At 38.9% G+C, this 115,343-nt stretch carries 106 protein-coding genes and 2 pseudogenes (1 of these 108 running past the window's edge); 44 read left to right on the forward strand and 64 right to left on the reverse strand.

Going from position 1 to position 115,343, the window contains the following annotated elements:
* Window positions 1-144: 144 nt before the first annotated feature.
* From LJE11_RS02375 to LJE11_RS02415, 9 genes are all read right to left on the reverse strand, one after another.
* Window positions 145-636, reverse strand: a complete 492-nt coding sequence (locus LJE11_RS02375) for a deoxycytidylate deaminase (RefSeq protein ID WP_008707937.1) — start codon at window positions 634-636, stop codon at window positions 145-147.
* Between the two features lie 224 nt (window positions 637-860).
* A complete protein-coding gene (gene rpiB / locus LJE11_RS02380; protein ID WP_008707935.1) occupies window positions 861-1,292 on the reverse strand; it encodes a ribose 5-phosphate isomerase B in 432 nt (143 codons plus the stop codon).
* A gap of 137 nt (window positions 1,293-1,429) precedes the next feature.
* Window positions 1,430-2,482: an L-threonylcarbamoyladenylate synthase gene (locus tag LJE11_RS02385; protein ID WP_008707934.1), complete on the reverse strand. Its 1,053-nt coding sequence runs from the start codon at window positions 2,480-2,482 to the stop codon at window positions 1,430-1,432.
* A 316-nt stretch (window positions 2,483-2,798) separates the two neighbouring features.
* The gene (locus LJE11_RS02390) at window positions 2,799-3,899 is read right to left on the reverse strand and encodes a DUF459 domain-containing protein (protein WP_227295452.1); all 1,101 of its coding nucleotides are present in this window, start codon (window positions 3,897-3,899) and stop codon (window positions 2,799-2,801) included.
* A gap of 514 nt (window positions 3,900-4,413) precedes the next feature.
* A complete protein-coding gene (locus LJE11_RS02395) occupies window positions 4,414-6,651 on the reverse strand; it encodes a DUF2298 domain-containing protein (protein WP_227295454.1) in 2,238 nt (745 codons plus the stop codon).
* A gap of 139 nt (window positions 6,652-6,790) precedes the next feature.
* Window positions 6,791-8,803 carry a hypothetical protein gene (locus tag LJE11_RS02400; RefSeq protein ID WP_227295456.1) on the reverse strand — a complete coding sequence of 671 codons (2,013 nt, stop codon included), beginning with the start codon at window positions 8,801-8,803 and terminating at the stop codon, window positions 6,791-6,793.
* Between the two features lie 123 nt (window positions 8,804-8,926).
* Window positions 8,927-9,622 (reverse strand): N-acetylmuramoyl-L-alanine amidase, encoded by a 696-nt coding sequence (locus tag LJE11_RS02405; RefSeq protein ID WP_020993441.1) that lies wholly within the window; start codon window positions 9,620-9,622, stop codon window positions 8,927-8,929.
* 164 nt (window positions 9,623-9,786) lie between these two features.
* Window positions 9,787-11,436, reverse strand: coding sequence for a glycosyl hydrolase family 18 protein (locus LJE11_RS02410; RefSeq protein WP_227295458.1), 1,650 nt, complete (start codon window positions 11,434-11,436; stop codon window positions 9,787-9,789).
* Window positions 11,437-11,747: 311 nt separating this feature from the next.
* A complete protein-coding gene (locus tag LJE11_RS02415; protein ID WP_008707925.1) occupies window positions 11,748-11,948 on the reverse strand; it encodes a hypothetical protein in 201 nt (66 codons plus the stop codon).
* Window positions 11,949-12,656: 708 nt separating this feature from the next.
* Here LJE11_RS02415 and LJE11_RS02420 point away from each other — a divergent pair.
* Complete coding sequence (locus LJE11_RS02420; RefSeq protein WP_227295460.1) at window positions 12,657-13,403, forward strand: adaptor protein MecA; 747 nt, start codon at window positions 12,657-12,659, stop codon at window positions 13,401-13,403.
* A gap of 181 nt (window positions 13,404-13,584) precedes the next feature.
* On the opposite strand, the gene LJE11_RS02425 is transcribed toward LJE11_RS02420, so the two are convergent.
* From LJE11_RS02425 to LJE11_RS02445, 5 genes are all read right to left on the reverse strand, one after another.
* Window positions 13,585-13,785, reverse strand: coding sequence for a DUF1858 domain-containing protein (locus LJE11_RS02425; RefSeq protein ID WP_008707923.1), 201 nt, complete (start codon window positions 13,783-13,785; stop codon window positions 13,585-13,587).
* A gap of 100 nt (window positions 13,786-13,885) precedes the next feature.
* Window positions 13,886-14,866, reverse strand: a complete 981-nt coding sequence (locus tag LJE11_RS02430; RefSeq protein WP_062807056.1) for an ABC transporter permease — start codon at window positions 14,864-14,866, stop codon at window positions 13,886-13,888.
* 12 nt (window positions 14,867-14,878) lie between these two features.
* On the reverse strand, window positions 14,879-15,958 hold the full coding sequence (locus tag LJE11_RS02435; RefSeq protein WP_055054058.1) for an ABC transporter permease: 1,080 nt from the start codon (window positions 15,956-15,958) through the stop codon (window positions 14,879-14,881).
* A complete protein-coding gene (locus tag LJE11_RS02440) occupies window positions 15,955-17,490 on the reverse strand; it encodes an ABC transporter ATP-binding protein (RefSeq protein ID WP_173697305.1) in 1,536 nt (511 codons plus the stop codon). The genes LJE11_RS02435 and LJE11_RS02440 overlap by 4 nt, the downstream gene beginning before the upstream one ends.
* A gap of 254 nt (window positions 17,491-17,744) precedes the next feature.
* Entirely contained in the window at window positions 17,745-18,875 is a 1,131-nt protein-coding gene (locus LJE11_RS02445) for a BMP family ABC transporter substrate-binding protein (RefSeq protein ID WP_420314154.1), read from the reverse strand.
* A gap of 468 nt (window positions 18,876-19,343) precedes the next feature.
* Between LJE11_RS02445 and LJE11_RS02450 the strand changes: the two genes are divergently transcribed.
* Window positions 19,344-19,517, forward strand: coding sequence for a DUF362 domain-containing protein (locus LJE11_RS02450; protein ID WP_008707918.1), 174 nt, complete (start codon window positions 19,344-19,346; stop codon window positions 19,515-19,517).
* A gap of 69 nt (window positions 19,518-19,586) precedes the next feature.
* Here LJE11_RS02450 and LJE11_RS02455 read toward each other — a convergent pair whose 3' ends face one another.
* From LJE11_RS02455 to LJE11_RS02515, 13 genes are all read right to left on the reverse strand, one after another.
* Entirely contained in the window at window positions 19,587-20,057 is a 471-nt protein-coding gene (locus LJE11_RS02455) for a MerR family transcriptional regulator (protein WP_008707916.1), read from the reverse strand.
* 408 nt (window positions 20,058-20,465) lie between these two features.
* Entirely contained in the window at window positions 20,466-21,794 is a 1,329-nt protein-coding gene (gene dnaB / locus LJE11_RS02460; RefSeq protein WP_008707914.1) for a replicative DNA helicase, read from the reverse strand.
* A gap of 20 nt (window positions 21,795-21,814) precedes the next feature.
* Window positions 21,815-22,261, reverse strand: a complete 447-nt coding sequence (rplI, locus tag LJE11_RS02465; protein WP_008707912.1) for a 50S ribosomal protein L9 — start codon at window positions 22,259-22,261, stop codon at window positions 21,815-21,817.
* Window positions 22,258-24,309, reverse strand: a complete 2,052-nt coding sequence (locus LJE11_RS02470; protein ID WP_022380541.1) for a DHH family phosphoesterase — start codon at window positions 24,307-24,309, stop codon at window positions 22,258-22,260. The genes rplI and LJE11_RS02470 overlap by 4 nt, the downstream gene beginning before the upstream one ends.
* A 255-nt stretch (window positions 24,310-24,564) precedes the next feature.
* The gene (rpsR, locus tag LJE11_RS02475; protein WP_008707906.1) at window positions 24,565-24,828 is read right to left on the reverse strand and encodes a 30S ribosomal protein S18; all 264 of its coding nucleotides are present in this window, start codon (window positions 24,826-24,828) and stop codon (window positions 24,565-24,567) included.
* Window positions 24,829-24,864: 36 nt separating this feature from the next.
* On the reverse strand, window positions 24,865-25,326 hold the full coding sequence (locus LJE11_RS02480; RefSeq protein ID WP_022380542.1) for a single-stranded DNA-binding protein: 462 nt from the start codon (window positions 25,324-25,326) through the stop codon (window positions 24,865-24,867).
* A gap of 79 nt (window positions 25,327-25,405) precedes the next feature.
* Window positions 25,406-25,693, reverse strand: a complete 288-nt coding sequence (gene rpsF, locus LJE11_RS02485; RefSeq protein WP_020993443.1) for a 30S ribosomal protein S6 — start codon at window positions 25,691-25,693, stop codon at window positions 25,406-25,408.
* A gap of 110 nt (window positions 25,694-25,803) precedes the next feature.
* A complete protein-coding gene (locus LJE11_RS02490; RefSeq protein WP_008707901.1) occupies window positions 25,804-25,995 on the reverse strand; it encodes a DUF951 domain-containing protein in 192 nt (63 codons plus the stop codon).
* A gap of 31 nt (window positions 25,996-26,026) precedes the next feature.
* Window positions 26,027-26,749 (reverse strand): NAD-dependent protein deacylase, encoded by a 723-nt coding sequence (locus LJE11_RS02495; protein ID WP_022380543.1) that lies wholly within the window; start codon window positions 26,747-26,749, stop codon window positions 26,027-26,029.
* Between the two features lie 121 nt (window positions 26,750-26,870).
* Window positions 26,871-27,683, reverse strand: a complete 813-nt coding sequence (gene srtB / locus LJE11_RS02500) for a class B sortase (RefSeq protein WP_062807057.1) — start codon at window positions 27,681-27,683, stop codon at window positions 26,871-26,873.
* 122 nt (window positions 27,684-27,805) lie between these two features.
* On the reverse strand, window positions 27,806-29,356 hold the full coding sequence (locus LJE11_RS02505; RefSeq protein ID WP_227295462.1) for an AAA family ATPase: 1,551 nt from the start codon (window positions 29,354-29,356) through the stop codon (window positions 27,806-27,808).
* Between the two features lie 183 nt (window positions 29,357-29,539).
* Window positions 29,540-30,778, reverse strand: a complete 1,239-nt coding sequence (locus LJE11_RS02510) for a vWA domain-containing protein (RefSeq protein ID WP_062807058.1) — start codon at window positions 30,776-30,778, stop codon at window positions 29,540-29,542.
* Window positions 30,747-31,055: a hypothetical protein gene (locus LJE11_RS02515; protein WP_020993445.1), complete on the reverse strand. Its 309-nt coding sequence runs from the start codon at window positions 31,053-31,055 to the stop codon at window positions 30,747-30,749. Before LJE11_RS02515 ends, LJE11_RS02510 begins: the two co-directional genes overlap by 32 nt.
* A 157-nt stretch (window positions 31,056-31,212) precedes the next feature.
* On the opposite strand from LJE11_RS02515, the gene LJE11_RS02520 reads away from it, so the two are divergent.
* Entirely contained in the window at window positions 31,213-32,934 is a 1,722-nt protein-coding gene (locus LJE11_RS02520) for an ABC transporter ATP-binding protein (protein WP_227295464.1), read from the forward strand.
* A 296-nt stretch (window positions 32,935-33,230) separates the two neighbouring features.
* Here the strand turns inward: LJE11_RS02520 and LJE11_RS02525 are convergent, their stop codons facing one another.
* The 6 genes from LJE11_RS02525 to LJE11_RS02550 form a co-directional block, all read right to left on the reverse strand.
* A complete protein-coding gene (locus LJE11_RS02525; RefSeq protein ID WP_055060235.1) occupies window positions 33,231-34,463 on the reverse strand; it encodes a 6-phosphofructokinase in 1,233 nt (410 codons plus the stop codon).
* A gap of 145 nt (window positions 34,464-34,608) precedes the next feature.
* Window positions 34,609-36,000, reverse strand: a complete 1,392-nt coding sequence (locus LJE11_RS02530) for a uracil-xanthine permease family protein (RefSeq protein ID WP_022380549.1) — start codon at window positions 35,998-36,000, stop codon at window positions 34,609-34,611.
* 160 nt (window positions 36,001-36,160) lie between these two features.
* A complete protein-coding gene (locus tag LJE11_RS02535; RefSeq protein WP_227295466.1) occupies window positions 36,161-37,882 on the reverse strand; it encodes a S8 family peptidase in 1,722 nt (573 codons plus the stop codon).
* 60 nt (window positions 37,883-37,942) lie between these two features.
* Window positions 37,943-38,725: a prolipoprotein diacylglyceryl transferase gene (locus tag LJE11_RS02540; RefSeq protein WP_008707888.1), complete on the reverse strand. Its 783-nt coding sequence runs from the start codon at window positions 38,723-38,725 to the stop codon at window positions 37,943-37,945.
* 55 nt (window positions 38,726-38,780) lie between these two features.
* Entirely contained in the window at window positions 38,781-39,617 is an 837-nt protein-coding gene (locus LJE11_RS02545; protein WP_022380551.1) for a hypothetical protein, read from the reverse strand.
* A 7-nt stretch (window positions 39,618-39,624) separates the two neighbouring features.
* Entirely contained in the window at window positions 39,625-40,485 is an 861-nt protein-coding gene (locus LJE11_RS02550; protein ID WP_055054050.1) for an HdeD family acid-resistance protein, read from the reverse strand.
* Between the two features lie 308 nt (window positions 40,486-40,793).
* Between LJE11_RS02550 and LJE11_RS02555 the strand changes: the two genes are divergently transcribed.
* The 4 genes from LJE11_RS02555 (at window position 40,794) to LJE11_RS02570 (ending at window position 44,811) form a co-directional block, all read left to right on the forward strand.
* Window positions 40,794-41,588 carry a GDSL-type esterase/lipase family protein gene (locus LJE11_RS02555; protein ID WP_008707883.1) on the forward strand — a complete coding sequence of 265 codons (795 nt, stop codon included), beginning with the start codon at window positions 40,794-40,796 and terminating at the stop codon, window positions 41,586-41,588.
* On the forward strand, window positions 41,585-42,061 hold the full coding sequence (locus LJE11_RS02560; protein WP_025579382.1) for a DUF4358 domain-containing protein: 477 nt from the start codon (window positions 41,585-41,587) through the stop codon (window positions 42,059-42,061). The genes LJE11_RS02555 and LJE11_RS02560 overlap by 4 nt, the downstream gene beginning before the upstream one ends.
* 155 nt (window positions 42,062-42,216) lie before the next feature.
* Window positions 42,217-43,605 carry an MBOAT family O-acyltransferase gene (locus tag LJE11_RS02565; RefSeq protein WP_195981387.1) on the forward strand — a complete coding sequence of 463 codons (1,389 nt, stop codon included), beginning with the start codon at window positions 42,217-42,219 and terminating at the stop codon, window positions 43,603-43,605.
* 12 nt (window positions 43,606-43,617) lie between these two features.
* On the forward strand, window positions 43,618-44,811 hold the full coding sequence (locus LJE11_RS02570; protein ID WP_022380555.1) for a DHHW family protein: 1,194 nt from the start codon (window positions 43,618-43,620) through the stop codon (window positions 44,809-44,811).
* A 268-nt stretch (window positions 44,812-45,079) separates the two neighbouring features.
* Here the strand turns inward: LJE11_RS02570 and LJE11_RS02575 are convergent, their stop codons facing one another.
* The gene (locus tag LJE11_RS02575) at window positions 45,080-45,817 is read right to left on the reverse strand and encodes a LytR/AlgR family response regulator transcription factor (RefSeq protein ID WP_022380556.1); all 738 of its coding nucleotides are present in this window, start codon (window positions 45,815-45,817) and stop codon (window positions 45,080-45,082) included.
* A 359-nt stretch (window positions 45,818-46,176) separates the two neighbouring features.
* Here LJE11_RS02575 and LJE11_RS02580 point away from each other — a divergent pair, with 359 nt between their 5' ends.
* The 6 genes from LJE11_RS02580 to LJE11_RS02605 all read left to right on the forward strand — a co-directional run bounded on the left by LJE11_RS02580 (window position 46,177) and on the right by LJE11_RS02605 (window position 51,647).
* The gene (locus LJE11_RS02580) at window positions 46,177-46,407 is read left to right on the forward strand and encodes a hypothetical protein (protein ID WP_022380557.1); all 231 of its coding nucleotides are present in this window, start codon (window positions 46,177-46,179) and stop codon (window positions 46,405-46,407) included.
* 41 nt (window positions 46,408-46,448) lie between these two features.
* Window positions 46,449-47,012, forward strand: a complete 564-nt coding sequence (locus tag LJE11_RS02585; RefSeq protein ID WP_022380558.1) for a GNAT family N-acetyltransferase — start codon at window positions 46,449-46,451, stop codon at window positions 47,010-47,012.
* A gap of 375 nt (window positions 47,013-47,387) precedes the next feature.
* The gene (locus LJE11_RS02590; RefSeq protein WP_227295469.1) at window positions 47,388-48,605 is read left to right on the forward strand and encodes a MarR family transcriptional regulator; all 1,218 of its coding nucleotides are present in this window, start codon (window positions 47,388-47,390) and stop codon (window positions 48,603-48,605) included.
* On the forward strand, window positions 48,605-49,138 hold the full coding sequence (locus LJE11_RS02595) for a hypothetical protein (RefSeq protein ID WP_015526878.1): 534 nt from the start codon (window positions 48,605-48,607) through the stop codon (window positions 49,136-49,138). Before LJE11_RS02590 ends, LJE11_RS02595 begins: the two co-directional genes overlap by 1 nt.
* 302 nt (window positions 49,139-49,440) lie before the next feature.
* Window positions 49,441-51,417, forward strand: a complete 1,977-nt coding sequence (locus tag LJE11_RS02600) for an HD domain-containing protein (RefSeq protein ID WP_227295471.1) — start codon at window positions 49,441-49,443, stop codon at window positions 51,415-51,417.
* Window positions 51,418-51,419: 2 nt separating this feature from the next.
* A complete protein-coding gene (locus LJE11_RS02605; RefSeq protein WP_227295473.1) occupies window positions 51,420-51,647 on the forward strand; it encodes a hypothetical protein in 228 nt (75 codons plus the stop codon).
* 159 nt (window positions 51,648-51,806) lie between these two features.
* Here the strand turns inward: LJE11_RS02605 and LJE11_RS02610 are convergent.
* Window positions 51,807-52,049: pseudogene (locus LJE11_RS02610) on the reverse strand (transposase domain-containing protein); the annotation flags it as partial.
* Window positions 52,050-52,103: 54 nt separating this feature from the next.
* On the opposite strand from LJE11_RS02610, the pseudogene LJE11_RS02615 reads away from it, so the two are divergent.
* Window positions 52,104-52,298, forward strand: a pseudogene (locus LJE11_RS02615) (transposase domain-containing protein); the annotation flags it as partial.
* A 314-nt stretch (window positions 52,299-52,612) separates the two neighbouring features.
* Here LJE11_RS02615 and LJE11_RS02620 read toward each other — a convergent pair.
* The 10 genes from LJE11_RS02620 to LJE11_RS02665 form a co-directional block, all read right to left on the reverse strand.
* On the reverse strand, window positions 52,613-53,383 hold the full coding sequence (locus LJE11_RS02620) for a hypothetical protein (protein ID WP_119243120.1): 771 nt from the start codon (window positions 53,381-53,383) through the stop codon (window positions 52,613-52,615).
* A gap of 368 nt (window positions 53,384-53,751) precedes the next feature.
* Window positions 53,752-54,402 carry an ABC-2 transporter permease gene (locus tag LJE11_RS02625; protein ID WP_025579365.1) on the reverse strand — a complete coding sequence of 217 codons (651 nt, stop codon included), beginning with the start codon at window positions 54,400-54,402 and terminating at the stop codon, window positions 53,752-53,754.
* A 2-nt stretch (window positions 54,403-54,404) separates the two neighbouring features.
* Complete coding sequence (locus tag LJE11_RS02630) at window positions 54,405-55,250, reverse strand: ABC transporter ATP-binding protein (protein WP_025579363.1); 846 nt, start codon at window positions 55,248-55,250, stop codon at window positions 54,405-54,407.
* Window positions 55,251-55,290: 40 nt separating this feature from the next.
* Window positions 55,291-56,583 (reverse strand): B12-binding domain-containing radical SAM protein, encoded by a 1,293-nt coding sequence (locus LJE11_RS02635; protein ID WP_119199936.1) that lies wholly within the window; start codon window positions 56,581-56,583, stop codon window positions 55,291-55,293.
* 8 nt (window positions 56,584-56,591) lie between these two features.
* Complete coding sequence (locus LJE11_RS02640; protein ID WP_227295474.1) at window positions 56,592-57,827, reverse strand: radical SAM/SPASM domain-containing protein; 1,236 nt, start codon at window positions 57,825-57,827, stop codon at window positions 56,592-56,594.
* A 39-nt stretch (window positions 57,828-57,866) separates the two neighbouring features.
* On the reverse strand, window positions 57,867-59,207 hold the full coding sequence (locus LJE11_RS02645) for a PqqD family peptide modification chaperone (protein WP_227295476.1): 1,341 nt from the start codon (window positions 59,205-59,207) through the stop codon (window positions 57,867-57,869).
* Between the two features lie 5 nt (window positions 59,208-59,212).
* Window positions 59,213-59,392 carry a hypothetical protein gene (locus LJE11_RS02650; RefSeq protein WP_025579357.1) on the reverse strand — a complete coding sequence of 60 codons (180 nt, stop codon included), beginning with the start codon at window positions 59,390-59,392 and terminating at the stop codon, window positions 59,213-59,215.
* 11 nt (window positions 59,393-59,403) lie between these two features.
* Complete coding sequence (locus LJE11_RS02655) at window positions 59,404-60,678, reverse strand: B12-binding domain-containing radical SAM protein (protein ID WP_025579356.1); 1,275 nt, start codon at window positions 60,676-60,678, stop codon at window positions 59,404-59,406.
* Window positions 60,679-60,686: 8 nt separating this feature from the next.
* On the reverse strand, window positions 60,687-60,965 hold the full coding sequence (locus tag LJE11_RS02660; protein WP_025579355.1) for a hypothetical protein: 279 nt from the start codon (window positions 60,963-60,965) through the stop codon (window positions 60,687-60,689).
* Window positions 60,966-61,027: 62 nt separating this feature from the next.
* Window positions 61,028-61,168: a hypothetical protein gene (locus tag LJE11_RS02665; protein ID WP_156331270.1), complete on the reverse strand. Its 141-nt coding sequence runs from the start codon at window positions 61,166-61,168 to the stop codon at window positions 61,028-61,030.
* Between the two features lie 472 nt (window positions 61,169-61,640).
* On the opposite strand from LJE11_RS02665, the gene LJE11_RS02670 reads away from it, so the two are divergent.
* The 5 genes from LJE11_RS02670 (at window position 61,641) to LJE11_RS02690 (ending at window position 67,041) form a co-directional block, all read left to right on the forward strand.
* Window positions 61,641-62,171, forward strand: a complete 531-nt coding sequence (locus LJE11_RS02670) for a DUF5697 family protein (protein ID WP_092073373.1) — start codon at window positions 61,641-61,643, stop codon at window positions 62,169-62,171.
* A 7-nt stretch (window positions 62,172-62,178) separates the two neighbouring features.
* The gene (locus tag LJE11_RS02675; RefSeq protein WP_187306279.1) at window positions 62,179-62,844 is read left to right on the forward strand and encodes a DUF6100 family protein; all 666 of its coding nucleotides are present in this window, start codon (window positions 62,179-62,181) and stop codon (window positions 62,842-62,844) included.
* A gap of 139 nt (window positions 62,845-62,983) precedes the next feature.
* The gene (locus LJE11_RS02680; protein WP_227295478.1) at window positions 62,984-64,090 is read left to right on the forward strand and encodes a hypothetical protein; all 1,107 of its coding nucleotides are present in this window, start codon (window positions 62,984-62,986) and stop codon (window positions 64,088-64,090) included.
* Window positions 64,080-66,086, forward strand: coding sequence for a VirD4-like conjugal transfer protein, CD1115 family (locus LJE11_RS02685; protein WP_227295480.1), 2,007 nt, complete (start codon window positions 64,080-64,082; stop codon window positions 66,084-66,086). Before LJE11_RS02680 ends, LJE11_RS02685 begins: the two co-directional genes overlap by 11 nt.
* 25 nt (window positions 66,087-66,111) lie before the next feature.
* Window positions 66,112-67,041 carry an RNA-binding protein gene (locus tag LJE11_RS02690; protein ID WP_227295482.1) on the forward strand — a complete coding sequence of 310 codons (930 nt, stop codon included), beginning with the start codon at window positions 66,112-66,114 and terminating at the stop codon, window positions 67,039-67,041.
* 78 nt (window positions 67,042-67,119) lie between these two features.
* On the opposite strand, the gene LJE11_RS02695 is transcribed toward LJE11_RS02690, so the two are convergent.
* From LJE11_RS02695 to LJE11_RS02740, 10 genes are all read right to left on the reverse strand, one after another.
* On the reverse strand, window positions 67,120-67,446 hold the full coding sequence (locus LJE11_RS02695) for a GntR family transcriptional regulator (protein ID WP_227295484.1): 327 nt from the start codon (window positions 67,444-67,446) through the stop codon (window positions 67,120-67,122).
* Window positions 67,447-67,566: 120 nt separating this feature from the next.
* Entirely contained in the window at window positions 67,567-69,165 is a 1,599-nt protein-coding gene (locus LJE11_RS02700) for an ABC transporter ATP-binding protein (protein WP_227295486.1), read from the reverse strand.
* A 97-nt stretch (window positions 69,166-69,262) separates the two neighbouring features.
* Window positions 69,263-71,131: an alpha/beta hydrolase family protein gene (locus tag LJE11_RS02705; RefSeq protein ID WP_227295488.1), complete on the reverse strand. Its 1,869-nt coding sequence runs from the start codon at window positions 71,129-71,131 to the stop codon at window positions 69,263-69,265.
* A 55-nt stretch (window positions 71,132-71,186) separates the two neighbouring features.
* Window positions 71,187-72,707, reverse strand: a complete 1,521-nt coding sequence (locus LJE11_RS02710; RefSeq protein ID WP_227295490.1) for a S8 family serine peptidase — start codon at window positions 72,705-72,707, stop codon at window positions 71,187-71,189.
* A complete protein-coding gene (locus LJE11_RS02715) occupies window positions 72,707-74,059 on the reverse strand; it encodes a radical SAM protein (RefSeq protein WP_227295493.1) in 1,353 nt (450 codons plus the stop codon). Before LJE11_RS02715 ends, LJE11_RS02710 begins: the two co-directional genes overlap by 1 nt.
* 65 nt (window positions 74,060-74,124) lie before the next feature.
* The gene (locus LJE11_RS02720; RefSeq protein WP_227295495.1) at window positions 74,125-74,253 is read right to left on the reverse strand and encodes a subtilosin A family bacteriocin; all 129 of its coding nucleotides are present in this window, start codon (window positions 74,251-74,253) and stop codon (window positions 74,125-74,127) included.
* A 145-nt stretch (window positions 74,254-74,398) separates the two neighbouring features.
* Complete coding sequence (locus tag LJE11_RS02725) at window positions 74,399-74,533, reverse strand: subtilosin A family bacteriocin (RefSeq protein ID WP_227295497.1); 135 nt, start codon at window positions 74,531-74,533, stop codon at window positions 74,399-74,401.
* A gap of 891 nt (window positions 74,534-75,424) precedes the next feature.
* Window positions 75,425-75,931: a DUF6323 family protein gene (locus LJE11_RS02730; protein WP_227295499.1), complete on the reverse strand. Its 507-nt coding sequence runs from the start codon at window positions 75,929-75,931 to the stop codon at window positions 75,425-75,427.
* Complete coding sequence (locus tag LJE11_RS02735; RefSeq protein WP_227295501.1) at window positions 75,932-76,690, reverse strand: DUF6179 domain-containing protein; 759 nt, start codon at window positions 76,688-76,690, stop codon at window positions 75,932-75,934.
* A gap of 102 nt (window positions 76,691-76,792) precedes the next feature.
* Window positions 76,793-77,317, reverse strand: a complete 525-nt coding sequence (locus tag LJE11_RS02740; RefSeq protein ID WP_227295503.1) for a DNA-directed RNA polymerase subunit alpha C-terminal domain-containing protein — start codon at window positions 77,315-77,317, stop codon at window positions 76,793-76,795.
* 430 nt (window positions 77,318-77,747) lie between these two features.
* Here LJE11_RS02740 and LJE11_RS02745 point away from each other — a divergent pair, with 430 nt between their 5' ends.
* The 11 genes from LJE11_RS02745 (at window position 77,748) to LJE11_RS02795 (ending at window position 92,493) form a co-directional block, all read left to right on the forward strand.
* Window positions 77,748-78,128, forward strand: coding sequence for a hypothetical protein (locus LJE11_RS02745; RefSeq protein ID WP_005340361.1), 381 nt, complete (start codon window positions 77,748-77,750; stop codon window positions 78,126-78,128).
* Between the two features lie 24 nt (window positions 78,129-78,152).
* A complete protein-coding gene (locus tag LJE11_RS02750) occupies window positions 78,153-78,863 on the forward strand; it encodes a conjugal transfer protein TrbL family protein (protein WP_227295505.1) in 711 nt (236 codons plus the stop codon).
* Between the two features lie 13 nt (window positions 78,864-78,876).
* Window positions 78,877-79,800 carry a hypothetical protein gene (locus LJE11_RS02755; protein WP_015526852.1) on the forward strand — a complete coding sequence of 308 codons (924 nt, stop codon included), beginning with the start codon at window positions 78,877-78,879 and terminating at the stop codon, window positions 79,798-79,800.
* 2 nt (window positions 79,801-79,802) lie between these two features.
* Window positions 79,803-81,626 carry a lysozyme family protein gene (locus LJE11_RS02760; RefSeq protein WP_227295507.1) on the forward strand — a complete coding sequence of 608 codons (1,824 nt, stop codon included), beginning with the start codon at window positions 79,803-79,805 and terminating at the stop codon, window positions 81,624-81,626.
* Between the two features lie 11 nt (window positions 81,627-81,637).
* On the forward strand, window positions 81,638-82,261 hold the full coding sequence (locus LJE11_RS02765; RefSeq protein WP_227295509.1) for a DUF5038 domain-containing protein: 624 nt from the start codon (window positions 81,638-81,640) through the stop codon (window positions 82,259-82,261).
* A complete protein-coding gene (locus LJE11_RS02770) occupies window positions 82,258-85,437 on the forward strand; it encodes a TraG/VirB4 family ATPase (protein WP_227295511.1) in 3,180 nt (1,059 codons plus the stop codon). Before LJE11_RS02765 ends, LJE11_RS02770 begins: the two co-directional genes overlap by 4 nt.
* Window positions 85,438-85,491: 54 nt before the next feature.
* Complete coding sequence (locus tag LJE11_RS02775; protein WP_117843970.1) at window positions 85,492-89,475, forward strand: VaFE repeat-containing surface-anchored protein; 3,984 nt, start codon at window positions 85,492-85,494, stop codon at window positions 89,473-89,475.
* 869 nt (window positions 89,476-90,344) lie between these two features.
* Window positions 90,345-90,755: a zinc-finger-containing protein gene (locus tag LJE11_RS02780; RefSeq protein ID WP_004223692.1), complete on the forward strand. Its 411-nt coding sequence runs from the start codon at window positions 90,345-90,347 to the stop codon at window positions 90,753-90,755.
* Window positions 90,756-90,781: 26 nt separating this feature from the next.
* Window positions 90,782-91,339, forward strand: coding sequence for a sigma-70 family RNA polymerase sigma factor (locus tag LJE11_RS02785; RefSeq protein WP_226824570.1), 558 nt, complete (start codon window positions 90,782-90,784; stop codon window positions 91,337-91,339).
* Window positions 91,340-91,352: 13 nt separating this feature from the next.
* Window positions 91,353-92,039 carry a cell division protein gene (locus tag LJE11_RS02790; protein ID WP_129975678.1) on the forward strand — a complete coding sequence of 229 codons (687 nt, stop codon included), beginning with the start codon at window positions 91,353-91,355 and terminating at the stop codon, window positions 92,037-92,039.
* 13 nt (window positions 92,040-92,052) lie between these two features.
* Window positions 92,053-92,493: a hypothetical protein gene (locus LJE11_RS02795; RefSeq protein ID WP_227295513.1), complete on the forward strand. Its 441-nt coding sequence runs from the start codon at window positions 92,053-92,055 to the stop codon at window positions 92,491-92,493.
* 277 nt (window positions 92,494-92,770) lie between these two features.
* Here the strand turns inward: LJE11_RS02795 and LJE11_RS02800 are convergent, their stop codons facing one another.
* The 5 genes from LJE11_RS02800 to LJE11_RS02820 all read right to left on the reverse strand — a co-directional run bounded on the left by LJE11_RS02800 (window position 92,771) and on the right by LJE11_RS02820 (window position 98,543).
* Complete coding sequence (locus LJE11_RS02800) at window positions 92,771-93,652, reverse strand: sensor histidine kinase (RefSeq protein WP_179976650.1); 882 nt, start codon at window positions 93,650-93,652, stop codon at window positions 92,771-92,773.
* 13 nt (window positions 93,653-93,665) lie between these two features.
* A complete protein-coding gene (locus tag LJE11_RS02805; RefSeq protein WP_117843968.1) occupies window positions 93,666-95,267 on the reverse strand; it encodes an ATP-binding cassette domain-containing protein in 1,602 nt (533 codons plus the stop codon).
* A 19-nt stretch (window positions 95,268-95,286) separates the two neighbouring features.
* Complete coding sequence (locus tag LJE11_RS02810; RefSeq protein ID WP_025580532.1) at window positions 95,287-96,537, reverse strand: radical SAM/SPASM domain-containing protein; 1,251 nt, start codon at window positions 96,535-96,537, stop codon at window positions 95,287-95,289.
* Between the two features lie 280 nt (window positions 96,538-96,817).
* Window positions 96,818-97,627, reverse strand: coding sequence for an ABC transporter permease subunit (locus LJE11_RS02815; protein WP_054337552.1), 810 nt, complete (start codon window positions 97,625-97,627; stop codon window positions 96,818-96,820).
* Window positions 97,614-98,543 (reverse strand): ABC transporter ATP-binding protein, encoded by a 930-nt coding sequence (locus LJE11_RS02820; protein ID WP_227295515.1) that lies wholly within the window; start codon window positions 98,541-98,543, stop codon window positions 97,614-97,616. Before LJE11_RS02820 ends, LJE11_RS02815 begins: the two co-directional genes overlap by 14 nt.
* Window positions 98,544-98,764: 221 nt before the next feature.
* On the opposite strand from LJE11_RS02820, the gene LJE11_RS02825 reads away from it, so the two are divergent.
* Window positions 98,765-99,439 carry a response regulator transcription factor gene (locus tag LJE11_RS02825; RefSeq protein WP_025580528.1) on the forward strand — a complete coding sequence of 225 codons (675 nt, stop codon included), beginning with the start codon at window positions 98,765-98,767 and terminating at the stop codon, window positions 99,437-99,439.
* Window positions 99,440-99,813: 374 nt separating this feature from the next.
* Here the strand turns inward: LJE11_RS02825 and LJE11_RS02830 are convergent, their stop codons facing one another.
* Window positions 99,814-100,053: a hypothetical protein gene (locus LJE11_RS02830; protein ID WP_054337551.1), complete on the reverse strand. Its 240-nt coding sequence runs from the start codon at window positions 100,051-100,053 to the stop codon at window positions 99,814-99,816.
* A 390-nt stretch (window positions 100,054-100,443) separates the two neighbouring features.
* Here LJE11_RS02830 and LJE11_RS02835 point away from each other — a divergent pair, with 390 nt between their 5' ends.
* The 10 genes from LJE11_RS02835 to LJE11_RS02880 all read left to right on the forward strand — a co-directional run bounded on the left by LJE11_RS02835 (window position 100,444) and on the right by LJE11_RS02880 (window position 109,467).
* Window positions 100,444-101,082 carry a single-stranded DNA-binding protein gene (locus tag LJE11_RS02835; RefSeq protein ID WP_054337550.1) on the forward strand — a complete coding sequence of 213 codons (639 nt, stop codon included), beginning with the start codon at window positions 100,444-100,446 and terminating at the stop codon, window positions 101,080-101,082.
* Window positions 101,083-101,181: 99 nt separating this feature from the next.
* The gene (locus LJE11_RS02840; RefSeq protein WP_054337549.1) at window positions 101,182-101,967 is read left to right on the forward strand and encodes a hypothetical protein; all 786 of its coding nucleotides are present in this window, start codon (window positions 101,182-101,184) and stop codon (window positions 101,965-101,967) included.
* Window positions 101,968-101,980: 13 nt separating this feature from the next.
* The gene (locus LJE11_RS02845) at window positions 101,981-103,798 is read left to right on the forward strand and encodes an AAA family ATPase (protein ID WP_118064354.1); all 1,818 of its coding nucleotides are present in this window, start codon (window positions 101,981-101,983) and stop codon (window positions 103,796-103,798) included.
* On the forward strand, window positions 103,686-104,063 hold the full coding sequence (locus LJE11_RS02850) for a helix-turn-helix domain-containing protein (RefSeq protein WP_225084396.1): 378 nt from the start codon (window positions 103,686-103,688) through the stop codon (window positions 104,061-104,063). The genes LJE11_RS02845 and LJE11_RS02850 overlap by 113 nt, the downstream gene beginning before the upstream one ends.
* Window positions 104,060-106,189 (forward strand): vWA domain-containing protein, encoded by a 2,130-nt coding sequence (locus tag LJE11_RS02855; protein WP_054337548.1) that lies wholly within the window; start codon window positions 104,060-104,062, stop codon window positions 106,187-106,189. Before LJE11_RS02850 ends, LJE11_RS02855 begins: the two co-directional genes overlap by 4 nt.
* 17 nt (window positions 106,190-106,206) lie before the next feature.
* Complete coding sequence (locus LJE11_RS02860) at window positions 106,207-106,944, forward strand: hypothetical protein (RefSeq protein ID WP_054337547.1); 738 nt, start codon at window positions 106,207-106,209, stop codon at window positions 106,942-106,944.
* A 62-nt stretch (window positions 106,945-107,006) separates the two neighbouring features.
* Complete coding sequence (locus LJE11_RS02865; protein WP_055151554.1) at window positions 107,007-107,555, forward strand: AbrB/MazE/SpoVT family DNA-binding domain-containing protein; 549 nt, start codon at window positions 107,007-107,009, stop codon at window positions 107,553-107,555.
* Between the two features lies 1 nt (window position 107,556).
* Window positions 107,557-108,612: an SAM-dependent methyltransferase gene (locus tag LJE11_RS02870; protein ID WP_117843965.1), complete on the forward strand. Its 1,056-nt coding sequence runs from the start codon at window positions 107,557-107,559 to the stop codon at window positions 108,610-108,612.
* Window positions 108,613-108,667: 55 nt separating this feature from the next.
* Window positions 108,668-108,910 (forward strand): hypothetical protein, encoded by a 243-nt coding sequence (locus LJE11_RS02875; protein WP_227295517.1) that lies wholly within the window; start codon window positions 108,668-108,670, stop codon window positions 108,908-108,910.
* Window positions 108,901-109,467: a hypothetical protein gene (locus LJE11_RS02880; protein WP_227295519.1), complete on the forward strand. Its 567-nt coding sequence runs from the start codon at window positions 108,901-108,903 to the stop codon at window positions 109,465-109,467. Before LJE11_RS02875 ends, LJE11_RS02880 begins: the two co-directional genes overlap by 10 nt.
* 49 nt (window positions 109,468-109,516) lie before the next feature.
* Here LJE11_RS02880 and LJE11_RS02885 read toward each other — a convergent pair whose 3' ends face one another.
* From LJE11_RS02885 to LJE11_RS02895, 3 genes are read right to left on the reverse strand one after another with little or no spacing between them, the layout of a single operon-like run.
* Window positions 109,517-110,104: an SOS response-associated peptidase gene (locus LJE11_RS02885; protein WP_054337544.1), complete on the reverse strand. Its 588-nt coding sequence runs from the start codon at window positions 110,102-110,104 to the stop codon at window positions 109,517-109,519.
* Window positions 110,105-110,146: 42 nt separating this feature from the next.
* A complete protein-coding gene (locus tag LJE11_RS02890) occupies window positions 110,147-110,455 on the reverse strand; it encodes a hypothetical protein (protein ID WP_054337543.1) in 309 nt (102 codons plus the stop codon).
* A 19-nt stretch (window positions 110,456-110,474) separates the two neighbouring features.
* Window positions 110,475-111,743: a Y-family DNA polymerase gene (locus LJE11_RS02895; protein ID WP_054337542.1), complete on the reverse strand. Its 1,269-nt coding sequence runs from the start codon at window positions 111,741-111,743 to the stop codon at window positions 110,475-110,477.
* A 410-nt stretch (window positions 111,744-112,153) separates the two neighbouring features.
* Between LJE11_RS02895 and ligA the strand changes: the two genes are divergently transcribed.
* The 3 genes from ligA to LJE11_RS02910 all read left to right on the forward strand — a co-directional run.
* Window positions 112,154-114,169 (forward strand): NAD-dependent DNA ligase LigA, encoded by a 2,016-nt coding sequence (gene ligA / locus LJE11_RS02900; protein ID WP_117843962.1) that lies wholly within the window; start codon window positions 112,154-112,156, stop codon window positions 114,167-114,169.
* Window positions 114,170-114,179: 10 nt separating this feature from the next.
* Complete coding sequence (locus tag LJE11_RS02905) at window positions 114,180-114,596, forward strand: hypothetical protein (RefSeq protein WP_004223763.1); 417 nt, start codon at window positions 114,180-114,182, stop codon at window positions 114,594-114,596.
* A gap of 118 nt (window positions 114,597-114,714) precedes the next feature.
* Window positions 114,715-115,343, forward strand: partial view of a DUF3990 domain-containing protein gene (locus LJE11_RS02910; RefSeq protein ID WP_015526830.1) — the 5' portion only. The gene runs 58 nt beyond the window's last position; only the first 629 of its 687 coding nucleotides appear in the window; it begins with the start codon at window positions 114,715-114,717; its stop codon lies beyond the right edge, outside the window.

Consider the following 115,343-nt stretch of genomic DNA (forward strand, 5'->3'; position numbering starts at 1 on the left):
GCAATCTGGAATGAATTTTGGCTACGTTACTGTGAACGGAGTGAACAGTAACGTAAAATCTGTTTACTATTCACTCTGTTCTCAGTAATGGTTACTGTTCACACACCACTATCCTGCGAGGTGTTTTGGCATGAATATGCCAAATCACACTTCTATTGTAATCTTACGTCCTGTCCGGTTGTATTTATAATAACGGACCCCGGCTGCATCCAGCATTCTCTTGGAAGCGATCACTGCCGGCGTGTCTGCATATTTATCGCAGTCATAGACAATCGTCTTAATACCTGCCTGAATAATTGCCTTGGCACATTCATTACATGGAAAAAGGGAAACATAAAGCTTTGCACCTTCCAGACTTCCTCCCCTGTAATTAAGGATCGCATTCAGCTCACTGTGGGTCACATAAAAATATTTCGTATGAAGACTGTCACCCTCTCTTGCCCATGGAAATTCATCATCTGAACAGCCCTTTGGAAAACCATTATAACCCATGGACAGGATTTTATTATCCTCACTCACAATACAGGCACCTACCTGAGAATTCGGATCCTTGGAACGCATCCCTGACATCATGGCAACTCCCATAAAATATTCATCCCATGATAAATAATCTGTGCGTTTATGATTTACATCCATTTTCCACACCTCCCCTTCACATACTTCACCATTCATCTGCTTCATAAAAGCAGCACATTGTCCGTTACTGTGAACGGAGCAAACAGTAACCATTATCTGCTTATAACTGACACAGCCAGAACTTCACACTTTACTCTACAGCAATTCCCATTCATCATACATGTGAGAGAATTACTATAATCATGCAGGCTCTGGCTGTTTTATCATTTTTCTTATTTTATGACTTATTCAGTCTCTATCTGATTAATTCTTCTGATATGTCTCTCATCATTGGAAAACGGTGTATTCAAAAATGTATCCACAATCTTCAATGCCAGCCCAGGTCCTACCACTCTTCCGCCAAGTGCAAGGATATTGGCATCATTGTGAAGTCTTGTAGCCTCTGCTGTAAAACAATCTGTGCAGACTGCAGCTCTGATTCCTTTAAACTTGTTTGCTGTAATGGAAATTCCGATACCTGTTCCGCAGATCAGGATTCCCTTCTCACATTCGCCGTCAAGAATTGCATGTGCAACCTTCTTTGCATATACCGGATAATCTACGGAATCCAGACTGTCACATCCATAATCTTTATATTCAATTCCTTTCTCATCCAGATATTTCTTAATCTCCTGTTTTAATTCATATCCACCGTGATCACATCCTAGAGCTATCATTAATCTTCCTCCTGAAATTAATTTATTTTCTTTACCTCTTCAGCAGACTATTTAAATGAATCTTCATTATCCATCTGGCCATTACTGCTGATAAGATTATATAGTCAGGCATATATCTGCTTCACTACCTGATTATATCATACCACCTGTATGATCTTATGTCCCGCTGCTTTCAGCAGACGGTTCATAATGGCCTGTCCCATTCTTGGTGTATAAAACGCTTCTGAATAAATAGACCTGACCGCACTCTGGTCAAAATCACGAAGCACTTCATATAAATGATGGGCGATTGTTTCCTCTTCTTTCCGACTTCCGATGCTGACTACCAGACCTTCGGGATATCTGTCCTTTGTCTCGTCCGTTGCAATAATTCCGACCTGCTCACCGTGTGCTTTCGCTTCCGCAGCCAGCTCATTGATTTTCTTCACAACAGCTTCCTCCGGTCCCTCAACAATTGCCAGATCTGCCTTCGGTGCATAATGGCGATATTTCATACCCGGTGCTTTCGGACGTACTTTGCTGTCAGCCGCAATCAGCCCCTTGTCCATCCTTACATCCCCCAGAGTCTCCTGAAGCATCTCCAGAGAAATATAACCCGGACGTAAAACCACCGGCACATCCTCAGTAAAATCAACGATCGTAGACTCAAGACCGATTCCCACCTGGCCTCCGTCAATAATCATCTCAATCGCCTCGCCAAGATCCTCCTCTACATGCTGTGCAGTAGTCGGACTGGGTCTGCCTGAAGTGTTGGCACTGGGCGCAGCCACATAACCACCTGCTGCCTTGATAAGTTCCTGCGCGATCCTGTCACTCGGAAAACGAACCGCCACACTGTCCAGACCACCCGTAGTCTCCTGTGGTACAAGATCCGACTTCGGAAAAATCATAGTCAGCGGACCCGGCCAGTACTTCTCTGCCAAAATCTTCGCCTTCTCCGGAACCTCAGCTACAATCGGAGCCAGCTTATCAAACTCTGCAATATGCACGATCAGCGGATTATCCGAAGGTCTGCCCTTCGCCGCATAAATTTTCATAGAAGCCTGCGGGTTCAACGCATCTCCACCAAGACCATAAACAGTCTCCGTAGGAAATGCAACCAGACCACCCTGTTTCAAAATATCTCCACCACGCCGGATAGCCTCCATATCAAGATTATCCGCTGTCATGGATACAACTTCTGCTTTCATTTTATTCCTGCTTTCTTATCTGTTCTGTATTTTATATAACAATATTCCTCTTACTTTATTTTCGTTTTGTATGTTCATGATACAACAGAGACAAAAATTCGTCAAATGTTTCTTCTTTGGCAAACAGATATTCTCCATTATCCAACCAAACAAATAACAAGCTGACAGAAAATATTTCTCCTGTCAGCTCGTACATCAATCTCTTAATTTATCAGGCAATACATATACCCTTTCTTTTGTGAGTTCTGTGGCCTTAACTTCTGCTTATACTGCTTACCTGAAACAAGATTATAATTTGTGTATAAATCAAAAAGCATTATCTGATCGCATTTATACAATATTTATAAATTCTTTTATAGGTACATGTAGAATAGTGAACGCCGTCATCTATATTTCCCTTAAACTCATTGTATGTACTGTAACCATTCTTCATCAGATATTTATAGGTATCTATCCATTGAAATCTCTTATTTAACCTGCTCTGCAATCTGTCATTAAAGTAACGTAACTGCGCTTCTTTTCGAGTTGGTTTCATTGCTGTATTTACCGGATTCACAGACATATAAAACAATCTGCAGTCACTTTCAAGTTCCTCTGCAAGAGTGTTCATACGCGCAAGATATGCATTTGCCTCGCCTTTATAATCAACCCCATTCCCGGAATTATGACTCGAAAGATCATTCACACCAAGATTAAAAATAACTGCTACGGGCTTATCTGAATCTGACTGCAGACGGGCAATTTCACTTCTCATTACTCTCTCTCCTGCTGTTTCAAACCAGCTCAGTCCCTCCCCTGTCTTACACACAAATGATACTTTTGCAACTGCATCCTTTCCATATTCCCGAAGAAGAGTTTTCTGCATAAAATACGTTCTGGAATCTCCCACAAAAATAATTCCGGAATACTCCGACAGCTGAGCTGCCAGATTATTGACCTGAATATCCGGCTCCTGTTGCCAGTTATACATAACTGCATATAAATGGGTTTTCTTCCTTACCTGTATCACCTGTCCCGCCTGATACTGCGGATTCTGAGTCTGATCCGGCTTCGTGCTCCATCCAAGAAAAGTATATCCTGTCTGATTTCTTATTGCTGGAAGTGTCACTTTTCCATTACTGTCTGCTTTTCTTATTATCGTAGACCCATCTGCCTGATGGAAAATAACCGCCTTCTGAGAAGCAGATGAAATCGCTCCTGTTCCCTCCGACGGTGCCAGTGATTCATCCTTTTTATTATCCGAATATGTAAAAGATGTGAAGCTTGTGGTTCCTTTTTCCGCATCGTAAACCCTTACTTTGCTGGTTTTCGCAAAAGCTGTTTGACAAAAACATGAACTACAGCAAATTGCTCCTGTCAACATCATAATCATCATTTTCCTGCTATAATGTCTAACCTGAATTATTCGATTCCTCATTTTAAAACTCCTTTCCTGTCATGTAAATATTCACAATCCTCATTTTCTCCTACTACTTATATAGTGTCATCTTTTCATTTTTCCACTGTAGCAACATATTTTTCTTATATACATTGCACATACATTATCATAATACAATCGTAATCTATATCTGTAAATTTCACTTTTTCCCTCTTTTCCACCTGATAATTATTTCCCCAAAACCATTCCAATCAATAACCAGCGTAAAAAAATATTTCATTTCCTGTGCATTTGCAGGGTACTTAGATATTCTTAGCCGGCAAAAATCTGCGTTATGAGAAATCAGAGACACTGTCTGAGCCGCAGGCGAGTTTGGCTCTGATTTCTCATGCTTTTAGCAGATTTTTAGCGGCTTAGAATATCTTAGTGCCCGAAACCGCACAGGAAATGAAATATTTTTTTACGCGTCCCTTTTGATCATCAAAGATTACCCGCAATATTCTTTACAAAAACGCAAAAAATGACGGCAAAACTGCCGCCATTTTTCACTCCCTTACTTATTAACCTTAAGAATATAAGTACTATACACCTCATCCTGGAACACCACTTCTCCAAGTGACTTCAGCACATCCTCATTCAATGTCCCCCCATATTTCTCCCTCTCCTTCGATCCGACAAAAATATAAGAAACATCATACTCTTCCAGCAGCTCCTTCACATACTCCTCATCCGAAGAAGTATAAATACTCTCAATATCCGCGCTCTTCTCATTCAAGTCCGCAGTATCATCTCTCCACAGCCACTCATGCACATACCATCCCAGCACAGTCGGAAGCCCTGTCATAGCAGAAACACGCTCATAGCCACTATAGCTGTCCCCGTTCGCCTCAAGCACAACCGGTGACCCTTTCACATTCTTCTTCAGCCATTTAATACCAGCCACATCCTCTGTGAAATCATTTGACAGGAAAGATGTCGCATTCAATCCTTTATATTCAGAAGGCTCCCATACCTTTCCAAACCACGCATACACACTGTTTCCAAAATAACCAAAGGTCCAGCAAAGCAGTACCAGACCGATCACTGACACAACCTTAAACACTTTCTTACGTGTAGCCACCAGCATACGGAAAATACCATATCCCATGGTCATCCCAAACAGCATATACGCCTGATAAGTCAGCTTAAACATAGTATTCGCCCTGGCGTTTCCATTTTCGTAAATATCTCTTACATAAACCAACTCCGGAATCACGATCAGCCCGATTGCACAGAGTCCCATGACAATCGCAAACAGATCCGGCACAGAGATTGCTTTCATCAGTTTATACAGACTTCTGTTCGCACCACCACGAAGCTTCTCCCAGATGATACAGATGATCAGCAGAACTGTCAGAACCACAGGCAGTCCCCACAAAATCAGCAGCTGATGGATCATAGAATGATTCTGCGCAATTCCCACACCTTTAAACATACTGTCAAACTGCAAAGTAAACGGCAGAGAAACAACGTATGAGATCACAATGATCTCCACTGCCTGAACCGCAGTCACTGCCAGAATCCTCTTCACTTTACCATCAAACTGAACGATATTGGTAAACAGCACCACTCCACCGGTCACCACGAAATAAATAATAAAATCCCAGAAATTCGTAAACCGGAACATACCGATCATCACTGCAGCCAGCAGGATATGCGGAATCAACAGCTGTTTTTTCCAGAACTGTTTCCGGCCCGGTTTCATGATCACTGCTTCTCTCATCCGCACACTTCGCATCCACGCATAAAGAAGTCCCACCAGAAACAGCACAAACATTACATTTACCACATGGGCATGGAGATCTCCCAACACAAAGGAATAACATGGAAATTCATGGATCGTCTTGTCCGGCACATCCGGATTGTATCCAATATAACGGGTCGCATCCGGGAACCAGTAGCTGTCCGCTTCTTTTCCCTGCAGCTTCTGGAGCCATGGAATGACCTTACTGTAAACCACATAATGCATATTTCCCGCAATTGATACAGAAAGTCCTGCTATGATCCCGGTCACTGCCGGCACACAACGTTTCTTTCCTGTCAGGCTTCCTTTAAGCCTGTCCACAGACATCTGACGAACCAGTGAAAACGGAAGCACAAACGCAAATGCAGCCACAAAAGTACGCATCAGATTGTAAGTGAGTTCTACTTTACTGCCAGTCAGCTTCGTCAGAAATACTGCAAAATACTGTCCGCCATAATAATAATTGATCGTACCTTCTGAATACCACAGATCTCTTGCAGGAAGTGTCGTACTTCTCATCATGGCTTCCATGAAACCATAATCCATAAATTTCTCAGTTCCGTATGCCTGCGGACGGAATCCTGCAAAATAAGTCCACATCAGGAAAAATATAAAGAACAGAATTTCCTCTCCGTAAATCAGATTTACCTTTCCGGACGGAAAGCAGTCAATTCCATTTTTTCCCTGAAAATGATATAAAACCCCACAGCCAACAGCACATACAACAGACACACCGATACATGTCGCTGCAGTAAATGGCAGTATCTTCGCAGTTACCAGAAACCACGTAAGAAAACCTGTCACAGTAATCGCCAGCACTTTTGAAAACATCCAGCCTTTGTCCTCAAATCCGGCAAACAGTCTCCCTGTCACAGGCATTGCAACCATTCCCATCAGAAATGCCAACAGCCACCAGGTCCAGAATGTCCATACATCTCCCTTTAACAGAAATGCAGACAGCCCTGCAAGAGCTGCTGCAAGAAGCACTCTCGGTGCCCATTTCTTCATCCGTACGTCCTCCTTAATCATTTATAAAATTATTGTGGTTACTATAATCTTACACATTCTCTCTTATCTCTGTAAATCTGTGATCACCCGGCTCATAATCATAAATCCGGAGTAATCCCCGTAATAATGCATTTGAGGATTATTCTGTTGTTTTATAGATTCGTATTCGTCCATCCTGAGTCTCATAAACCTTTTCATATGCTGCAGCAATTGTCTCCTCACGACATTCCTGCTGTTCAAATTCCGAACCTTCTTCAAACAGGATATATGTTATTTTTTCCTGTTGTACTGTTTTTTTCAATGTTTCACTGTCAGATGTGGTGTATATCGTTACAGCCTGTGCAGCCCTGTAATTCGTATCATAGCCTGCAGACCATGCGTAGTATGGCCATCCACAGTAAAGCATAGCTCCGGACATCGTCACTTCATTCATGCTGTACTCAGGAGTAAGTAAAAGATCGTTTTTCTCCAGATTCTCCTCCAGCCATTGGGTCAGCTCGCTGTTCATATTTACAGTCACACGTCTGCCCGGACCATTTCCCTTTATGATCACCACAAAGTCATAAATCCCGGTCACACTCAGAGATATCACCAATACTATTGCCAGTATCTTTCCCATAGTTTTTTGTATCCCGGACTGCCCATTTCTCCCTTTCCAAAGACTGCATACTGCCCATGCCCAGAAAATCGTCAGAAACGCATATGATATCATGATATATTTATGGTTTACATTAATATCCGGTGTCATCAGAAGCACAAAAGCAAAAATCACCGGAAACAGGAAACTCACAAGGATTGCTCTCTCCCGTCTTCTCATAAACCATACCATTAGTACCAGCCCAAGGAAAAAAACTCCGCTCATCCAGAACAGATATTTCACAACTCCCGGGACAGTCTTATCCTCTGCCAGAAATCCCAGATAAATCTGAGGACTCATAGCACTTCCAACAACAAAAATCTTTGACTGAAGCCAGGAAAAGAAGATGGATACCCCCGCCATGACAGCGTAATCCACTTTTCCATCCGAGAAAATCGCAAAGCCGCACAAAATCAGCAGACCACCGATCACTGCTGCCCCATTCCAGAACGCACACAGACCCAGAAACATTCCCATAAGCAGTGCCTGATCCAGATTTCTGCTTTTCCATCCTTCCTTCGAAAAGATTCTGTTTTTTATCCAGAGTATTCCCTTCTCTTCATGTGCCGTCCCGGCTTCCAGCCAGTCCATAAACAGATATAGCGCCAAAGTCACCATCAGAAGTCCAAATGCCAGATGCCTCTGATTAAGATAAACATTAAAGTTCCACAATCCCCAGTTCTCATTGACAGTATATCCGATAAAGGAAGTATTTTCTTCCAGGGTTTCCACAAGATTCCCTGCCTGGATATGCTCCCATACAAATCTGAAAAAAGCCATTCCGCTTCTGAAAAAGAACAGAAACAATGCCAGTACACCGCAGCACATTTTGCCTGTGATCCTAAGTGCAAGCTGATATAACAGCATAAGAAATCCCACAAGCGACAAGGTACTTACGATATTATAGGCAAAGTCCATACGCATTCCAAGATATTCCAGATTTCCTGTGAGAAACTGAAACATAAAATGATACTTTACATCTGCACCTCCATAATGAGGATACTGTGTGGGAAAATTATTTCCTGCAGAAAAAGAACGCATCATCGCCGTATGTGGTGCATAATCTCCATACACAGTCAGGCCGGAATACAGGATTCCGTCTTTTATATAGAATACATAAAACATCATATATGTAATAAATACAATCAGCAGACCAAAGAGTAATATTTCCTTTTTTAATCTGCGCTTATCCTGTGTTTTATCAATATTCCATATCCTGTAACTTCCCTGTTTTCTGTATTTCTGTACGCTGAGCAGTATCATAATAACTGCTGCACCTGTCATCCCGATAATATTTCCATACAAAAGTGGATTTTCAGCTTTTCCCACAACACTGAAAAACCAGGAAATAATATATACCATCCAGGTCAGTAAAAGTGTTCCGACTCCAAAAGAAGCCGGAAGCATGAGCCAGATACGATTAATACCTGACACACTCTTTCCCTCTCCTGTCAGCATTTTCGATGCTTCACAGCCCAGCATTCCTGCCAGAAGCAGATAAATAATTCCAAGCATAATTTCTCCCTGTACATTTCCCCGCCATGCAGATACTCCTACCTCCGGGGGATTTTATCAAACAAGTATCAGTATAGCAAAAATCCCTACTTATTAAAAGCAAGTTCACATAAATTAAACATTTTAAATTTTTTGTTGCTTCAGATATTGTTCAATCCCTTTCACTATAGCTTCCACTATTTTATTCTGATATTCTTCTTTGCAGAGAAGTCCGGCCTCTTCCGGATTTGTAAGAAAACCACACTCTACAATATTCAAAACACTTTCACTTCTTTTTAACAGATAATAGGTTTTATTACCTTTTGCCACACGAGGGCGTTTTACTTTCAGTCCCAGATTCAGTTCTTCCTGGATAAACTCTGCCAGATTCTTTCCCCGGACAGAATCTTCATAATAAAACACCTGTGGACCGCATACAGACGAATCCTGATAGCTGTTCTGATGAACACTTATGCACAGCACAGGTCTGTATTTCTTTATCATAGCAATCCTGCACTGCATATCCTGTGCTTTCTGATTTCTGCTGTCCTCCTCATAAAGGCCCTTATCTTCTTCCCTTGTCATGATTACAGAAAATCCTTGTTTTTCCAGAGAATCCTTTAATTTTACGGCAATCTGAAGATTTATCCCCTTTTCTTCCAGTCCGTTCACTCCGATCATTCCCGGATCCGCTCCACCATGTCCTGCATCTACCAGAATGATTTTTGAATTTTCTGTTGAACTCATAGTCTCTGAAACTTCAGCTGCCTGTTTTGACAGAATGAGAAAACTGACAAGAAGCAGACACCCTAACATTAATTCCAGTCCATATTTTTTCAAACTAAAAACACCTCCTGAGACATCTTTTACAGTCTACGGGAAAATTCACTGTTCCTGTAGACTGGCTATAGCAATTCCATAAAATAATGCAATCAGTATTTCATAAAATTCTATATTAATATATGTTTCAGAAGATGTTTTTATAGCCTGCTGATGCAGAACTTTTAATTATTCAGATTGTCCGAGATTACCTGCCAGATTCCGTTGTTTTCAAATCCAAGCTTCCATGCAGAAACTCCTGCAAGGTCATATTTGGATACCAGCTTCACTTTCTCTGCAACTGACTGAGCATCCTCAAGCCAGATCTGATAGGTAGAATTATCTATATCATATTTTCCATAATTCTGGGAAGTGGTCTTATCCCAGTAGGTTTCCACATTATTATCTGCAATTGTCTGCTGCGCCTGATCCATACCGATCGCTTCACTGGTTACATTTCCCCCTGTGGTCCTCCACAGTCTGGTATAAAACGGAATGGCATTGATCACACGTTCAGCCGGAACCTCATCCAGTGTATCCTGGATTCCCTGTTCCACCCATGGAAGAGATGCCACAGAACCGGCTTCAGATCCTACATAATGCTCGTCATATCCCATGATGATCACATAATCTACAACCCTTCCCTGCTCAGCCCGGTCATAATGGCTTGTAAAATCCTCAGGAACCGGATTATCCACTGAAAGAACCAGATTATTCTTATGACACTCTATGGAAAGTTCTCTCAGAAATTCCAGAAAATGAGTTCCCACATCCTCGCTGAGAGATTCAAAATCCACATTAATGCCATCCATTCCCACATCTTGGGCTGCCTGGATCAGCTGACTGATAATATTCTGTCTCGCCGCAGTGCTGGAAAGTGTTTCCGTTGTACTTACTTCCTGTGTAAAGTTGTCGATCAGTCCCCATACCTGAAGCCCCTTTTCATGAGCCTGTGATACATAATCTGCACTCGCAATGCTTGCAATGTTTCCTGAAGTATCTGTCAGATAGAACCAGGTAGGCGAGATCACATTCACACCTGTCATATTTGCTGTCGCATCCGCAAAATAAGCATTGGCATCTGTGGAAGTCACCTGATGCCACACCATATTAACCTTGCTGTCCATAGTAAGATAGGAGTACTGTTCCCTCTTAAAGCTTCGTTCAAATTTTGTCTTCTCTGCTTCTGCCACTTTCTTCTTATCTATATAACCGATATATCCGTCATCCGTAGCTACCTGATCCCAATTCTCCAATTCTTCGATAAGACGAAGCTTTGTACCTTTCTTTACAGAAGTAAGAATAGCCGATTTGATTCCACCGCGGTAACGTATGCTTGTATTCTTCTTAACTGTGACTGTTTTTACATTTTTGAATTTATACTGTATGGCAATCCTGTATGGATCTTTTGTGATGTATGCATCAAGATCTGTAAATTCCTGCACATAAGTAAGATTCAGATACACTTTATCATCTTTCACCCATACCTTATCTCCTGCCTCAGATGATGCACTCGCAGAAGTCAGCTCCGAAGGTGTTGCATAAAGTATCTGCTGATTGGCAGAATCCCAGTAATATCTCTGGTTCAGATAAGTATTCACCACATCCAGTGGTAAATAGACTCTGTCTCCGTCCACCAGACCACGTTCTTCCAGTTTCTCAGTTCCAATGACCAGGGCAATCTCCCCATCTGCCATTTCTCCATAATATTCATTCAGATCCATTTTCTCAGAAGATGGTATGTACTTCATTACTACATGAGTGACAATTCCAAGAATCGCAACAAGAATGACCAAAACGGCAACTGCGATAACTGGTTTATACTTTTTATTCATAGTATTTTTCCTTTCAGTAAATATTGTGTTACCGGAAACAAAGCAGACAGTAACACGATCGCTATTGATACATCAGCTCACAGAAAGGTATTTCATATAGTTATTTTGAGTATGATGTACCAGTATTATCAACTGTATCGGTAACTTGATGATACTGGCTTAAGTATACCATAAAATATTACAATTGTATTGCAAAATCGTATTTTTCACAAATTTTTAAGATATGCGTAATTATATTCTTATGCTGCCCGAAGGCATTATGAACATCGGGGGGACTGGTTCAGAATCTGTTCGGGCAGCTTTCTCTTTTGTTATTTTTCTTTGACGAAATCAAAATCCACACGAGCGATCCGTCCTTTTTCATCTTCAACGTAATCACGCATGTATCCACCACCTTCTGCAATCTGACAGGCTTTTGCAATTGTTTTCGGATTACTGAGTATACCATTCAGATACAGAGAAATTCCCTGTTCACGATAACTCTTCAATTCTTTTTCCAGTGGTTTACGCATGCTCTTTTTGGTTGCCCGTGATATATTTTCCGTAAGCTTACCTCCCTTCTTTCATAAGATTTTTTAGAAAGCACCTTATCGGCTGTTGAAAAAACAATATCCCTGCACCTGTTTTATCGTTACTGTGAACAGAGTGAACAGTAACGTTTCAACTTCTTATCATCTTCTTATCATCATGGAAATTTTACCTGTACATTGCCACAGCAGGAACGCTGCATGAAAAACGGCAATGAAGTTTAGAAATAAAAGATCACTTTGGTTAATGTTTCAGATCTTCGCTTATGTGAACCGCAGGTTTACTGCTTCTTCTGTTTTCATTATATCCATCTGGCAAACAGATGCAAGTGTTTTTCTTCATTTATGTATTTTTTTCTGTTTTGTTTCTAAAAATTTAATATTTTGGTTGATTACTTATCTTTACATTTTGCAGTTCTGTGTTATATAATATAGTGTATAAAATTTTATAAATTCACAGTCAGACAATAGAATTTTTGAAGTTACTTACAGCAATTTTCCAAAGGCAGCGCATCTATGGCAATCCTTTAAAATTGCTGTTCAAAAAAACAATAGTAACTTTTAATTTATCCGTAATTGTCCGCAGCTTTCAAAAGTTAAATTTTCATTATCAGAAACACTTTTAATGGATTTTCACAGGCAATTATGAAGCTGCCAGATAATTCAATGTTATTCAGAATAGGATGTGACAACATGAAGATAGAAAAGATCAACGACAACCAGATACGCTGCACACTGACAAGAGAAGACCTGGAGAACCATCAAATCCGTATCAGTGAACTGGCTTACGGCACTGAGAAAGCCAAGAAACTTTTCCGCGATATGATGCAGCAGGCACAGATACAGTTTGGTTTTGAGGCAGATAATATTCCATTAATGATCGAGGCCATCCCGGTGAGTACCGAGAGCATCATCCTGATTATTACCAAAGTAGAGGATCCTGAAGAACTGGATACCCGTTTCTCCAAATTTGCTCCATTCAGAGAAAATGATAAGACAGATACTCTTCAGCTTGACGGTGCAGACAATATTATTGATATCTTCCAGAAGCTTTACGAAGCAAAGATGAAGAGTACTCAGACAAAAGATGGCAAATCTGCTCAGAATACCGGAGCAAAGGAAAATGACGATACTCAGGTTCCTGATGTAAATCTTATCCGTCTCTATGAGTTCGACACACTGGACGATGTGATTGCGGCCGCCCATGGACTGAACGGCTATTTTACCGGTACAAACACCCTGTACAAAGATCCGGCCGATGAGCTTTACAAACTGGTACTTCACCAGTCATCACTTTCTCCGGAGGATTTTAACAGGGTATGTAATATTCTTACGGAATATGGACAGGGAAAGGCTTTCTCTCTTTCAGGAGAAGCTTATCTGACAGAACATGGAGAACTGATTTCCGATTCTGCCCTTCAGCAGCTGATTCAACTGTAATAATTTTCATAATTAAAAGAGCATTCAGTTTTCATCTGAAAGCTCTTTTCTTATACCATAGTAAATTACAGATTTCTCAAAAAAGGATGTCCTGAACTTATTCAGAACATCCTTTTTACATGTCAGTCTATGACAATTCAACAATTGTCATAGTCCGTCATATGATTACCTTTCAGGAAGATTATTCTCCAAGAAAATCATTGATCTGGTTAACCAGTACATCAACATCCAGTCCATGAACCATAGCTGCTTCTTCGAGAGATTCCATCTGGGAAGATGGGCATCCAAGGCAATGCATTCCTGCTCTCATAAGAATCGGTGCGATATTTGCATCAATCTGAAGAAGCTGACCGATCAGCATGTCTTTTGATACTTTAGCCATTGTATATTTCCTCCTTAATTTTTCTTCATACTACTCAGCTTTTATAGCTTCTGATATTATAATACTATTTTACTCTGGAATCAACTGCAAACTTTTAATTTTATCGTTCCTCCCTGAAATACGGAAGTCCCAGCGCAGCAGGCGGCTGGTGTTCCTTTTTCTTTCGGAAGCTTGTGAATACCAGTACGATAATCGTTACCACATAAGGCAGTGCTTTAAATACTTCCTGCATGCTTCGTCCAAGTCCCGGGATATAAAGATACAGAATATAAAGAGCTCCGAACAGGAATGCTCCCCAGATTGCATTCAGTGGTTTCCATAATGCAAAGATTACCAGTGCAACAGCAAGCCAGCCACGATCTCCAAAACCATTGTCTGTCCAGGTTCCTCCTGAATATTCCATTACGAAATAGAGTCCGCCCAGACCTGCCAGACCTGCACCGATACAGGTTGACAGATATTTATATTTGATAACATTGATACCTGCTGCATCTGCAGTTCCCGGATTTTCACCGATTGCCCTGAGATTCAATCCCGTTCTTGTCTTGAACAGAAAAAACGATAACAGGACTGCTATAATAATACAGAGATATGTAAGGAAACCATAATTAAATAAAATACCTCCGATAACCGGAATCTTAGACAATCCCGGGATTTTTGCCGTATAGGCACTTCCTGTTACTTTTACGGAAATCTGTCCTACACCGCCTGCAAGCTTGGAAATAGAACCGCCAAAGAAGTTACCAAAACCTGTACCAAAAATGGTAAGTGCAAGACCTGTTACATTCTGATTTACACGAAGTGTGATAGTCAGGATACTGTAGATCAGACCACCGATTGCAGCACATGCAAACGCACACAAAAACGATATCAGTACACCCACAAGTGCATTGGGATCAGGATTATCCTTCTCATAGAGGAAAGCTCCCATCAAACCTGAAATGCCGCCCATATACATAATTCCCGGAATACCAAGATTCAGATTACCGGATTTCTCTGTCATAATCTCACCAAGCGCCCCATACAGAATACAGATGCCCTGGACAATTGCTTTTTGAATAAAAACTATCAGTACACTCATTGCCGCTACCTCCTATTTCTTTGCACGCTTTACTCTGTAGTTGATAAAAAATTCTGCACCGATCAGGAAAAACAGAATGATTCCCAGAAGAACATTGGAAGCATTCTCATTCAGTCCATACTGTGTTGCGATCTGTACGGCACCCTGGTTCATAAATACGATGCCAAAGGAAACTGCAACCATAATAAATGTATTAAACTTGGAAAGCCATGCAACAATGATTGCAGTAAATCCACGACCGCCTGCTGTTGCAGTGGAAATCGTATGGCTGGCTCCGCTGACAATAACAAAACCTGCGATACCACAGATTGCACCGGAGATTGCCATTGTACGGATAATAACCTTTTTCACCTGGATACCGGCATATCTGGCAGTATTCTCGCTCTCACCTACTACTGCGATCTCATAGCCCTGCTTACAGTATTTCAGATAAATAAACATTCCCACTGTCAGAATCAGGACAATGACTACATTCCAGCCATATTTCTGTCCGAACAATTCCGGAAGCCATCCGCCTTTTGTAGCCTGATTGATGATACCGACTGTATTGGAACCTTTCGGATTTTCCCAGAATACAATACAATAAGTTACTACCTGCATGGCAACATAATTCAACATCAGAGTAAACAGTGTCTCATTTGTATTCCAGTTTGCTTTAAATACAGCCGGAATCATTCCCCAGATCATTCCGCCAAGTGCACTTGCCACAAACATTACGATCAGAAGTAACCCTGTAGGCATCTTATCTCCTGCATAGATCATGACGGCAGCAGAGCAGGCACCACCGATCAGGATCTGACCTTCTGCACCGATGTTCCAGAATTTCATTTTAAATGCAGGTGCCAGACCAATGGAAATACACAGCAGTACCATTGTATCTCGTATGGTCTGCCACAGACGGCGTTCCGAACCCATTGCTCCATCCCAGATTGCCTTATAGACATCCACCGGATTCATCTTTACCAGGGCAACGATCACCGCTCCGCACACGATCAGTGCAAGGATCAATGCAATGAAACGGATCAGAAGACGTTCCTGCCATCTGGCTTTGTTTCTTCTTTTACTTACCTGTAAGAAAGGTTCTTTCTTCATGCCTGTGTCCCTCCTTTTTCATGCTTCGTCATAAGAATCCCGATTCCTTCTTTCGTTGCAGTTCTTCCATCCTCAATTCCGCTGATTTTACCTCCGCAGAACACTGCAATCCTGTCACACAGTTCAAGAACTACATCAAGATCCTCAATAACACAGACTACTGCAACCCCTTTTTTCTTCTGTTCATTCAGAAGACGGTAGATCACATGGGAGGTATTGACATCCACCCCTCGAGTCGGGAAAGCTACCAGAAGCACTTTCGGATTCTGGGCGATTTCTCTTCCTACCAGAACCTTCTGTACATTTCCTCCTGACATCTGACGGACAGGTGCAGAAATACTTGGAGTCATGACTTCAAGCTGTTCTTTAATTTTTAATGCCAGTGCCTTTGGACCTTTTCGATCCAGGAATGGACTTTTGCCATTGCGATAGCTTCTGAGCATCATATTATCAGTCATATCCATATCGCCCACAAGCCCCATACCAATACGGTCTTCCGGAACAAAAGCAAGGCTGATTCCTGCTTTATTAATGGAGATAGAATCCATTCCTGCAAGCTCTGTTCCTTTTCCATTGTCATCAAGCAGGGTGATCGAACCGCTCTCTATTGCCTGGAGTCCTGCAATTGCCTCCAGAAATTCTTTCTGTCCGCTTCCGGAAATGCCGGCAATACCCAGAATCTCTCCTGCATTTACTGTCAGATCAACATCATCCAGAGTTTTTACCTCTTCTTTGTTTTTACAATTCAGACCTTTGACTACTAATCGTTTCCTTACATTCTCCGGTTCAGGACGGTCGATATTGAGATCTACTCTGCCGCCTACCATCATCTCTGACAGGCTCTGTGCATTTGCCTGAGCTGTTTCTACTGTATCAATATACTTTCCTTTTCTGAGTATTGCCACACGGTCTGATAACGCCAGAACTTCCTGGAGTTTGTGCGTGATGATCATAATGGAACATCCATCTTTTCTCATATTTCTCAAAATATCGAATAACCGGTCAGACTCCTGTGGTGTCAGAACTGCGGTCGGCTCATCCAGGATCAGAATCCTCGCGCCACGGTAGAGCATCTTTATGATCTCAACTGTCTGCTTCTGGGAAACGGACATTTCGTAGATCTTCTGTGACAGATCCAATTCAAAGCCATATTTATCTGCCAGCTTCTGAATATCCTCTGTGATCTTCTTCATGTCCAGCTTTCCCTTTCCCGGAAGTCCCAGAACAATATTCTCTGCTGCTGTCAGTACATCTACCAGTTTAAAATGCTGATGTACCATACCGATTCCCAGTTCATAGGAATCTTTCGGTGAACGGATCGTTACTTCTTTTCCATTTACAAAAATATGTCCTTCATCCGGATAATAAATTCCATAGATCATATTCATCAGAGTTGTCTTTCCGCTTCCGTTTTCCCCCAGAATTGCAAGAATCTCCGATTTTCTCAGTGTGAGATCTACATGATCATTCGCCTGGACCGAACCAAAACGCTTGGAAATATCTCTAAGTTCAAGTGCATAGTTTTCTCCCACTATCGTTTCCTCCTTTTATCCAATGATATCCAATCCACAGTAAAAGTCTTGTCTCTTTGACTGCTGATATCATTTAATCCTACTTCTGAATTATGGAATTGCTCTCCTGTATACTCCATAATACAGCAAAAGAAACCTTCTGTCAGAAGACTTCAAGACTTCCTTTGCGCGTACGATATGAAAACAGCAGAGCTGCCGCCCGGGCAGCCCTGCTGTCGTAAATTGCTCCGCGCTTTGCAGCTCCAGCAATTTTCTTATTCTGTAATAGATGTAATTCCATCAATCGCAATATCAAATGCAGGTGCGGAACCATATTCAGATTCATGGAAGTATCCGTCAGAAATATACTCTGTATCATCCTTCTTATAAGTATCAAGTTCTTTGCCGTCTACTGTAAATGCAGATGTATCAAATACATGAAGGGATCCATCAATGAGCGCATCTTCCACTTCTTTGACCTTTTCTTCTGTACCCTCTGCTACAGTTTTGTCGTTGAGAGCTGTGATCTTATCTGCACCTTCTGCAAATCCTTTACACCAGTCAGTATCAATTGCTGTGCCGTCAAGCATACACTGTACTGCGTATGTATAATATACGCCCCAGTCCATAGATGCAGAAGTAAGTGCTGTGTTAGGAGCAACAGATGTCATATCAATATTATAACCTACACATGGAACGCCTGCTGCTTCGCATGCTGTAGGAGCACCTGTTGTATCTGCATGCTGGCTGATCAGTACACAGCCGTCAGAGATCAGAGCATCTGCGCACTCTTTCTCAAGGTCAAAGCTTGCCCAGCTGTTTGTATATTTTACTTCCATTGTTACAGACGGGCATACGCTCTTCGCGCCAAGATAGAAAGCTGTATAACCGGAGATAACCTCTGCGTATGGGAATGCACCTACATAGCCCATCTTGCATGCGTCTTCTTTTACTGTTCCGTCCTCGATCATTTCATTCAGTTTCAGACCTGCAACTACACCTGACACGTAACGTGCTTCATAAATATTTGTAAAATAGTTATGCATGTTGGAAAGTCCGCTGGATGCAGCCTGTGTTCCTGTTGCATGACAGAACTGAACCTCCGGATATTCCCCTGCCGCTTCCAGTATATAAGTCTCATGTCCAAAGCTGTTTGCAAAGATGATCTGACATCCCTGATCTGCAAGGTCTGCTGCCGCATCATAGCATCCTTCATCTTCACCGATGAGAGTTTTCTCAATAATCTGAGAATCGTCAAGACCAAGCTTCTCTTCCATCTCATCAATTCCTTTCATATGAGCTGCTGTGTAACCTTCATTCTCATCACCGATATAGATCACTCCTACTTTCAGGTCCTCTTTTGCAATCCCTTTGCCTCCATCTTCTGCAAATACCGGTGCACTCATGGAAACCGCCATTACTGTTGCAAGTCCAATTGCCAATGCTTTCTTCATTCTTCATTCCTCCATTCTTTCTATTTGTTTTCTGATTTCTGCTACGGAACAAAAGAGGCACAACTTTCTGTGTTATGCCTCCTTGCAAGTATCTTTACTATAACCGTTTATGTCTGAATTGTCAATAAATTCAGCAAAAACGCACTTTCTTTTTGATACTCTTATTTTTTTTGTATATTAACAGACTATTTTCCATCATACAAATGCCTGTATTTTGGCAGGATAATTTCTCTGCTCGGACAGACATTCACATGTCCGTCAGCTATTTGTAATCTGCAGGTAAAGTAAGCAAATGCTAACTTAATATTATTTTATAATGTATCTGATTTTATACTTGTAATTCAGACAAAGATATATTAAAATGTATGCAGAACCCCGAAAGGGGCCTAAAACGTTATTACGATAAGGAGGATTCTAATTATGGCATATGTAATTTCAGACGAATGTGTAAGCTGTGGAACATGCGAAAGCGAATGTCCTGCAGAAGCTATCTCTCAGGGAGATGAGCATTATGTAATCGACGCTGATGCATGCTTAGACTGCGGAACATGTGCAGATGCATGTCCAACAGAGGCTATTCATCCAGCAGAATAATTCATGATTTCAAAACAGCTTCATCTCTGTTTACCGCAGAGACGAAGCTGTTTTCTTTATGGATAACTTTTACAAATGTTTTCTTCTGATCCTCCTGCTTCTTTTTTCCAGTGCTGCAGCAGCCTCTTTTCTCGCAAGCTGTCTGTTACGGATCGTTTCATCCAGATCCCGGCACTGGTCTTCTCCCTCTTTTTTCATATGTAGCTCCTGAGCAATCAGACGTTCCATGATTTTCTGAAATTCAAGTATTTTTTCCCTCTCAGGCTGTTCATCTTCAAGAAGCTTCACTTTGCTCGCAGTAGTCCCGGGTGCAGTCCTTGAAATTCTTGGAACCAGTTCTTTGATTGCTCTCAGGGCAAGTCCTCTTTTCTTTAGTTCCTTTATATTAGCCAGAAGCGTAATATCATTTCCTGTATAGTAACGATGTCCCTGCTCATTCCTGCATATCCTCAGTTCCAGTTCTTCCTCCCAGTACCGGAGGACCGATGCCCTCACGCCAAGGATTTCTGCGGTCTGAGTCACAGTATACCGCTGCTCCATGCTGCCCCTCCTCCTTTTGAGTCCATTTTTTTCATCAGAAACCACTGATGCATATCAACAACTCAATCTATCACCTGATATCATTGAACCACTGCACTGTAAAAACAGCTGTCGTAATCCTGATATCATGTATATTTATTATAAAACGCCATACCGAGATTGCAAGAAGTTTCGATTTACAAACTTCCCTATAAAACTTTATTTTGACACAAAAAACAGGGAAACAGTACCGGATTCTCCCCCCTGATACTGTTTCCCTGTGAAATTTTTCTATAGCAATCCTCGTAAATAATGCATTTAAGACAATTCAGCAGGATTTCACACTCTGATGAGCTGGATTAAGATGCATTATTTTAGAGGATTGCTATAATATTATTCAAGTCAAAGATCAAACTCCTCTGAAATAGATTATTTCTTCATATTCACAAACTGTGTATATCTCGGCAGCCATACCAGTTCTACTGTTCCGATGGGACCGTTTCTCTGTTTGGCAATGATGATCTCTGCAATGTCCTTCTTCTCTGTATCCTTATGATAATAGTCATCTCTGTAGATAAACATTACCACATCAGCATCCTGCTCAATGGCTCCGGATTCTCGAAGATCCGAAAGCATTGGTCTGTGATCCGGACGCTGTTCCACCGCACGGCTGAGCTGAGACAATGCGATCACCGGCACATTCAGCTCTCTGGCAAGAGCTTTCAGAGAACGGGAAATATCTGAAATTTCCTGCTGTCTGGAATCACTTTTTCCACTTCCGCTCATCAGCTGCAGATAGTCGATCATGATAATCCCGAGATTATGTTCCAGCTTATATTTCCTGCATTTGGAGCGCATTTCCGCAATGGAAATACCCGGCGTGTCATCAATGATCAGATTAGATTTACCGATAATATCTGCTCCTTCTACCAGTTTTGTCCAGTCCTCGTCTTTCAGATTACCTGTTCTCATATTCTGGGAATCTACATGAGATTCCATTGCCAGAAGTCGGTTCACCAGCTGTTCCTTTGACATTTCCAGACTGAATATGGCAACTGTGACATCCTTTCGGAATGCCATATACTGTGCAATGTTCAGTACAAAGGCTGTTTTCCCCATGGAAGGACGGGCTGCGATCAGCACCAGATCAGAAGGATGCATACCGGATGTTTTATAATCCAGATCCATAAAGCCTGTGGGAATACCTGTTACAGAACCCTTAAGCTTAGACGCTTTCTCAATGTTATTAATGGCATTCAGAACTACCTGCTGGATTGGAACATATTCTTCATTGTTGCGTCTCTGGAGAATATTGAACAGTTTTTTTTCTGCTTCTTCCAGAATAATCTCTGTATTCTCCTTCTCCAGATAGCAGGTGTTGGCAATCTCTTCATTTGCCTTGATAAGTCTGCGAAGGACTGCTTTCTCACTGACGATCTTTGCGTAGTACTTCACATTTGCAGAAGTAGGAACCGCTGAGATCAGATCTCTTACATATTCCATACTGCTGATATCCGGCGGGAGTTCTTTCTCCTTTAAACGATTCTGAAGGGTCACCAGATCTACCGGTTTCCCTTCATTACACAATTCCACCATTGCATCAAAGATGATGCCATATTGTTTCTGATAAAAATCATCACTGGTAAGTATCTCAGATGCCACAAGGATTGCATCTCTGTCCAGGATCATTGAGCCGATTACAGACTGCTCTGCCTCTATACTGTGGGGGAGTATTCTTTTAATCAGCGCTTCTTCCATTCTTTATCCCTCCGGAAGACTTATGCTTCTTTTACCCATACTTTAAGAGTTCCTGTTACCTTAGGATGTAATCTGACAGGCACCTGGGTAACACCAAGTGTACGGATTGGCTCAGGAAGCTGCAGTTTCTTTTTATCAATGTCAAGATTCAACTGTTTCTTTGCTGCTTCAGAGATTTCTTTGGAAGAAACGGAACCAAAGGTTCTTCCGCCTTCTCCTGTTTTCAGTGTAAGGATGATTTCTTTTGTCTCGAGATCCTTTGCAAATGCCTGTGCTGCTTCATATACTTCTTTTGCGACCTTCTCTTCGTTTGCTTTCTGAAGTTTCAGATCATTTAAATTCTTAGGAGTTGCCTCCAGCCCCAGTTTCTTAGGAAGGATCATGTTTCTTGCATATCCGTCACTTACATTTACGATCTGTCCCTTTTTTCCAAGTGCTTTTACGTCTTCAAGTAAGATTACTTTCATTTTGTGTTTTCCTCCTGATATTCCTGATCTATGATGTCTTTAAGCATTCTCTCCACCTCATCCGGAGAAGCCTTGACCTGGGCACCGGCAATATTCATATGACCGCCTCCGCCCATCTTTTCCATCATTACCTGTACATTGACTTCGTCAATAGCCCTGGCACTGATATAAACTTCATTATTGTACTGAGTCAGTACAAACGATGCCTTAACCCCTGCAATATTCAGAAGCTCATTGGCTGCCTGTGCTCCTATAACTGTAGGACTGTCCAGATTTTCACTTGGACATCTGGCAATGGCATAGCATTCTCTGTAAATCTGTGCAGTTCTCACTGCTTCTGCACGTGCCTGATAAGATTTCAGATCATCCCTTAACAGTTTACGTACTCTGGTCACGTCTGCTCCACTCCTTCTTAAGAATGCAGCAGCCTCAAAGGTACGTACACCTGCTCTTGTAGTAAAATTGTTTGTATCGATCATAATTCCCGCATAGAGACAGTCAGCCTCCATATTGCGGATACGCAGGTCATCCGAGAAATACTGCAGGATCTCTGCTACCATCTCACAGGCTGAGGATGCATAAGGCTCCACATAGGAAAGCACCGCATTCTCTATCACTTCGCTTCCCCGCCTGTGATGATCCAGCACAACAATTGTCTTTGTCATGTGCAGAAGCTCCTCGCATTCCGTATAGCTTGGTCTGTTAGTATCAACTACAACCACCACTGTATTGTTATCTACCATATCTTTAGCCTGCTCGCTGTCCACAAACATAGATGGCTCGTAGTCTGGATTATTCACATATCCTGCGATCAACGGTCTGATAGATTTTGTCGGATCATTCACTACAATACTGACAGATTTTCCAAGTGTTTTACCTGCACGAAAAATACCGATTGCTGCTCCCAACGCATCCACATCTGTGATTTTATGTCCCATGACAACGACTCTGTCTTTCGTACTCATAAACTCTTTCAGTGCCTGCGCTTTTACCCTGGCTTTTACGCGGGTATTCTTCTCCATCTGCTGAGTCTTTCCGCCGTAATAGGTAATATTATTTCCATTCTTAATAACAACCTGATCACCGCCACGTCCAAGTGCCATCTCTATAGCAATACGTGAATACTCATAATTTTGAATATACGTGGAGGCATTCAGTCCCACACCAATACTCAAAGTGATCGCCATCTCATTTCCGATATTAACTGTTTTAACCTCGTCCAGAATATGAAATCTCTGTTCTTTCAGAGCCTCAAGCGAACTCTGGCGCATGATCAGGAAATATTTGTCCTTCTCAAGTTTCTTTACAAGACCATCGAAATTGGAAAAATATTTCGTAATCTTCCGGTCAATCAGAGCAATCAGAAGTGAACGTCTCACATCCTCTACACTCTCAAGTGCTTCCTCATAGTTATCCAGATAAGCCAACGCTACAACAAGCTTATTGTCTTCATTCTTTTTAATGTAAGACTTCAGTTCTGTATCGTCATACAGATACATGGCGATCAGGCTGGCATTCCTGTTTGAATTCTCCAGAAACTCACTTTTGGCAACCACTTCACCAAGAGACACCCTCTGCATGGAAATACGATAAGTCTTCTCTCCAAATCGAGTACTGATCTCAGCAGTCTCTTTCTTATCTGCGACCGGTAATTTGTCAGCTGTTACATCCGGAAAAACAGTGCTGACATTTTTCTTATAAAACTGATCTTTACCTGTAAGCTCCGCAAATACTTTGTTGGACCAGATCATTCTGCCATTCATATCCATAATGGCATAGGGCAATGCCAGTTCTTCAAGGATTCTCTTTTCAAGCGAATCATACTGATTGGCAAAGGCTATCAGTTCATTTACAATGAACGGTCTGTGGCATCGGAGTATTATTACTGCACATCCCACATAAATCAGGATTCCACCTGACACAATAATACCAGCCTTCACGCTGACAAAATATACCCAGATATTAAGTACGATCAGTAAAGCCGAGAGAATCAGAGGCCACCGCATGAATGCTTTCATATGCCCTTTTAATTTCAGTTTATCACTCATATCTTTCTTTCCGTTCTTCATCATTCTATTTGTTTCGCCTGTACACAGCAAATGTGCTGCATATAGGCAGGTTCTGTGAAAAACGCCCTTTGAATCATATTATAACAGATTTGAACAGAATTTACCATAGCAACAGAAGAACGCACAAAAATAATGGTTATTGTGTTACTGTTCATTCTGTTCTATAGCAATTCTCGTAAATAATGCAAAAATGCTGCTCCGCCAAATGCGGAGCAGCATTTATCATCTTCAGAATTAGTCCTGGATGTATGGCATCATAGACATATGACGTGCTCTCTTGATAGCAACTGTCAGTGCTCTCTGATGTTTTGCACAGTTTCCTGTAATTCTTCTTGGAAGGATTTTTCCTCTTTCAGAAACATATTTTCTTAATTTTGCTACATCCTTGTAGTCGATCTCGTTATTCTCTTTACCACAGAATACACAAACTTTTTTTCTTCTGCGGCCGCCTCTTCTCTTCATTGGAGAGTCTGGTCTTTCGCCTCTATTGTAAGCCATGATTGCTTTCCTCCTATTTTATTCTATCAGTTTGTATTAAATAAACGGCAGTTCTTCATCAATTCCATCCGGAATGTTCATGAAACCGTCTGCACTGGCTGCTCCCGGAGCCGGCATGGATGGTGCAGGTGCAGGGGATGATGTCTGAGGATGGGAAGCTGCGTAATTATCGCTGGCCGCCTTGCTCTCAGCAAACTCCTGTTCCTCAACTACTACCTCTGTGGTATAAACCTTCTGGCCATCACGATTGGTGTAGCTGCCTGTCTGAATGCGTCCTGAAACAATGATCTTAAGTCCCTGACGGAAATACTTCTCAGCAAACTCGGCTGTACGTCCAAAGGATACACAACTGATAAAGTCTGCTGTTGCTTCACCGTCACGGCGGAATCTTCTGTCTACTGCCAGTGTATATCTGGCAATTGCCAATGCATTCTCTCCTGCGGAATATCTCACCTCAGGATCTCTTGTTAAGCGTCCCATTAAAATTACTTTGTTCATATAAATACCTCTTCGTTTCTGCTTTGAATGGTTGAACGGATCAATTAATGGTGCCTTCTAAAATCCACCCTGTATAAGATTATGCGTCTTTTCTTACGACTAAGTATCTTAATACATTGTCCATGATGCGAACGTGTCTTTCAACTTCCGCCGGGCACTGTGCGTCTGCTTCAAACTGAATGAAATAGTAGAAGCCTTCATGCATTTTCTGAATTTCGTAAGCTAATTTTTTCTTACCCCATTCTTCTACTTCTGTGATAGTGCCGTTGTAACGTGTGATGTATCCTTTTGCTTTCTCAACAACTGCATCACGTACTTCGTCTTCAACTTTTGCACTAACAACTAATGCTAACTCGTACTTGTTCATGTCTTGCTTTACCTCCTTATGGTCTGTTGGCCCTTTGCCTGTCAAAGAGCAAGGATATAAAATATATCACGAGTGTTGATTCTAACATAGTTTTTCGTGTCTGTAAAGTACTATTTTTCTTTTTTTATCAAATTTTTAGTATTTTTCTCAACCATCTTGCGCGGTACCATGATCTGATGTCCGCATCCTGTACATTTCAGGCGGAAATCAGCACCTACCCTTAAGATTTCCCAGTCTCTGCTTCCGCAGGGATGGACTTTCTTTAATGTAACAATATCACCAACTTCATAGGGAAGTCCCATAATCTCTTACTCCTCTTATATAACTTTGACACTAACAGTGAATCTGTGAAAATACCTGTCCGATCGGCCCCTGGATCAGAAGGTCTGCATATCTGTCTCTCGGAGTCGGGGATTTGTTGATCACTACAAGGTGCTCTCCCCGGAAGTAATCGATCAGTCCTGCTGCCGGGTAAACAGCCAGGGAAGTTCCCCCTATGATCAGCACCTGTGCCTCTGAGATTGCCTTCACTGCTTCATTGATCGTCTGATTGTCCAGACCTTCTTCATACAATACCACATCCGGCTTGATAATTCCACCACATTCGCATCTCGGAACACCTGTGGATGCTTTCATGTGGGCAAAATCATAAAATCTGTGACACTTCATGCAGTAATTGCGGTATACACTTCCATGAAGCTCCAGCACTTTCTTACTACCCGCCATCTGATGCAGATTGTCGATATTCTGGGTGATAACTGCTTTCAGTTTTCCTGCCTGTTCCAGTTCTGCCAGCTTCAGATGTGCTGCATTTGGTTTTGCAGTGTCACAAAGCATCTTGTCTCTGTAGAATTTGAAAAATTCTTCCGGCTTTCTCATAAAGAATGTATGGCTTAAGATCGTTTCCGGAGGATAGTCATATTTCTGATGATAAAGTCCGTCCTGACTTCTGAAATCCGGGATTCCGCTCTCTGTGGAAACACCTGCTCCACCGAAGAAGACAATATTGTCATATTTGTCTACAAGTTCCTGTAATCTCTCAACTTCTCCTGCCATTTAGAATTCCTCCTTTATTTTTTCAAAACACTGTTACTGAAATTTTATCATCTGAATTTTTATCGTCTGCTTTTACAGCAATACGATTTTCTTCTGATTCAGGTAACTGCTCTTCATAATTCTACTGCCCGACATCAAGTGTATCCACACGTTTTCCCTGGACAACATAACGGGTTGCCTCGTTTCCTGTACAGGTAGACAGAGTAATGATCTTGTCCTTTATGTTCATTCCTTCTGCATCTGTCTGAATCTCGGAATATCCTCTGATCTTCTCCAGATATTTTTCAAATTCCTCACCAGGTCCCTTAAACAGTGTATAGGTATCACTGTTCACACCTGTGGTGTACGCAGAGATAATCTCATACCTGTAGTTTTTCTCAGGTGTAAAGATCCAGAAATATTTGCTCTTCTTATAAGTCTCTTCATCCTGTGTAAACTTCTTAAGCTGAGCAAACATGGAACCATTTTTCATATTATGGCCATACACGATCGTATTACAGTCACTGAAATCCCCTTTGTTTTCATAATCCACAAAGATAGTACCTGCAAAATTGTAATTCTTCTCATAGGTTCTGTGAAGATAAGTTTCATTGTCTCTGCCATGCACAATGGGATAATTGATATCCGGCACTGCTTCCACATAAATCCATCCCACTACATCATCATTTACACTTTTAAGAGATGCAAAGTCAATATCCATAGGCGCTTTCAGTTCACTGCCTGCCTCCGGCCCTGCTGCTTCTCCATCCGGATCTCGTTCTGTTACTGCCATCTGTGTGATTGAATTGTACTCATCCGTACCTTTCTTATATTCTGTATAAATATGAAACAGATTATATCCTGCATAACAGAATATACAGATTGCTGCGATCAGAACAACCGTCAACACAACATCCCCTGCTGTCTTCTTTTTTTTAGGCTGTTTTTCTGACATTCTTCCTCCATTTCCGCAGCACATTGCTGCTATGTATCAGCTGCTGTCTGATTGACTTCTATATAATATACAGACATCCGTTTCCAACCGCTGTCTGTGACAGACTATTATACCCGGTCACATCATTCTTCCTGTAATCCATCATGCACTGCCTCCAGACACGCTTTTCGCAGTTCATTTTCTTCTTTATTATATAAAAGCATCTCGCTGTGTTCAAAATATGCCGGACAGCCATTTCCGGCAATAAACGAAGTCATTGACTTATCCGCTGTGATCCCTGTCACGAAAAGCAGCATTTCCTGATTTTCGCCAAAGCTCTCTTTAATAAATGAAAAGGCATTCTGCAGTTCTCCCTGGAGTTTCTGGATCATATCTTCTCTGCATACTGCTTCTTTTTCAAAACATTTACTGATCCGCTTAAATCCATTTTCAGCTGACCGCACATGTTCTTTCTTTGCTGTCAGAATATATTCCCTCAGCCTGCGGATTGCCGTCTCCTTATATTTCTGTTCTCTTACTGAGATCAGTTCCATCTTTACTTTGATCTGCAGACTGTTTTCCTGTTCCTGCACAAATTCTTCAAGCAATGAAATTCCCAGCTTCTCTTCCTCAGCATTCTTTCTCACCTGAGTTCTCAGATGCAGAAGCATCTCATAGAGTACCTCAAGCTGATGATCTGCCTGTCCGTATTCTTCCGCTTTTTCTCTCAATGCCCCCAGAATCAGATTTACAACTGCAAAACGCTCCTCAAAAGCTCCATCTGCAGCCATCTTCTCCTTCAGCGCCAGATTCTCCCGGCTCAGATTTCCGGACAGGATCGACGGGATTTCATAATCTTCCCCATACTTTGTATATAACTGATAAAAACCTGCAAAATCTCTGGCTGTTTCCTCTTTCTGGAGAAATTCCTCCACCAGTTCCTCACTGATCCCGATCCCCAGCTTTTCATAGCTTTGCAGAAGTCTTGAAAGATCCTCCCAGCCTCTGGCAGTCACAAAGAATTTACCGTCTACTGTATTCTCCACCGCATAGAAATTGTTTTTCTTCACAGACAGATAAGAAATGATCGCCTGGTGCACCTTCTGCTGTCCTGCATATTTCAGCCAGATATCGCAGTCAGGCTCAATTGTAAGCTTACGGACACGGTCGAGTGTGACAATATCAAATTCCCTGACAGATTTATTATACTCCGGTGGATTTCCCGCTGCTACCAGAATCCAGCCTTCCGGAATCTTATGACTTCCAAAGGTTTTATTCTGGAGAAGTGCCAGCATTGCCGGTGCCAGGGTTTCAGACACACAGTTGATCTCATCAATAAACAGGATTCCCTCTTTCCTGCCTGTATTCTCCATACAATCATAGACAGATGCCACGATCTCACTCATTGTGTAATCTGTCACCATCATTCCTTTTCCACCGTAATTCCGTTTAACGATCTCCGGAAGACCGATGGCACTCTGACGGGTGTGATGGGTAATGGTGTAGGCTACAAGTCCCACACCGCACTCTGCTGCCGCCTGTTCCATAATGGCAGTTTTGCCGATTCCCGGCGGACCGATCAGCAACAGCGGTCTCTGACGGATCAGAGGATAAGTATAATATCCATTCTCATCCTTCGCCAGATATGCGCGAAGTGTATTACAGATTTCTGTTTTTGCTTCCTGTATGTTCATTTTATTATCATACTCCTGCTAATTATTTAGTTACTGTTCACTCCGTTCCCAGCAACACGCTTCGCGATGCACAGAATTTATGCTAATCGCATAAATTCGCGCGGTATGTCTCGGGTTTTCTGTGACCTTCGCTCACAAAAAACACCTCGCGGGATATTACCAGTGAACAGTAACATTATTTACTCAAACTGACATCTGCTCCGCAGTTTGCCCCATTCCTGTGATCAGACATTTCGCCCATGGCGGCACCAGTTTCATCTTGTCCGTCCGTTTCAGAAATACAAATGCAGTCTCATAATCCGGCTTTTGTCCCGGATAAATCCCGTCACCATCTGTAAAATAGATCAGTGCTCTGAGATTCTTCAGTTCTTTTCTCTCTTTTTCCTGACGGATCAATTCAAATACAGGGCGGAAATCTGTACCTCCCCTGCCCTGGATCTTAACGTTCCGGATGTATTCCTTCCACTCTTCCTCAGAATGGATCACATCCACTTTCTGGATAAAACAGTCGCACTGGACGATATATACCTTCATCCTGCTGAAAAAATTCTCTTTTTCACTTAAAATCCCATAGGTTTCACCCAGAAATCTCTGTACAGTTTCTCCTGAACATGAACCGGATGTGTCAATGGCGATCACCAGTTCCTCCAGACGGTTTACTTCTTTATACTCCAACGGTTCTATCAATGGAATATTTCCATAATGTTCCATTCCAAAGCTGTAAAAAATATAATCAAAGCTCTCCGTATCCAGCTCCACTTCCTCCCGCAGTCTGCAGAACTGCTTCAGAAATTTCCGGTAATCATATTTACTGCGGTAGATCTCATCCAGTTCTTCCTGCTGATCGTTTGTCTGAGTCCCTGCCCTGCTTTGCATACCGGTCTTATTCTGTGAGGTATAAGCAAGGATATGTTCCCATTTTTCCTTTGTTCTCCTGCCTCCTGATGCCCGTCCGGCAGTTCTCTGCCAGAATATGTGATCATCAAAAGTATTTGTGTTCACCTGTGTATCATCTGATTTTCTTTTCTTCAAGCTGATTTTGCCTTCTCCGACAGCCTTGTCGATCAGCTGCTCTACAAAACAGTCGCATTCCCTGTCCCATTCACCGGAATCTCTGTCAGGTTCCATGAAAATATGAAGGTACAGACAGTGAAGCAGCATGTGCAGATATCCTCTTCTTACTGCTGCCGGATCTTCCAGATATTTTTTCATAAGAAATACCGGATTAAAATAAATCAGCTCCCCGTCTGTCCCAATTGTATCAATGCTGCTGTCTGCTTTGTATTCCAGACTTGTAAATGCCCCGTCCAGATAAGGAAAGTCCAGATATAATTGATTTCTGCAGTTTTGCAGGATTTTTTTTCCGGTAAGTTCCTGCTCTGTTGTTGTTTTACAGTGAAAAGTCTTTTTTTTGGTATCCATATTTTTTATCTTTCAGATGAAGCAGCCATACCAGAGAACGCAGCTTTGCTTTTTCCTGTGCACATCTTATAAAATTCTCCAGCTCATTTGCGGAAAACCATCCGCATTTCTCGATCTGCTCCATCCTTTCTGTATCCTCATTCTCTATCAGAAGCTCCATTACAGAACGTATTCTGAGCTTCAGGTATTTCTGTATCTCCTGATATTTATCGGACTCTCTGTCCGGATTTTCCTGAAAATAAATCTCCAGAGCCTGTTCAAGCTTTCTGTCCTGCATCAGATCATCTTCCTCTCCTGTGAAATTACCATAACCACAATATAACACAAAAAAGCTTCATTTTAAAGTCCTGTTCCTGCCCCTCTATTGACTTTCCTTTCTGTTATGTTACTATAAAATCATATATATTCTATCACAGATGAAAGGATTTTATCTTATGAATACTATCAAAAAATTCATCCACTACTATGGTCCGTATAAGACGGTCTTTTTTATTGATCTGATATGTGCTGCCGTGATCAGTCTGATAGATCTGGCATATCCTCAGATCCTGCGGACTATGACAAAAACACTGTTCACTCAGGATCAGTCAAGGATTCTTCATGCACTGCCTGTGATCGCAGGAGGACTCTTTCTTATGTATGTGATCCAATGTCTCTGCAAATATTATGTAACCTGCCAGGGACACATGATGGGAGCAAATATGGAACGGGATATGCGGCAGAAATTATTTGATCATTACCAGCAGCTTTCATTTTCCTATTACAGTCAGAATAATTCCGGTCAGATGATGAGCAAGCTGGTCAGTGATCTTTTTGATATTTCCGAGTTTGCACACCATGGTCCTGAAAACCTTTTTATCTCTCTGGTAAAGATCATCGGTGCTTTTGTCTTTCTTTTCTTTATCAATAAGAAACTGGCATTTCCACTGATCATCCTTGTTATTGTTATGTTTTGGTTTTCCTTTAAGCAGAATGCCCGAATGCAGGCAACTTTTATGGAAAACAGACGTAAGATCGGGGATGTCAATGCAAGTCTCCAGGACACACTTTCCGGTATCCGTGTGGTACAGTCCTTTGCAAATGAAGATATTGAACATAACAAATTCAAAAAAAGCAATGAAGCTTTTCTGCTTTCAAAGCGTGATAATTATCGCTGTATGGGAAGCTTTATGAGCTCTAATCTGTTCTTTCAGGGAATGATGTATCTGGTCACTCTGGTGTATGGCGGTTATCTTATTGCCAACGGAGAAATGCAGACTGCAGATCTTGCCATGTATGCACTTTATATCGGAATCTTTATCAGTCCGATCCAGATTCTGGTCGAGTTGGTAGAAATGATGCAAAAGGGTCTTTCAGGCTTCCGCCGTTTCCTTGATGTTATGGAAACAGAGTCAGAGATCACAGACGCTCCGGATGCCAGAGAACTTACTGATGTGAAGGGACATGTAAGCTATGAGCATGTATCTTTTCATTACAGTGACGATAATACCCCTGTTCTCAGTGATATCTCTATTGATATCCCTGCCGGAAAGTCTGTGGCACTTGTGGGTCCGTCAGGTGGCGGGAAAACTACTATCTGTTCTCTTCTGCCACGCTTTTATGATGTAACAGAGGGACGGATCACTGTTGATGGAAAAGATATCCGCAGTCTGACTCTGAAGAGTCTCAGAAATAATATCGGAACTGTACAGCAGGATGTCTATCTGTTTGACGGTACGATCCGGGATAATATTGCATATGGAAAACCGGGAGCTTCTGATGAAGAGATTATTGCAGCTGCAAAGCGGGCAAGCATTCATGATTTTATTATGGAACTTCCACAGCAGTATGATACCTATGTCGGAGAACGCGGAACAAGACTTTCGGGCGGTCAGAAACAGAGGATTTCCATTGCACGTGTGTTCCTGAAGAATCCGCCGATCCTGATCCTTGATGAAGCTACGAGCGCTCTGGATAATGAGAGTGAACGATGGATTCAGAGAAGTCTTGAAGAGCTTTCACAGAACCGTACTACTATTACCATTGCGCACAGACTTTCTACGATCAGGGATGCGGATGAGATTATTGTGATCACTGAGGATGGGATTGCTGAGAGGGGGACACATGAAGAGCTGTTGGATATGAATGGAGTGTATGCGGCTTATTATAATATGTGATTTTGTTTATAGTATCCGATAATAAACTGCGAAACAGTTATCTTTATATTTGCAATCTACTGATATATATTATAACAGCGCAGGAAAATTAATTGTCTGGCGTGCATTTGCAGGATACTTAGATATTCTTAGACGATAAAAATATGCGTTATGAGCCCACAGGGTCACTGTCTGAGCGACAGCGAGTTTGACCCTGCGGGCTCATGCTTTTAGCAGATTTTTATCGCCTTAGAATATCTTAGTGTCCGAAACCGCACGCCAGACAATTAATTTTCCTGCGCGTCCGTCAATCTATACTATTTTCGGTATACGAATGCCGGGAGGCCGTCTTCGCCACAGGGGATCTGTACTGTTCCCTGGATCAGAGGGCGGGCGTAGTTTATGAAGGCTTCAGTGACGTCAGATCCGTCTTCTGTGATCCACTCTGATGGAACTGTTTTTTCTTCGTTGCAGATGGCATTGACGTCTTCAAGACCACATTCCATGATATAGGTTCCGTCAGAGGTTTCTTTGCGGATAAATGAGATCATTTTTCCTGTTTCGCCGTTGAGGGCTGCCTGTACGCCGAATTCTCCGGCTTTGATGGCTTCCTGCTGGTCTGTGGCGGACATCATAGATGCAGAGCAACGCTGGCTGACGTTGAGTTCTACAGAACGGGCTTTTACACCGAGGCGGTTTCTGACAAGGTTTTCGAGATATTTACCACAGCCTGCCAGCATTTTGTGTCCAAAGGTATCAGTGCCTACGGAATTGTCGTATTCACAGATAAATGTGCCCTTGTCGTCATGGATTCCTTCTGATACGCAGACAATGACATTGCAGTTTTTCTCAAAGGAGTTCTCTACTGCTTTAAGAAATTCTTCCTGGTCAAAGGCTGTTTCCGGAAGGTAGATGAGAAGAGGGTTGTCTCCTGTATATTTGCGGGCAAGTGCAGATGCAGCAGTGAGCCATCCTGCGTGGCGGCCCATAATTTCTATAATCGTTACGGATTTCTTTTCATAAACATTTGCATCTATGGTAATCTCGCGGACTGTAGAAGCTACATATCTGGCTGCACTTCCAAATCCCGGAGTATGGTCTGTGTGGATCAGATCATTGTCGATTGTTTTTGGTTCTCCGAGGATACGGATATCACTGCCTGTCTGCGCAGCATAACGGGAAAGTTTGCTCACCGTATCCATGGAATCATTTCCACCGATATAGAAAAACCAGCCAATATTCATTTCTTCAAATTTTTTAAAAAGTCTTGGATAAACCGGATCTTCCAGTGATTCCGGCAATTTATAGCGGCAGGAACCAAGATAAGCACCTGGTGTGACTTTCAGACCGTCAAGTTTCTCTCCCGGAAGTGCTTCGGCAAAGTCAAGAACTGTTCCATTTAAAAATCCTTCAATTCCGTTTATCATTCCGTAAACATGCTCAATAGCTTCCGGATGACGCATTCCCTCGGATACAACTCCGTAAAGGCTGCTGTTAATTACTGCGGTAGGACCGCCGGACTGACCGACGATCAGATTCTTTCTGGACATAAGAAACCTCCTGTATCGTTTGATTTAATGTGATTGCTTTTCATTATATCATACAACTGCCTTCCATAGCAATTCAATAAAAAGGTGTGTTCCCACATCCCCCTGTGAAAGCACACCTTATATTTCCCATATTCAGTTTCTGTTTTTATTCCCCGAATTCCCTGTGGTCTTCTTCCAGTTTCTGTTCTATTTTAATCTTTTTTTTTGCCTCTTCTTTCTGCTCATCCCGTGTTTTCGGAAGGATCACATTAAGCATTACTGCAATAATAGTTGCAAGGACAACCGGTGATTTACCGAAAATTGTTGTTACCCATGTGGGAAAGCTTGCAAGTGCAGCTGTTGCCTGAGATACACCCATTCCCAGTGCAGCTGCAAGTCCTACGATAGATGAATTACGGTAATCCATCTCAGCAGAAGCAACCAGCTTCATACCTGTCATTGCGATCGATGCAAATACAGACACAGTTGCACCACCCAGTACACACTGAGGAATCGTTGTCAGGATAGCTGAGAATTTCGGAACCAGACCTGCTATACCGAGAATTGCAGCTGCAAGTCCCAGTACCCAACGGTTGATAACCTTTGTAGTTGTAACAATACCAACGTTCTGGCTGTATGTTGCTGTGGGAAGTCCGCCGAGCAATGCGCCTACAACGTTAGAAAGACCATAACCAACGATTCCACGCTGCAGTTCATCATCCTTAGGTGTTCTGTCCATAGCTCCGATCGTAGTCGCTGAATAATCACCGATTGCCTGAATAGAGTTGATAGCAAATAAAATTCCCAGTGCAACACAAGAAGACGGCTCAAACTGTACTCCAAAATGCATCAGAGATGGAAGCTGACAGACACCTGCTTCCCCTATGCTTGAGAAATCTACCATTCCAAACGGAATAGAAACCAGATATCCCACTATAATACCGATCAGAATAGATGCCAGTTTCCAGATTCCCTTTCCAAAATGATTCAGAGCTGTAACAACGATCAGCGTGAAAAATGCAATTGCCCAGTTCTGCCAGGATCCGTAATTCGGACTGCTGGTACCGCCTGCCATATAATTAATGGCAGTCGGATACAGGGAAAGACCGATGGTAAATACAACTGTTCCTGTTATTAGCGGCGGGAAAAATACCCGAATCTTCTTGACCAGCAAACCCATAACAACTGCTACGACACCACCAACAATCTCCGCACCCATGATTGCTGCTATTCCATACGATTCCGCTATCGCCTGCATACTTGGCACGTAAGCAAAGCTGACACCCATGATAATAGGCAGGCCTGAGCCAATTGCAAATTTCGCCTTTCCGCCAATCGGAAACAGCTGAAGCAAAGTTGACAATGCTGCAATGACCAGTGCCGACTGGATCAGGATAACCTGGTCTTCTCTGGAGAGTCCGCCTGGAACTGCTCCGGAAACGATGATCGCCGGTGTGACACAGCCAACGATCATAGCTACGACATGCTGCATGGCAAGGGGTAAAGCCTCACTCATGCGGGGGATTCCGTCAGTTTCAAAAATACTGCCTCTCTTCATAATTGCCTCCCAATTTCTTTTGTACGATTGTAACATTTTTTGTCCAAAAAAACAATTAGACAGCCTAATTATTTTTGGTCTAAAACTATACAATATTTACTCTTAAAATTTGGTTATTATTTTATCTTTTATATGTATTTTCCAGTATTTCATAAACCTTTCAGTTTATAATCTCAAATGTCCGATACAGATCCAGTCTTCCATATCCCCATCCCGGATTGGGGTATTCCATCTGTTCTTCTCTCACTGCCCCTTTCTGCAGATAAAACTTCACCGTATTTCCCGATGCATAAGGAATATTTCCTCTCACGATCGCCCATTCCTGCACCAATGCTGCTGCTCCTGCAACAACAGCCGAAGAAAGACTGCTCCCCGAAGCCTTTCCAAACGCCCCTCCCGGCAATGGAATGAGCAGATCTACTCCCGGTGCTGCCAGATCAGGTGTCACCTGGTTATTTGGAGTAAACCCTCGCCCAGCCTGAAAATACAGACTGTTATCCAGATACTGATAAGCTGTTGCCGTAATACCTCTGGTTGAATCCCCAGGTGCAGTAACAGTTATATAAGGTGTAGACTCCAGAAAATAAGTATCCGGCGAAATCAGCCCTTGCACCGGAAGCCACATGTGAAACCTGCTTCCCGATATTCCTTTTTTACTGACATTTACCTTCCAGATACCTGCTGCCGGATGAAAGAAGCGAAAATAAATCAGCTGTTTCCCGGTCATCCGCTCCATCTTTACGTAATTGACCAGCACTTTCGTCTCCACAAAAATGAAACTTAATTCCTGAGTACCTGCACCAAGAGAACTGCTCACATACAGCTTTTCTCCTGCCGGTGACTGTAACGATATCCCATAGTCATCCGGCGGATCTCCCCAAAATTCCATGGAAAATCCTTCTTCTTTATCCGCAATACGAAGTTCAACAGTATCCTGATTTTTCACATAGTCCAACTCTGCTGTATAATGATGCTGTGCTGCACCCTCATTTCCTGCTGCCACAGATACTGATACCTGAGAATCTTCATTAATATAATCTACATATCGACTCAGCTCACTGTCACCAACATGTGCGCTCTGATTGGTGCCAAGTCCCAGACAAACGGAAACCGGCATTCCCATCTCTTGTGCCATCTTCACTGCAAAAGAAATCCCCAGCATAATGTCGTCTTCCTGAAATACCGGTGCCTGTGGCGGATACTGGTAAAATTTTCTCAGATAGGATTTTGCTTTCTTTAATTTCACCACAATGATCGTTGCTTTCGGAGCTGCTCCTGAAAAATTTTCTGTGGGTACAAAATTGCCTGCTGCCAGCCCTGCCATAGCTGTACCATGTCCGTTCTCATCCAATGAGGGTACAATCTCCTGTGGATTCTCCGACAGCAATGCCTGATTAATTTCCTCTCCGGTAAAAACCTTTCCATAAGGAACCTGTTCATCCTCATTTCCCGGAATTGTCTGATCCCAGATATATGCAATACGGCTTACATCTCCGTTTCGAAAGATTGGATTCAGATAATCAATCCCGGAATCAATCACTGCGATCACTGTGCCCTCTCCCTGAAGTTTCAGATAGGGATGATTATGTAACCGCGTAATCCCGGATGAATTTAATGCATCCGCATCCATAAATGTATAACACTTCGGCAAAGATGCATACGTATAGGAATTAATTTCCAGCGAACCAATCTCATTCAGCGGAATATATAGAATTCCAAACAATTCATTCACAGGAAGAAATTTTCCACCCATATTCTGTCCATGTTTTACAATAAAATCCCCGTACTCTTCATCCTGTGCCGGCGGTATTGACGGCTCAGCATAAATGCCCGGGGGGTTTTCCTGCTGTATCTGCACTTCAAAATCGTCAGGTCCGAACATTACTGTCCTCCCTGGATTTTTTATACATGATATGCACAATATATGCTCTTTATGACAATTCTAACCTTTACTGTTCAGACTGATATTCGCTTCCTGCTTTTGTTTCTTCACAACAGTCAGTAATAATATAATTCCAGCCACAGTTGTAAAAATACTGATAAACTGCGAAGTCGACAATACTCCTACGCTTCCTCTTTCAATATCTCCTCTGAAAAATTCGATCACAAATCTTCCTATACTGTAGAAAATAAGATAGCAGGCAGCCACCTGTCCATCTGCTTTCTTATGCTTTGCCACATAAAGCAGCAGCAGAAAATGGGCAAAATCCAAAAAACCGGAATAAATCTGTGTCGGGATCAGAGCAACATTGTTGGGTGCAAAATCTGAATTTGTAAACGTAACCGCCAGAGGCCCTGAAGTTTCTTTCCCATAACAGCAGCCTGCCAGAAAGCATCCAATCCTGCCAAATCCCTGTGCCAGTGCAATGGATGGCATCATCAGATCAAAATACTCCAGAAATTTCAACTTCTTTATCCTGCAGTACAGCCAGCCCACCAGAATTCCTCCGATGATTCCTCCATATACCACAAATCCATCTGATCCTATGATCTGCCTTGGATTCTGCAGAAATTCCCTCCAGTTGGTGATCCAGAACAAAATCTTCGCAGATGTAAATCCACCAATGGCGCACCACACTACCAGATAAAAAATATGTTCACATGCAAGTTTCAGTTTACGCGCTCTCTGCTCAGCCACAAACCAGGCAGCCAATACTCCCATGGCAATCATAAATCCATAACCATATACCGTCAACGGTCCTATATGCAACAATTCATTATGCATGTCTCAAATCCTCTCAAATCTTAAAATACTTCCTGTCACTCTCTCATTTTATTTATTATTCACAGTCGGATTTCCCAAATAAACCTTCAAAAACCTCCAGCAATTTTTCATTTGCATAATCATTGGCTTCATTCTCATGTACCGCTTCCGCATCTGCTTCTCCGCAGATATCCACACCGGCAATCTTTCCACTGCTTTCTTTTGCACATTCCAATACAGTCTGTACACCGGACACCAAAGTTGTCAGCCTCATATCCCCCTGGCTCCATGTCGTCTGTGCATCCTCTGTACAAAGCACATCTTTATCAACAGATATATATAATGGAAGGAATTTTTCAGCATCTTCCTGTAAACCTTCCGATTTTCTCCAATTACATACTTCACTGACTGTTTCCCTGAGAAACCAGTTTCTCTCTTCATCATTCATCACCTGAAGTTTCTCTCTGGAGAGAAATATCACTCTGTCCTTCAGATTCTCATCTACCTGCTCATAGGCTGCTTCATCCGGTCCCACAAGGATCACATATTTCAGATTCTCCAGTTCCTCCAACGCTGCCGCGATCCATCCTCCACACGACAAAATCCCACCAAAAGCCGGAGGCTGCATATCTGTATGATTATCGTATACCAGCAGACAGAACGGTTGATCCATTCTTGTCAGCCAAAGTCTTGTCATATAGTGATAATTGCCGGAATCAATAAAATGGATTCCGGCAGTTGGATAATTTTCTGTTCGTTTATTAATCTCTGCGATTGCTTCCTCATCACAATAGCAGTTTGTCCCACAGACATCCTGAAGCTCAATCCAGGATACCTGTCTGTTTTTCCAGAATTCTTCTTCTCTGTAAATTCCGGAGAAATTCATCAGTACAATGGGATTCTGTTCCTGCATATTTCACTCAGTCCTTCCATTCTTCCAGCGGTTCATCATGATTTTTCAGCATTTCCCGGATTTCTCTGCCGGGACTTTCCACGCCTTCATCCGGAGTCTGCATCTCTGCATCCAGAATGGCGTCTGCATCTGCTGCATCTGCAGTCTTCCCGGTTTCTATTTCCATCTCCGCTTCCTGAACCTGAGAATCTGTATCTTGCTTCCATTCTGTTTCATCTTCATTTAAAGATTTATCCTGCACTTTTTCGTCCAGACCTGCATCTGCCGGGTCATCCCATGGTTTCTCTTTGCCATTCTCTTCCTGTTCTTTTTCAGCACAGAGTTTTTCGGATTTTTTCATTCCAAGACGAATCATGATCAAAAATACAATGTCTGCCACTCCATCAGCAGTCAGAATAATTCCGGAAAACAGGATCATCCGGGTTACACTCAAAAAAGAATAGAGCAACATGGAAACACCCAGCGCAATAAATACCAGACAGCCAATAAGAATAATCTTCCAGCGTCCTCTATGGGCTTTTTTCAGTCTGTAACTTCCCTTTATCTTCCAGATACTGTCAACCAGTACCAAGGCTCCCAGTAAATATGGCAGGATTTTGATCACGATCTGCGGTGTAAAGAAAAGAAAAATTCCAAGCACCATGACGATCACACCTGTAAACAGATCAAGAATCGTTGCCTTTTCCTTCTCAGCTGTATAAATAACAATATGATAAATACCGGAAGCGATCATTACCAGTCCGAATACAATCTTGCAGATAATGTTTACGGTCTGGTCCGGAACCAGGAGCAGACACAGACCAAATGCCAGATAAAAAACCGATGATAAAATCTCGCTTTTTAAAAAATCAGAAACTTTTTTCCCCATAACCTTTTCCTCCTGACTGTATGATAGCAAGTCCACACCCACTCTTATTGCTTTTCGCAATCTCCGCAGGGGACTTACTTGATTCGGTTAAAAATACTATTCCATTTCTTCTAAAATAGTATAACTTCTTTCTTTCTCTTCGTCCACAGGCAACTGCATGACTTTGTGTAAAATTTGTGAATTTTTCCTTGAAGTTTTTTTAGTGCGTATTATAATTATAGCGATACTCATAAATAATACATTTGAGAGTATTGCTATAAATAAAACTATGTCATAAAATGGATATTTTTCCATAGGAAGGATTTATTTTGAAAAAACAACCAAAGAATAAAGTTTTATTTCTTATCCCTGTCGGTGTTATACTCGCCGGTGCAGTGATTTTTTTATGCACCCGCGGAAATGAGAATGATTCTGTCTGTAAAGAAAATGTAGCCCGCCTTCAGGCTCTGGAAAATTCAGACATTTCACAGACAGAAGAACAGCTTCAGGCTCTGAAACAGACAACCGGCATTTCTTCCGGTTCTGATGCTTCAGACGGTTCCGGATCTACCCTGTTAAGTGATGTAGAAATCCGACAGGTTTTTGCCGGAAACGTCATCATCGGTGACTCTATCACAGAATCCATCGTAGAATACGGATATCTGGATACGGATGTGGTAGTCAGCAAACGAGGATTAAATGTAGGTGCAGCCGATGATCAGATCAGTACGGCAATTGCTCTGAATCCCTCTCATGTATTCATGGCATTTGGTTCCAACGACCTGGAAATATATGGTTCGGCTTCATCAGAATTTATTGATGCATACAGGACGCAGATAAAGAAAATCCAGACAGCCTTACCAGATGTCCCAATTTATATCAACTGCATTCTGCCGATTACTGATGAAGCGATCGCACAGACTCCTGATCTTGGATATTACCCTGATTATAATGAAGGACTTATCAAACTCTGTCAGGAAATGGGATGTACCTTTATTGACAATTCAACGATTGTAACAGACAGTTCAGAGAATCTGTATGAACCGGACGGTGAACATGTGATTCAGGACTACTATCCCAAATGGCTGACAAATATGGCACAGATTGCGGGGTTAAAGGCATGAAAAATTATTTACATATTTTTATCAAAGGTGCATTTGTTCTTTTCCTTATCGCGTATCTGACTGTCCTGTATACCTCCGACAGCGCAAAGAATGTACCCATGGAACAGATTGCACAGACTATGGAACAGGATTCTGATATCACTTCTTTGAATAAAGAAGCACGTTCTGATCTGAAACATTATTATCAGACAGATGACCGCAATATTGACGGTTATTTCTTCTACAAAGCCGCTTCACCCATGGCAGTAGAAGAAATCTGTATTATGAAAGCCACTGACAATACCCAGGCAAATACTTTGCTTGAAAATGCAAACGCCCATCTCTCCGGTCAGAAGCAGGTATTTGAGGGATATGGCACAGATCAGATGGCTCTTCTGAACAATGCAGTTGTTGGAAAAAAAGGAAACTATGTATATTATATGTGCGGCGCAGACGCACAGAACTGGCGCACTGCCTTTCTTTCCATGATATAAGCATTTTACTTTAATCCTCGTAACTGTTCCGCATTTTACGCTAATGGACTGCAGAACCATTACTATGGCAGTCCTCTTAATAATACTGTTAAGAGAAAATACAGTTAAGAGAATTACTATAATATTCATAATATCCAGATTGGAGAACTTTTAATATGGTATTCAACAGTATATTTTTTATATTCTGCTTTCTTCCGGTTTTCATGCTGATCTACTACCTGGTACCGGGAAAGCTCCGCAATCTGCTGCTTTTTTTGGGCAGTCTGATCTTTTATGCCTGGGGAGAACCTGTATATGTGATTCTCATGCTGTTTTCCAGTATCTTCAACTATTATATGGGTACAGAACTGGAACGTTTATATTATGATGACAGGAAACAGAAAATTAATCTGATCTTCTCGATCATTATAAATCTTGCAGTACTTGTGTTTTTTAAATATTATGGATTCTTACTTAACACAATCGGAGGAATCATCGGTATCCATATCCCTCATCCGGAACTTTCGCTGCCGATAGGACTTTCTTTCTACACTTTCCGTAATTTGTCCTATCTTTTTGATATTTATTTAAGTAAGGTCAGTGCGCAGCGAAATTTCCTGGCCTTTGCCGTATACAGCACAATGTTTCCTTATACCTCTGCCGGACCAATCGTACGATATACGGATATAGAGACGCAGCTGAAGCAGCGCACCATCAATATCTCCAAATTCGGTATCGGTGCAGAGCTTTTTGTCAAAGGTCTTGCAAAGAAAGTTCTTCTGGCAGATAATCTCTCGGTTTTATACAGCAGTATCTGTGGTCATCCACAGATGTCTGTATTTACTTCATGGCTTGGCATTCTGGCTTATACAATGCAGCTTTATTTTGACTTCAGCGGCTATTCGGATATGGCCATCGGTCTGGGAAAAATGCTGGGATTTGATTTTAATAAGAACTTTGATTATCCCTATATTTCCACCAGTGTTTCTGAATTCTGGAGACGCTGGCATATTTCTCTTGGAAGCTGGTTCAGAGATTATATTTATATCCCGCTTGGCGGTAATCGGGTCTCCACTCTGAAACATATCCGAAATATCCTTGTGGTATGGGCACTTACCGGTCTATGGCATGGTGCAAGCTGGAATTTCGTACTATGGGGTGTTTATTACGGACTCTTCCTTTTACTCGAAAAATTTGTACTTCAGAAATATCTGAAAAAAATACCATCCTGGCTTTGCACTGTATACACTATGCTTGTAGTCATGATCGGATGGGTATTCTTCAGCCAGACAGACTTTGGTGCCCTTGGCCATTACCTTGGAACTATGTTTGGGATCGGAGCTTCCGGTTTCATAGACAAAACTGCACTTTACTACCTCAAGACAGGATTTATCCTTCTTCTGATCAGTATTCTTATGTGCCGTCCTGCTCCTTACCAGTACTTTAAGCGTCTGGTCAGACGCAGACCTGTTGCTGCAGTGATCATAAATCTTATTTTATTTGCATTATCGATTGCCTATATGGTTTATAACTCTTACACACCATTTTTATATGCAAAATTTTAGAAGGTAAACAATATGAAAAAATCATTAAGAAATTATCGTTTATTTTTCCACAGAATGGGACTTTTGTTTTTATTTATCCCCTTGATCGTACTCATTCTGAGCATTGTGCTTCCTGACAGAGGATTTTCTGAAAAAGAAAACCGCGTACTTTCTTCCCTGCCTCATTTAAACGGCAGTCAGATTGCTTCCGGCGGATTTGAAAAACAATTTGAAACCTATGAAAATGATCAGTTTCCACTTCGCGATCTGTGGATTACCCTGAAAGCCGGAACTGACCGTCTGATGGGAAAAGTAGAATCTAATGGCGTATACGTTGGAAAATCCGGATATCTTATGGAAGAATTTAAAGCGCCTGATCAGACACAGTATGACGCCACTGTAAAAGCAATGACTGACTTTGCGCAAAAACATTCTGATCTGAAACAATATGCACTGATCGCCCCAAATTCTGTGAATATCCTGAGCGACAGGCTTCCTGCTTTTGCCCCTGTCCAGGATCAGAATTCCTGGCTTGACAGCCTCTCTGCCTCCCTGACCGATGCAGGTGTGACCTTTATTGATGTTCGCAGCACTTTTAAAGATCACAAAATGGAAGACCTCTATTATCACACTGATCATCACTGGACTACCCAAGGTGCTTATTATGCCTATCTTAAGGCAGCCAAAGATATGGGAATTGATACTTCAGCAGACACTTATGACAAAGCACCTGTCACCCGTTCTTTTCAGGGAACACTGTCTGCCAAAAGCGGTTTCCGCTCCGGCGAAAAAGATGAGATCGATGTATTTCTCCCCACCGGAGATCAGGCGCTCTCTTCTGTAGTTAATTATGTAGACGAACAGAAAAAAAGTGCCAGCTTCTATGATACCGAGAAACTTGAGACAAGAGATAAATATGCATTATTCTTTGGTGGAAACCACGCTCAGATAAAGATCAGTACTCCTACTGAAACAGATAATACACTGCTTGTGCTTAAGGATTCATACGCAAACAGCTTCATCCCATTTCTTGCTCAGCATTACCGAAAGATCATAATGATTGATCCCCGTTATTACTTTGGAGATCTGGAGCAGTTAATGCAGGTTGAAAATGTTCAGGAAATTCTGTACCTGTATAATGCTAATACCTTCTTCACAGACACTTCTCTGGAGCTTGCCCTGACAACTGCTGAACAGGATTCTTCTGATACATCTGATATCAGATAATATTATATCAAAAAATCCCCACCGAAATCTCAATGCCGAGGAAACATTGACTTTCGGTGGGGATTTTTCACACATTCACACACATTTTATAACACACACTTTTCACACACTTTTTAATAATAGGTCAGGTATAACGACTGATTTAAAACAATAATACTGTGTCTTGCATTCCCCGTTCCCAGTTTATCTGTTTTTTATATCAGCTGTACCTTAATGTGTATTATATCAGCATTTACGCCCTCTTTTCATTTTATGCAAATTCAGCAATTTATTCTGCAAAAGTGTCCTTTGAGTCTCCAAAATGATTTACAAAATAATCATAGTACGTATCCAGTATTTCTTTCCGCCCACGAACACGTATAGGCACAAGTGTTCCATCTTCCATAATAAAATCGTCCTCTACATCCTTAATATAATCCATATTTACCAGATAACTCTGATGGCAGCGCAGAAAACGTTTCTCGTTAATTCTCTTCTCAATTTCTCCCAGCTTGTCCACTGTTATAATTTCGGAACCATCTGACAGATGCAGGGTGACATTATGTTTATTGCTGTCAATATACATGATATCATCTGTACATGGATAACGGTACTGTCTTCTGTTTTTAATCGCAACACGCCTTTTCATATCCGTTTTAAGAATCCTGTTCAGAAGTTTCATCAGTTTCTCTTCTGAAAATGATTTCAACAAATATCCGGAAGCCTGTACTTCATAACTCTCTATGGCATAATCCGGTGAGGCGGTAAGAAAAATGATCGGCACCTTACACTGTATCTGTCTCAATTTTCTTGCAGTTTCCATTCCATTAAGTTTCTTCATACAAATATCCAGAAAAAGCAGATCCATAGCAATGTATCCTTCTTCCACATCGGCTATAAGCGTCTCTCCTGAATCATATTCTACAATTGAAACCTCTTCATTTATTTCTTCAAAATACTGACACAATATTTCTTTTAAAAGAAGTCTTTCAATCTCAACATCATCACAAACGACGATCGTTTTCATGTAATTTCCCCTTTCCGTATCAATATAAAAAGCAGCTTCCAAAATCCTGTCAGTCGCAAAGTTCTGACATTTATCTGTAAACAGCACAATTTCTATTAATTATATATGCTTAATCCTACGTATTCAAGTACTTTTTTCATTTATTTTACTTTTTTATAACAATCATTGTTGTTTACTTTTTTTGTGTTATACTTATATGGCAGCTTCACTTATGACAGCACTTTGGTAAAACAATCATATACTGAACTGTTACTCTATTTAACCGAATCAGGTAAGTCCCCTGCGGAGCAGTTATTCGGTGTAAAGCTGCGTAGCAAAGCGGATGATTTTATCCGCTTGACACAGAAAGAAGGAATTATATGCGTCAGGAAAAATTTAAAATGGAACGTCAAGGATTAATAAATGTGGGAGATGAAATAGAAATTTCCGAATATCAGTCTTTTATGAATTACAGTTATATCATTGAACCGGCTGTGGCAATGTCCGGCTGTTATCCCAATGCAGAACGCATCAAATCCAGAAAAGGAATCGTAAAAAATATTGAACATACACCGCGAGGTTTTATAGTGACTGCAGAATTTGATGAATAGTTACATATATTTTTCAAACACACTTCAGAAAGGAAATTATCATGGACAATAAAATAATAATCCGTACCGCTTCTGCTGCAGATGCACCGGCACTGCTTAAAATTTACAGACCATATGTAGAAAATACAGCCATCACCTTTGAATATGATGTTCCCTCCACAGAAGAATTTGCTTCCCGGATTCAACACACTCTGAGAAAATACCCTTACCTTGTAGCTGAGGAAAAAGGAACTTTGCTTGGATATGCATATGCAGGTCCTTTCCATGAAAGACCTGCATATGACTGGGCTGTGGAAACATCTATTTATGTTGATCAGTCTCTTAAACACAGAGGGATAGGCCGCAGGCTTCATGATGCCCTTGAAACCGCTTTACGTGAACAGGGTATCTTGAATATGAATGCCTGCATTGCCTATCCTCCAAAGGAAGATGAACATCTTGACAAAAACAGTGTAGAATTTCACACTCATATGGGATATCGTCTTGTAGGTGAGTTCCATAAATGCGGTTACAAATTCAACCACTGGTATAATATGGTCTGGATGGAGAAGCTGATCGGTGAACATCTAACAGTTCAGGAGCCACCGAAATTCCCTCTCCTGTAGCCTGTTATTTCTGTGACTTCCAGAAATTATCAGAATCCATCCTGTGTCACTATCGCAAGTGTCAGTATACATTAACACAAAAAAACCTTAGAAGATATTTCTAAGGTTTTTCAAGAGGTGCCACCCGGATTTGAACCGGGGATAGAGGTGTTGCAGACCCCGGAAAAAATCCTTGGAACCCGCTAAAACTCTAAGGTTTTCCAAACTGTCCACCCTATATCCACCCTAATTTTCATGTTGCTTTCATGCCATATCAGGTATTTTACTGTGCCAAATCTATGCCACTTAGCACCCCTATGGGCATATTATATACATTTTAGTATCTTTCGTCTACAATTATTTTACTACAACTACAATATTATATGGAGGTTTATCGTGAATTATCAATTAGAGTTAAAACAAATTGTGGATTTTCCACGCTGCCGGATTTACCGGGAATTTATACAAACCCTTATGAAAGACAGAAGCATCCGTACCAACGGAGGTTCCTGTCTTTTTTATTTTCTCATTTTATGTTCTTATGCAAATTACAGTTCCTCTTATCGGAACATCGAACACCTTACTTACAAAGTTGTTCCTGGCGAATGGATCTGTTCTCTTAAAGAACTACAGATTTACTTCCGCCAAAAATTCCAGCACCAGGTCATATCCATACTGGATACCCTGGTTGAGCAAAACCTTCTAACCTACTCACTGCACGAAAAAAATAAGATTATCCAATACAAGATCAAAGACTGGCCAAAAGATAATACTGCCCTTTCCTATAATTACCCATGCAAAAAAGACATCGGGTTTTTCTTTTTTCCAATTGCAGATGTTCATAAACTAATCGGACTGGGAAAATGTTCGGAAATGGATGCTCTTTTGGATCTTTGGATTCATGCAGTCTATAATGATCCATCTGTGCAAGGCTCTGATGCCGGTCCGGTAGTATATTTTCGCAATCAGACTGGAAATCCCTTATTCTGTTATCAGGAACTTGCCAGACGTTGGAAACAGTCGAAATCTTCTGTGTCCCGTCTGCTAAAAAAACTTGAAGATACCGACATGATCACACTGATTTCCTATTCCGGGAAACATGGCAGCATGGTATATCTGCGTAATTATCTGTCCGTTATGTTTAATATCAGTGATGTCATGATTGATAAGGAGGAAATTGCCATGAAAATGCAACTGCCAATACATATACCCGAAGACACCTTGCCTGTTAAAAACAATTCTGAATGCGTTTCAGAATCTATTACTGACGAACAAATCATTGTTTCACAGGAAGGCTCCTGCGTTCCAGAATCACACATCAAAGCCATTGTTCGCAAAGTCGCTGAAATACTGGAAATACAAGGCATTTCTTGTTGTAGATGCCCCAAAACAAAGTATATATTATCTCCTTTATCAGCCTGCAAAGATAGTATATATCTATATTCACTACGTATTATCTGCCCCTGGGGGAAAGCAGCCTATCAGTTTGAGTTAAAACTAAAACCGGAAAATCCCGCCGTCACCAACGTCCCAGGGCATACTCCGCCTCTGCAGCATACCTTACCTGCCTTCGCTGAAATCCCAGAAGTTCTGTTGAAAGGAGGGGTTGTATAATGGCAAAGAAAAATCACCACCCTGTTTCTGCTGAAGTAGAAAATAATCCGTTGTACCATGATACCTATAAGCTTCTCCGTTGTTACCGGGATTCTACTTATAGCCTGATGGTTGCTGTTCGGCAGGTAGAAATTCAGTTCCAACTGGAATACAACACCAGTGTAGACGAATTTCTGGATTCCATCTATGCTGCAGGAGCAGATCTGGGAGACAGCCAGATTGAAGAATGGGCAAAAAGCATTGCCCGCAGCAATAAAATGATAAAACTGCTTCTCTCTTCTGTGGATCTGCTCCGGAAAAATCATAAACATGGGGAAGAATATTACTGGATATTATATTACGCTTTTCTGTCTCCTCATGAACTGAAAAACACAGAGGAAATCCTGGAAGAGTTGGAAAAGCACGTTCCCAGTATCTCCTATCGGACGTACTACCGAAGGAGGCAGGCTGCTATTAACGCTCTTAGCAGCATACTATGGGGATTTTCTGCAAAAGGGACACTGGAAACTTTAAATAAATTTTTCCCCAAATAAAATCTGCATTTTCGAATAATCAAACTTTATTTCTGAAAAGCATAAGGATACAAATGGTGGTTAACAGCCTTGCTAGCACCATTTGTATCCTTAGTTATTTTATGCCTGGTTTTATGTTGATAAAGTCTCTTTATTAAACTAATTCACACAATAAAATATATACGTTTTGTCATTAACTTAACGTATTAAATTGCATACAGTATTAAGTCACTTAAAATCAAAATCATTTGCCAAAATACAGTAGCCTTTTGTAGAATAATAGCGTATAATTACTTTACAAACACAAAAGGGAGGAGATTTTCTTGAAAAAGGGGATTTATTTGAATGATACAATTCATGGATTGATTCCACTATCAGAATATGAAAAAAGAATCATTTCCAGCATTGGTTTTAACCGTTTACATGATGTTTACCAAAATTCTACTGTATATTTGACTTTTCCAACAAATAGGACTAAACGATTCGAACATTCTATCGGCACAATGAAGCTATGCTCAGACATGTTTTTTTATTCTGTTTTGAATTCTTCTGAGACTACGTTGAACACATTATATGAAATTTTTGAACAAGAGCTGGTTTCAATTATAAGCAAAATTGCAAAAAACTCACAGTTCTGTGAACAAATGTTAGGTGGAATGACACCATCTAATATTCCACCAATTGAGCTTGACAAATTTAGATATTCTCTAATACCAAATAATGTACCTACCAATTATCAAGTTATCCATTTGATACTGATTCAATCAATTAGAGCAGCAGCCCTTCTACATGATATTGGTCACCCTCCTTTTAGTCATATTGTTGAATACGCGCTAAAAGCAGTATATGAAGAAAATAAAAATCAAAATCCATCCCAAAACGATTCGTTAAATGAGTTTACTAAAGTAATGTCAAAATATTTTGAAGACAACAAAAAATTACACGAACAGATGGGTGATGAGATAAGTGATAGCATCTTGAGAGGTATTATTTGTCCCATTTCAGATGAAGATGAACGATACAATGAAAATCTATTTGAGGTACTAATCTTAGAAGGCGTAAAAAGGATCTTTTCAGAATGTGGTAATTTTAAATATCTTCATAGAATAATAGATAGTAGCCTTGATGGTGATCGGTTAGATTATGTAACCCGTGATTCTATTAATTCAGGTATGAATTCTGGAACCATTGATTATAAAAGAATTATTAATGATATGCAGATCATCATAGATGAAAGTAAAATATATTTTTGTTTTCCACTAAAAGCGGTAAATTCCATAGAAGATTTTATAAAACGCAGATATAATATTTACAAAGATATTATCTACCACCATCGAGTAATCAAAACTGATTATCTTTTAGAGTATACAGTACGGGATCTTGTTAAAAAATATTTAAAAGGAATTCCCACTGATACAACGACCAGCAACAAAATGGTAATCCCTTTTGATATATCTGGATTATGGTTTCCACTAGGAGAAGCTACAAGTACAGAAAAATCAAATGCGTTATCACAATGGAACGATTCTTGGTTAATGACCATATTAAAACAAATTTTCTATACTGATTATTATCGCAATACCAAAATAAAATCGAATGATTCCGAATATATATTATCACAGAGGTTATCAGAATTATTACGCAATACAAAATGCTATTATTCCTTAATTAAGCGAAGTGAAAACTTTAAAATCATCGATGATTCAGTCAAAAAAACATTATCAGATAGTCGAGAAACTATTGAACAATTAGTTACAAAAATCAATGAAATGTCTAATAAAAAGCCAAAAGAAACCCCTCCCGGAGGTGCAACACTTGATATAAAAGCGACATTAGATTTTATAGAACAAATATTAGGAAATGCCCCTGGAATACCGAAAGGTTTTATTTTAGCGTATATTTCAAAGCATTATAAAGCTATACAACTAGACTCTTTTGAAAACTTTATAAAAGAAATTGTTGAAGCAGAAACCGAGAAAATATTTACAAATGTTAAAGTTTATGATAGAATAACAGTATTTAAGAACATTTCCATAGGATTAAATAATCCAATTTATTTTTATGATTATCACGAAAACATATATACATTAAATGATATTAGCGGCATTTCAGATATTTTACGGTTAGATTCAGATTATCTTCCTGTTTTTTATATCTATATATTAATGAAAGATGGGGATAGTATAATAAAAGAAAAAAGAGAACTATTGCTTGAAAGCATCGGTAAAAAAATTGGTAGTAACATTGTTAACAAAATAAATAATATTTTGCAAAATCAAATTATGCAAATGGAGGATTGAGTATGTGCAAAGTAGTAGTGAATGATGCTAATAAAAATGTTGAATTTATTATTTATAACCATCTTTTTTCAAAAGAGAAATATGAATTTACTATTTCTGAATTAGTAGAAGACTTGCATCAATATCATCTTGATTTAACACAGGAATTTGTCCAGTCGGAGGTGAATGATTTCATACAATCTGGTCTGATTGTACAAAATATCAGAAATTATTTTGTATGTAGCAGATAAATTATTGAAAAATCAATATATACCCTAAAAAAAATCAGCAATGCTTAATGTATAAAGTATTGCTGATTTTTATGCATTTTCAAAAGTAAGTAATATTTGAGACCGTTTCCAATTCCCTATGGTAAGCGCAAAATAGTAAACGTAAAATAGCGAGTATCTTCACATTTTTAGGCGGCTGCTTTGCAGCCACCGATATTTAAGCTTTGCAGATCCCTCCAGAAGTTTTTCCGACCAAGGCAGAAGCTCTTCCAGAAAAGAACAATCCTTATCATTCATGTGTTTCGGAATCTCTTCCAAGAGATGCTGTACATAATCAAAATATTTCAGATTATTGGCTTTTGCAGTTTCTACAATACTGTAAATGATTGCGGAAGATTTGGCTCCATGAATCGTATCAATCAATCATCTGCCAATTCTTCTTTTTATGTGCTTAAGAACATAACCGGAAAAACTGGCAGTGCCAGTCCTAATGGAGCCACTGCCAATGCCACTGTGTATACTATGGTTGAAATGGCAAAAACGAATGCTCTAAACACTTATAAATATCTGACCTATCTCTTATCACAACGACCAAATGATAAAATGTCAAATGAACAGCTGGAGCAGCTTGCTCCATGGAGCGATACTGCGAAAGTGAACTATCAAAACTAAAATAGAGTAAAACGCTTGCATCTATCATTTTGGTGCAAGCGTAATTTATGAGTGGCGTAGCAATATTTTGCGCTTACTCCATATGTATTAGGAGAATTCTCGAATAATTAGTTTAATCAAATATGAAACCATGATGCCTGGCGCAGAACCGGTCGGTATCTTTCTGTAATTCTTCCGCAAAGTTCCATATTTTATAACATTAAAAAGGAAAAATCTAACACCCCTCTTTGATTCTAGAATTGGGCTACAATCTAAAACGAAAAAAGCGGAAGAACCCCTGAAACGAGAATCTTCACAAACTTGAACTCCTCATTCTACTCCTCATCAGTTTTCTCTTGATTTGCTTCATCTCCTTTATTCTTGCTTTTCGCCAACCTTTTTTTTACTTCAAGCGCCCCAACAAAAACTACCGTCACCGTAACCATCCCCATTCCTATACCTGAGCCAATATCATTGATGAGATTTTTAGCAGGAGATAACGCCAATTCCAATAAAATACCATATATTATCACAAATACTAGAGTAGTAGAAAAAATCCTTTTAGTTTTACACTCACGAAGTATCTTCTTATACTTTTCCTTCAATTCTTCTTTCATCCTTCGTAATTCTACTTTTCCTTTTTTCCCATCCTCTAAAAATAATGTAAAAGGTACATAAGCCCCTATCAAAACGCTGATTGCTATACTTGAAATTACGAAAAACGATTTCGACTGTTCTTGATATGCAATAATAAATCCCGATATACCAGTTCCCGCATACGCCATAAAAATGTATAGTTTTTTGTCACCTAACTTCAAACTATTTTCTTTAAAGCTTATAGAAAAGAGGACGTCTGCAGCCCAAATTGAAAAAAGTAATAACACTGAACATATCAAAGCATTAAAGTTATCTTTTATAAATAATGAAAAACCAATGTATGCATACGATGATAGGAGCATAAGCAAAATATAGACGATTTGCTGTATCGGTTTCTTGATTCTATTTACAAATTCAAAAACCCAGTATTTTTCCCTATAAACACAATATATAAAGCCTGCCGTGAATATCATGCTGATAACATATGATATTATCAAAACTCTCTCCATATATTTCTCCTTTATAAAATCTAATTGATATAACCTATATCTTCATTTCTCAAATAAAACTGGTATTATGCATTGATATTTAATACTGCACAGACTCATCCGATAATATTATATCTGAGTTCTGGTATAAAGCCCTCTCCATAGCAGTGATTTTACCCCCCACCTGATGGCATATTGTTATTAACAGCAATTTCATAATATTGTGTTTAGAACATTGCTTATATTACATTAAGCCAAAACTTTAAACTGTTTTCAATCCTTCTCTTTATCCTCTTTCTTATTTTTCCCATAGCGATTTCTCCTTGGAATTCCTATAAAAAGAATAAGGCCTACAACGATTAAAATCGTCAAATCCATATAACCATCTCCTATATCTCTTTATTCTTCATAATCCTAATAGAAATACATATTGATACTGTGTAGATTAAAATAATACCAAATGTTATCACAGCCGCTAATATACCCAAATTACTAAATATACTTATTGCAAATCCATTTTTACTTAAATTAACTTTTTCCATTCCAAACAACACAAGTAAAAAACCAATAATCGGTATATACATAAACATCCTTCCGTTAATAGATCCGTATTTATAGTATCCTGGCAATTGAAAAACTGTATAAATGCTATACAAGAGTATTCCATATAGAAATGTAAAAATTATCTGCTGCCATGTCACTTTATCGCCTAATATGAATAATACTATTGGATGAACAATACAGGAAAATAGAACTGCAATTCCACCCATAATAATTGTATACAAATATCTCCCTAAAACAAATTCTTTTTTTGTAATAGGCAATATCCCATATAAACGCTCCATTCCATTTTTTTCAGAAATTGAAAATGTGTATCCAGATGCCATAGCAATAAAACATGTAGCAAAGGAAACACTTGTCATCAATGAACGATTTATTATTGCAAACACTACTGGAATTAGTAATGTAAAACAAATAGCTTTTACATATACCTTTACCAAATCAAAATCCAATTTCATAGCCTTTATAATATTTGCCATATCTATTCTCCTTTACTTGTAAAAACAACTATATCGTCTAATGTAGCTTTTTCAATCCTACCCAAGCCGCTTATCTCTTTTATATACTCTTTCTTCAAAAGCGCCTGCACTCCATCTTTCGTTTTTCTTACACCAATTAATTTTTCTCTAATCCCAATAGGTATTTCCTCTCTTACATTTCGAATTACATAAAACTCTTCTAATAATTTCTTTTTTTCTCCACTATATATCAACTCTCCATAATTGATATAGGTAATATAATCAGCTACTTTTTCCAAATCACTTGTGATGTGTGTAGAAAATAGTACACTATGTTTCCCATCTTCTACATACTTCTCAATAATCTCAAGAAGCTCATCTCTTGATACTGGATCTAATCCACTAGTAGGCTCATCTAAAATTAACAGTTTTGAATCATACGAAAACGCACATGCTAACATTAACTTCATCTGCATTCCTTTTGATAACTCTTTTACCTTTTTTGATTTTGCAATTTTAAATTGTTCAATATATGAATAAAATCGTAGATGGTTCCATGTCTTATAAAATCTAGACATTGCTTTTTCTACCATCTTCATATTCCACTCATCCACAAAGTAATTGGAGTCAAAAACAATTCCTAAGTTTTCTTTAGCTATTTGTTCTTCTTTTATGTTGTCATATCCTAAAATTTCTATTTTCCCCTGATTTTTTTTCAACATATTAAGAATAAGCTTTATTGTCGTAGTTTTACCTGAACCATTTGGTCCAATGAGTCCCATAACACTTCCCCGAGGTAGTTCAAACGAAATATTATCAAGCTTAAAATCCACAAACTGCTTTGATAAATTTTTTACTGTTAAATCCATTGTCTTCACGTTTTTTCACCTATATTCCTTTCTAAATATATCAAGATATCTTCGTCACAGCACTAAACAGTAACTCCCTTAATTGTTCTTGGCTTAAATAAGAGGTACTAATAATCATATTACTAAAATCATATTCTTGCCATGAATGTGCGTGTATAGAAATTCCCAGTTTATCCTTATGCTCATATAAAGGTGTTCCCGGAAATGGTACGCATCCAGCAACCGAAACCTCTATTCCAGAATTTCTTAATATTTCCATTAAACTAATCGTTTCTTGAATTGTGCGTTCTGTATCACAGAAATGACCAATTATAAAACTTGCAACTACATGTATATTTTGCTTATTCGCATAACACATTATTTCCTTTGCCCAAGATAAATTAATATTCTTTCCAATCTTTTTAATTATTTCTTGTGAACCACTTTCCACTCCAAAGTGAATAACTTCACACCCTACCTTCTTCAATGCATCTATATCTTTTTCTCTAACAGCATCCACGCGCGACTCAATTCTAAATGCATACTTTTCGTTATACTTAGAGAGTAATAAGCAAAAATATTCTAATCTTTCCTTATTAGCCGTAAATGTATCATCTAAAATTAAAAACTTTCTGGAATTCAGCTTTTCACTCAGAAAATAAATTTCACAGATTATATTCTCTGCGGAACGCATTCGATATTTATTTCCAGACAACGCTCTAGATGCACAATAAACACAATTTCCAGGACATCCCCTGCTTGTAATCAGTGTAAATGCTGTTGAATACTTCTCTGGGTCAATAATTCCAATTGCTTGTAACGGTAATGCATCAAGATTTTCTATATATTCTATTTTTTCTGATATGTATATATCATTTTTAATCCTATAACTAATTCCTTTTACTCTACTGATTGGATATTGTACAGGATATTTTAAGCTTTCAAGGAGTTTTAAAAATGTAAACTCACCTTCCCCCTTAATGACAAAATCTGCTCCTATATCATCAAGCATTTCTCTTTCATTAAATGATGGATGTGGTCCTCCAACCACTGTAATTCCCTCATACCCTATCTTTTTGTTTAGCTCAACCATCCTTCTTAAAAACGGAACAGTTCTTGTATATACAGAATATCCAATCACATCTGGATTAAATTCTTCTAATATTTTCTTATATTGCTCTTTCTTTATTGAATCAGCAAAAAAATCTAATATTTTCACATCATATCCATGCATTATCAGTACACCCGCAATTGAGAGCAGACCTAAATTGGGTGATGATACTACATTATGAATCTTAGCCCTACTATGCTTATCCAATGTGCAATTAATCAATAAGACTTTTTCAACCTTCATTCTAACTCCTAATACATTTTGCAACTGACCGGATCACAAGCCAGTATCGAACCATTAATAAAATATGCCCTTGCCCTACAACCGCCTTTACATACATTTACATTTTTACAAGTATTACACTTTTCTATATCTGCTATTGTATGACTTCTATATTCCATTAATATTTTACTATTTTCCCAGATATTTTCTATTCCATCCGTTATAGTTCCAAGTTGTATATTTCCCAATAATGGGCATAAAATAATCTTACCAAAAGAATCTATGTATAAACTATAAATTCCAAACCCACAATAACCTATAAAACGATTGGAAAATGACAAAGAATATTTGATTTTATCTGACCAAATATTCTTATTGTTCTCAAAACATTCTTTTAGCTTTTCTACTGTTTCTTCGCTAACATCTACAAATCTATCTCCTTGATAAGTCTGATGATAGTTAATATATGGACTAATTACAATTTTCACATTAGGAAACTGCCTTGCTTCTCGTATAAAGAGATTAATTTCGTTTACATTGTAATCTGTTACTGTAAATGATAAAATCACTCTTATTTCAAATCGGCTCAAAATAGGAAGTGTTCTTAAAATATGTTTATAATTACCAGGAGCATTGCGAAATGTATCATGCGTTTCTTCAGTTCCACCATCTAAACTAATCTGAATCTCTGAAATTCCCACTGTTTTCAAATTCTCCACTGTTTTTTTATTCAAGCAAGAACCATTCGTATATAAACGCATTGATATCCCATTTTTATTAATATATTTAACTATATCCCAAAAATGGGGATGCAGCATTGCTTCTCCACCAGTTAATTTTATTAAACCTACTCCTAAATCTTTACAGGAATCAACAATCTGAAACCACTTTTCTAATCCTAGCTCCTTTTTCTCAATCTCCTTTGGTATATAACAGTGATGACATCTTAAATTGCATTGTTTTGTCAATTCAAAAAATACTTCATCCAAAGTCCATTTAGCTGACAAATCAATTTTTCTAGCAGAGTTCTTAACTAAAATTCCTTTATCAATAAAATTCTCGTAAATTTTTATAATGCTCACTTCCCTGCCCGGAAGTATTGCTAGAATCTCCTCTAAATCTCTACCGCCATTAAACTCCTGCAAGACTATAGATTCAATTTGACTTAGCACCCAATTGCCATTATTTAAACCACTTATCACTATCTTATTATCTATTCTCTTCTTTATAGATAATTGTTCTGCAAAGCCATATATATTTTCCATTTTTCAGATCACTCTCCGCTTCGTTTCTGTGTGGCTTTATCACTGCAGCATTAAATCAAACACTCTGTTCCTGTAATTGTCACAATTTCTCTCCTGTCCATATAAGTCGCCTGTTTCATTAAATGCGATTGCTCTACATCCTCCGCCACAATAATATTTAATCTCACAGTTCTTACACTTAGATAACATTTCGACATCTATTTCTCCATATTTTTGTTTACTTTTTTCCATAATCTCAGTAATATTATCTGTTCTTATATTACCCAGTTCAAATTCTTCAATGTGTAAGGAAGGACACAAATATACGTTACCATTACTATCAATACTAATCTGGTTGCAATTAACACCGCATGATGTTTTTCTTCCTTTTGAGTATACTTGATTACATAAATCATTCGAAACATCTATATTAAATATAAATTCCTTATTTTGTTTATAATAGTTAATATAGATATTTCGCAAAAAATCATATCCTCTATCCACCCATTTATAAAACTGCTCCATATTTAATTTATTTTCAAAAGTTTTAGCTCGACCATAGGGAACAAATCTATTGATATGTAATTGTCTAACATTCATATTTAGACAAAATTTTATCATTTCAACGATATCCGGCATATAATCTGGAGTTGGTGTCATTGCAACTATCACTTTTTTGTTATTAATGTGTGTTAGAGTTTTTACCGTATTTACAGCGCGCACAAAACTTCCCTTTCCTCTATTTTTATCATGATGTATTTCTTCATAAGAGTCTAAAGAAATTTGAATTACATCTACTATCTCCATAATTTCTCTATATAATTCTGCATTTCCAATAGTTCCATTTGTTAAAATTTGAACTTTTCCATACTTTTTACAAGTTTTTAAAATTTCAACTATATCTTTCCTCATCAAAGGATCTCCACCGGTAATGACTATTTTATTATAATTTTTCGGTTTTAATTCTATAAGAAGATTCTCTATTTCTTCTATCGTTAATTCGTTAGCTTCTCCTTCTCCAGAATCCGCATAGCAATAGCTACATCTCAAATTACATCTATTAGTCACTTTAATCCAAATCCCATTAGACGTCTGGTGACAAATGGTTTCCTCTGTTTCTATTCTAGAATAATCACCATCTTTAACAAAAAAACCTTTTTCGATCATATCATCCAAAAACTGTTGAACCTCCTCTCCAAACACTTCTTCAGGAAGTTCATATAAATCCGATAATTTTAGAAGTAACTCTTCCACTGATATTTCGCCATACTTATTTAAAAATTTAGAAATGGTGAGACCAGAACTGTTGACTTTCCTGTAATCCGCTCTTTCTACATCGATTAATAGCCCTTTGGTTTCATAGTCTTTTATAATAACGTTTTTATTTAATGAAATTTTCATTCCTCTCACTCCTCTATTCTAATTTCATGCTTTTTAACAATTGATTTTATTGGACACCAAACTTTTAATCCGCTTTTTGTATCTGTTTCTACCAATATTCCATTTTCACCTTCAATACATATCTCACCTTTATCCACTCCACAGAAAGTTAAATTTCCCTTTAATTCTACAACAATTCGTTCCATAATTTCCTCCTCTAAATCACCATTGATTGAATTTCATAATAATAATTTTGCAACTCAGCTCTTGTAATATTAGGTGTACTAAATACAGCCTGAACTAAATCGAATGAAGACCAATTTTTGATTTCCAAATTAATTCCTAAATCCTTCATATGATTATATAGATATGTGCCTGGGAAAGGGGTATTGATGCTTATACCTACAGTTGCTTTATACTTTTTACGAAATTTCAGTGCCATATCTATTGTTTCTTTTATTGTCTCATGTGTATCGCAATGATGCCCTATGATAAAAGAACACATTACTTGAAGCCCTTTTTGCGACATATATGCAAGTAATTCTTCAGACCTTTCTAAACTTATATGTTTATTAATTTTGTTAATAACATCTTGAGATCCGCTTTCTATACCTATATGTACGGATGTACACCCTACTTCCTGCATTTTATCAATCATTTCCTTTGATAAAATATCTGTCCTCGAATCACAACGCCATATTATATTCATATTGGCTTGCTTTAGATAATCACAAAACTGATACAATCGCTTCTTATTTGCTGTAAAAGTATCATCCAAAAAAGCAAAGTATTTCTCTCCTTTTATACTATATTTATAATGTATTTCACTGAATACATTTTGAGCGCTTCGATTTCTATAACGTGTTCCCGATAGAGCAGCTGAAGCACAATAGATACACTTTCCTGGACATCCTCTACTTGTAATAATCAATTGCTTAATATCATAGCTTCGCATTTCAATTTCATCGAGTTCTGCCCACGGTAAATTATCCAGATTTTCAATATATCCTCGATCTGCATTATGTATAATCTCCTGTCCTACACGATATGAAATTCCTTTCACTTCTGACAAATCAATCGTATGATAATTAAGGCACTCCAATAGTTGTACAAAAGTCATTTCTCCTTCTCCACGGCACACATAATCAACTGTATTATGATGCAAAGCTTCTTCCGGCAAAAAAGTCACATGTGCTCCACCTAAAACAATAATTATTTTTGGCAACACCGATTTAATTATCTTTGTTAAATGGATAACCGCATTAATATTTTCTGTATATGCACTTATTCCTATCATATCCGGATGTGCATTTTTTATTTTATCTATAAATTCCTGTTTCCTTATATGATTTGTAAATAAATCAAGTATTTCTACCATATAACCGTGCATTTTAAGATATCCTCCAATGGAAATTAGACCTAGAGGAGGCATTGTCATCTTCTCTGAATATCCCACCTGCTTATTCTTATTACTGTTTGGCATAATAAGCATAATCTTTTTTATAATAAGTCATCCCCCCAAAACATATCTTCGTTAGTTATAATACCAATTTTAATAAATTCCTCTAACCTGTCTTCAACCTGATTAGCACTCATTGTATCCTTCATATGACGGATAATATCATCCACGGTATCATCGTCATTGATTATTTTCCAGATATCAGAATCTTTTTTATTTAAAATCACCCTACTGCCATCATTTTTTATGATACTGGTATATTTTTCATTTTCTTTCCAAACATAAGTTGTTTTATGTAATATGTCTTCTCGTTTAATCATATTTTAATGAATGTATAATTCTAAAAAAGCGTTTCTCTTTTCTGAGAAACGCTTTCTCACCATTACGTTGGTCCTGGTAATGGACCAATCATTGCAATCGCTATGCCTGCTCCGAAGCCCCAATCACAGTTTACTCCACAGCCTAAATCAACACGTTTTTTCTGCTCTACGCCTTCGCTTTTTGGTGTTTCATATACACTCATTTTGTCACCTCCTTCACATTTTGTCTTTCCAATACTTTTTTATGTATTAGTACATTCTTTATACCATGTCATAGCATTTACAACCATATTTATTGTTTTTTTTGCACTTTTTTTTATCTCTTTGGACATAGGCAACACATGGCTGATTAATTTCAATTATTATAAAATAATCTGTATGAATTATTTTGATGAAATATATTTTCATAGTCATTCATTGCAACATAATTGTGTCACTACATTGGCACACTTCTGCGATTGAAGGGTAATTTTACCCATGTTACAATTGATATTGCTTATAGTATTCCTATTTTTTCTGGCACCTTAATCGGTGCTTTTTTTGTACCCGTAAACCTTTCGCTGACAGTAGCCAATACTTACACAGTACGTACAGCGTACTTCCCCTAAAATAAAAACGTATTCTGTGCGTACAGTGTAGGTAAAACTTCCTATTATATAATGAAGGGAGATTACCATGAAAACAAGAAATGAAATCTATCAAGGGGAAGGTGCCCAACTGCTCCGGTTCATTACAACTTACCATTCGCTGCAATATGAACAGATCTTACGGCTCTTTTCCAAAAACAGAGAGTCTATCAAGTCTCTGATCACCAGTCTGGTAAAACAAAAACGCATTATCTATGATAAGGAGAACGGGCTTCTCTGCGACAGCCAGGAATCTGCAAACAATCCTGATTATGGAATGATTGCATCTTTTTGGGTGCTTTTGGACTTCAAAAACGCCATTGTGTACCATACTGACGGTGAATTTCCTGTGAAATTGAACTTTTTCTCTAAAGATGAATGGTATGAAGTCCTCTATGTCCCCCAGGAGCAGGAATATCTTATCAATCATGTCATGGAAAGCCAGACAAAAAGCGATGCGAAACGGCTGGTTGTATTAGAATCGGAAGAACAGGCTTCAAAAATCCATATCACAGGTGTGATTGCCTTTTGCCTTGTAGACTCCTCTACCGGATCTGTCAGCTATTATGCAAAGAAATGAGGTATGTATGAACACCAAAACTGTTTTTGACCGTTTACAGAGCATTGATGATGAAGTCCAAAAACTTCACAACACTATTTTTGCATTGAAAACAACAGATATTCAAGCGTATGCCGACAAATACGAAGAGCTGAGTATCAGTGCTGCCTTGCGTTCTGAAAGGATTGCCTGCCAGCTCAGAAATCTGGTATATACCACAACTGATACTGGAAAGAAAGACTATCTGAAACAGGCTGCGGCTGTGCAGGGAATCAAAATCTCTTTTTCAAATAGTGTTCTTTCCATTACCATGCCAGGACTACTGCCCAAACGTAAATTGCGAACCAACACCGCTTTTCTACATGAGCCATTAAACCTTGCCTTGCAGACTTATGTGACAGAACATTCTATTCCGTTATATAAAAGATGTGTGGTCTGTTTCAGTCAAATTTATGACCAGAGCCTTTCTTTACAACGGATACGTGATTACGATAATTTGGAGTTCAAACAGATTTTAGATACCATCGCTTCCTATGTTCTGGTTGATGATACGGGACTCTTTTGCGACTCCTATCACACTACGGAACTGGGGAATTACGATCACACCGTTATCTTTGTAATGGAACCGGAAACCTTCCCTGACTGGCTAAAAAATAGAAAATCGTCTATCAAAACCATATCGGAAATTTCCTGATATTTTTCTTTCTTTTTCCGATATAGGTAATTTTTCTGCAAAGAAGCCATATTCTTTGCATTTTTTATGCTTAATACCGCCCTTACTTTACCCAAGTATAGGCTGTCATAGGTAAAAATCGAACTGAGGTGATGCTTATTTGATAAAAACCGATTCTATAAAATATCAGCTTTTGGAAATGGTTGGACTATGTGGGGAATTCCCTTCCGGACAGCTTAACAGATTGATTGAGAGTGATTCCTATGCAGAGAAGGTGGTTACAGATTTAAAGCAGAGTAAGCTTATAAGAACACACTATAAAGATGGCCTACGAGGTTATCGCCTTACCAAACGGGCAAAAGAACTGCTGCTTTCGCAAAATTCCTGTCGTTTTCAAAACTATTTAACCGGAAATGCAGAAACCAACCTCATACGTAGCGAATTACCAAGACGGCTGCGGCTTCATCAAAAAGCAGAAACCTATTTGACGCTTTCTCATACCGGAATCCCATTCTTTCCAGATGAAAAGCCCCTGCTTTTTTCTGAATCCGGCGAAGCGGCTACGTTTCCTGTGCGAAGCCTTCCTCTGTTTTACTCTTCCAGGGAAATAAAAACTCTTGGAGCAGCCACTACAAAAATCAAAAATTCCCGTTGTATGGGAATCCTGATGGCTCCTCACTGTGTCTATGCTGTTTATAATACCGGAAATACACTTCTAAAATGGGAATACAAAACGGAAGTCCGACTCAATGCTTTTTTGCAGCACTATCTTCAAGGACTTCCTTACCATGGTCCGCCTACCGTTTATGCCATCATGACCGGCAGTGATATGGATATGGCTTTCCGGCTCCTTACCAGTACCGGGGGATACAAAAAAACACTGTTCATGCTAGATACTGCGTATGAACACTTTTATTTCCTGCCCAATAACAGCTACGGAGAATACCTGCTCCGTTTATTGGTACAACCCCAGCGTATGATGCAGCTCAATCAGCTACTACTGTCCGACTGTTTTCCCCAGCGTGAGGATCTGCCAATTGAACATGATGGAATAGACAGCCAGGAAAAGCCTATTTTGCTTGCGTATGATTTTGACATGCAGCGTATCAACCGCTTCAATACTGGATTAAATGTATATGGGCTATCCGGGAACCTGATTTGCTTTGACTTTCAGCTTCCCTGCCTGAAAAAATACCTGACTGCAGATATACACTTCTCCAGCATTGATTTTCAAAAGTTTAAAAGGAGGTTTTTCAATGAACCGTAAATGGTGGAAGTTCCTGTTTTTGCTTCCCATAAGCGTCTGCACTCTGTATGCCGGAGGATACGCAGCACAATTTATTAAAAACTATCAGGAATGGACTTCTGCCGGAAACTTTGCCGGCAACGGAACCTATCCGCAAGCAGCTTCTTTACACCCATTGGTCTGCTTTCATACTGCCCTTACCGATTTCCCATACAATTTGTATGGGATTTTTCTTTGCCTGGTTCTCTTTGGGCTTCTTACTTTTTTACTTATGCGTATGGGATATGACAGAAACGGGGAGATTAGTGACCATGAACGGAACTTAAATTACTCTACAAAAGGAACCTACGGTACATCCGGATTCATGACTCCAGATGAAATGATGAAAGTTTTGGAACTGACCGGAGATGTAAAGAAAAATAAAGGAACCATTTTAGGCAAATTGAATGGCAAAGCCGTATGTCTTCCATATCAAACACGAATGAATAAAAATATCGCCGTGTATGGTGCCAGCGGTTCCATGAAATCCAGAGCATTTGCAAGAAATATGATTTTCCAGTGTGTCGCCAGAGGGCAGGAAGGCAACAACGCTTCCGGGGAAAGTTTAATCATTACCGATCCAAAAAGCGAACTCTATGAAAGCATGTCTGTTTATCTGGAAAACGAAGGCTATGTAGTAAAAGCATTTAATCTGGTCAATCCGGAAAACTCCGATAGTTGGAATTGTCTGGGTGAAATCAATGGACAGGAAACGATGGCTCAAGTATTTGCAGATGTCATTATCCAGAATACAGGTTCCGGAAAAGGAGATCATTTCTGGGATAATGCGGAGATGAACCTGCTAAAAGCCCTGGTTCTCTATGTGGATCAGGGATTTCCGCCGGAAGCCAGAAATATCGGACAGGTTTATAAGCTGCTGACCATGAGTTCCGAAAAGGAGCTGAACAGTCTTTTTGATCTGCTCCCAGTGTCCCATCCAGCAAAAGTTCCTTACTGCATCTATAAACAAGCCAGTGATACCGTGCGAAGCGGAGTTATTATCGGATTGGGTGCCAGACTTCAGGTATTTCAAAATAAACTCATTCGGCAGATTACCTCTTATGATGAGATTGATCTGACACTTCCAGGGAAACAGAAATGTGCTTACTTTTGCATTACCTCAGACCAGGACAGCACCTTCGATTTTTTATCTTCCCTGTTTATGACCTTCATCTTCATCAAACTGGTCCGTTATGCAGATAAATATGGAGAAGAAGGAAAACTTCCTGTTGCTGTACATATACTGGCTGATGAGCTTGCCAACACCGGAGCTATCCTGGAATTGAATAAGAAAATCAGTGTAATCCGAAGCCGGAATCTCAGCATTTCCTGCATCTTTCAGAATTTACCCCAGATGCAGAACCGCTATCCTTATAACCAATGGCAGGAAATTATCGGCAACTGTGACACTCAGCTCTTTTTGGGCTGCACAGATGAAGTTACTGCTACCTTTATCAGTAACCGCAGCGGCGATGTAACCGTAGGGGTAAGCAGCGAAGCCAAGCAGCTCAATAGTTGGCGGGTATCCGACTATACACCGGAATACCGGCAAACAAAATCTATCGGCAAACGAAAACTCTTAACACCAGATGAAATCTTGCGGCTCCCACTTGATACTGCCTTGGTTATCCTACGTGGGCAAAAAGTCCTAAAAGTAGAAAAGTACGATTATACCCTACATCCAGATGCCAAAAAGCTGACACCAAGAAAAGCATCGGAACACATACCTGAATGGCGCAAAAATGGTTCCTCGGAAGAAACAGATTATCGACCACAGCCCTCATTCGAATCTGCCAAAAGGAAACGCCGTTCATCTTCTGCGTCAATAGCAAAACAGAAACCACATTTTACATCCGAACCCGTTTATCAGGAACCTACTCCCGATGATTTTATGGAGGATTTACTTCAGGAAAATTTTATAGAAGATTCCCCCGACTCTGGCATGGTTCCTTTAGATAAAGATTCCATCATGTCATAACACATTTTGAAAGGAGATAACATTTATGGCAAACGAAACAATGAACCTGAACACCCCTATTTTAACCCTTGACTCCGATACTGTATTAGAAACTGCTCAATCAAAAGCGGATTTAATCTGGCATGACATCCAAAATGCCTATCGTACCCGGAAAATTCTCACCGGCATTCTGGGCGGTATTGAAAAGACCGAAGCCGGCAGCTTAATAGCAATTATTTACTATAAAGATTATCGGGCAGTCATCCCTATCTCGGAAATGATGATCAATCTGATCCAGGATGAAACTCATGATTACGGAGATCTCTCTCTTAGACAGAACAAAGTACTTAATAATATGCTTGGCTGTGAAATCGACTTTGTAATCAAAGGTCTGGATACCAAATCCAGAAGCATTGTTGCCAGCCGGAAAGATGCTATGCTGAAGAAACGCCAGACCTTCTATTTTGATCAGGACTCTTCCGGACAGACTAAAATCCATGAAGACCGTATTGTGCAAGCCAGAGTCATTGCCGTTGCTGAAAAAGTAGTCCGGGCAGAAATCTTTGGTGTAGAAACTTCCATCCTTGCAAGAGATCTGTCTTTTGACTGGCTGGGTGATGCCAGGGAACGCTTCCAGGTAGGGGAACATATTCTGGTCCGGATCTTAACTATCCAGGGAGATTCCCCGGAAACGCTCTCCATCCATGCAGATGTGAAAAGCGTGGAAGGCAACACCAGCAAAGAAAATCTGAAAAATTGTCGGGTACAGGGAAAATATGCCGGAACGGTGGAAGACATCCACAAAGGGACTGTTTTCGTCCGGTTAGAACTGGGCGTCAACGCCATTGCTCACAGTTGCTACGACAACCGCACCGTTGGGAAGAAAGATAAGGTGTCCTTTGTCGTAACACATATTGACGAAGATCGGAATGTTGCAGTGGGAATTATCACTCGGATTATTAAGCAAAACATTTAATTACCTATACTGTTAATAGGGGAGTACTCCTCTCAAAAAAAAGTGCTCCCCATTCTCACTTATCAACAAAAAAATACTTTATTCACCAACTACAATCCCCAACTTTTCCATAGCATTTAAATACCTATTTTTATATTTTCTAATATAAATTTCTTTATACTTTTCAATAATCTGTAGATCATTTGTTATAAAAAATGCATTTTTAGACTTAATTAATACATTATTCTTAACAAGAATATTTAGTGCTTTACGGATTGTTTCTGGGCTCGTTCCAAACTCTCTGGATAATCTCATTATCGATGGGAGTATACTTCCGGTTCTATAATTTCCTTTACATATTTGCGAAAATATTTCATCTGAAACTCCACAATGCAAACGTTCTGAAATGATAATATCTTTTCTCATATTTTTCCTCATTCTTTCAGGTGTACTTAAACATTTTGTAATATTATATCACTCATCAATAGATTAACTCATATAGTCCAAAATTATCTCAATGATATTTAAAAATACAGTTCAATAACTCTATAGTTGTATAGTCCGCTCCATATATTGAAGTAATTCCGTGTCATGTGTAATAAATATGCACGTTTTTTCTTTAAAAGCATATTTAATTGCATTCTCTATTATTGCCTTTGATTCTATATCTAGATTAGCTGTAGCCTCATCAAATATTAAAACATCTGCATTTAATATTAACATTCGAGCTATCGCTATTTTTTGTTTTTGCCCACCTGACAAATTTTTTCCACCTTCAGAAATATACATATCTAAATTTATTTCGTCCCACCCACTTTTTGAAAGAGCTTCCTTTATTTCCAAGTCTGTTGTCTTTTCTCTAACCAATTTTAAATTTTCTCTCAAACTACCTGAAAACAGAAAAATATTCTGTGAAACTATTCCTATTCTTCTTCTTAATGATGATGCATCGATTTCATTTATATCAATATCATTTATGAAAATTGCCCCTCTATTTACTTGATATAATTTCAATATTAATTTTATTATAGTAGATTTTCCGCTACCATTTGCTCCAACAAGAGCAATTTTTTCTTTATCACCAATAGTAAATGTTTTATTGGCAAATACATTTTTCTTATTATCATAAGAAAATGTGACATCCTTAAACTCTATTTTCTTAATTCTTCCAGTCATCTCTGTTCCTATATTGCTCTCAGTTTCCACCGTAAATAAAAGTGCTACTCTTTTCAATGCTGCTATAGCTGGCTGTATCATCATATTAAAATTTGAAAATAGTTGAATTGGCATAAATATAATTGCAGCATACTGTGAAATTGCAAGATACTCTCCAATAGTTAAAGTATCTCCAATTATTAATATTCCAGCTACAAGTAATAAAATAACCGAGGAAATATTAGTTAGTGCTTGAACCCCCTCTGACCCTAAACTTAAAAGTTTGCCTTTTTTTGCAGTTTTTTTCGCCACTTCACTAATTTGCTTATTCACTTCTAAAATTCTTTTTTTCTCTATATTTAAACTTTTAACTTCTGCAATTCCCCCAATGTTTTCTTGCATTTTACCAGATGTTTGAGCAGTTGCTTCCAATAATGCCTTTGAAGCACTCCTTAAATTTTTACTTGTATATCGAGTCATAAAGAAAAAAAATGGAGCTATCCCCAATATCACAAATAACAATTTCTTTTCCATTGTAAATACAATAGATATAGCACCAATGAAAGAAATACAACTTACTAAAAACTGAACAAATATAGGCGAAAAAATCACATTTATACTATCCACCTCTCTTATTCGTTCCGTAATGTATCCATTTTGTTGCTTATCAAAATATGGCATTGGCATTTGTAATATTCTTTCAAAGAGCCCCTTTTTTAGTTCACTTATGAACGTACTGCTAGCATAACTAAGTATCACACCAAGTGCATATTTAATGCCAAAACTCAAGATATATATGATAACTAAAATTATCGAAAAAGAAACTATAATATTCACTTTATTTTTATAAATCCCTTCATCTAAAATAATTTTAGATATATAAGGTGGCAATATTGTTGCAAGCGAAGATAAAAGTGTACATACAAATGCAAGAATAATTTTCCCTTTAAGTTTCTTGATATATTTTAATAAAAATGTGTAATTTTTCATAAATACTTCTCCATTCTCAAAATAATTCTAAATATATATTAGAATTAAATTATATTTTCTTTATTTTAACGCATATATACTTTACGAGAAAATATGATTAACGGATAAACAATATGTCCTTCAAATTTCCGTATATTATTATATTCTCATTTTTGATCTCCATTTTTCTGCTATGATAACTCTGTAATAAAAAATAGGATAAAAATTTATCCAATATTGTATATAAACAAATCTTATTTTCTATTTTTTTCACTGAATGTCCTTCACCTGAGAACAATACTCCTAATACATTTACATCTTTTGTCATCATCTTTTGTATCATTTCAACACTTTCTCTATAGTTCACTATTGGATCATTAATGCCATGTATAAGCAACAAAGAGGACGTATTGCAATTTATTTTAAAAACAGGTGACTGTTCACATACTTTCTCTGAATCATCACTACTTATATAAATTTTAAATATATCTTTTTGAAATCCTTTATATACCGGATATGATTTTAGGCCTTCTCCTAAATTAGATACACCTCCTATAGATATCCCACAAGTAAAAAAATCTGGACGTTCTGTAATTCCTAGTTGTGCCAGATATCCACCAAACGAGTTTCCCATGATCGCAATATTCTTTATATCTAGTCTCTTTTCCTTTATAATATTACTTGTTGATGCAACAATATCTTCATTCAAAACCTTTACACAATCTCTTGCAGCTGCATTTAAAAAAGTTTTACCAAATCCCTGAGATCCTCTATAGTTTATCGTTAAAACATAAAAACCTTTACTAACCAACCATTGGTGCAAATATATAAATTTACAAGTATCTCTTTGCCATGGACCACCATGCAAAAATACAATAAGCCCTTTGTTTTGATAAGTTTTTGGTTCCATTAAATAACACAGTATTTTGTCCTCATAGGAATTTTCCGTTACTATTGCCTGTTTTTTCACATACAAGTCTTTATTTTCATCCCTATGTTCATTAAGTAACAGTGTTATTTTTTCTTCTTTTTTTTCAAATAAAACATATTGTAATGGGTAATCAGAATTACTATACTCTACTATCCACCTATTCCCATCACTACTCGTGCTTACTATGCTCATATCTCCAGCATTGAAAGATTGTAAAAGTTTAAAAACACTTTCTGTTTCATTATTAAAACACTTCCAAAATTTCCGTTTATAGTAAAATGCTACTGCGGCAATATCTCCAGATACAGGATCAATAAATGATTCATCTACATCAACCCTATTTGAAAAAGCTAAAATATTCGTTTTACAATTATCTAAATTCATTTTACTAATGACACTCTTATCTCTATTTCTTGAATCTCTCAATAATAGCTGATTATCAGAAGTAATACATAATGGAAATGTTCCAAAAAAATCATTCGTATCAATTTTAGTCATAGTTACCTTTTTTTCTATGTTATCTATATAATAAGAGCCATCCGTATTCATTTTACACCCCAATCTTACTCTATGCTTAGAATCAAATATTAGTCTAAAATACGAATCATTTTTATATACTAATTCCATTTTCCAATTCTCTATATCTAATCGATAAATATCAAAAAATTGTGGGTTTCGGCGGTTAATACCTAAAACTGCACTGTCTACTTTTTTATCAATTCCATATATTTTCACTTGACAATTGTCTATATTAATTTCTTTATCAATTTTATTTTCGTATACATTATACCTATGTATATTCCACATACCATTATTAAGAGGATCACTTATCAAGAGTATATATTTAGTGGAATAAGACCATAAATATCCTACAATATTTGTAAATTTTCTTTTACAAATAAATTTCTTTCTGTTTAAAGAATCACAACTAAAAAAGACTAGTTGTTCTCCATCTACGTCCTTTTTAATAAAACTTATCAATTTACCATCCGGACTTATTTTAACTCCCCTAATCGAATTTCCCTGGCATAAGTCTTCAAATGACATTGCTTTCATCTTACATCCATTCCTTTCATTTCATTAAAAAGTACAACATCTAGAATCCTTTCTCTCACTTCAAAAATAACTTTTCCAAGTCGCTATATAGCTGTTTCAAATCATATAACGTAAAATAAGAATCTGGTAATCTTATGTCGTTTGCTCCAGTTACAGTTTTAATATTTGTATAAGAACAAAGCATTGTGTAATTTACAAAAAATTTTTTTAATATAATATTAGGACACATCTTTTCAATAAGGGAAACACTCGCTTCTATCATATCAATATCCTCGCCTACAACAATAGCAGCTACCGGATTAGCAGCAAGCATAATTATTTGATTTGTTATAGTTTGAAGCTTAAATACACTATCCATAACTTTCCCTTCAATTTCCATAAATATAGCATTTACATCTCCGTATTTATTCCCAATAGAGTCAATCAAGCTTTTAATTAATAAATACTTTTTTTCTTCATTAAGTCCGCATAATGAATTTCGATAACTATATTCAACATCATCAAAATATACTCCTTCATTCCCTGTTACAATACTTTTTATTTTATCTCCATTACATTTTGCATATTCACTAAAGATGTTAATAAGAAGTAATGGCAGGTGTGTATAATTGCTTATATTCAAAATTACAATTACTGGCTTATCATTTCTAAATATATGACTGACATGCAAATCGTCTATAAAATCTTTATTGGGTATAAAATCCTCTGCTTTCATCTGTTGAAGATCTTTATATCTAATATTACCTCCCAAATGTTTAATCCTATGTTTAAATTGTAAAAACAAAAATTTTTCTAATTGGCTCGATTTTACTAATAAATCATTACCAAAGCTACACATGTTCCAATTGTTTTCTACATATACTTTCTTTGTATTTTTATAAAAATCAAAATCTATATTATTTATTATACTATTCTCCCAAACTTTTTTTGAATTATCTATCAAAAAACGCTTAGCTTGTGTCAAAGTTGTATCATTGTTAACATATCCACAAAGCATACCTGTAACATAGGCTGCAGCATAGCTAGTTCCCCATATTTTATCTGCTCCTACTATAGAAGAAAAATTATTATGTTTCATTCTGCTATAAAATTGAACTTTAGCAGAATCTGTATATAATAACTCCTCATCACATCTTACACCCCCAACGCCAATTACAGTATCCCAATATGCAGGAATGCATGGTTTTCCGGTATTTTCAGCAGCGGCTATAATTATTACACCTTTGGTATATGCACTATCACAAATTTGTTTGATGGCAAAATAATTCTTAAATTCGCTAATAGCAATACTTAAATTGATGATTTTGATTTTATTTTCTATACACCAATTTATTGCTTCAATAATGTATAAATCTTTTGTTCTCAGTTTATTATCAAAAACTTTTAATATAACTATAACCGCATCTAAAAATTTCTCTTGGATGATTTTCACTATATTAGTACCATGTCCAGTTTTATCTCCAAAATCATTTTCAAATGCGGTCCAACCATAACTAATTCTCTGATAGTCTATATTGGGATTATCCTTTTCCAATCCACTGTCAATTATAGCTATTTTTACTTGAGAATTTTTCATTATATCAATTCCTCTAATCCATAAGTTTTAATCATAGGGCATAGTTCTCTTCCTGATGCGATCCGGTGTTCATTAACCATAAGCATTTTGGAATAACACATTGCACAGTCTGAAACATCTTCACAATACAAGCAAAATTTTTCTCTTCCCTCTTTAAAATCTACCTTAGACAACTTTTGTACTAATTTTGAACTAAATATATCTTTATAATCTTGTGAGAAAATATTACCAATTTTTATTTTAGCTGGGGCGCAAATCTCAACATCTCCATTAGGCGTAACAGCTATGGTTTGCCAACCAGCACCACAATTTTTTATTTCACTTATATTCACATTTTTTAACACTTTATCATTGAAAACAATATCACGATATTTTTCGTTAATATTCCTTAACAAATCACCATATTTGGCTTTAAAATAACTCTTATAGGATTTCCCTAATATATTGCTTTCATTTTCAATATTTTTTCCTCTACCCCATTCTTCAGAAATACTAATTCCAAAGTGTTTTATTCCTTCTTTTCTCATTAAATTGCAAGTATTTTCAATATCTTCCACATTATCTTCTGTTAATACAATTACAACTCTGACAAGAAAATCGTTTTCCTTCAAATATTTAATTGTATCCATTGTTTTGGAAAAAGTATTTTTTACTTGTCTCATTTTCTCACTAACTTCTTCGTTGGAACCATCAATACTAATCTGTATACCACCAAATTTTTTTCTATTATCTTTCAATACGGGCAAAATATTTTTGGGAAAATAAACACCATTACTAATAATCGCAACCCAATTAAAATACTTAAAAGCTTCTTCTAATATTTCTTTAATATTAGGATGTATCATCGGTTCACCACCTGAAATTTCTAGTACAGTAACACCGTTCTCACTTAATGTTTCAAAAATCTTTTTGACATCTTTTAAAGGCATATGCCTTCCCTTATATGGACTTGCTTCATTATAGCAATAAACACATTTAAGATTACACAATTCTGTTATTTCAACCGTTGCATGACGTGGCAAAATGAGTTTTCCATCTCCTACTATCTTTAGTTCCTGTTTATTACTAGTATCGTCTAAGTATAAAATCCCTGTATCAATACTATCTTCGATAAATTTTAAAATACTTTTTTCATCTATATCATACTTCTCCTGCACAATTTTGATGAAGGCTGCTATGTTTGTTTCACCATTAATTAATTTCAAAATTTTGATAGCATCAGTTTTCACATCCTTAATGCTTCTTTTAGTTTCAGTTCCAAACGATTTGATTATAACAGCAACATATTGCTCATTAGGATAACGATAAATCAACACATGTGGATTAATGTGTATATATTGTTCTAAACACATAAATGTACATCCTTTCTTTTCTTTACATTAATAAAGATAAAAATAATTAATAGAGTAGCTAAATATTATTCTTCTTCTTCAGAAATTCCAGTTAACACAGCTGTTTCAAAATCTGGGATTGGTCCATCTAACAAGCATAAAGTACACGAAGCACATGCTGGTGACTGTGCATATGAATTTTCAAGTTCTAACATAAATGCCGCCTCCTCACTTTTTGATTTTTATAAATATCCATTTAAGAGAATAGAGCTCTATGGAAATAGGTATGTATCTTTGTCTACTTCCATAGAGGCTCTTTTTCACATTCTAATTAAAAACTGTAATAACTTAATCTGGCAATTACTCTTCTTCTTCAGACCAGCCTGACAGTAATGCCAGTTCAAAATCTGGAACAGGACCATCTAATGCGCACGCTGCACATGCAACACATGCTGGGTTCTGTGCATATGAATTTTCTAAATAAAGCTTATCCATACTTTTTTCTCCTTTCGTTTATTTTTATTTCTCAAGCTTGATGGTTGTATCATACAAATAATTTGTGTGTCTTTCCATATTTTATGTATAATTTGCTTGTTTTTTTATCTAGTTGGACAAAGTATACTAAATAAGTAATTTCATAAATATTCCATATTACCTAGCGAACAAAAAACCAATTACCGTTATCAATTAATTTCTTATGTACCACAAGCAAGTCAATCAATAGATATTTACGCTCCTAAATACTTGTGTTCATACTACCGAAACCCTTTTGATTATTGCAGAAGACTTTGAATCGCCAAACCATACTTTGAGAACCACTATTGCAGAGAATAAAAGCCTGTACAGGTTGAAGGTTTTATTGCATTAGATTCCTTACCAGAACAATGCTTGCAAAGTTGAATATTCCGGTCTTGGTGTCCATGCTGTCCGGTAAGCAGGAAACCTATTAACAATTGTCCAGAATACAAGAAATCTCACTAGAGCCAAGCCGACTAACGCCCACCAGAGGATGGCTCTGGGTTTGACATTAGGACAATTTCTTATGAATAGTAGTCAGGCCAATCAAAGGTGGTTTCCAGAGTGTCCGGAAAGTAGGCTTCCATTACTACGAAATCACAGTTTATTTACATAAGAATATTCACCAAGTGGCTATGTGCTATCGTAACCTTATTACCAATAGCTCTTCCACACTGTAATAATCACATTATCTCTTTAGGTAATATTTATTTCCGCTTCTATGTTTAGAGTTTCCTCCATTTGAAGCAAAATTTATCAATGTACAAATAGCTCTATACGTTAAATATCAAATCAGGGAGAAAAAACGAAATATCGCTTTTTCTCCCTGCGAAACACACAACTATTTTCTTAATCTGAAAAAATATATATTTATTCTTCATCAAATACATCTTGTTTAAAATCTCTTCTATTTAAAATTGCCTCTTTTGATTCTCTCTCAAACGCTTCTCCGCCTTCTAATCGTACTTTTCTAGCATATTCATCCAAATATAAACTTTCAAGTAGACCTATATCTCCAAAGCAAACATTTTCAAATGTATAGCGCATTAAATCTAATAGTTCTATATCTGTTATTTGATCCTGCATATCATTCTTATAAGTATAAAAAACTTCCTGTAATTGGCTTATAACCTCAGCATAGTTATTTTGATCAATATACTCCGAATCACAAAACTCCATCAGTAGATCTGGTAAAATCCCTCTACCAAATTCAAAACGTTGAGTTTCTTTGAGAATTTCTTGTTTCGATTCTACCAGCATCTCTATTTCTTCCTTTGTCAAAGCAACACCAAAAAGAGCTGTTTTTTGATTACATTCTTCAATTTTCTTTATTTCCTCTTTTTGATTACAAATTATCATCTCATAAAAGTTATCCATCTATTTCTCCCTTGGAATCTGTTTTAATTCAACAATATAATCCTTCAGATCATAATTTAAATATTTCATCATTTCTTGGTTTCCTTGATATTTTCTATTAACAAGCATAGAAAAACAACTTATGATTTTCTTTTCATTTACGTTTTCAATATTCTCTTCATAGATTTCTCCCACCATATATTTCAAAGTATGTCTTAAAGGAAGTCTACAAATATTTATCACTTCTTCTTTATAGTTGAAATAGTAGTTTTGATGAATCTCCTGAACAGACGGACAGGAAAAAACCGATAAAAACTGTTGTTCGATCTCAATATACTCTAAATATTTTAATATTCTGTCAACGCCTCTATATTTCTCTAAAGAGCCCAAAATAGGGTAGTCTAAAAATATCAGAAAATCTTGAGCATTAAATTTAGGATCATACCACCTGAAAAATGCAGGAATATCTCTTTTAAATGTATTCTCATATATTACATTACCATATGAATTGAAAAATTTAGATATTCGATTATAAAGTAATCTGGCTTTTTGAACTTTTTCCAATACTCTTTCATACCCTATCCTATATGCTACTTGAGCTGATAATTGTATTTTTTTATCTATCAACATATCTTTATCTTCCAATTCCTCTATACAATAAATGACACTTCCCATAATCTGTTGTGCTTTTTCATACGTAACTGACGTACTCGCCTTTCCTGTATAGCATCCACATAACTCATAAACCACTGGTATTAATTCTTCTATTTCGTATTTCATAAATATATATGTATGATGTTATTAAATCAACATACATACTCTCTCCTTCTAAATTAGTTTCATCCCAAATAATTTTTCCATAAAATAATTGATTTAGAAAGGTTATTTTACTATATGTAATAGCTTGTCTCTTTCCTCATACAGTACATAACAATCCTCATTGTTTTCCATTATTTGTTTATCAATTGTTTTTTTATCGATTGAAGTAAATTCGTTTAATTTATTAATAATATCTTTTGCTGCTTTTTCTCCTATTTTTCTTATCTTAAGCAAATCATCAATAGTATTATATTGAGATAGTAAATCTTCTATGTAAACCAATTTTTGTCTTCTTAAACAATTATTAATTTCTGTTGAAAGAAATAAATATTCTAATGGTGTCTTTTGCTCTTTTGCGACATCAAAGAAATTTCTCCAGAATTCCTTATAAATATTAACACATGCCGCACTTTCCTCCAGCAAAGCAAATTTTTTCTTAATAATCAGATGCTTTACTTTTCGCCATGTAATTAGATGCTTTTTATAATATGATGCTTCTGAAGGATGCAATGTTTTAATATATGCATCACAAAAATATAACTCAAATTGTTTTTTTTCCACTTTTAAGATTTCATTTTTATAGTCCATTTGTCACCTCATTAATAAATAATATTATTTACTATATTTTAAATTCTAGTATCTCAATTATTATATAAAACAAGTCACTTCAAAAATCCATATTTTATGCTTAAATTGCATTTTTTTTGCCCTTATTGGCACATACTATTCATTTTTATGTCCCAACTTGGCACACTTCTGCGATTTACAGGGAAATCTACCCATGTTAGAATGATACTGTCAAAATTATATGTAGCGAAAACGCAGCTTTCCAGGGAATGCCTCTTCTCTGGTGCAAGCTGCGTTTTTTCGTGCATGGAAAGGAGTATCACAACTAAATATGGAATAAGCGTTCCTCCGTATTGACCGGACTGAAGCTTTTATGAGGCAGGAAAACTATAAGCCAGGGCAAAGTGAAAGATCTCACTTTGCCCTCTTTTTATGAAGGAGGTTCATTTACTTGAAAAACCATGTACACAAAGAAGCCCCACCGGGCATGAAACATCATCGGAACTATGGAAAATATCTCTATACTGCCTTCCTTGTCTTCACTCTGATTGCCTGTAATGTACAACCAGTTATGGCTGCTACCATCTGGGACAAAGCTTCAGAAATCATGAAAGACGTATATAACCAGATTATCCTGATTTCCACCATTGCGGCTGTTGTAACTGCATCGGTTGCTTTGCTTTTGATGAATTTTTCCAAATCCGGAAAAACCGTGGATGAATCCAGGGCATGGCTCAAACGAATCATCATTACATGGGCGATTCTCAATGGTCTAGGATTTATCATGGCTTACATCACTCCGTTCTTTGCCGGCGGGCAGTGGAATGGATAATGCAGATAAGGAGGTGGCTCTGTCATGGGAATACTTGACGGAATTGTAGAATGGATTGCCGAACAGGTCATGAACATTCTGGATTTAATTACTACTTCTGTTCTGGGGGCACTGGGATGTTCCATGGATACTTTTCTCCGGTATTTTCCAGCAGCGGAAACAATGTACCAGATTTTTCTGGCACTGGCTATCGGACTTATCCTTTTAAACTGGGTTTGGCAGCTTTTTAAGAATTATTTTATGGGGACAGGAATTGATGCTGAAGATCCAATCAAATTATCACTGCGGACATTTATGTTCCTTTTCCTGACATTTTATTCCAAAGACATCGTGGATCTTCTATTGAATATTGCAGGAACCCCGTATAGCTGGATTCTGACTGAAGATCTTCCACCACTGGAATTTGCCAAATTCAACTCTGTGATCACAGTAATCCTGGGGGTATGTGCCAACGGTGCTGTTGCCATTGTTGCCCTCATACTGGTACTGATCCTTGCCTGGAATTACATCAAGCTGCTTTTTGAAGCTGCGGAACGTTATATACTGCTTGGAGTTCTGGTCTACACCGCACCTGTTGCGTTTTCCACGGGTGCTTCCCAGGCTACCGGAAATGTTTTTAAGAGCTGGTGCCGTATGCTCGGCGGACAGTTCTTTTTGCTTTTAATGAACGCCTGGTGTTTACGGCTGTTTACTTCCATGGTCGGAACATTCCTTGCAAACCCTTTATCACTCTAGGAAGGAGGAGATTATGAAACATAAGAAAACACTACTCTGCAGCCTGCTATTGATTTCTTGTCTGATTCTTGTAACTTCCATGCCGGTCTTTGCCGCTGAACTTACAGAAGCAGAGGTACAGCAAGCTGTAGATGCACAGGGAAAAGAAACGGTCACCGGTAATGTCTTTATCTGGTTTCTGTGTGCCATTGCTTTTTTGAAGGTTTCTCAAAAGATTGACAGCTTTATGGCAAGTCTGGGAGTCAATGTTGGAAATACTGGTGGAAATATGATGGCTGAACTTTTAATCGCCGGAAGAGGTCTTGCAAGTTCCTTTCGAGGGCATGGAGGTGGAAGCCATAGTAGTTCCCATTCTTCCTCTCCCGGAAGTGCTGCAGTACAAAGTTCTTTCCTTTCCGGAGGATTAGCCGGAGCCGTTGGAAGGCAGACAGAGCGTTCTGCGGTAAATGCAGCCACCGGATATACCGAAGGACCAAGCATCGGAAATGCCCTCTATCAGTCTTCCCTTGAAAAGGGCGGAGATTTTGCCAATAACGTTATCAGCAATATTGCTCAAGGAAACTATGGTCAAGTTGGCTCGATCAAAGGTGATGGAGCTGTTTCTGCATTTCAATCCTACATGGGAATTCAAAATGAAGATAAAACAGACCATTCCTATACCAATGTTGAAATTGGCGGCGGCAGGATAACAGGAGTTGAGTCCGGTTCCAATGGAGACAGCCGGGAATTTGCCATGTACCATGCCGATCAATATACGGCTCCTACCCAGGGAACCTATGAAACTGTTCAATCTGTAGACGGAGCTACCTGGTACAAACAGTATGCTGAAAATACGGTATCCAAAATTCCTTATGATGCTGGCGATGGAAAGATAGCCTACAACGAATCCATTGTCCAAAAGCTTCCTCCTACTCCTCCAAGAAAGGATCGGATTTAGTGATGGATACAGAACGCTCTGGACTTGACGAAGCAATGGATGTAGGCTCCAGTACCATTTCTCACCTAAAGTCCTTAAAAACAGCAGCCACTTTCTCCAAAGCAGGATATGGTGCAGCCCTTGGCGGGCCTTTTTCAGCAGCGATTGGAGCAGTCATAGCCAACCGGAATCAGTTCGCTAAAATTCTCCTTGTTATTCTCTCCATACTGCTGCTTCCGGTTTTATTTATTGTGATGCTCCCTGGTCTGATCTTTGGAAGTCTGACCGAACAAAGCGATGTGCTAAACAGCAACTCTATGATCAGTGAAAATATCCGTGCTTCCCGTGATGCCATCGTTGAAGTGTTAGAAGAAAGCCATGAAGACATTCTGGCAGAGATCCATGCAGCAATTTCCCGTCTTCCACAGGGAGATACTGCATCCATCAATGATCCCTATACATACAGCATCTCCGTCAATGCCAATCTGCTGATTTCACAATTTTGTGCCAGCCAGGATGACTATAAAAACATCAACCTAAACCAATTAAAGAAACTCATCCGTGAAAACAAAGAAGGACTTTTTTCTTATGATGTAGCAACCGAAACAGTTACCATGGAAGTTACCGTTGATGGCGGTGCAGAAGGAGAAGCCGGCACAGAACAGGGACAGGCACAAACACAGACGGTTACTTTTACGAAACACACCTATACCGTTGTTTATGCTGGGGATTCCTATTTTGCAGACCATGTATTCCATCTTACAGACAAGCAGAAAGAACTTGCCAAAAACTATGCCGAAAACCTGACTGCTTTCTTTGGTACTGCTTCTTCCGGCATAGTAGCTGCTATCAATCTTAGCGATGAGGTATTGTCCTACCGCCCTGCTGTAGAAAGAGCCGCTGCGAAATATGGTATGAGTGATTATGTGGATTTAATCCTGGCAGTCATGATGCAGGAATCTGGCGGACGGGGGCCGGATGTTATGCAGGCAGCGGAAGGTGGATTTAATACCCGCTATCCCCATGTGCCAAATGGGATTACAGATCCGGAATACTCCATTGAATGTGGAGTACAGGAATTAAAATATGCCCTCGACAAAGCCGGCTGTACCGGACCTACGGACTTAGACCGGATTAAACTGGCTCTTCAGGGTTACAACTACGGTTCTGCATACATTGACTGGGCAATGGAGCGTGACGGTGGTTATACCAAAGAAAATGCGATTGCCTACTCTGATATGATGTGTGCAAGACCAAGCTGGCCTTATGACCGGTATGGTGATAAAGAATATGTGGATCATGTCCTTCGGTATTACCAAATTACTGCCAGTGGCGGCAGCTATCCCGCAAACGGCATGCAGATTCCACACTATCTCCAGACAGACTATGGAAATATCCCCTATGGCGGCGGTTCGATTGCATCCAGCGGTTGTGGACCTACCAGTTTTGCCATGATTGCCAGTTATCTTACAGGCACTACCATTACACCTATTGATGCAATATCCTGGTGCGGAAATTCCTATTACAAACCAGGAGTCGGCACTTACTGGTCTTATTTCCAGGCAGCGTCCGATCATTTTGGGTGTGGGGCTGTCACACAGACCAGTGATCCCAACCAGGTACTTCAGGCTTTATCTGAAGGTCATCCGGTCATCAGTTCCCAAAGAGCTGGGCTTTTTACCAGTGGCGGACATTTTATTGTCCTTCGTGGTGTAACGGCTGGAGGTAAAGTATTAGTCAATGATCCCAATGACAGTTCCTCCAAAAACTACATCAACCGTGAATTCGATATGATGACGGAAGTGCATGCAACCGCAAATGCCTATTGGATCTTCGCTAAAAAATAAAGGAGACACTTATGAACAGAAAAAAAGCAATTCTGGCTATCTTTATGATGGCCTTTTTAATTATCATCGGATTTGTCTTTCCCTCCATCTGGAAATCCCAAAAAGGAAACAAAAAATCCGAGACAGAAAATACTCAACACGATAATAATGAAAATACCGGGACAGAACAAGCAGAAAATAACGAATCCATAAGCTTTCAGGACTTTGAAGCTTTGGAAGACTTTTTCTCCAAGGAACAGGTGAAACTTTTTCAGGAAGAACTGACCTCCTATCTTAAAAACGTAAAACAGATGTCTCTAACTTCCATCCGTTTCCTTGCTGATGATACTACCTATCCCAATGCTTCTGATATTAATTTTTTGTTCCAGCTTCCGGATAAGTCCGTTCTTCCTGTGTACTACACTTCCTCTACTGGAAGATTCTTTTTCGGTGAGGAACGTACCCCTGATTCTGGAAAAGAAATCATCTATGAACGTCCGACAGATGACAAACTTCCTTCCATCACAACAGAGGAAATTGAACAGTTGCAAGAAGGAGGTTGTGACGATACCTCCGTGAATTCGGAAAAAGCTGCCCCTGTCACAGAAGTTCCTGAAACTCCTTCCATGGAAGAACCAAAGGAGGTGCAGCCATGAACAATACTGAAGAACAACATCCTGTCTTCATCCCTCGCAATTTTATAGAAAAAGGGACCTTTATGGGCGGAATGTTTAAAATCCGTAATGCCATCGAAGGCGGTATCCTGGCAATCCTGATCACCATTCCTGTTATCAATCTGCCTCTGACACTGACTGTCAGAATTATTATTCTCTGTATGACTGCTCTTCCTGCAGCTATGATTTCTTTAATTGGAATCGGTGGGGAGAGCATTACTGCGTTTTTAATGAACGCTCTGCGTTTTCTGAAAAACCGCCGGGTTATTTACCGTATGGATGTACATCCGGAGCCGAAAAAAAAGTACCGGATAAAAAAGCCCCGCAACAAAGAACCAAAAACCAAGAAACGCAAACGGCATCCAAAACAACCTGCAGAATCTTCTTCTGAAGAGAACTGCTCTCAGATGTCTTCTGAAGAGAAGGCAAAAGAATCCCCTGCTGTTAAAAAAAAAGAACGCCGACAGTTTGATACTTCTACAAAACGTGGAATACGCAAACAGGCTCGTGAAGACATCCGGATTCTTAAATATGAGTCCCGACAATTAAAAAAAGAACAAACCGCTGCACGTAAAAGTGCGAAAAGGCAGGCAAAACTTGAAAAACAACAGATAAAGCAGCAACTTTCGGAGGAACGAAAAAAAGAAAGAACTGCGAATAAAGCTTCCAACCAGCCTCCTGCTTCCGGGAAAAGCAAAAAGAAAAAGCGAAAAGAAATCACCTTGGAAGATTATCTTCCTATTGATAAGATTGCCAATGGTGTTATCTACACGACAGACCATCGTTATGTAAAAATCCTGGAGATTGAACCAATCAATTTCCTCTTACGCAGTGCCAGGGAACAACAGGGGATCATCTTCAGTTTCATCTCCTACCTAAAAATCAGCCCTGTGAAACTGCAGATTAAGATGATCTCCAAAAAAGCGGATATCAACAAACATCTGGAACAGTCCCGTTTGGAAATGGAACGGGAATCAGATCCTAACTGCCGGCAGTTACAAAAAGACTATATCCAATTTGTCCGGCAGCTAAGTTCCAGAGAAGCGGTTTCCAGACGTTTTTTCCTAATCTTTGAATACGAACCTTTCAATGTGAATCGGAAGGTGGAGGAAAAGGAAATCCTGGCAGCTTTGGAAACTGCTGCACAGACCGCAAAAACCTTTCTATATCAATGCGGCAACGATGTGCTGGTTCATGACAATGAAGATGAGTTTACAACCGATGTACTCTACACTTTACTGAACCGTACCAAATGTACCGAAACACCTTTGCCAAAACGGATTAACCAGGTACTTACTCGCTATATGGAATCTGGCCGTGAGCAGGAAGTGGATAACATCCATATCAATGAATTCATTGCACCAGGGTCTTTGGACTTTAAGCACAGCAACTATGTGCTGGTAAATGGCATCTACCATTCTTACCTGCTGGTGCCGTGCGATGGTTACAAAGCAAAAGTAATGCCAGGTTGGCTGTCCCTGCTTATCAATGCTGGCGAAGGAATTGACATTGACTTTTTTCTGCATAAACAGCCCAAAGATAAGATCCAGCAACGTCTTGGACAGCAAATCCGGATCAACCGTTCAAAGATCAAAGATGCCTCTGATACCAATGCGGATTTTGATGATCTGGATTCTGCCATCCGTTCCGGCTATTTCCTCAAACAGGGACTTGCTAATAATGAAGATTTCTATTACATGAATCTTTTGATTACGATTACGGCAGGTGATCTGGAAGAATTGCAATGGCGGATTCAGGAGATGAAAAAACTTCTCATCTCACAGGATATGGATCTGCGGTCTTGTTACTTCCTGCAAGAACAGGGATTTTTATCTTCCCTTCCTCTTGTAAACCTGGATAAGAAGCTCTATGAACTCTCAAAACGAAATGTCTTAACCACCGGAGCTGCCAGTTGCTATCCTTTCGTCAGCTACAGCATTTGCGATGACAACGGCATCCTATTTGGAGTAAATAAGCATAACAACTCTTTAGTGATTGCTGATATTTTTGACTCCAAACAATATAAAAACTCCAATATTGCGATTCTTGGCACTTCTGGATCCGGAAAAACCTTTACCATGCAGACTATGGCACTTCGTATGCGGCGTAAAGGAATCCAGGTATTTATCATCGCACCGTTAAAAGGTCATGAGTTTTATCGGGCTGCCAGAAATGTAGGAGGAACCTTTATCCAGATTTCTCCTGCCAGCCAAAACTGCATCAATGTCATGGAAATCCGAAAAGTAGATAACTCTGTCAATGAGCTGCTGGACGGTCCAACTTTAGACGCATCTGCCTTAGCCAGTAAGATTCAACGTCTGCACGTTTTCTTTTCTCTGCTCATTCCAGATATGAGCCATGAGGAAAAACAGCTTTTGGACGAAGCACTGATTAAAACCTATGCAAGAAAGGGAATCACCCATAAGAATGAATCCCTCATTGATCCCAAACACCCGGATCATTATAAAGCGATGCCAATTCTTGGAGATGTATATGATGTTTTGATGGAAACCGAAGATACCAAACGGTTGGCTCACATCCTGAACCGTCTTGTCCATGGCTCTGCTTCCTCTTTTAACCAGCAGACCAATGTAGACCTGACCAATAAATATACTGTTTTGGACATCTCAGAGCTGACCGGTTCCAGTGATCTCTTAACGGTGGGGATGTTTGTTGCTCTGGACTATGTATGGGATAAAGCCAAAGAAAACCGTACCGAAGAAAAAGCTATTTTCGTAGATGAAGTATGGCAGCTCATCGGTGCTTCCAGTAACCGCCTGGCCGCTGAATTTGTTTTGGAGATTGCCAAGATTATCCGAGCATACTCTGGTGCCGGTATTTTTGCAACCCAGGACCTCAATGACTTTTTTGCTCTTGATGACGGAAAATATGGAAAAGGCATTATCAATAACTGTAAAACCAAAATTATTCTTAACATGGAAGATGAAGAGGCACAACGTGTAAAAACCATTCTTCGTCTTTCCGAAACCGAAGTTATGAATATCACCCATTTCCAACGTGGAAACGGACTGATTTCAACAAACAACAATAATATCACTGTGGAATTTAAAGCTTCCAACCTGGAAAAAGAATTAATTACCACAGACCGGCAGGAACTCCTGGAAATCTTGAAACGCCAGGATAAAAAAGTCGGTTAATGTTACCTGCAGCCCGAATATGGCTGCTTTTCTTTTTAACAAAGGAGGAGATTTATGTTAAAACCAGCAAAACAACCTCATATCCGGCTAACCGCCCTTTTTCTTTGTGTCACGATGTTTCTTAGCACACTCTTTTTCAATGCCCATACCGCTTATGCTGCAGATGGAACCATTGATTATAAGGCAGGAGCCAAAATTCCATACGGGGACTATTATACTTCCCGCATGAGTTTTGATGGTAATAATACAGCTTATTGCGTTGAACCATTAAAGAAAACACCTGCTTCCGGACAATATCCTTATAATCTTTTAGGAAAGGATTCCCCGCTTAGAAAAGCACTCTACTATGTCAATGGTGGATACGGCTACGAAAAGCTCATAAAAGATCAATATTTCCAAGGATGGTCCGATGACAACTCTTATGTCATTGGTCATCTGGTCGTTTCCTATATCCACGCTGGAAATAACGGGGACACCGGTGCCTTCCATGGCGCACCTCAAAATTATATTGACAAAGCATTGGAAGTTGCCAACGCCATTGAAGGGCTTCCTGCCCCACCAGAATCCTTCCGTGCTTTTATCGTTCCTGGCAATGCTTCCCAAACTTTTGCAGGAAGCTGGTATCAGGTTCCAAACGGCTTTATCGAACTGCAGAAATCCTCTGCCAATACCGATATTTCCGATAAAAATGGCAATTACTCTTTAGAAGGAGCCAAATACGGAATCTACAAAGGGGAAGAACTGGTAGAAACTCTTGTTACCGATAAAAAAGGATATGCAAAATCCAAAGAACTGGCTGAAGGAAGTTACACCGTCAAAGAAATCAGTGCCCCAGAAGGATTTGCTATAGATACTTCCGCCCATAATGTTACGGTAAAAGCAGAAGGAACATCTACCGTAAAAGTAAAGGATATTCCTCAAAATAATCCCGTAAAACTGCTCCTTAAAAAGCTGGATGCTGACACACAGCAAAATTCTGCACAGGGAACCGGCTCTCTCGCCAATGCCGAATTTACAATAAAATTCTATACAGAGCAGTCAGCTACCGATCCCGGAGCAAATGGTAAGAAACCGGTTCGCACCTGGATATTGAAAACAGATGCCTCTGGAGAAATCCATTTTACAAAAGATTATTTGGTATCCGGGGATGAATTTTTCTATGCCAGTGATGGAAAGACCGTCTGCTTCCCACTGGGTACAGTAACCGTACAGGAAACCAAAGCCCCTGCCGGCTATCTTCCAAACGAATCTGTTTTCGTGCAGCAAATCACCAGTACCGGTACGGAAGAAACTATCTCTATTTATAACGCTTCTTCTGTCGAAGAACAGGTCTTCCGAGGCGGCGTCAAAATTCAGAAGCGGGATCTGGAAACTCAGGGAACACAAGCACAAGGAACCGCATCTCTTGCAGATGCCGAATTTACCATTACCACTCTGAACAAACAGCCAGTATGGGTAGGTGGAAAGCTCTATGAAAATGGTCAGGCAGTGCTTACAATCAAATCGGATACACATGGTATTGCTGCAAGTGCCGCTGATGCCCTGCCCCTTGGACATTACCGGATAGAAGAAACCAAAGCGCCTTCCGGATACCTAACCGATGGTGCAAAGGCTCTTGAATTTGACATCACCCAAAATGGAGAAATCGTAGATTTAACAACAGAAGAGACTTCTGTTTCTAACCAGATTATCCGTGGCGGTGTCAAAATCCAAAAACGGGATCTGGAAACAGGAGAAGCCAAACCACAGGGAAATGCTTCTTTAAAGGATGCAGAATTTACAATCACCAATCTTGGTCCAAATCCTGTTCTTGTGGATGGAACCCTTTACGAAAAAGATCAAGTAGTTCTCACTTTGAAGACAGATGAAAAGGGGCTTGCTTCCACCAAAAAAGATACGCTCCCTTATGGTCATTACCGGGTTGATGAGACAAAAGCACCGGAAGGTTATTTGAACGAGGGCAAACTCTCTCAGGAGTTTCATATCACAGAAAATGGGAAAATTTTGGATTTAACTGCAAAAGAAACAGCGATTTCCAATCAGGTAATCCGTGGCGATTTAGAATTCGTAAAGGTCTCTGACGGAGATTTAAACCGGCTGGCAAATGTCCCATTTTCCATTACCTCCAAAACTACAGGAGAAAGTCATACCATTGTAACAGACAAAAATGGCTATGCCAGTACTTCCTCAGAATGGAATAAGCACACTACAAATACCAATCGTGGGGAAACTTCTGAAGACGGAATCTGGTTTGGCGCTTCTAAACCTGATGATGCCAAAGGAGCCCTGATTTATGATACCTATATTTTGGAAGAACAACGCTGCGATTCCAATGAAGGTATGAACCTCTTAAAAATTGAGGTCTCTGTATACAAAAATCACGTAGTCGTGGATATGGGAACTTTAACGGATGATCAGATTACCATTGGAACTACTGCCCTTGACAAAGACAGCAACTCCCACTTTGCCAAACCAGAAGAAAAAATCACTCTGGTTGATACCGTAGAATACGAAGGCTTAAAGAAGGGACAGTCTTATAAGCTCATCGGTACACTGATGGATCAGGAATCCGGAAAGCCAATTGAAATAGATGGAAAACCTGTCACAGCAGAAACCACCTTCAAACCAAAAAAATCTTCTGGTTCTGCAAAAGTGACCTTTACGTTCAATGCCTCTTCTCTGAAGGGCAAAACAATCGTAGTATTTGAGGAACTGTACCAGGAGGATTTAAAACTGGCTGTTCATGCGGACATTACAGATCAGGATCAGACTATCTATTTCCCAGAAATCGGGACCACTGCAAAAGATAAGGAAACAGATATGAATCTTTCCCAAGCAGATAAAGAAGTTACCCTTGTAGATACGGTAGCTTACAAAAATCTTCTGCCCGGCGAAGAATATGTTATGACTGGAACCCTTATGGATAAAGAAACCGGAAAACCTGTCGAAATAGATAAGAAAGAGGTTACTGCCGAAACCACATTTACTCCTAAAGAATCCTCTGGAACGGTAGATGTGATTTTTTCTTTTGATGGGACCTCCCTTGCCGGAAAAACCGTAGTTGTTTTTGAATCTGCTACTTATGACGGCAAAGAATTTGCAACACACGCAGATCTTGAAGATAATGGGCAGACCATCTACTTCCCAGAAATCGCTACTACTGCAAAAGATAAAGCAGACGGAGATCATTTTACCAAAACCGATAAAGAGATTACCATCGTTGACACGGTTAAATATAGTAACCTAATTCCAGGAAAAGAGTATGCACTTACCGGTACCTTGATGGACAAAGAGACAAAAGAGCCTCTTCAGGCAGATGGTAAACCGATTACTGCCACTACGACCTTTACTCCTGAAGATGCCTCTGGCAGTATTGAACTTACCTTTACATTTGATGGCAGCATCCTGTCCGGCAAAACAATTGTTGTCTTTGAGTCTTTAACGTATCAGGAAAAAGAGATTGCTGTTCACGCCGATATAGAAGACCATGAACAGTCTATCTACTTCCCAGGAATTGGAACTACTGCGAAGGACAAAGCGGATGGGGATCAGGAAGCCGTTGCTACGAAAGAAGTAACCATCATTGACACCGTATCCTACCAAAATCTGATTCCGGATACTCCATACAAACTGGTCGGCACACTGATGGACAAAACAACCCAAAAGGAAGTTCTGATTGATGGAAAACCTGTCACGTCAGAAACAGAATTTACACCAAAGGATTCCAATGGTTCTGTCGAAGTCATCTTCACTTTTGATGGAAGCACATTGGCTGGTCATGATGTAGTCGTTTTTGAAAAACTTTTTTCCCTTGAAGGAGAAACAGCACTTGAAATTGCTTCCCATGAGGATCTGGACGATAAAGGACAGACGATAAAACTTACGGAAGTTCCAAAAGACACACCGGAACCTTCCAAACCAGTCAAGACTGGAGATGAAACAACCATTCTTCCTTATCTTTTACTGGCAGGTGCCGCACTCCTCTTTGCTGCCGGATTTGGTATTTTATATATCCGTAAGCGAAAAAAAGATAAGTAACTATCAATAAATATGCTCACAGGCAGCTTCTTACGGCTGCCTGCTATAAAGGTGATGAATATGGAACAATCTCGTTGTAATGCCGATGCCAAGCACATCCGGCATTTTTTAGATATTTGTGATGGAAATTGGCATTCCTGTATTTATGTTCGCTGCGTTTCCTGTAAAACCCCAGGTTATTGTAATGGCCCACACTTCTTATATCATCCAGATGAAAACGGCAGTCCTTGTATCCTGCCCATGGCAGATGCCCGTATGCTCTTCTCCCGCATACCGGAACCAACGGAATGCCTGTCCGCCATAACACTGGAACAGTTTCAGTCCTTATATGGACTCTACTTTGCAAAAGAAGCATTGACCGATAAGCCATGTCCTTGTTTTGCTTTACTGCGGCATCAGGAAGCATCCCATTATTACTGGTAAAAGGTTGCACTTTTGGTACTTTCTGCGTACAGGATAAGAAAGGAGGCGATTTTATGTTGAATTTCACTGCTATGATTCAAGGAATCGATACAATATTTACGAACTTAATTTTTATTCCTGCACTTTTAATCCTGTACCTGAAGTTTCGTCCGAGAAAGCCCTGGAGCAGACGCACCAGAAATCTGTATCGGCTATGTATAGCTCTGATTTCTGTTTATGTCATCCGGATTTTCTGTGCAGGGTTCATCTTTACACCAGTAAATTACTCACGTTTTGCAGACAGCGGTTTCTTTCCGCTTATCAAGGCACTGTTCTATTCTTAGATTTTCTGCCATTTTGTGCCATTTAGTCCGAATCTGGGAGTAGTTTCTATGCCCATCCTATGGGAATTCATCACCTGCTTTCTTACAATATACGTATAAAACACGTAAGCGAGGTGAATCTTTATGAAACAGAAACAAATCCGCTGCCCATACTGCGGCAGCATCGCAATTTTAAGGGATGCGTCCTATGTATATGGAAATAAAGCGAAAGATGGAAAACTCTATGTGTGCAGTCACTTCCCACAGTGTAATTCTTATGTAGGAGTTCATCCTGGCACTACCAATGCCAAAGGAAAACTGGCAAACAAAGAGCTTCGGCAAAAAAGGATCCAAGCACACCGGGTGTTTGACCAGATATGGCTAAACCACATCTTTACGAAATCGGAGGCTTACCGCTGGATTGCTGATAAATTCTGTCTGACTGCCAAGGAAGCACACATCGGAGAATTTAGCACTTATATGTGTGATCAACTAATTCTGGAATCCATGAAGATTCTGGAGAATAACCATATCCCTCTCAGGGCCATTGGTTGAAAGGGGGGATATGTATGATCATCCCGATGACAGATGATGAACGCCGATTGACAGAGGAGTACTTATATTTGGTACCTGAAATGGTAAAAAAATTGACTACTCGTTGTGCTTATGTCTCATACGATGAGCAGCAAGACCTTCTGCAAGCCGGAAACTTAGCTTTATGCAAAGCCGCCATGAACTATGACAACACCCGTCCCTTTGCAGTTTACGCCAGAGTTGCCATACGAAATGCCATTTACAGTTATTGGAGAAAACTGCAAAAAGAACGAAAATACACCTGTTCCATGTATGCATCTTCCGAATTTGACATGGAACCCCTGCTTGTAGACCAAAAAACCGAACTATGGCAGGAACAATGTATGAACCAGGAACCCATTTATAAGCACCTGCAGTCCTTAGAAGCGAGAAGCTGCAATACACTAAGAAAAGGAATACATGCCCTGCTCCTGCAGCAAAAAGGATATACCAACCAAGAAATTTCCAAACATTATGGTGTCCCAATGAATCATGTCCGGGCATGGCAAAGCAAAGCCCGGAAATACTTACAGCAGGATACCAAATTATATACTCTTTTATCTTGAAGGGAGAACGATTATGCTGACACTTTATACTGCAGTCGGAATCCTACGATTCCAGGATTCCATAAAGGAACATAAAACACCGACTGTTATCAATAACCGGCAGGAATACGGACTGACAGAAGAAGAATTCTTTCTGTGGAGTAGCCTTGCATTTCAAATCCGACAGATCCATGAATTGCAGTCTGCTTTTTCTGAACGCTTGAAAAAACATCACCGTTCAGAAAATATCCCCATTGAACCTTACCTGAATCGCCTGCAGCTCCGGGGACTAATTGTAAAAGGGGATGGTTTAACTGGTGTGGATGCCCTGTACCGCCTCTTAGGAGAACTTTATATCAGCCCATTGCAGGACAGTTTTTCGGTGCGGCTTTTTACCTGTATCTATCTCTGCATGAAGAAAAAACTGCACACGAAAGAACTAATCCATTATCTAAAAAAGCCGACACGGACTGCTATAGAGGACACGGTACTCCAAATAGCAAAAAAAGTACAGATTTCTACGGCAGAGCTTGTAACCTGTGTAGAACAGGGCATCCATCCACAAAATACAGAGCAACTTTTGACGCAGCTCTATGAAACCTCGGATGCAACATTCCGTACCCTGGCACAGGATATCCAATTCACCCATGCCGGTTATCCTGTACTGGAAGCCATCAGTAATTTGTACCTCAATAAACAGATTGCATTTGAAAAACTATAGAAAGGAGCAAATTATGCCAAAACCATTTCTTAATAAGCTGATTGTCCATGGGGCAATCGGCTTTTTCTGTGTCCTATTTGGATGTATTTACGGATTTACAACAGACGACCAGATATTTCTCCTTATGAGTCTTTGCATCGGTGTTGGAACTGCCATACGAATTGTGAGTCTGCTACATACCATCAAGATGCATGACTATACCGAATTAACTGGAACCTGTACAAAACGTGAAGTCAGCCCACTTACCAAGAAACAGAAAATTATTTTCCGATCCACTGACCAGAAAGAATATCACTTTACATTCGATAAAAATATCCGCCTTTTATCTGGACATTATTATCGCCTATATTTCCGGAATGTAGCAAACCTTTCGGGTGAAGAAAAGGTTACTCCGGATTTACTTGCGTATGAGGAATTATCCCTAAATGAAGATGTTTCCCCGAAGAACTCTTAGATTTCTTCTCTAAATACAATAGAAGTGGATATGCCACTTTCACATACCCACTTCTATTATGCTTTATAAGTTTTCCTTCTGCCGTCCCAGTGAAATGACAAAAACCACTCCGAACTACCACGTATTCTGTCTCAAGGATGACAGCATAACAGCAATCGCAGGGAATAATAATCTATTGTATTCCAGAAGACTCTTCAAAAAATGGACAGTGCTTTCACTTTCAGGGTTTCAAAATGCAGTAACCATATCTTTTATTTTTCTACTGTGACCAATTTTTTCATATTAAGGGCAACTTTATACTGACAGTGAAAATTCCCGCTTCATAATTCACTTGAATATCACCACTTATTTGTATTACTAGCTTTCTAGTAGCATACAATCCGATACCACTGCTTTTTGTCCTTGCTTCATCTTTTGTGTAAAACAAATCAAATATAGATTTTAATTCTTCATCACTAATATAATCAGAAGGATTGCTTATTTGTATATGACAATACTCGGATTCTCCCCACATGTAAAACATTATATCACCAGTACTATACTTTAAAGCATTATCTATTAAATTACATAAAATTCTAATTAATATTTTCTCTTGAGCAAGTATCCAAATGTTTCCATGTGGCAGTCTAATATCTAATTGTTCTGAGGCACGTTTTGAATTTTGAATATATTCCTTTAACAAAGAAGTGACTACCTCTGTAATATTGACTGATTTCATATCAACTTCGCTCTCTATTGCTTCACTCCAAAACAATAAATATAAATCGTCTACTAATTTTTTTAAATAATCCGCCTTTTTTTCAATATGTTCTATATAGCTATTAACAGGTTCATTCACATTTTTTTCTAATCTAATTAACTGCAAGTAACCAATAATAACAGTTAATGGAGTACGTAAATCGTGTGATAAATTTGCTACCATCTTTTTAAAATTTTTATCCTGTTTTTTTAGCTGATGTTCTTTTCGTTCATCTTCTTTAATTCGCTTGTTGATACTAAGTGCAAGGTTCTCAATATCTTTATCAAATACATTGACCGAGTAGATATGCTCATTATGTTCTATCCATTCTATAATTCTTCTAATTTCCCTCTTCAGATGAAAAATGTATAATATGCCTAATAATATAAACACTCCTGTTATTAAAAAGACAACTAGCAAACTTCATATCTCCTTATAATATTAGAATCTCATCACATGTATTCAAGATTGCATTATCATGTGAAACAATAATAATTATTTTATGATTTTTAATTTGATCGATCAACTGTAAAAATTGTTTTTTTCCACTCTCATCCATAGCTGAGGTAGGCTCATCAAAAATCATTACCTGACCGTCTTGCACTACTTGGCGAATAATTGCAATTTTTTGCTTTTCTCCACCGGAAATATTACTTGACTTTTCATTAATTTGCAAATCCCAATTATCTCTTTTCAAAATACTATCACCAAAGCAATCAACGGCTCTCTGTATACATTTTACATCAAGCTTTCGATATAAAGCAATATTATTATATATTGTATCTGCTATTAAAGTCGGCTCCTGTTCTGTTACACTGATTACATGTTCTCTTATATAATCCATATCTAAATTTCTCATTTCTGTATCGTTCCATATTATATTCCCTTGATATTCATCTACATACATACCCATTAAAATTTTAATAAGTGTACTTTTCCCACATCCGTTTTCTCCTTTCAATCCATAAACTTTCCCCTTTTTTAAGTTTGTAGAAAAACTTTTTATGGTTTCTTTCTGGTCATATGCAAAATTCAAATCCTGAATTCTAATTTGTTTGATTTCATTAAGTCTTATACACCCCTTAGACTGCTCCTTAATTTCTAAAATAGATTTTATACGTTCAAAGGATACATAAGCCTCTTGGTATTCTTGACCGTATGCCACTATTTCTTTTCCATATTCCAAAATCATATTAAAATATACTGAAATCATATAGAAATATCCTATTTGCATATCTCCAGTAAGTATCTTTTTTCCTCCAATCCAAAGTAAAATGCATACAGATATTGCCCCTACAATCCCTTCAAGATTTGCAAATGCCTGGATAGTCGCTTGTTGTTTAAATATAGATCGATATAATTTTTGATATGATGCTACTAACCTATTTGAAAAAAATGAACCCATACTATGTATTTTTATAAACTCTATTTTTTCTAATTGTTCCTGCAGTCTGGAGAAGAAATTGGATTTCTCCTCTTTCATTCCATAACTGCAATTATAAATACGCTTTTTGAAGCCAATATATATAAAAAAATAAAGTGCTAATAAAAACATTGTAACTATAAAAGCAATCGAATCCATTTTCCAAATCATAAATAAGATTATACCCGCTGAAAAAACTGAAAATATCAATTCAGTCAAGGAGCTGATGAAAAAAATAAGTACATCATTCGCATCATTGTTTATCCTTTGAGATAAGTACGATAAATCAGTTCTGCCAATTACGAGTGGCGAAACTTTTTTTAAATGATTTACAATTTCGAAATTTAATGAAAATGCTGCATTAGTCTGTATCCTTATATAAAGTATTTTATTGACATAGCAGACAATTTCCTTACCAACATACAATAACAGTAATAAAAATATGAATTTTAACATTGCTGAATATGTTGTTTCCACATTAAACATATTAATAAATTGTCCCATAGCAGCCGGTATAAATGTATTTAACCCGCACAGTATAATACCCAACAAAAAATATATCCCATATTCTATTTTATATTGAAAAACATATTTACTGCAAAATTTTATCATTCCAATTCTCCCTGCTATTTCATTGAGCCATTTCTTTCATCAGCTCCAACATCTCTTCTGCATTCCATTTTACTGAAGAACAAATCTTATTTTTATAAGCAGCACACCCACCATAACATACTGGAAAAAATGAACAATCTTTACATTCTTGATCCTTTACGACATCATAGGAAAGCCATTCTACAAATTTATTTGTAAGTTTGATTCCTTTTTCCAAATTACCGATACTTCGTTCACTATATCCAATATCATTCCAACATTTATACAACGCTCCATCTGGACCTATCACAAATGAATTTAAGCTAATTGCTCCACATACACCATAATTGCTCGGCTTAACACCTTGGTACATAAAGCCTCTCTTAATCCCTTCTTTATAAAACGCAATCTCTTCTTTTGCGTACTGTGGTCGTTCCATACATATATGATTATTACATACTCCATTAATATCATCTACTGGTGCTAAATAATAACCAACTCTACCTTTTAAACCATATCTTTCTAGCCAATCAAATATTTCTGTTGCTTCGTTTATATTTGTCTTGTCAACATTAATTCTTATCGAAATATTCAAAATATCCGCACATTCTCTTATATTGTCCAATATATGTTCGAAGGTAGGCTGATGATTATGGAGAATCCTTCTACTATCATGGGCTTGTTTTGAACCATCTAAAGTAACTTGAATATAGTGGATGTCCATGTCTTTTAATTTTTCAGCTACTCTTCTAGTCAATTTATAACCATTTGTGACCATATCCGCATTATATTTGCAACCAAGTGGCAAAACAGACTTTATCTTTTTGGTTAATTTTTCAATAGTTTCAATTGCCAATAATGGCTCCCCTCCATACCAAGATACCGTTAATTCATGTATATGCTGATATTTTTCTTTGAGCTGCGATGTTAATTGATCCTGAACAGTCTCAGACATAGTAATATATTCTCTCCCTTTTTCATAGCAATAGGGACAACAAAAATTACATGCCATAGTTGGGGCAATAGTTAATGTAAGATTTGAATCCGCAAACCTTTCTATTTTATTTCTTATAAGCAATTCTGCAAATTCATCTTTATCATCTTCAACTAGCATACCACCCTCTAATAATGCTGACTCTAAATCAGGCTTTGAACATTTTTTCCCTTCTTTCATTTCATAATATGATTTTTCATAATCAGTATCTAATTCCAGTATTGCAGATGTGACCGTATTGTAAATCAAACAACTTTTATCTTCTTTTTTCTCTATATTGTATCTTGATAATTTCATTATTATATCCTCTTTTCTTAATCTCTTGTTTTCACAGTGTTCTTTGCAATAATGAAAATGTGCCCAGCATATTGCTGAGCACATTTTCCTTTACTGACTACAAATATCTTTAGTAACGAATTACACATGTAGCCTTTTTAGATCCACAACCTTTATCATTGTAAACCCAGCAGATTCTTGTACTTTTGTCCTCTGATGCTTTGTTAATCCACTTCATTGCAATATCCTCCTGTAAAATATTTATTTATTTCAAAGTAGTAAGAGCTACTTGAAACACAAATTAAAGTTCTTGACGTTTCAATGCAAAATGCATTAAAACTATCCCCACCAGGCACGCACCCATACCATACATAATAGTTCCAACAACAATCCCATTTGTCATCCGATATCCACAAATATTATACATATAAGTGGTCGGGTTCATAACACAAAATGCTTTAAGAAGCACTGATTGATTTTGAAAATTCTCATATACCATAGGATAAGTAATCGCACCTGCAAAGAAATATACACATGATAAAGCTGCCACAATTCCTGTATTCTTTACTAAAACCGTAATCAAAACCGCCACAGCTTCCATTCCAATCATAGCTATCATATTTAAGGTAACCATTCCGATAAAAATCAAAAATTCCTCACCTTTATAATGAAAACCATACTTCCATGCTAATCCTAAGCCTAATGCAGTTTCCACAATATAATAGAGAATAAAAAAGTGAACATTTATCACCAGTAATTTACTTAAAAATAATTTGGTTCGATTTATCCCATATACGACAGAAGCTCTTATTGTTCCTTGATGAAATTCTGCAGATACCATTGTCGTAATATAGACAATTAATCCAATCCAAGAAAAAAAATTAATTGATAATGCAAATCTTGCGATTTCTGCAGCTTTTACATTATTCATGTCGTCTATGTAGCAAATCCAACCAATGCTATCTATATTTCTATAATCACCAAAAGTCATAAACAATGTATCATTTCCCACAACGAACGGTATAAAAAAAATAAATGCCATAAATACTAAAACCCACTTCGAGGCTCGCGAATATTTCATTTTATAGTACTCTGCTTTAAGCTGTCTCATTCGATTTCACCTCCGATAATAGATTTGTGTAATACTCTTCTAAGTCTTCTCCTTCATATCCTATTTTTTCTACACCAACTCCTCCATATACTAATTCTTTTGTTATATCAGAAATATTTTTATTATAACCAAATACCTTAATCACATTTCTTAAATAAACTTTTATTTGACTTTCTGGATACCTCTCATCTAAAATGCAACTAGCCTTTTCCACATTGTCTACTTCGATATGAACATGACGACGACATTTCTCATCTAATTCTTTATCTGTAATCTGTTGTAACATTTTTCCATGATGTATAAATCCATATACAGTTGCAAGTTGATGTAACTCTGGCAAAATATGACTGGATATAAGTATCGTTGTACCATCTTCTTCATTCATATTCTTTAAGACTTCTCGCACATATTTAATTTTGGTTGGATCTAAGCCATTTATTGGTTCATCTAAAATTAGCAACTGTGGGCGACCAAGCAATGCAATTGCAATTCCTAATCGCTGTTTCATCCCTAAAGAAAAAGCCTTCACTCTTTTATTTCCAGCGTCCTTTAAATCCATTATTTCCAGAACTTCATCAATACTACTTTTTCCTGGAATTCCTCGTTGAGTACGCTGGATTTCCAAATTTTGGCGTGCTGTCATGTCCATATACAAAGCTGGATTTTCAATTAAACATCCTATCTTATTTCTTTCATCTTCAAGATTTTTTTTACCAAATAAACTTATCTCACCTGAAGTCGGCTTTGTTAGTCCTGTAATAACTTTCATCAGGCTACTTTTTCCTGCACCATTTTCTCCAACCAGTCCATATATCTCGCCCGCTTTTATCGTGAGATTTACCTGATTAAGTACCATATTGTTTCCGTATGCTTTACAAATATCTTTTGCTTCCAATATTTTTTCGGGTTCTTTCATTCTAATCACTTCCCTCGTTTCTTAAATCCTATAATGATAATGATAATGTCTAATTCTAACATTTCTCTTAAATCAGTTCTTAAATTTCCATAAAATTATAAATTTATCTTTATATTTTCCCACTCGCCTATGAAACCTTCAAATTATTTAAAACAGTAACTTGTATGAAATTACAAATCATGTTAGTATTTTTACCATACCTATTACCAAAGGAGTTTATTATGATTGATATATTATTAGTAGAAGATGATAAAGAAATTTGCTTTATTCTTACAGAATTATTAAAAAGAAACCATTACAATGTTTCAGCATATCACAATGGGATAGAAGCAATTGAAGCTCTTTCCTCTAAAAAATATGATTTAATGTTATTAGATTTGATGCTTCCCGATTTGCCTGGTGAAAAAATACTATTTCACCTAAAAAAACACAACAATTCTATTCCAGTTATTGTTATATCTGCCAAAAATCAGCCTGAGATTCGTATAAACCTTCTCCGATCCGGTGCAGATGATTATATAACTAAACCTTTTTATCATGAAGAAGTTCTCGCACGAATAGAAAGTGTTTTGCGCCGTTGCAGCGAAAGTCCCCAAACGGAATATTCCTTTAAAGATATTCGCATAAATGTGGATGATCACAAAGTACTTGTAAATAACACAGAGCTTACTCTGACTACTACCGAATATAACCTCTTACAGCTACTAATCAAACATCCAAAACAGACTTTTACAAAGGAATCTTTATATCAACTTATTTGGGGAAAAGATTATATTTCAGATGATAATACTCTCAATGTCCATATAAGCAAACTAAGAAAAAAACTAGAGCATATAGGAAACCAAGCCCCTTATATCGATACTGTATGGGGAATAGGTTATAAATTACACCGTTAGAATAAATTCACGCAAAAAATACCATTACAAAGATTAATCTGTAACGGTATTTTTTACCCTATTCACTTTTTTCATACTTTCAAACAACTAGGTATACCCTCAACAATTTTTTCAGGCACAAACACTTCATTAACTATCACATACGTCCAAGCACCATCTGAGTTATCCGTAGTTTTAGACACTACAATGGCTTAACTTCCACGCAGTATATATTAAATCTACGAATTACAAATGCAAAGACACAACTTCGAACCACTACATATTCCTTTCCAAGGTAACGGTGATTGTGGTCTATGAAAATCATTTGTATTTCAGCTGACCATAAAAAACACCGTTGCAGATTCACTCCCCCACAACGGCATCTTTCATTTTTTTTATTCGATTTTATCTTCTCCTGTTGCCTTTATAAATCTCATAACCTCATCAATGGTTTTCCCAGATGCTACCAAAGCCTTAAACAGCTCATCTTTCTGCTTCTCTTCTATCTCTTTTTGAATCTCTTTTGCTTTATGACGCAGTTCCTTTAAATCGGACTCTTTTGTACAAATCTCCTGTTCCACATACTCCAGTTGCTCTTCCAAAGATGTGTTTTCCAGTTTTTTTCGTCTTGCCATAATGCATCCTCCTAATAATTTTTCCTCATTCTACCACATTTTATCTACTCTGAAAAGGTAGTAGTGTTTTATGAAAATTTTATATCTATTTGGGATTATCCTCATAAAATACTACACTTCCAAGCATTTTGACACAAAAATTATTATTTCGAATCGCAAAATACTATATATGGTATTTTATCATTGACCTTCGCTATATCTTGTGTTACTATGATATTGTATTTAAGTTTTGTGTTATCCCTTTATAGGGTGTCTGGATACTATCTCCAGTACACATGCAGTTTAAGTTGGAAAATCGTGTCATTATAATGCCGTTTTATACGGTGCTATAATGGCACTTTTTTTATTTATCACTATTTTATCGCCCAAAGGGCAGAAAGGAGAATTTTTATGTCATCTATTATCATTGTAACAGGAAGGGTAACTGCCGATCCGGTTATGCAACAAGCAAAGAACTCCGGAACTGAATACATCAGTCTGGGGCTTGCTACCAACCAGAGAGGTCAAAACGGAAAGGAAGAACCCATCTTCTATCAGTGTTACTGCAACAAGTTTCTTGCAGATCGACTGATAAAAGCCGGTGTCAAAAAATCAACGTGTCTCATGGTCTACGGAGATTTAGAACTCCATCCGTATATTCACCAGAAAGGCAATAATGCAGGTCAAGCAGCTATCACGCCGCAAATTATGGTAAAGGACTGGCAGTTCTTACCTGCGAATCGTAATGATACCAATGCAGCAACACCTGTACCGGGGAATCCAATGGTCGGAAATCCGAATGTTCCACCAGTACCAGCAAACGGTGCTACTTATAATGGAAACCCGGGAATGAATCCTTCCGGTACCGTGCCTACTGGCGCAATGCCAGTCAATAACAATATGATGCCACAGGCCGCACAACAGATGTCTTATGCTCCGGCAGGGGGATCGGCTTATGCACCACAGGGATTTACGGCTGGCAATGTATCTGGTGATGGATTTACCAATATTCCGGAAAATACACCACCACAGCAGCTTCCATTCCCGTAAATTATCAAAGATCCCTAAAATGAAGGAATTGCGACTTTCCAGTATCTACTGGTCTGCTGCAATTCCTTTTTCTATTGAAACAAACATGGAGGAAATGAAGTGAATACACAAAAGAAATTTCTTAAAGTTCTAAGTATGCTCACAATAATTTTGTTAATTGCAACTATATTCATACCAGGAAATGGAAATCGTAATGCAGTCGCAAGTATCGGAATCCTTGGCATCCTGATGCTATTTCTTTCCACACTTCTTCCTAAAATCTATAAACTGACTCTAAACCTACTCAAGAACCAGGGCAAAACAAGCCCTTGGTCTTCTTTGAAATCATCTGAGCCAGTTTCCGAAACAGAAGAATTGCTTTGGAGACAAATTAGCTATCAGATTACCGACAAACTACAGGCTGCATTTCCAAATGCAACATGGGAATTCCAGAAGCCGCCATCCATGAAGCAGCTTCTTTGCGGAAATCCCATACGTCTGAGAACCTTTCATACGGAGGACTACAACTTTGCGGAAGCACGTATGAACCAATACGGATATCTGGAACTTCAAATGCTGACCATTGCCAGCCTCAAAAAGACTGTCACAGTTACCGATGAGGACGATGTTCCTTTTGCTGATCCGGAATCCTGGTATTCCTTAATTGGCAAGAAAAAACTGGAGAACCTTATCGGACAGCTCCATGCGAAAGGACACCATAAACTCTATATTAATGAAAACGGGCAAATTTACATCCAAAATGGTGATACAGCGGAAATCAAGGATTGTTTTGATTATTTCCCGCCACGAAACTATTGGGATATTCTCATTTCCATCTTCCAAAAAGATGAATTGACCGCAAAAGAAAAGGACCAGGCACTAGAATTATCCTGGATAAAAGAATAAAGGAGGAAATACTATGCCAAATACAAACTTTGTCCCTAACTGGACTTTTGAAAGAACGCTACCATCTCCATTTGACAGCTATTCCGGGAAAAGTGCAGTGATGAAAGACATCGCTTCCAAATACTGTAATCAGCCTAAAAAACGGGCTACTCTCCATTCTGCTACTTTGCAGGCAGTTTTTTCTTATATGAATTTGGAAAATCCACCTGCTGGAAAAGCAGAGGAAGAACTCGGAGCCATTGGAAGCCAGGCAAACAATTTTACAATCGCAGAATATCCAAGCCGTACCGGGTTGCTGCATGTAGTGGTCTACAACCGTATGACTGGGAAATTTATAGCCGGAAAGTATGAAAAACCTTTGGATCTGGACAGTAAACCAGAGCCATATCAGTTTAAAAAAGATGAAGATTCCGGAAGTGCTCTTTATTTTGCTTTAATGCCTACTTTCCTTTCAGATGACGAATTCAATGAAAAATATCAGGAATTAAAGCAACACCGTGATGACGGTTTTCCTGACCTGCCCAAAGCTGCAGAAACGGCTGCGGTTCTTTGTGATAACGTGTACCGCAGGATCCGTTATGGTGATTCCCTTCCTATCGGGAACATCAAAGTTGACACTCCTGCAAATGGCGTGCTCCAAAGACTTACACCACTGAATATCCAAAAAGGTGTTTATGCACCAACGGAAATTATCCAGGGTACCTTTCAGGTATTAAAAGGTGGACATCACTATACTGCTTCCGCCGTTTCAATTCCCAAAGAAGATTTTGTCGATAAATACATCCTGTCCAATTCTCGGACATTAACTCCCCAAGAAGAATCAACCGTTCCTATTCTCGAAGATTGGTATGTAATCCCAAAAGAAATCCAAAGAATATGCGAACATGCCAAATTAACAACTGACAGCAAGCAGCCTATGAGGAATTTTATGCTCCGTGGGCCTGCTGGAACGGGAAAGACCGAAGGTGCCAAAGCCATTGCTGCAGGACTTCACCTGCCTTACCGATGCATCACCTGCTCGGCAAATACAGAAATTTTTGACCTTCTTGGACAGATTTTACCTGATGTAGATGAAAAACAGCTTTCTTTGGTAGGGGAACTGCCCTCTTTTCAAGACATTACCCTCGATCCGGCTACTGCCTATGAAAAATTAACGGGTACTTATGATGAAAAGGTATCAGAAAATACAGTTTATGAAGAATTGATCCATCATATATCTGAGGAAATGAAGCAGAAACAAGCTGCTACCTCCAGCAGCCAACAGTTCCGCTATGTGGATACACCACTGGTTGAAGCCATCCGAAACGGCTATCTGGTAGAAATACAGGAGCCTACGGTGATTGCCAATCCTGGTGTACTGGTAGGACTTAATTCCCTATTGGACCGTTGTAACAGCGTATTTCTGCCAAACGGGGAAGTCATCCATCGGCATCCGGATACTACCATTGTAGTCACAACTAATCATGACTATGCCGGCTGTCGTCCCATGAACCAGTCTGTCATTTCAAGGATGAATATGGTCATAGATATGGATGAACCGGATGAAGAGACCATGGTAGAGCGTGTTCTTGCTATTACCGGATGTTCCGATAAAAAATCAGTACGTACCATGACACAGATTGTACGTTCCATCGCACAGTATTGTCAGGATAACCTGATAACAGATGGCTGCTGTGGAGTCCGGGAATTAATTGCCTGGGTTCAGTCTTTTATGGTATGTGGCGATATACAGGAAGCTGCTCATTATACCATTTTATCTTCCGTCACTGCCGATTCTGAAAGCCGTATCGAAATTGAAGGTTCTTGCTTGGATACAGTTCTTGCATCATAACACACTATTGAGGAACACCTTTTATACCGAAGCCGAACTACGCAAAACTCTGGCAGAAAATCTCGTTTATTTAAGAAAATCCAAGCAGACGAAACTCTCTCAGAAAGCCGTAGCAAGACTTCTGCATCTACCGGAAAAAACAATTATGAACTATGAAAATGGGCATACGCTTCCATCTGCTTACGCCGTCTTTCGGTTAGCCCAGTATTACGGCTGTACAATGGAAGATCTCCTAACCCAAAATATGAAAAAGAAAGAAAGGTGAAAAAATTGAATAACACTCAAAAAGCTTTAAAAAGAATGATCCGGGATACGGAGTCAAAAATCACTGATGAAGAACTCTTTCTTTCATCGGCTTTCCAAAAATACCAAACATCTCTGGCGAAAGCGGCTACTGGCCGTTCTCGCTATGGACTTCAGGTGCTTATGGAATGGGACAGTTCTGAAAATGCAGACATCGCTTATACAGATAATTATAGAATTCACTGTAACGCCGCAAACTCGATAACCCAAAGCTTTCCTTCCCGATTTCTGCGGTCACAAAGCCTGACTGGTCTAACTGGACATGAAATCGGACATCTGCGTTACTCTGATTTTGCATCACTACAGCTTTATCTGACCAATATGGAAAATGGTTCCTTCTATCCAGAAGCACCAGACAATCTGCCTTCTGGATACAAGGCAAATCTGCAGGACATCTTAGATGCCATGGAAGAAAAAGATAACGCAACGTGTCTGACGCTATCCCGCTGTGCTGCACAGTTTAATAATATACTGGAGGACATCTACATTGAAGCCCGGATGTGTGAAGAATATCCCGGAACTTTTAAGCAGGGAATACAGATCAATAATCTGCGGATGTCTGAATTGATTCCTTCTATACAGGAACAAATTGACTGTGGCTATCAGCCGTTTTCCATTATGAGCAATTTAATTTTGTCTTATTGCCGGACTGGTAATATAAATAACCGCACGAATTATTCTGGAGAATACACAGACACCCTTTCAGACTGCATGGATTATATTGACGATGCTTTAATTGCCACACAGGGGAAAGAACGCTTACGTGCTTCCAACTATCTTTTAGTACTTTGCTGGAACTATATTCAGCCTATGGTAGAGTTAACCAGAGAGTCTTTAAAAAAGCAGGATAGTACCCAAGTTGGCGATGCTCTGGAGGATCTGCTGCGGAAAGAATCAGGTAGCGGATCTCCTCTTCCAACTGGTAAAAACGGAGGAATCCCTAAAAACATTCCAGGTCCTACAGTAAAATCAAAAACTCCTATAACCTGTGACTTATCTGGTCTTGATCCAAATTACAGGCAAGATGCAATCAACCAGGCAGAAAAGGTACTGCAGGAAGAAGGAGGAAGAATTGAACTTGCTAAAACTACAGCAGTATTAGATGGAAATAATCCAGGAATCACATACGCATCACAGTATGCCGGTTCCGGTTATGAAAATGCAGCGAATGATCTTGCACGCATCCTAAATGATGTTGCTACGGAAAAAGCCCAAAATGATTATGAACAGGAATTAACAGAAGACTTGCAAAAATCGGCGGATGAAATACATTACGGAAATGCCCATGCAGGCATCCATGTAACAATCCACCGCATCAATCCAGTTTCCGACTTTTTTATCAAATCTTATCAAACAGTTGTTTCCCCTCTTTTGCGGACCTCCAAAAGGCTGCAAAGTTCCATTCTTCCTTTATTAAAAGAAGAGGCAGAAGGCGGGAAACAAAAAAACCTGTTATTTGGTAAAAGGCTGGATATGCGGGCTTTACACCGAAAGGACGGCGGTATCTTTACCAGAACCAGGCTTCCGGATGAAGAACAAAAACTTTCCGTGGGACTTTTGGTTGATGAAAGTGGTTCTATGGGCTGGGGAGATCGTATTACCCATGCCCGGAAAACTGCAATCGTGCTGTATGATTTCTGTATGAGCCTGGGAATTCCTATTACCATTTATGGGCATTCTACAGATTCTAAGGGGGTTGCTTTGTATTCCTATGCTGAATTTGATTCTCTGGATGCCTCTGACCGTTACCGGCTGATGGATATGTCTGCCCGTAATGGCAACCGGGATGGAGCTGCACTTCGTTATGTTGCGGAACACCTGGCAAAGCGTCCGGAATCACAAAAACTCCTCATCATAATCTCTGACGGACAGCCCGCAGATTGTGGGTACAGTGGTACGGAAGCAGAAGCAGATCTTCGTGGTATCAAGAATGAATATCGTAAACGTGGCATTGTGATCTTTGCTGCAGCAATTGGTGATGACAAAGAAAACATCCGCAGAATCTATCAGGATGGTTTTTTAGATATTACCAAATTAGAAGATTTGCCCAAAAATATGACACAGCTTGTAAAACAATATTTGAAATAGAAAGAAGGAAAACATACATGAGTGAAAATTATCAAAACTCAATTACAGATCAGATATGCAAAGTACAGACCAGTAAAAAATTAATTGCACTGTATGACCGTCTCCGCTACACAAGTTATAACAGCTATGCACAGCTTCATGCAAAAGGAGAATTTGAAGAAAATGGTCATAAAGTTCACTCCCTTATTGGAATCTCCATACAGGATTACTCTAGTGGTACCGGTGATAAAAATATTATCACCCGTTTTCATCTGGCACCCGAACAAATTCAATTTCTGCTGTCCAGAGTTACCGCTGGCTTTCCTGAATTTGAATGGTCGCAAAGCAAAATATTTGGTGTGCCGGATGGCAATGGCTATTCTACTGCACAACAGTTTTTTATTTCCCGCCACGTATATAACAACCAGCAGGAAATACTGACCAGCCCATGGAGAATTCAAATTAATAACGGAAAAGGTATCAAGAAAAAGAATCATAACGGCGGCACTTATATGCAGGCTCAAAGTTTTATCTCTGAAAAAAGTGCTTTTATCCAATTGACAGATATGGATTTTTATATGCTGTTAAAACGTGCTGATTCCTATATCGTAAATTGGGAAAACTACGTTGCATCCTTCCTGATTCAAAACGGCAAACAACAATTTAAAAAACAACAGGACGCACGAATGGCACAAAATATACAGCCGCATGAAATGTCTTCCTATATGCAAGAACAACCACAAGAACAATATCTGAATGGTATGTATGTCGCTTAAAGAATTTCAACAAAGAAGCAGCCGAAAAGACTGCTTCTTTTTATAAAGGAAAGGAGATTTCTATGGATTATGCCACAACACTAAATATTGACCAACAAGGGCGGATCATTATTCCTGCCAAAGTAAGAAAAGCCCTACAGCTTCATACAGGCGATGTATTGATGCTGGAAGCTGACACACGCAACATCTGTCTTCGTAAATGCGACTCCCATATCCCTATGGATATCCGGTTAGACAGTTTTCTGGATATTTTACATAGTAATGTCCCTTGCCGGATCCTGTTATGTAATGATTCCAAAATCATTGCTTCCAAGAATTATCATACAGCACTTAATATGCCTGTAACAGAAAGTATTCAAAGGCTTCTGCAACAGGGAAAGATGAAATTATTCTCTGAAAAGGAACGCATATACCCTACTATGACAGGAAAATATCCCATATCAGTCTTTTTCCCTATTTCTAAAAAAGACGAATTTGGTGAAACGTTGGGTCTTTTACTATGTGCAAAAAACCAACAGCCTTTCAGCGAAATGGATTTAGGCTGTGCCAAAATGACTGCGGCGGCGATTTCCCGCTACATCCAACAAAATTATGAAAGGAAGGTGACATAAAATGAATGACTTAATGCTGCATCGGGCAGCACAATTATTAGAAGCTGAATTTGGTCCCCAATGGCGTACTGTCGCTGACATGCTTGGAACGGAAGGATTGCGAAAACGTGTAGGAAAGGAACTGACTTCTTTCATGGCATACCCAGAACGTGGAGCAGGCGGTAACAGCCAGTGGCGTGGTAACTGCTCCCCCGAAGTGGTTGCAGCACTTCTACGCTATTGCTTGGACGATAAGCGATATTACGGAAAAGATACCAGCACCTTTACCCTCTTAGATCCTATGAGTGGCTCTGGGACTTCAAAGGCGGCTGCTGACCGTTATCAGGTACGCTCCCTGCTCTATGATCTAAATCCGGCACCTGCGTATGGAAAAGGTAACTGGAATGCTCTAAAAGATGAAGTAGAGGATTCCGCTGATCTCATCTTTTTCCATCCACCCTACCATAATATGATCCAGTATTCCGGAAATATCTGGGGAACCCCTCACCCGGACGACCTATCCCGCTGTGAAAACTATTCGGATTTTCTTGAAAAACTAAATCACTGTATCCGGAAATTTTTCCTGGCACTTCGGAAAGGTGGGAGGCTTGCCATACTGGTAGGCGATATGCGGCTCCATGGTAAGTTCTATAGTATGCAGAATGATTTAATGCGGATGGGTGATTTTGAATCCTTTCTGGTAAAGGGCCAGTTTAATTGTGTTTCTGACAATCGGACGTACAAAAAGCCTTTCATTCCCATTGTGACAGAATATGCTCTGTTGCTGAAAAAAACAGATTCTTTCATTATCCCCTTCAGCATCCGGCAAGAAGGTGTGTTTTATGTACAAAATACAGATATTCTTGCACTGACTTGGCATCATCTAATCCGGATGACAATGGAGAGTATTGGAGGAAGAGGGGCTTTAAAAGACCTGTACGATTTATTAAAGGAACACCCAAAAGCGAAAAAGAATCCGCATTATCAGGAACGTATCCGTGCCACCTTATATGAACACCCAGACGAATATATACCTGTATCGAAAGGATATTTTCGTTTGAGTTACCCTGTTACATAAAAACGAGCCATGAAAAACAGATTTTCTATGACGCTACAAAAGGAGTGTGAACACTATGACAAATCGAAAGCACCATGTGAAAAATAAACAAATAACGACACTCTCAGGATGGTTTCATTCTTCGCTACGGGTTGGGGAACGTGCTATTATTTCTGGAGTCAATGGTTTCTCTATTCTGACATCTCCTATCCTAACGATTTTGGAAGTATCAAATGACAGTATCGTTTTCGAAACAGAAAATACCATTTACCATTTGGTTCATACACCAGAGACCGTATCGGAAGTGATGTGTGCTTGAATAACATATATGAATTGGGAAGCAGGCTTTGTGAATTGCTTTCAACTTTGAAGAAAAACCGAGAATACGTTCCACTTGAAATTTTACAAACACAGTATCGGATTCCTTATGAAAGCCTAAAAAAGCAAATTGGTGATACAGCAACAGCTTTTGTAAAAGAAATTACATTATCAAAGCTTATGATAAATCCAGATGTATCTCTGGAAGAGCAGATTTCTGTTATCCAACAGGCAATTACAACATCCGGGATGCTCAAAGAAATGAGCTATACCTTATCAAAACTGTATGATGTGGAACTACTGCACAGGCAGGCATTAAAATTAAGGACATATATTGAAGATGCTCTATATCCATATATTGCCCTTCAGGATTGCCTTGTCGTTGATATGGAACGTATAGAGGATACGCCAATTATCTACAATACAATTACCCAAAAGGTTTATGAGAATGGGCAATGGAGTAAACAGAATTTGGATCTGCATGGGAAACTATTAATCTATGTAAAATCTAGTCCTCCTATGCCTGCAGCAACAGAACAAATAAACAATGGATTCTAAATTCAAAAATTTTTATGTCAAGAAGGGAAACTTTTATGGGTTTCCCTTCTTATGAAAATAATTTCAGTTGTTCATATTCTGCTGTCCGATTCAACAGTATGGGCTTCTTAGCAAGAATAAATTCTACCGCTGCATCCTCCATAATCCAATCTTCCAGTTCTTGTCGTTCCAAAAGCAATGGCATCCGTTCATGCACTGGTGCTACGGAAGCATTTGCCTGCGTAGTCAGAATTACAAAACGATTTTGACCATTATAGATTTGATAACACCCTGCCATAAATAATGTGGCATCCTGCTTTGGACTTTGAAAAGTATATTTTTCTTTGTTTTTACTCCATTCGTAAAAGTGATGGGCAGGAATCACACATCTTCGATGCAGCACACTGTCCCGAAAGGTCTTCTTGTCCAGTATCGCCTCTGCCCTTGCATTGATAAGCAGTCCCTTTCCCTGGAACCCCGGAAAGCCCCACTGCATCTGCCTCGCAGCCACTTCCTTACACTCCTTTGTAAGAATGACTGCAGATTCAGACGGGTGGATGTCCTGTCCATGCTCTATCTTTAAACGCTGGTCCAGTTTCCTTACAATCTTTTCAATTTCCCGTGAAGTTTCATCATCCACATAATATCTTCCGCACATTTTCTGTCCTCCTTTTTCCTATTTTACTTCATCCCTGGTATCTTATACAACCAGTTTCCATGCACAATCCTCCGGACAAAAGAGAAGCACAAAATTGATTTGTTTTCCCAAAAGTACCGCCTGACATCTATACTTCCAGTTCAAAATTCCCGCATACCACTGCTTTTCTACAGTCAGAACCTGGATATGATTGATTTGAATAATCTCTTCATCCTCCCCTTTTACCTTCAGCATCAATGGCAGAGATTTTCCGGTAGCTGTGAACCAGCACTGGACTGCCACCTCATGATAGGTTCCGGATAAAGGCTCCTGCTCTGTATGCTCTGTATTTATTCCGATTCCAAATGCCACCTTTCCTTCCCCCTTCCCGCTATTCTGTCTTTAATTTCTCATAGTCCACAGAACGTTTTTCCCGTGAAATGCCACCACTCATGTGATCAATACACCCACCTAAAAAAGCCGCACGTATTACCGAATCATTCCCATACCGTTTTCTGATCTGATCTATCGTTTCATCCATTTTTTCCAGTTTCTCATAATCATTCGTATCAAACAGATTTAGTTGTCTCATATTCACCTGATCCTTGATGCGGCTGGTATGGATTCCCAGATGCCGGATGGGTGTCCCATCCCAGAGCTGGTCAAATAACTGGCAAGCACACTGATGAATCTCTATCGTAATATTGGTTGCATTCTGAAGCGTCATCTGGTGACTGGCATAACTGAGATCATAATTCTTGATCCCTACTGCAATCACTTCTGCCCTGACTCCTGCTCCACGAAGTCTGCTTCCTACTGTCTCTGCCAAAGCCAACAGCACCAATTTTGCTGTAGATGCATCTGTCACATCAAAAGGAATCGTTGTAGAATTGCCGTATCCCTTATTAGCAGGCGGGGCCGACTGGACTACAGACACATCAATCCCATTTGCAAACCCCCAGACAACTTCCCCATGTTTCTTCAAATGTTGTTTTAAGTAACTCGGATCACTCTTTGCCAAATCTCCTATGGTCCGAATTCCCAACTTGAAAAGTGTCTTTGTTGTTGCCCGTCCTACAAAAAACAAGTCGCTTACCGGCAATGGCCACATCTTTTTCTGTAACTCAGACTTCCATAGTGTGTGCACTCTGTCGGGCTTCTGAAAATCACTTGCCATCTTAGCTAACAGTTTATTCTCTGAAATACCGATATTCACTGTAAATCCAAGCCGTTCCTTAATCTGTCTCCGCATCTTCTCCGCCGCTTCCACTGGTGTCCCCCAAAGCAATTCCGTTCCAGTCATATCTACAAACGCCTCATCTATCGAGTATTGTTCCACTGTGGGAGAATACTCTTGCAAAATTCCCATAAAAGCTTTGGAACACCTCTCATACAATCCATAATTCGGAGGCACTAAGATAAGATTTGGACATTTCTGTTTTGCTTCCAAGATTGATTCACCTGTCTGTATCCGATATTTCTTTGCTGGAATGGATTTTGCCAAAATGATTCCATGACGCATCGCCATATCCCCACCTACCGCTGACACCTGTTCTCTTAAATCGCCTTTCCATCCCAAATGATGCAGCCGATATACCGCTTCCCAGGACAAAAAGGCAGAATTTACATCTATATGAAAAATCACTTTTTCCAAACTCACGTTCCCCTCCTTTATATCTCATTATATAGAACATACGTTCTGAAATCAAGAGATAATATTTTCCATATCCATGCTTCCTCTATATATAGTAATTTTCTTCTCAGAATAAACAATATATAGTGCTTTTATATTGACATATACTACATATGGTGTTACACTTACTATGTAATTATTATTTGTGTCATCCGGAAAGGATATACGCACGCAGTTTAGGTTTGTAAAAGTGTCAGAAGTATACCACGCTACCAGCAGGGACTTCTGGCTTTTTTATTTTGCAGGAAACTGCACGCATTAGAGAATGAACATCCGTGTCATTCTCTTTTTTTATGCCTGAACGCAAAGAAAGGAGGAAGAAAAACCGGAACAAATAAGAATTACAACTATACCATAGAAAAGGAGACAAGAATAAAATGAACCACTCTAATGAATTATCAAACGTGGAAAAAATCAAACAACTGGTGGACCATCTGAATTTACAGCGTAACGCTTATTATAATGAGAACAGTCCGAATATCAGTGATGCGGAATATGACCGAATCTTCGATGAATTAGTGGAATTAGAAAAGCAGACAGGCTTTGTCTTATCCAATTCACCGACACAAACCGTAGGCTATACTCCCATCAGTGAACTTCCCAAAGTAAAGCATCCGGTCCCTTTGCTCTCTTTAGATAAGACAAAGCAGGTACAGGACTTGATAAGTTTTGCCGGTAAGCAGCCAGTTCTGTTTATGCTGAAGTTGGACGGATTAACGACTAAATTAGTCTACGAAAATGGAACACTTGTAGAGGCTTCCACGCGTGGCGACGGAGAAATTGGGGAACTTATCACCCATAACATCCCTGCATACGTTGATGTCCCTCTCTCAATTCCATATAAAGGCCGGCTGGTGATTGTTGGAGAATCCTTCATCCCAACCCATGACTTTGAGCGTTTAAAAGAAACCCTCCGAGATGGAAAAGGAGAACCTTACAAAAATGGGCGAAATCTGGCTTCTGGCTCTGTGCGAAGTCTTGATCCGGCAAATTGTGCAGGACGCTGTCTGCACTTTATGCCTTTTAATGTTCTGGAAGGTCTGGACTCTCCATTTCTCTTTCCAGACAGCAGAGCTATGAAAATTTCCAGCCTGTTTGACTATGGTTTTCAGCCTTGTCCTTATATTGCTGCAAACCATCCCTTAACCTCGGAACTTGTAAATCAGTATATTGAAAGGCTGACTGATCTGGCAGGCAAAAAACATCTGCCTATTGACGGAATTGTAATGATTTTCGACAGTCTGGACTATTCCAAAAACTGTGGGCGTACCGGACATCATTATAAAGATGGACTGGCTTTTAAGTTTGAAGACGAAACTTACGAAACCACTCTTCGCAATATAGAATGGACACCCACCCGTTTCGGAGAAATTGCACCTGTGGGAGTTTTTGACCCTGTGGAAATTGACGGATGCTCTGTTTCCAGAGCAACCCTTCACAATCTGACCTTTATCAAAGAATTAGAATTGGTGCCAGGTTGTAGAATTTCTGTATCAAAACGTAATATGATCATTCCTCATATTGAAGAAAATCTGGAACGTGGTCATTACGTAGATGCAGTTCCTCCTGTATGTCCATGCTGTGGTTCTCAGACTCGTATCTATCAAAGAAAAGGAAATGATGGGCGTCTCATTGAAACGGTGCATTGTGACAATCCCAACTGTGATAGCCAGATCCGAAAACGCTTTACACATTTCGTTGGAAAAAAAGCAATGAACATCGAGGGACTCTCCGAAACTACCTTGGAAAAATTCCTGACTTTGGGTTATCTCCAGACATTTCCGGATATTTACCATCTAAATGAACATCAGGAAGAAATCTTACAGTTGGAAGGTTTCGGTAAAAAATCCTTTGAAAGATTATGGAATTCCATTACTTCCAGCCGGAATACTACCTTTGTCCGGTTCCTGGTTTCCATGGATATTCCTATGGTCGGAAGGACCAAAAGCAGGATTTTGGATACAGTATTCCACGGCAGTCTACAGGAATTTTTTGATGCTGCCTCTGATGACTATGATTTCACCCAGTTAGATGACTTTGGTGATACTCTGAATCAGAATATCCATGACTGGTTTTCTGATGAAAACAATTTAATTCTCTGGCACGAACTCCAAAAAGAACTTATATTTGAAGAAAGAAAGGAAATGAATACTATGATGAAAGAAAATGTATTTACAGGATGTACTATCGTTGCAACAGGAAAACTTGCTCATTTTACAAGAGATGAAATCAACTCGAAGATTTTAGAGCTTGGAGCAAAAGCCGGCAGTTCTGTCACAAAAAAGACAGATTATCTAATTTGTGGGGAAAAAGCCGGCAGTAAATTAGCAAAAGCCCAGTCTCTCGGCATTAAGATTTTATCTGAAGATGAGTTTCTTGAAATGATTGCGTAAGGAGAAATCTATGAGTATCATTACATCCGTTTTTCATATCTATGGATTTCTTATTACAGAAGAGGCTGCTAATCTTATCCTTCGATATACAGAGGAAGTTTTTCCTGATTTATACAAAGAGTTCTCTGATCCAGAATCACTCTTAGCCTTTCAGGAATATCTTTGTGAGAAACTTGATGGCTGTCGTTATGGCACTGCTGAGTCTATGACGGTATGGAGGATCAAAGATCAGGAAGAACTGGACTTAAATCCAGGAGAAGAATTTTATATCATTGAACTTAAAAATTCTTCCCACTTATTTTCACAGGCGTATTCTTCTTATACGGAAGTTATCCAAGAAATTCAAGAAACGTTTGGTGAATTACTTCCTCCCGATTTTCCATTAGATGATTTTCTTGTGGAAATCATGGGCGAAGTTTGGGGATAGTGAAATGGGGTGACGCCCCATTTCAAACATCTTTTGCAACTTTACATTTATAGTTATTTTACCGTTGGAAAGCACCTTCTTTTTTGATATAATGAAAGCAAATGGAGGGATAACGTATATGAGTATTCAATCAGATATAGAGATGCTATCAATTGAAGCACTGGAATATTATGCTAAAAAGCACCAAATATCAGAAGACGATGCCTTTAATATTTTCTACAAACATCAAGTATTTGAAAAAATACTGGTACAACACGAAACGTTGCACCAATTAGATATTCATGATACTTTTCAATACGTAGAAGATATTATAGAAGAAGATACGCCCACGCTTGTTCTTTTCCATGGCTCCAATATTGCATTTGATAAAATCGATTTGAACAAATCACATAACCGTCGTGATTTTGGTCGTGGATTTTATTGCACAGTTCTCGAACAGCAGGCAAATGAATGGGCGAACCGCCTGTACTTGCGTACTCATACTGGCGGCAAATATGTGTATCGGTATATCTTCCAGCAATCCGAGGAACTAAAAATCAAACATTTTGCCACCTTGGACAAGGAATGGTTGGAGTTTGTCAAACTCAACCGTACTGTCGGCGATATCCAGCATCACTATGATGTTGTAATTGGGCCTGTTGCGGATGATAATACCATGGAAACTGTACAACTTTATTTGTCCGGTATCTTGAGCGTGGATGAAGCGGTTACAAGGCTTCGGTATAATAAGGTTAATAATCAGGTTTC

The sequence above is a fragment of the Blautia sp. DFI.1.216 genome (genome assembly GCF_020594215.1).
GTDB lineage: Bacteria > Bacillota > Clostridia > Lachnospirales > Lachnospiraceae > Blautia_A > Blautia_A wexlerae.

Bases quoted from the DNA above. Each gene is read 5' to 3' on its own strand.
- LJE11_RS02385 (WP_008707934.1), bottom strand. From the start codon at position 2,482: ATGAAAGCAGAAGTTGTATCCATGACAGCGGATAATCTTGATATGGAG.
- LJE11_RS02580 (WP_022380557.1), top strand. From the start codon at position 46,177: ATGCGTCAGGAAAAATTTAAAATGGAACGTCAAGGATTAATAAATGTG.
- LJE11_RS02450 (WP_008707918.1), top strand. From the start codon at position 19,344: ATGGCATATGTAATTTCAGACGAATGTGTAAGCTGTGGAACATGCGAA.
- LJE11_RS02830 (WP_054337551.1), bottom strand. From the start codon at position 100,053: ATGGCAAGACGAAAAAAACTGGAAAACACATCTTTGGAAGAGCAACTG.
- LJE11_RS02790 (WP_129975678.1), top strand. From the start codon at position 91,353: ATGCTGACACTTTATACTGCAGTCGGAATCCTACGATTCCAGGATTCC.
- LJE11_RS02735 (WP_227295501.1), bottom strand. From the start codon at position 76,690: ATGAAATACGAAATAGAAGAATTAATACCAGTGGTTTATGAGTTATGT.
- LJE11_RS02715 (WP_227295493.1), bottom strand. From the start codon at position 74,059: ATGTGTTTAGAACAATATATACACATTAATCCACATGTGTTGATTTAT.
- LJE11_RS02605 (WP_227295473.1), top strand. From the start codon at position 51,420: ATGTGCAAAGTAGTAGTGAATGATGCTAATAAAAATGTTGAATTTATT.
- LJE11_RS02530 (WP_022380549.1), bottom strand. From the start codon at position 36,000: ATGAAGAGAGGCAGTATTTTTGAAACTGACGGAATCCCCCGCATGAGT.
- LJE11_RS02565 (WP_195981387.1), top strand. From the start codon at position 42,217: ATGGTATTCAACAGTATATTTTTTATATTCTGCTTTCTTCCGGTTTTC.
- LJE11_RS02710 (WP_227295490.1), bottom strand. From the start codon at position 72,707: ATGAAAAATTCTCAAGTAAAAATAGCTATAATTGACAGTGGATTGGAA.
- LJE11_RS02725 (WP_227295497.1), bottom strand. From the start codon at position 74,533: ATGGATAAGCTTTATTTAGAAAATTCATATGCACAGAACCCAGCATGT.
- LJE11_RS02650 (WP_025579357.1), bottom strand. From the start codon at position 59,392: ATGGAACGAATTGTTGTAGAATTAAAGGGAAATTTAACTTTCTGTGGA.
- LJE11_RS02445 (WP_420314154.1), bottom strand. From the start codon at position 18,875: ATGAGTGCACCGGTATTTGCAGAAGATGGAGGCAAAGGGATTGCAAAA.
- LJE11_RS02515 (WP_020993445.1), bottom strand. From the start codon at position 31,055: ATGCAGGACAGAAAGCTTGAACAGGCTCTGGAGATTTATTTTCAGGAA.
- LJE11_RS02775 (WP_117843970.1), top strand. From the start codon at position 85,492: ATGTTAAAACCAGCAAAACAACCTCATATCCGGCTAACCGCCCTTTTT.
- LJE11_RS02420 (WP_227295460.1), top strand. From the start codon at position 12,657: ATGAAGATAGAAAAGATCAACGACAACCAGATACGCTGCACACTGACA.
- LJE11_RS02535 (WP_227295466.1), bottom strand. From the start codon at position 37,882: ATGTTCGGACCTGACGATTTTGAAGTGCAGATACAGCAGGAAAACCCC.
- LJE11_RS02795 (WP_227295513.1), top strand. From the start codon at position 92,053: ATGCCAAAACCATTTCTTAATAAGCTGATTGTCCATGGGGCAATCGGC.
- LJE11_RS02425 (WP_008707923.1), bottom strand. From the start codon at position 13,785: ATGGCTAAAGTATCAAAAGACATGCTGATCGGTCAGCTTCTTCAGATT.
- LJE11_RS02415 (WP_008707925.1), bottom strand. From the start codon at position 11,948: ATGCGTAAACCACTGGAAAAAGAATTGAAGAGTTATCGTGAACAGGGA.
- LJE11_RS02430 (WP_062807056.1), bottom strand. From the start codon at position 14,866: ATGAGTGTACTGATAGTTTTTATTCAAAAAGCAATTGTCCAGGGCATC.
- LJE11_RS02595 (WP_015526878.1), top strand. From the start codon at position 48,605: ATGGCAAAGAAAAATCACCACCCTGTTTCTGCTGAAGTAGAAAATAAT.
- LJE11_RS02520 (WP_227295464.1), top strand. From the start codon at position 31,213: ATGAATACTATCAAAAAATTCATCCACTACTATGGTCCGTATAAGACG.
- LJE11_RS02635 (WP_119199936.1), bottom strand. From the start codon at position 56,583: ATGAAGGTTGAAAAAGTCTTATTGATTAATTGCACATTGGATAAGCAT.
- LJE11_RS02575 (WP_022380556.1), bottom strand. From the start codon at position 45,817: ATGAAAACGATCGTCGTTTGTGATGATGTTGAGATTGAAAGACTTCTT.
- LJE11_RS02835 (WP_054337550.1), top strand. From the start codon at position 100,444: ATGTCATCTATTATCATTGTAACAGGAAGGGTAACTGCCGATCCGGTT.
- dnaB (WP_008707914.1), bottom strand. From the start codon at position 21,794: ATGGAAGAAGCGCTGATTAAAAGAATACTCCCCCACAGTATAGAGGCA.
- LJE11_RS02825 (WP_025580528.1), top strand. From the start codon at position 98,765: ATGATTGATATATTATTAGTAGAAGATGATAAAGAAATTTGCTTTATT.
- LJE11_RS02805 (WP_117843968.1), bottom strand. From the start codon at position 95,267: ATGATAAAATTTTGCAGTAAATATGTTTTTCAATATAAAATAGAATAT.
- LJE11_RS02750 (WP_227295505.1), top strand. From the start codon at position 78,153: ATGGGAATACTTGACGGAATTGTAGAATGGATTGCCGAACAGGTCATG.
- LJE11_RS02810 (WP_025580532.1), bottom strand. From the start codon at position 96,537: ATGAAATTATCAAGATACAATATAGAGAAAAAAGAAGATAAAAGTTGT.
- ligA (WP_117843962.1), top strand. From the start codon at position 112,154: ATGAACCACTCTAATGAATTATCAAACGTGGAAAAAATCAAACAACTG.
- LJE11_RS02585 (WP_022380558.1), top strand. From the start codon at position 46,449: ATGGACAATAAAATAATAATCCGTACCGCTTCTGCTGCAGATGCACCG.
- LJE11_RS02905 (WP_004223763.1), top strand. From the start codon at position 114,180: ATGAGTATCATTACATCCGTTTTTCATATCTATGGATTTCTTATTACA.
- LJE11_RS02390 (WP_227295452.1), bottom strand. From the start codon at position 3,899: ATGAGGAATCGAATAATTCAGGTTAGACATTATAGCAGGAAAATGATG.
- LJE11_RS02785 (WP_226824570.1), top strand. From the start codon at position 90,782: ATGACAGATGATGAACGCCGATTGACAGAGGAGTACTTATATTTGGTA.
- LJE11_RS02375 (WP_008707937.1), bottom strand. From the start codon at position 636: ATGGATGTAAATCATAAACGCACAGATTATTTATCATGGGATGAATAT.
- LJE11_RS02875 (WP_227295517.1), top strand. From the start codon at position 108,668: ATGACAAATCGAAAGCACCATGTGAAAAATAAACAAATAACGACACTC.
- LJE11_RS02700 (WP_227295486.1), bottom strand. From the start codon at position 69,165: ATGAAAAATTACACATTTTTATTAAAATATATCAAGAAACTTAAAGGG.
- LJE11_RS02865 (WP_055151554.1), top strand. From the start codon at position 107,007: ATGGATTATGCCACAACACTAAATATTGACCAACAAGGGCGGATCATT.
- LJE11_RS02640 (WP_227295474.1), bottom strand. From the start codon at position 57,827: ATGGAAAATATATATGGCTTTGCAGAACAATTATCTATAAAGAAGAGA.
- LJE11_RS02435 (WP_055054058.1), bottom strand. From the start codon at position 15,958: ATGAAGAAAGAACCTTTCTTACAGGTAAGTAAAAGAAGAAACAAAGCC.
- LJE11_RS02820 (WP_227295515.1), bottom strand. From the start codon at position 98,543: ATGAAAGAACCCGAAAAAATATTGGAAGCAAAAGATATTTGTAAAGCA.
- LJE11_RS02815 (WP_054337552.1), bottom strand. From the start codon at position 97,627: ATGAGACAGCTTAAAGCAGAGTACTATAAAATGAAATATTCGCGAGCC.
- LJE11_RS02860 (WP_054337547.1), top strand. From the start codon at position 106,207: ATGAGTGAAAATTATCAAAACTCAATTACAGATCAGATATGCAAAGTA.
- LJE11_RS02495 (WP_022380543.1), bottom strand. From the start codon at position 26,749: ATGGCAGGAGAAGTTGAGAGATTACAGGAACTTGTAGACAAATATGAC.
- LJE11_RS02480 (WP_022380542.1), bottom strand. From the start codon at position 25,326: ATGAACAAAGTAATTTTAATGGGACGCTTAACAAGAGATCCTGAGGTG.
- LJE11_RS02765 (WP_227295509.1), top strand. From the start codon at position 81,638: ATGAACAGAAAAAAAGCAATTCTGGCTATCTTTATGATGGCCTTTTTA.
- LJE11_RS02550 (WP_055054050.1), bottom strand. From the start codon at position 40,485: ATGGGGAAAAAAGTTTCTGATTTTTTAAAAAGCGAGATTTTATCATCG.
- LJE11_RS02695 (WP_227295484.1), bottom strand. From the start codon at position 67,446: ATGAGAAAAGATATTATCATTTCAGAACGTTTGCATTGTGGAGTTTCA.
- LJE11_RS02730 (WP_227295499.1), bottom strand. From the start codon at position 75,931: ATGGATAACTTTTATGAGATGATAATTTGTAATCAAAAAGAGGAAATA.
- LJE11_RS02870 (WP_117843965.1), top strand. From the start codon at position 107,557: ATGAATGACTTAATGCTGCATCGGGCAGCACAATTATTAGAAGCTGAA.
- LJE11_RS02490 (WP_008707901.1), bottom strand. From the start codon at position 25,995: ATGGGACTTCCCTATGAAGTTGGTGATATTGTTACATTAAAGAAAGTC.
- rpiB (WP_008707935.1), bottom strand. From the start codon at position 1,292: ATGATAGCTCTAGGATGTGATCACGGTGGATATGAATTAAAACAGGAG.
- LJE11_RS02720 (WP_227295495.1), bottom strand. From the start codon at position 74,253: ATGTTAGAACTTGAAAATTCATATGCACAGTCACCAGCATGTGCTTCG.
- rpsR (WP_008707906.1), bottom strand. From the start codon at position 24,828: ATGGCTTACAATAGAGGCGAAAGACCAGACTCTCCAATGAAGAGAAGA.
- LJE11_RS02885 (WP_054337544.1), bottom strand. From the start codon at position 110,104: ATGTGCGGAAGATATTATGTGGATGATGAAACTTCACGGGAAATTGAA.
- LJE11_RS02760 (WP_227295507.1), top strand. From the start codon at position 79,803: ATGGATACAGAACGCTCTGGACTTGACGAAGCAATGGATGTAGGCTCC.
- LJE11_RS02645 (WP_227295476.1), bottom strand. From the start codon at position 59,207: ATGAAAATTTCATTAAATAAAAACGTTATTATAAAAGACTATGAAACC.
- LJE11_RS02625 (WP_025579365.1), bottom strand. From the start codon at position 54,402: ATGGCAAATATTATAAAGGCTATGAAATTGGATTTTGATTTGGTAAAG.
- rpsF (WP_020993443.1), bottom strand. From the start codon at position 25,693: ATGAACAAGTACGAGTTAGCATTAGTTGTTAGTGCAAAAGTTGAAGAC.
- LJE11_RS02690 (WP_227295482.1), top strand. From the start codon at position 66,112: ATGGCAAACGAAACAATGAACCTGAACACCCCTATTTTAACCCTTGAC.
- LJE11_RS02630 (WP_025579363.1), bottom strand. From the start codon at position 55,250: ATGGATTTAACAGTAAAAAATTTATCAAAGCAGTTTGTGGATTTTAAG.
- LJE11_RS02400 (WP_227295456.1), bottom strand. From the start codon at position 8,803: ATGCTTGGAATTATTTATCTGCTTCTGGCAGGAATGCTGGGCTGTGAA.
- LJE11_RS02755 (WP_015526852.1), top strand. From the start codon at position 78,877: ATGAAACATAAGAAAACACTACTCTGCAGCCTGCTATTGATTTCTTGT.
- LJE11_RS02670 (WP_092073373.1), top strand. From the start codon at position 61,641: ATGAAAACAAGAAATGAAATCTATCAAGGGGAAGGTGCCCAACTGCTC.
- LJE11_RS02770 (WP_227295511.1), top strand. From the start codon at position 82,258: ATGAACAATACTGAAGAACAACATCCTGTCTTCATCCCTCGCAATTTT.
- LJE11_RS02510 (WP_062807058.1), bottom strand. From the start codon at position 30,778: ATGGATACCAAAAAAAAGACTTTTCACTGTAAAACAACAACAGAGCAG.
- LJE11_RS02665 (WP_156331270.1), bottom strand. From the start codon at position 61,168: ATGAGTGTATATGAAACACCAAAAAGCGAAGGCGTAGAGCAGAAAAAA.
- LJE11_RS02845 (WP_118064354.1), top strand. From the start codon at position 101,981: ATGCCAAATACAAACTTTGTCCCTAACTGGACTTTTGAAAGAACGCTA.
- LJE11_RS02410 (WP_227295458.1), bottom strand. From the start codon at position 11,436: ATGAATAAAAAGTATAAACCAGTTATCGCAGTTGCCGTTTTGGTCATT.
- LJE11_RS02705 (WP_227295488.1), bottom strand. From the start codon at position 71,131: ATGAAAGCAATGTCATTTGAAGACTTATGCCAGGGAAATTCGATTAGG.
- LJE11_RS02455 (WP_008707916.1), bottom strand. From the start codon at position 20,057: ATGGAGCAGCGGTATACTGTGACTCAGACCGCAGAAATCCTTGGCGTG.
- LJE11_RS02620 (WP_119243120.1), bottom strand. From the start codon at position 53,383: ATGGAGAGAGTTTTGATAATATCATATGTTATCAGCATGATATTCACG.
- LJE11_RS02560 (WP_025579382.1), top strand. From the start codon at position 41,585: ATGAAAAATTATTTACATATTTTTATCAAAGGTGCATTTGTTCTTTTC.
- LJE11_RS02740 (WP_227295503.1), bottom strand. From the start codon at position 77,317: ATGGACTATAAAAATGAAATCTTAAAAGTGGAAAAAAAACAATTTGAG.
- LJE11_RS02470 (WP_022380541.1), bottom strand. From the start codon at position 24,309: ATGAGTGATAAACTGAAATTAAAAGGGCATATGAAAGCATTCATGCGG.
- LJE11_RS02655 (WP_025579356.1), bottom strand. From the start codon at position 60,678: ATGCTTATTATGCCAAACAGTAATAAGAATAAGCAGGTGGGATATTCA.
- LJE11_RS02685 (WP_227295480.1), top strand. From the start codon at position 64,080: ATGAACCGTAAATGGTGGAAGTTCCTGTTTTTGCTTCCCATAAGCGTC.
- LJE11_RS02545 (WP_022380551.1), bottom strand. From the start codon at position 39,617: ATGCAGGAACAGAATCCCATTGTACTGATGAATTTCTCCGGAATTTAC.
- LJE11_RS02395 (WP_227295454.1), bottom strand. From the start codon at position 6,651: ATGAAGAAATGGGCACCGAGAGTGCTTCTTGCAGCAGCTCTTGCAGGG.
- LJE11_RS02660 (WP_025579355.1), bottom strand. From the start codon at position 60,965: ATGATTAAACGAGAAGACATATTACATAAAACAACTTATGTTTGGAAA.
- LJE11_RS02540 (WP_008707888.1), bottom strand. From the start codon at position 38,725: ATGCATAATGAATTGTTGCATATAGGACCGTTGACGGTATATGGTTAT.
- srtB (WP_062807057.1), bottom strand. From the start codon at position 27,683: ATGTCAGAAAAACAGCCTAAAAAAAAGAAGACAGCAGGGGATGTTGTG.
- LJE11_RS02525 (WP_055060235.1), bottom strand. From the start codon at position 34,463: ATGTCCAGAAAGAATCTGATCGTCGGTCAGTCCGGCGGTCCTACCGCA.
- LJE11_RS02570 (WP_022380555.1), top strand. From the start codon at position 43,618: ATGAAAAAATCATTAAGAAATTATCGTTTATTTTTCCACAGAATGGGA.
- LJE11_RS02675 (WP_187306279.1), top strand. From the start codon at position 62,179: ATGAACACCAAAACTGTTTTTGACCGTTTACAGAGCATTGATGATGAA.
- LJE11_RS02505 (WP_227295462.1), bottom strand. From the start codon at position 29,356: ATGAACATACAGGAAGCAAAAACAGAAATCTGTAATACACTTCGCGCA.
- LJE11_RS02780 (WP_004223692.1), top strand. From the start codon at position 90,345: ATGAAACAGAAACAAATCCGCTGCCCATACTGCGGCAGCATCGCAATT.
- rplI (WP_008707912.1), bottom strand. From the start codon at position 22,261: ATGAAAGTAATCTTACTTGAAGACGTAAAAGCACTTGGAAAAAAGGGA.